We start from the raw sequence: 115343 nt of genomic DNA on the forward strand, positions 1-115343 counted from the left end.
TAAAGATATTAACCTTTAAATAATTTATTGTTGTACAGTTTTAAAAGGTACTATTAGAAATTCACTGCCATATTTTTATATAAAAAAAGATTAAAGTAGACTAGCCACTTTAATCTTACAAAGCATTTATTAATATTACGGAACCTACAAATACTATTGCAAAAAATACTGTAAGTTTTATTAAAAATGATTCTTTAGTTTTTGTTTTGTTTTTAGAATAGAATGTATCTGAACTACCAGTAACTAATCCTTGCAATCCGTTACCTTTACTTGGCTGTAATAATATAACTATCATTAGTAAAACAGCTGACAATATTTGTATTACAGTTAGTGCAGTTTTCATACACACACACCTCCCTATACCATAAAGCATTAATATATTATATATTAACATATTATTATTATAGTTACAATTACGATATTTTATATAATATTTATTTTTAAACAATCTAACGCACTTAATTGCATAAAATTAAGTACATTAAAAGGATATCTCTCTATAAATTTTTAATTGAGATATCCTTTTTAAATTATTCTAATATAGATTTAATCACTATCTTTTTATATTATAGAAAGAATTCATTCCTCTATATTCAGCCATATCTCCCAATTCCTCTTCAATTCTTAGTAATTGGTTATATTTCGCAACTCTTTCACTTCTTGCAGGCGCACCTGTTTTTATTTGTCCTGCATTCATTGCAACAACTAGATCAGCTATTGTTGTATCTTCAGTTTCTCCACTTCTATGAGATACTACTGCTGTGTATCCTTTTCTTGAAGCCATTTCTATAGCATTTATAGTTTCTGTTAATGTTCCTATTTGATTTAATTTTATAAGAATTGAGTTAGCTACTTCCTTTTCAAATCCCATAGCTAATCTTTCTGTATTTGTAACAAATAAATCGTCTCCAACTAATTGCACCTTATCACCAATTTTATCTGTTAAGTGTTTCCATCCTTCCCAATCTTCTTCAGCCATACCATCTTCAATTGAGATTATTGGGTATTTATTTGCAAGTTCTACATAGTAATCGGCCATTTCTTCTGGAGTCAATATTCTACCTTCACCTGATAAATTATATTTTCCATCTTCAAAGAATTCAGATGATGCTGGGTCTAGCGCTAAGAAAATTTCTTCTCCTGCTTTATATCCTGCTTTTTCTATTGCTTCCATTATAACTTTTATAGCTTCTTCATTTGAAGCTAGGTTTGGTGCAAATCCACCTTCATCACCAACACCTGTTCCTAATCCTTTTTCCTTTAATATTGATTTTAAAGTATGATATACTTCTGCACACATTCTTAACGCTTCACTAAATGATTTTGCACCAACTGGCATTATCATAAACTCTTGTAAATCAACGTTATTATCTGCATGTTTTCCACCATTTAATATGTTCATCATTGGAACTGGTAAAACTTTAGCATTAACTCCACCTATATATTGATATAATCCAAGACCTAATGATTCTGCTGCTGCTTTAGCACAAGCAAGAGAAACTCCAAGCATTGCATTTGCACCTAGTTTTCCTTTATTTTTAGTTCCATCAAGCTCTATCATTAATTTATCAATAGCTACTTGATCAAATACATTCATTCCCACTAATTCTTCTGCTATAATTTCATTTACATTATCTACAGCTTTTAAAACGCCTTTTCCATTGTAAACAGCTTTATCACCATCTCTTAATTCAACTGCCTCAAATATACCTGTTGATGCACCAGATGGAACTGCTGCTCTTCCTACTGTACCATCATCTAATGTTACTTCTACCTCTACTGTTGGAAATGCTCTTGAATCTAATATTTGTCTTGCATAAACATCAATAATTTCAACATATTGTTTCATAAATATAATCCTCCTAAAAATATCATAAAATCGATTTTTTATTAATAATTTTTTATATACTAAGTTAATGTTCTATAAGGGAATTTCCTGTCATCTCTTTTGGTTTTTCAATTCCCATAACATCTAATATTGTAGGTGCAATATCTGCTAATATTCCACCATCTTTTAATTTCACCTTATTACCTGATACACATATAAATGGAACTTCATTTGTTGTATGAGATGTCATTGGCTTTCCAGTAGAAAAATCTATCATCTGTTCTGCATTTCCATGATCTGCTGTTATAAATACAGTTCCATCTAATTCTAAAACCTTATCAACAACTTTTTTAAGACATTCATCTACAGTTTCTATTGCCTTAACTGCTGCATCTAATACACCAGTATGACCTACCATATCTGGATTAGCATAATTTAATATTATAAGGTCATATTGTTTTGTATCTAATCTACTTAATACTTCATCTGTTACCTCTTTTGCACTCATTTCTGGTTTTAAATCATATGTTGCAACTTTAGGTGAAGGTATTAACGCCCTATCTTCATTCTTGTTAGGCTGTTCTACTCCTCCATTAAAGAAAAAAGTAACATGTGCATATTTTTCTGTTTCTGCAATTCTAAGTTGTTTTAATCCTTTATATGCTATATATTCGCCTAAAGTATTTTTATATTGCTGAGGTTTAAATGCTATGTTTACATTTTCTAAAGTATTATCATATTGAGTCATAGTAACAAAGTTTAAATTCAAAGTTTCTCTATCAAATTTGTCAAAAACTTTATCATTTATTGCTCTTGTTATCTCTCTTGCTCTATCTGGTCTAAAATTAAAGAATATTACTGAATCATTATTTTGTATTTTTCCAACAGCTTCATTTTCTCCATTTACTATAACTGTAGGAATTACAAATTCATCTGTTTTATTGTCATGATAAGATTTTTCTACTGCTTCTAATGCACTATGTGATTTTTCACCCTCACCTTTAACTATAGCATTATAAGCAAGTTGAATACGTTCCCAACGATTATCTCTATCCATTGCATAATATCTTCCACTTATCGTAGCAATCTTTCCAATATTCTCTTCTTTTAAGTATTCTTCTAATTCTTTAATATAATTACATGCTGAAGATGGAGGAACATCTCTTCCATCTAAAAAACAATGTATATAAACTTTTTCTAATTGATTTTTTTTACACAAACTTATTAGAGCCTTTAAATGATTTATATGTGAATGAACTCCACCGTCTGATAAAAGCCCCATAATATGCATTGATGAACTATTATCTTTTGCACTTTTTATACATTTTAAAAATTCATTATTTGTAAAAAACTCTCCATCGTCTATACTTTTACTTATCCTTGTTAGCTCTTGATATACAACTCTACCTGCTCCTATATTTAAATGGCCCACTTCTGAATTTCCCATTTGTCCTTCCGGAAGCCCTACACTTAAACCTGAAGCTTTTACTTTTGTCATTGGATAATTGGCTTTTATGTTTTCATAGTTTGGCTTTTTAGAAATTTTTACTGCATTACCATCTAAATTATCACTTAAACCAAATCCATCTAATATCATGAGCATCATTGGTTTTTTAGACATTCTATCACCCTTTGCTAAAATTTAATAGTTTACAATATCACTAAAATCTCTTGCTTTTAAACTTGCTCCACCTATTAATCCACCATCAATATGTTCTTTTGACATTTGTTCTTTTATTGTTGAAGGTTTTACTGAACCACCATATTGTATTCTTATACTATTACTTATATTATTATCATAAAGTTTTTCAACTACACTTCTTATAAATCCTATTGTATCATTAGCCTCATCAGCTGTAGCTGTTTTTCCTGTGCCTATTGCCCATATTGGTTCATAGGCAATTATCATTTTGCCTACTTGTTCTTTTGATAATCCATCTAAAGCTTTAGTTACTTGATTTTCTAATATTTTTTCTGTTATGTTACCTTCTCTTTGTTCTAAACTTTCCCCTACACAAAGTATTGGTAAGATGCTATGATTAAATGCAGCTTTTAGCTTTTTATTAACAGTCTCATCACTTTCATTAAAATACTGTCTTCTTTCACTATGCCCGATAATAACATAGTCCACACCTAATTCTTCAAGCATGCTTGGAGATACCTCTCCTGTAAATGCTCCTTTTTCTTCAAAGTGCATGTTTTGAGCCCCAACCTTTATATTAGTTCCTTTAACAGCCTCTACCACTGATGATAATGCTATAAAACTCGGACAAACCACTACATCACATTTTGCATCTTTAACTAAAGGTTTTAATTCATTTACTAACTCTAAAGCTTCCTTTATAGTGTTATGCATTTTCCAATTTCCTGCAATTATTGCTTTTCTCATAACTTTCCTCCATAAAATTAGTTATAATTTCTTTTAAATATACTATATCAAAATTATCAACTATTTGTCATTTAAAGCTACTATACCTGGAAGTGCTATTCCCTCTAAAAATTCTAAAGAAGCTCCACCTCCAGTAGATATATGTGTCATTTTCTCACCTAATTGAAACATATTTACTGCTGCTGCACTATCTCCACCACCAATTATAGTAGTTGCTTCTTTATTTTCAGCTAAAGCCTTAGCTATAGTTTTAGTTCCATTTTCAAAATTTTTAAATTCAAAGACTCCCATTGGTCCATTCCACACTATAGTTTTAGACTCTAATATTGTCTTTTTATATAATTCCACAGTTTTAGGTCCTATATCAAGTCCCATATAACCTTTTTCTATATTTTTTTCCTCTGTTATTATTGCCTTTGCATCTTTAGAAAATTCATTAGCTATAACATGATCTACAGGAATTAAAAACTTAACATTTTTTTCTTCTGCTTTTTTCATCATATCTTTAGCATAATTTAATTTATCCTCTTCCACTAAGGAGTTTCCAACTTCATATCCATTAGCTTTTAAAAATGTATATGCCATACCTCCACCAATGATTAAATTATCAACTTTTTCTAATAAATTATTTATTACATTTATCTTATCAGAAACTTTAGCGCCACCTAATATAGCTGTAAATGGTCTAACAGGCTGTTCAACTGCATCACCTAAAAACTTAAGTTCTTTTTGTATTAAGTATCCACAAACTGAATCCTTAACAAAGTTAGTTACCCCTACAGTAGAGCAATGCGCTCTATGAGCAGTTCCAAAAGCATCATTTACAAATATATCACAAACTGAAGCTAACTCTTTTGAGAAAATTTCATCATTTTTAGTTTCTTCTTTTCTAAATCTAGTATTCTCTAATAAGGCAATTTCACTATCTTTTAATTGTTCAATTTCCTTTTTAACACTTTCTGATATAACATTATCATCTTTTAAAAATTTTACATCCTTGTTTAAAAGTTCTGATAATCTATCTGCTACTGGTTTTAATGATAATTCCGGCTTTGCTTCGCCTTTTGGTTTTCCTAAATGAGAACAAAGGATAACTTTTCCACCATTCTCTATCAAATAATTTATTGTTGGCAACGCACCTAATAATCTATTTTCATCTGTTATTTTTCCTTCTGATAAAGGTACATTAAAATCACATCTCACTAATATTTTTTTACCCTTTATATTTATATCTTCTATAGTTTTCTTATTGAATATCACGTTAAAACCCCTTTCAATAAATATACTTTTCAGCACCTATCAAATACTGTTTAAATACTATATATAAATTAATTTTTTATTTTTATTAAATTTATAATTTTGTCTTTCCATTAATAATTTTAACACTTTTTTCGTATTTGTGATACATTATTTTTAATTTTTAGCTAAATAATGTATACTTTTTACCTTTTTCTTCTTTATAAAATAATTTCAAATTAATTTTTTAACTTTTCTGATTTTAACTGATAAAAATAAAATCTAGTTCTATTTTGCTTAAGAACTAGATTTTTATTATAAAATATGGATAATATTATAGGTCTAATTATAGTCTTTCAGCAACATATTTTGTTAAATCTGCTAATCTATTTGAATATCCCCATTCATTATCATACCATGAAACAACCTTAACCATATTGTCTGATATTAACATAGTAGATAATCCATCAACTATTGAAGATCTTTCATCTCCTCTATAGTCAATTGATACTAATGGTTCTTCACTATATCCAAGTATTCCTTTTAACTCACCCTCAGCTGCTTTTCTAAATGCATCATTTATTTCTTCAACAGTGGCATTTTTTGATATTTCACATACTAAGTCTGTAATTGATACTGTTGGAGTAGGGACTCTTACAGCCATACCATTTAGTTTTCCTTTTAATTGAGGTAATACCAAAGATACTGCCTTTGCAGCTCCTGTTGTTGTTGGAATCATAGCTTCTGCTGCTGCTCTTGCTCTTCTTAAATCACTATGAGGAGCATCTAATATTTTTTGATCATTTGTATATGAATGAATAGTAGTCATAAGACCTTTTACTATTCCAAACTCTCTATCTAAAATCTTAGCAAATGGTGCTAAACAGTTAGTTGTACAAGATGCATTTGAAATTATATTATGATTATTTGAATCATACTCACTTTCATTCACACCTAATACTATTGTTATATCTTCATTTTTAGCTGGTGCTGAAATTAAAACCTTCTTTGCCCCTGCTTCAATATGTGCCTTTGCTTTATTTCCATCTGTAAATTTTCCACTTGCTTCTATTACAATATCTACACCTAATACGCCCCAAGGAATATTGTGTGGATCTCTTTCTGCAAATATTTTTATAGATTTACCATTAACAACAATTTCATTTTCAGTATTTTCTACTGTGCCTTCAAATTGTCCATATAGTGAATCATATTTTAATAAATGAGCTAATGTGTCTGCATCTGTTAAATCATTGATTGCTACAACTTCTAAATCATCATTATATTTGTTAATTAATGCCTTAAAAAAATTTCTTCCTATTCTTCCAAATCCATTTATACCAACTTTAATCATAATATCTTACCTCCTAAGATAATTTGTTATAATGAAATTCTAATTTACTCTTTAATTAATATATCGTAAATTTCTCTTGCTGTAGCTTCATCAGTAACTAGCACCTCATTTTCAGTACCTCTTGCTACTGAAATTATAGCTTTTGCTTTCGCTTTACCAGCTGCTACTGCAATCATATATTCTATTGATGGAACTTGATTTTTTTGTATTCCTATAGTTTCCATTGAATGAACTATTTTTCCTTCGTAATCAAAATAATGTCCATAAGCCTCACCTACAGCATCTAAATGCTGTATTTTTTCCATTGCTGCTTTTTTCAATTCTCTTCTTTTAGACATTTCATTTGCATTACCTATACCATGAATAACTATATTAGATTTTGCAATATTATTGAAAATTTCTTTTATGCCCTCTTCATTTAAAAGGGCTTTATAAGTATTACTGCTTAAATTATCTGGTATATGAAGTATTTCATAATTACCATTTAATTTTGATGCCAGTCTTCCTGCTAGTGTATTTGAGTGACATTCTATGTCTTTTCCTATACCACCTCTTGCTGGTAATACTAATATATTTTCGAAGCCTTGGACATTAGGGAAGTTATCCACTACTTCTTTAACAGTATTTCCACCTGTTAGGGAAATTATTATATTATCTTGTAGTATCTTTTTTATATAATTAACTGTAATCTTTCCTAATTCATTTAAAACTGAACTATCTTCATCTATATCTCCAGCAACAATAATAATATCTTTTAAATTTAATTTATTTTTTATACCTTCTTCTAAAGATTTAAATTCTTTCATTTCTCTTATAAAATTTTTTAATCCTTGAAGAACTTCTTCACCTTCACTTGTTATAGTCATTCCTGGATTACTTATTTCTATAAGTTTTTGATCCTTTAAAAAATTTATTTCACTTCTTACAACTCTTTCGCTTAATTTGAGGTTAGTAGCTAAAAGTCTTCTTCCTATTGGCTGACTATAATATATGTTAGTTAAGATATTATATCTCATTTCCAGAACCTCTAGAATTTCTGGTACTAATTTCACTTGTATTTTTAATAGTTCTTGCATAATTAGCACTCCTTTGGGACATTTTTTGTCCATAGGTGATTTTTTGTCCCTCTTTATTCATTATTATATACTAAAAAGCTATTCTTGTGAATAGCTTTTTTTGTTAAGTTTATTTAAATTTTAAAATTATAGTCTTTTTCGTCTTGATGAACTTAATATTCCTAGCTCTTCTCTATATTTAGCTATAGTTCTTCGTGATATATTTATACCATCATCATTTAAAATTTCACATATTTTAGAATCAGAAAGTGGTTTCTTTTTATTTTCATTTTCTACTATTTCCTCGATTTTTTTCTTAATATTATAAGTTGATATATCCTCTCCATCTGTAGTCATACTATTGGTAAACAAATCCTTTATCCTTATAACTTTTCCAGTTGGTAATGCAATATACTTATCTTTTATAGCCCTACTAACAGTTGACTCATGAAACTCTAAATTGTCTGCTATAATTCTTATTGTCATAGGTTTTAAATAGGAGGTTCCATATAAAAAGTATTTCTTTTGAATTTTTATTATCTGTTCTATAACAAGTTGTAATGTATTTCTTCTACTTTCTATACTCTTCATTAAAAAAATTGCTTTATTAACTTTTTCTTTTACATATTCAATAGTTTCTTGCTCATCACAATTATTAAGAACTTCTTTATAGGTATTGTTAATATTTAGTTTAGGTAATATAGAATCATTCATAATTACTATAAATTCATCCTCTATTCTCTTTATAACTGCATCTGGAATTATATAATTAGTTTCATCTCCAGTAAAAAAACCTCTGGATGGTTTAGGTTCTAGAGTTCGTATTAAATCAATATAATACTGAACTTTTTCACTGTCTATTTTCAACTCCTTAGCTATATTTAGTAATTTCCCTCTAGATATGTCTTGTAAATGATTATCAATTATCATATATATTTTTTCATCTTTAATGTTTTTCCTATTTAGTTGAATTTTTAAACATTCCTTTAAATTTCTTGCTCCAATTCCTTCTGGTTCTAGACTTTGTATTATACTTAATGCTTTATTTACTTCTACTACTGAACATTTATTTCTATTTGCTGTTTCATCTATATCTTCTTCAAAATATCCTTTATGATTTAAAGATTCTATTATATATACACAAACTCTAAACATAATTTTGTCCATTTTAAAATCTATAAGTTGTTTCTTTAAATAATCTTTCAAAGATTCCTTTTCTATAACAAAATTTAATGGAGATATTTCTTCCTCCTTTTCCTTATAGTAATCATAATCTTTTCCTCTTTTATTATCATCTAAAAAATTTATCAACTTTTTCAAATCTATTTCTTCTAATTTATTATCATCTTTAGATTCTAAAGCTATATTTTCTTCTAACTCTTTATTTATGTATGTCATCAAATCATAGGTGGACATTTGTAAAAGTTTTATAGAAAGTTGCATTTCCATAGTCATAACTAGCTTCTGTTCCATAGAAAGCTTCAAATCAAAACCTAAATTCATTTCATCACAATCCTTATCAAATAATTTTACTTAAGTATTATATAGGGTTCTAAGTTGACTTTGAAAATTATCCATTTTAAAACTTGAATACCCCAAGTAGTGAGTCCTGCTTTAAATCACCTAGAATTCAACACTGCATCTTATATGAAAATATTTTAAAGTTATTGAATAAATTTAAATTGGGGATTGTTTCCCTATAAAAATATAAACTTTAAATTAAATTTTCTGAATGTTACGTTTGTTTTTATTGGTATTATATTAATTTTAAAATTACTTTAGTAAATTAAATAAGATTAGTATCTTATTAGACTAACCTTAACTATATAAATTGAATAACTTTTTTAGTTATAATTCTTTATAATTTTAAAAATTTATTAAACTCCAATTATTCTTTATATTAATTTTTTTATTTATAATTTTTTTTAATTTCATTATATTTATATAACAATACTAATTCAATTATATCATATTTGTTTTAATATTTCATAAATTACCTATTCTTTTAAACAATGTTATATATGAAATAAAGCCGACTTAAGAATAGAGTTAACTACATCTTAATCGACTTTATTTATATAATAATTATATTAAAACAAAACACCACTTCTCACATAAATTCTTTATTTAAACAGAGTTTTAATTAATTATAAAATTTATTAATTAAAAAACAGATAATTTTAAATTTTAAATGTCATATATTCATTATCAATTTATTATTCTTATCTTGTATAAAACCTAATTTAGTATAAAAATCTTTTAACATTTTATCATCATCTACAATTATAGTTTTTCCACAATTTTTCTTTACTACCTCTAATGCATATTTTACCATAGCACCTCCTAAACCTAAATTCCTTCTATTTTCTAATAAGTTAATTTTATTTATTTTATAAACTTTGTCATCTACCTTTTTTAAAACCATAGTTCCTATTATTTCTTTACTATCTTCCAAATCATGCTCTTCAGTTGTAAATATGAAATCTTTATCTGATATTTTACTATCTTCCTTATTTAACAATGCTTTTTTTTCAATTTCATTTTTTATTTCTTCAATTCGCTCACTTGTATTATTAAATTCCTTAATAACTACTATTTTCATAAAATTCCTCCTATCATACTATTTATATAAATTTCAATTCAATTTTTACACATAAAAAAAGGAAAAGAACATTATATTAATATTCTTTTCCTCTCTAATTTATTACTGTAATTTATTTTTTATGATTGCTTATGCTAAATTGTCTAGTGTTTTACAAACAGTATTGTATAATTGCTTTAATTGTTCTCCATTTTTAATAATTCCTGAAGTTCTAAACACAATTTCATTAGAATATTCACCTAAGCTTTTTCCACAATCATCTAATTCCTTGATTTCTAGCACAAATTTATTATAACTTGATAATGTATCCATTATATATTTATTCTCTAATATAGGTTTAATACCTTGAACATTATTTGTCATTATTATAAACTGTTCTATTAATTCTTTATCTAATTCGGTAAATTTTTTCATATCTAAATCTTCACCGATAGTATTTAAATTATTTCTATTTGTAATTTTAAATTTGAAACCATCTATATTAGTAAAAGTAGCTCTGACTCTAGTGTAACTTATAGGTATGTTTCCTGCCATCATTGTATAGTATTCCATTACAATAGGCCATTTTTTATATTTAGCCTCTATTTTTCTACCTTTATTTGCAGAAACAGTTATTTTCCCATTAATTTTGTCACTTACCCATTCCCAAACCTCCTCTTTATTTGGACCTGAAATACTTTTTATCCTATTCACAAAGCAACCCCCTAACATTTTATCCATTTCACATGATTAGTTTTTATAGCCTTTCATATTTTATAAATCTGAAAAGCATCTTATCATTCAATTTTAATATTTTCACTTTTAATAATGAAAATATCAAAACATAAAATCTATACAATATATAGTTTTATAAAAAAATTTCTAAAGTTATTCATTTATCAAGCGAGAAATCAACTTTCTCTTTCAATTAAGAATTAATAATTCTAATCCTAATCTTTATATTTTATCTAAATTTGCAAATCAAATCATATTGCTAAATTTTAAAAAACTTGACTCCAGTTTAAATTATTATTAATTAAATATAGTTATACCTATACTTAGTTAATAATAACAACAATTTTATAAATTCCCTTAAATATAAGGTCATTTCTTTATAATACTCTTATTTTTAAAATTCAATTCTTCATTATTGCATTTTCTTATTCAACTCAAAGCAAATAATTTTTAATACTATATATTAGTATATATTTTTTCATGAGAAAATTCTAAATTTTTAAAATATTAGCACTATAATTATACTATACTTTTTCTATTTTGTAATATATTTTTAATACTTTGCAATGTTTTTAACATTTTCTTTACTTAGTTTATACAAAAATAATAACTTTATAGTATATCTTATATAAAATCTAAATTTTATTTTTTATATTTCTTAAAAAATAAAAATGGTATTAGACTTTAGTCTAATACCATTTTTGTCTATCTTGATCCTTTTTCGTAAGGTTCACCTGATGCTGCTGGTCCTTGAGTTTTACCAACAAATCCTGCTAATGCTAACATTGTTAATATATATGGTATCGCAGAATAGAACTCTGTTGGTAATGACCATGAAAAACCTTGAGCTGTTATTTGGAATGCTTCTCCAAAACCAAATAATAAACATGCTCCTAAGATTCCAAATGGCTTCCAGTTACCAAATATCATAGCTGCAAGTGCTATAAATCCTCTTCCTGCAACCATGTTTTCTTTAAACATTGGTGTAATACCTAATGATAGTGCAGCTCCACCAAGTCCTGCTAACATTCCTGATATTACAACACAAATATATCTTGTTTTATAAACATTTATTCCTAATGTATCTGCTGCCTTTGGATGTTCACCTACAGCTCTTACTCTTAAACCAAATGCTGTTTTATACATTACAAAGTATGATACAAATACTAAAATTATAGCTAATATAACGAACCAGTTAATGCCATTTAAGAGATTTCCTATGATTGGCAAATTAGAAATTGCTTTTGGAACATGAAATGGCAATCCTTTAACTAGGTCTGTTTGACCACCCTTTCCAAAAAGCTTCATAATTAAGAAACTAGAAAGTGCTGTTGCAAATAAGTTTATAGCCGTACCTGATATAACTTGATCTGCTCTTAAGTTTATACTTAAAACTGCATGTATCAATGCAAGTAATCCACCTGCCAACACTCCACCGAAAATACCCATGATAGGGCTTCCTGTTATATGTGTCACATACACAGCAAAGAATGCTCCCATGGTCATCATACCTTCAAGTCCTATATTTACTACTCCAGCTCTTTCTGAAAACATTCCACCAAGTGCTGCAAAAATTAGAGGCGTTGCAATTCTTAAAGTAGACGTTATTAATGAAAGTATATTAACATTATCCATTTATTATCGCCCCTTTCTTCTTTTTCTCTTCAAAGTATTTCATAATATAATCTGTTGCTACAAATATAATTATTATTGCTTGTATTAAGAATACAATTTCTTTTGGTATTCCATTTAACTGAAGTGCTCTTGCACTTGTATTAAGTGCTGCAAATAATACAGCTGAAGCGATACATCCTATTGGATTGTTTTTAGCTAAAAGTGCTACTGCGATTCCATCAAATCCATAGTTTGGAACAGCCATAAAATCTTGAACCATGTGATTTACACCTGCTACATGTAAAGCTCCACCAAGTCCTGCTATAGCACCTGATATAACCATTGCAAGTATTGCATTTTTCGCAACACTTATTCCACCATACTCTGCAGCATGTGGATTAATACCTACTGCTCTTATTTCATATCCAATAGTTGTTTTCCATAATAACCAAAATATAAATATTGCTACTGCTATTGCTATAAATATACTTATATTAGCTGGTGCACTTGGCATGAACCTTGTAAGCTGTGCACTTTTTTCTATTATTGGAGTTCTAGCTTTTCCTGGAACACCAAACCTAGTTTTTAATATAATATAATTTGCAAGGAACATTGATATATAGTTAAGCATTATAGTATTTATAACTTCACTAGTTCCAAATCTTGCTCTTAAGAATCCTGGAATTCCACCCCATATAGTACCTGCTAAAATACCACCAAGTATAATTAATATAACATGAACCACAGGATTTAGTCCTGGAATCGTTCCTATGATACCAGCTGAAATCATTCCCATTGCAAATTGTCCAGCTACACCTATATTAAATAGTCCTGTTCTAAATGCTACTGCATTGGCAACCCCTGCAAATATAAGTGGACTCATCTCTGCAATAGTATTCATGACATTTCTTTCAGTTCCAAAACTACCATTCCAAATTGTTCCAATCAAATCACTAACTGCTGTAAAATATTGTGTTATAGAATACCCCTTTGCCCACATAACAAAGAATACTGAAACAAATAAAGAAAGAAATATTGCCAAAAATGGAAATAATATAGGTTTTAAAGCTTTTTTTAGTTTCTGTAACATTATTTTTCAGCTCCTTTCTTCATGTCATCTATTGATCCTCCAGCCATAAGTATACCTAGCTTTTGTTCATCGGCGTCTTTTCTATCTAGCACCGCAACAACTTTTCCATCATACATAACTGCTATTCTATCTGATAGAGCTAAAATTTCATCTAATTCTAAAGAAACTAATAGAACCGCTTTTCCTTTGTCTCTTTCTCCAACTAATCTCTTATGTATATACTCAATTGCCCCAACGTCTATTCCTCTTGTAGGTTGAGCTGCTATTAGTAGCTCTGGATCCTTGTATATTTCCCTTGCAGCTATTAATTTCTGCTGATTTCCTCCAGATAATGAAGAAGCATTAACAGAATTATTAGGTGTTCTAACATCAAATTCTTCTATTAATTTATTACAGTGTTCTTTAATAGCTTTATAGTTCATCACTATTCCATTAGAAAACGGCTTTTTCTTATGAATACCAAGAATTGAGTTTTCAAACAATGAATATTTAAGAACTAATCCTCTTTTATGCCTGTCTTCTGGAATATGCGCAACACCTGATTTTTCAATTTCTCTTGGTGTCTTACCATATATATCTTTTCCTTTTACGGATATCTTTCCATCTTTAGGCTTTCTAAGTCCTGTTATTACTTCTAACAGTTCTGTTTGTCCATTACCGTCAACACCTGCTATACCTAATATTTCGCCACCATATACATCAAGATCTATATTTTTTATTACCTCAACGCCTCTTTGGTCTATAGCAGATAAATTTTCTATATTTAAAATTTTATCTTTTTTATTACACTCATCTTTTTCTACTACTAAGTTAACTTTTCTTCCAACCATCAATTCAGCAAGTTGATCTATATTAGTTTCCTTAGTTAAAACTGTTCCTGTTACTTTTCCTCTTCTTATAATAGTAACCCTATCACTCATACTCATAACTTCTTTTAATTTATGAGTTATTAATATTACTGATTTTCCCTCTTTTTTAAGATTTTCTATAATGTTACCTAATTCTTCAATTTCTTGCGGTGTTAATACTGCTGTAGGTTCATCTAATATTAAAATTTCAGCACCTCTATAAAGAGCTTTTAAAATTTCAACCTTTTGTTGTTGACCAACAGAAATATCTTCTATTACTGCATTGGGATCTATAGCAAATCCATATTTATTTGATATTTCTTCAACACTTTTCACTGCAGAATCAATATCTAGCTTTATTCCCTTTTTAGGTTCTGTACCTAAAATTATATTTTCTGCTACTGTAAAATTTTCAACAAGCATAAAGTGTTGGTGAACCATACCTACGCCTAATTTAATAGCATCATTTGGACTAGTTATTTTTTGTAAACTTCCCTTTACATATATCTCACCTTTTTCAGGTTGGTATAATCCATATAATATATTCATAAGTGTAGTTTTACCTGCACCATTTTCTCCAAGTAAAACATGAGTTTCGCTTTTTAAAAGCTCAAAATCCACATTATCATTGGCAATAGTTCCAGGAAAAATCTTGGTTATACCTTTCATTTCTATTACCTTGTTCATTCCTTTTCCTCCTTATACTAATAACTTCCCTCTTTATTAGTAAACCCAAACCTCTAACTTTATTATAATTTATCTAATATAATTTAACTATTTAAAAGGTATTTTACTAACAAAAGCTAGATGTAACTAGACACCTAGCTTTCATTGTGTATTATAAGCTACTCAGCTTTAAATTCCTTAGCACCTTTTCTATCTGCTGGTACTACAACTTCACCTTTAGATATTTTTTCTTTATATTCTTGAACTAGCTTTACAACATCTTCTGGAGTATTTTTACTTGTTGTTTCAGCAATATCTATTCCGCCTTCTTTAATTCCTAAAACCTTATGTCCACCTTCAAATTTTCCATCTTTAGCATCTTTAGCTGCTTCATATGTTGCTAATTCAACTTTCTTTATCATTGAAGATAGAATTACATCAGCATACTCTGGAAGAGTTATTGTTTGGTCCATATCAACACCTATACCCCAAACCTCTTTACCTTTGTCTTTTAATTCCTTAGCTGCTTTAAACATACCTGTTCCAGTTCCTCCTGAAGAATGGTATATAACATCACAGCCTGAATCATATAATGATTTTGCAAGCTCATATCCTTTATTTGTGTCATTAAATGAGTCTGCATATTTTATAGTAGATCCTGCTTTTTCTCCATCTGGACTTTCTAATCCTTTTGCAGCTTCTGGATTAACTGCTTTAACCCCAGCTACAAAACCACTTTCAAATTTATTTATTGTTGGAACATCTTTTCCTCCAATAAAACCAATTTTGTTTGTTTTTGTCATTTTACCTGCAATAACTCCCATTAAGAAAGAACCTTCTTCCTCTTTGAATGTTATTGATTGTATGTTATCTACACCTTCAACATTTTCATCTATAATAGCAAAATGGCTATCTGGATTTGCTTGTGCTATATTTTTTATAGCCTCTGATAATTGATATCCTACTGCAAAAGTTAAAGTACTTCCTTCATCTACTAATGCTTGTAAGTTTGGTTCATAATCTTCTTTCTTTGAAGATTCTATTGGTTTATACTCTAAACCAAATTCTTCCTGAGCTTTTTTAACACCAGTATCAGCTGATTGGTTGAAAGACTTGTCATTTAAACCACCTTCGTCTGTAGCAAGTCCAATCATAACTTTTGATTCTGATCCAGCATTATCTTTTCCCTCTCCGTTACCAGCAGATGATCCACATCCAACTAAAACTGAAGCTGTTAACATCGCTGACATTAGTATCGCTACTAATTTTTTTGCTTTCATAAAACTAACCTCCTAAGATTACACTTAATTATATAAAAAGTAAAAATTCTTTTAATTAACTTAATGTTTTTACTATATATAATCTTCCCCTAATTATTATAATTAAAAACTATATATTTATTCAACTACTTTTTTAATTTTTTAAATTTACTCTACAAATATACACTATAAATCAATTTATAACATATTTAATAATATGTTTAATGTTTTTGTTAGTTTTCTATAGTGCTTTTTATATTTTTTTTATATATAGTATATACTCCAAACAGTATGTACTACACTCAAAGTACATATGTAATATACTATATTTTTTTCAATTATACAAGTTTTTTTTTAATTAGGTTAAAATTAATTTATTGTTCAAACTTTTTTTGTATTTTTTTAATATATGTTTAATTTTTCCTGAATAATGTAAGTTTTTATTTAATTTAATCTAAATTTAATACATATTTCTACAGGAATTTGTTTAAATAATTTTAATATTTTTTCCATATAAATTCATTTTTTCTAGTCTGGAATAAAATAAGCTATAAATTTCATTATTTATAGCTTATTAATATCAATTATCCATTTAATTACTAATCTTTTATTGATATGACAACCTAATTATCTCTACAAAATATTATCCTAAATATTCTGATTTTCTTAAAATTTCTATAGCCTTTTCAGATTCTTCTTCTGCTACTAACACTATAGGACCTGTACATCCCATTCCACTTTCTGAATAAATATTTTCTTTCCATAAAGTTCTACATGCATTTTCTAACTCTAAAATATCTATTCCTGCAATTGAAAACGTAACAACCTTCTTAGGCGGCATTTTTACATTTTCTTCTGCACTTTCATTTTTATTTGCCTTTTTAGCAGTCTTATCTATGAATTCTTGAAGTCCTGCTTCATTTGCACTTTTAAATTCTTCTCTTGCTATATCTAAAACTTTATTTTCTGCACAAGTTGCACAGTACCTTAACGCTTCTGCTATAAGTGGTGCACCTGAAGCTCTTGACACTATGTTTACAAGCTTATCATAATCTTCCCCTACACCAGGACCATAACCAGCTCCAACAGTTTCATAGTTACCACCTGTTGTAAATGAGGAGAAAACTTTAATTAATAAGTTTCCTGTTAAAGAGTCACAAACCATAACATCTGGAGTTCCAGCTAATAAGTCATTTCCTCTCATAATAGCTCCACCATCTGCTCTTAATGAATCTGAAAATTCAAAGTCATATCCAGCCATCTTAGTCTCATTTAATATTCTTTCTACTTGTCTAGCTCCATCTAAATTTAATATACCTACTTTTGGATTTTTAATTCCATTTGCTTTTGCAACGGCTATACCAGATATAGCATTTTTGACCATACCTTCAACCCTGTTTGTTGAAGTAGTTCCTGTTGTAGTTGCTAATATCATTTCTTTTCCTAAACCTGGAGTCTGAACTTTCCCTATAGTAGAAACCCCTATTGGGAAATCAAAATGTTGTGTAACACAACCATCTAATTCTCCTTTTTCAAGCATCTCAGTCATTTTTTTATGACCTTCTTCTGGTGTTGCTACTTCAATCACTTCAAAGTCAGCATCAACTTTTGATCCTATTAAAACTATATCAAAATCACCATATTTAGCTTTACATAGCTCAGCTGCTCTAACCATCTCTTCAACGCCGTGCTCTGAGCCTAATATAGTTAAACCGATTCTTACTCTTTTCTTAAATTGTCCACTCTTGATTCCATTTGCTATATCATTAAATACTTCAGCTATCATTACTTTAGTTGAGTTTTGGCTCATATTTACACCCCTTTTCTAAGATGTAGTCCCTCAAATTGAGGAACTGCATCTATATTTTATTATTCCATATCTTTTGCTAAGAATGTTGCAAAATCCTTCATTGCATCTGCAACCATTGATTTAACTTCATCCTTGCTTATTCCTGAATTTTCTTCAACTACTCCAGTGTTTTTCTCTACCAATATAGAAACACCATCAAATAAGTTGGTCATTCTTCCTAAGAATAAGCTTCCTTTACCAATTATCATGAAATTATCTAAAATACCATTTTTAATATGATCTATTCCATGTCCTACTATTGGTACACCTGATGGAATATGTCCTTGAGTTGGTGCAAATCCTGGATATCCATGTTCTTTAACAAAATTTGGTAATTCTTTTCTCTCTAATTGTCCTTTTTTAACAGCTAATGCTCCTATCATTTTATAGTTTTGTGTTGGAACATCTCCAGCACCAGCTGGCTCTGTTATATCTGGAGTTTGCATTTCAGGAGCAAACTTATTAACTTCTGTTATTTTTATTCCATTTGATATTAATGGATCTAAAACTAAAGCTTCTAACACTGCTTGTGGTGAAGCTCCATGTCCTATTGTATGTCTTCCTATTACATCAGTTCTTAAAATCGGGCTTACACCATCATTTTGAGAAACTAAAACTGCAAATCCACCTAAGCAATCTTCAAGTACTGGCATATTTTTCTTAATATGGTCTCTACCATTCATTCCAAGTTTAGCTGTAGCTCCTCCAGCTATAACTAAAACATTTTTATATATTCCACTTTTAACAAGTGATGCTGCTGTAATTAATGAATGAGATGGACCTGCACAGAAACCTCTCATATCTGCACCTGTTGCTCCTGTTAAACCAACAACTTCTCCTATTGATTTAGCAATATTTCCTCCACCTCTTTGATTCATATCACCAATAGCTTCTTCTGAACATTCTATTATATATTCTATTTCATTTATTGGTATATCTAAATTATTTACAAGGTGTATTCCAGCTAAAACACCAGAAGCTTTAACTGCTAAATTCTCTAACATATAATGTGCTGATAAGTTTGGATCCATTTCATGCGCTCTTCTTACACATCCTACCAATTCACCTTTTTCATATAATCCTTCTGCACCTACATTGTTAACTAGTTCTTTTATTTTCTCAATGCCTTCACCAACAACTTTTTCTGCTTTATCAGCTATTAATGGGTGTTTAGCTAATTTTTCTTTTACACCATTTGCAAAGTTTTCTTCTAATATTACTAAGTCAAAAACATCGCATATTTTCATTAATCCATAGAATTCATCCTGTGGCATAACTTCCCCGAATTTACCAAATCTATTTGCACTTTCCACATTTTTTCCAAACCAAGGTCTTGGCATTTCACTTAATTGTTCTGGAGTTAAATTTCCTATATAAGTTTGATTTGGTGCATATGCAACAACCTCATCAAAAGGCCTTAAGTGATCTTTTAATACCTTTAAATATTCTGAGTTTGGATTTGTTTGTCTTTCTGATGTTTGTGTTGTTCCATTATGTATTACCATATCTGGAGCGTTCACTAAAATATATGATGCTTTTTTTAATACTGGAAAATTCATGATTCTAAAACCTCCCTTTATAAAGATGTGAATTAAATTCACAATAAATTTATCTAACTATTTAGTAAGACATATCTAATTAAATAAATCCTTGAGCCTGTTTATTATTATTTTCTTTATATATGTCTAACTTAATTTTTATAAGATTACCTTTATATAGATAATCCAAAATAAACAAGTGATATTTCCTGTTCATTTTGCATTATCTATGATTAAATTTATGAGTAATTAGGGAACAATCGTCCCCTAATTACTCTTTTTTAATTATTCAAATATTTTTTGACCCTCTACTGGAGTTTGTAGTGCTATTAAAGCTTTTTCCACTAGATGTTTTCTTAAGTTATATTCATCCTCTTTACTTAATGCTGGGTTTCCAAGTGGATGAGGTATAGCTATTGTTGGAACAATTCTATTAGCTCCAACTGTTACAGATACTGGAGTTATAGTACACATATGAACTACTGGTAATCCAGCTCTTTCTATTTCTTTAACTAACGTTGCACCGCAACGTGTACAAGTTCCTCACGTAGAAGTTAGTATAACTGCATCTACACCATCAGCTATTAATTCTTTAGCTGCATATTCACCATATTTTTTAGTAGAAGCAACTGCTGTACCATTTCCCACTGTTGAATAATAATATCTGTGTAGTGAACCTATTTTTCCTTCTTTCTCCATCTCTCTTAATACATCAACTGGTATTACTCTATCTGGATCATCATTAGCATATACAGGATCGTGTCCACCATGCGCTGTTTCATGAGTTTCACTTGTTAAATCCATGATTCCTTCGATATCGTATTTACCTATTTTGGATGCACTTGAAGATTCTATGTGATCTGGGTTTCCCTTTGGAACTATACCACCAGAAGTAACTATAGCAATTTTAGCTTTAGTTATATCAACTATCGGAGGATTTGGTTCAACTCTATCAAAGTTTGGCATTGGGAATTCTGTTACAAATTCCTCATCTTTTAATTTCTTAACTAGCATTTCAACTGCTCTTTTAGAACCTCTTTCTGTTGCAAAGTAGTTCTTTCTAACGCCTCTTTCGATATATCCTTCTTCATCTGGTGATCCTATTTCTTCACCTTTAGCTAATTTAAGTGCTAATTTAGCCATTTTAGGAAGTGCTGCTCTCATACCTACTGCACTATTTCTAGTAGATACTATGTGTACATATTTTTTGTACATATCAGCACCAGGGTTTTCAACATACATTGCAGTTAAAACTGGTATGTTTAATTCTTCCTTAACTGCTGTTGACACGTCTCCACAAGCAACTCCATATCTACCTGCATTAAACGCTGGACCAGCTATAAACATATCTGGTTCATACTTTTTAACCATTTCTAATATTTCTTTTTTAGCTTCTTCTGTGTTTTCGGCAAAATAAGAGTCTCCGCATACTACAGTTGCAACTATTTCTGCACCCTCTTTTTTTAGTAGACCGTTAAGTCCCATTCCTGGTCCAACAAAACCTTCACGAACTTCTGGTTTATAGTCAGCTTTATCTTCTCCACCTATTCCAGCGTAGAATTGATTTATATAATGAACTATTTTTATCATGGTTATCCCCCCTTCATTGGGAATCCCCCCAAGCACCGTACTCCTTGGGGTGATTATCAATTTCTATTTCTTTTATCTTCTTATTTATAAATTATCTATTTTCTTATTAATTAACTATACATACTCTAATAATTAAATAAACTTACTAAACTCTTCTCTTATTGATTTTACTTCTCCAATGATTTCATCTACTTCTAAAACCATTTCCATCATTCCGCATTGTTCATCGTATATTCCTGCATCACATTCATCTTTAACTTCTGGTTCAACTATATGGAATACTGCTAATCCTAAATCTATTCCAGCTAAAGGACCTGCATAAGTTGGGTCTCCAGCTGTAACTGTTTCTGCTGATAATCCTGATGCCTCTGCTTCTGCTCCACCGATTATTACAACTACATTTTCTGCGCCAAATTTTTCTGTTAAATCTTTAACTCTTTGTTGGATCTCCAGATCCATTGCACCTGCAGCTGTTCAGACAAAGCATTCTGTTGATGCAAAAACTACTTCTGCACCTGCTGATTTCACGCAAGCTTCTAGCGCTGGTCCTGGTATTCCGTCTCTATCTCCTATACATATAGCCTTTTTTCCTTGTAACATAATTTCATCTTCCTTTCGTAATTACTCTTAACTTGTTATAATCTCTATCTTCAAAATCATATTTTTAAATTAGAATCCTTTAGCTGATAAATAGTTAAATCCTACTTCACTTGTTGCTCCAGTTATAACTTGGATTTCAGCTTCTATTGATCCATCTTCTCTTAAACTTCCAACGTGTCCTCCAGCAATTATATCTGCTGCTTCAACATGTCCTATAAGTCTTTTCATTGGTGGAAGTACTATTAATTCATTAGCATTTCCTCCTGTTACTACAGCATCTCCTTTTGGAGTTGAGTCAGCTAATGATTGAGAACATCCGTCTTGTCCTGCATACTCATCAGTTAAAAGTACAGTTTTTACTCCTTTAGCTGATATTTTATTACAGTTCATAACTAAATCTGCATCTGGGTTACCAAATCCTTCTTCAGAAATTATAGCTGCATCTGCTCCTACAAGTTCTACTAACTTAGCAACCATATTTGAAGATCTTTCCTTGTCAGCAAGATACACATTTTCGTTAGTTATTATGCATCCAATAAAGTTAAAATCTTTTCCATGTCTTTCATATAAATCTTCTATTATTGGATGATTCATGTGTACATATGATGGATTTTTATCACAAGCAGATACACAGTTTCCACTAACTATTGCACCATCAAATACCTCTGTTGGATAAATAAATGTTGGTATTATTTTTTTAGCATCTACTCCATATACATAAGTATCATGTAGTAAACCTTGTGTTTGAAGCATATACACATATACTACCTTTGGTAAATCTGGATATTGCTTAACTTGTTCTAATAGTGGTAATGTTTCGAATGTTTTGACTTCATCTGGTTCAACATTCTTTCCAGCTTTTCCAAGGTACGTAGCTGTTTTGAATCCTATCATTCTTACAGCTTCTTCATGTTCATGTTGCTTCACCCCTGATTTTGGTTCACAAATAACAACTAAATTATTAGTTTTGGAGAATGGTGTATACTTAGCTCCTTCTCCACACATATCTACGATACCTTCTTGGAAGCCAACAATCTTACCAGTTGTAACAACCGCTGCACCTTTTAAAACATGTGTTTTTCCTGAACCAACTGTATCAACTTTACTTATAAATCCTGGGAATACTCCACCAGTTCCCTCAACCTTTACTCTTGGCTCAATTACGTCCTTTACAGGAATAATTCTAACTTCTTCACCTGGTCTTGCGATATCGAAGTCAATACTTTCTATTCTTTCATCTCCACCCACTTCTTTTAGCAACTCTTCTTTATTAACATAAAGAGTTCCTTTTTCAACTTTTGTTTCTGGTCCAAATTGAAGATCTTTTATAATAATATTTCCAATCTCTAGACGCAAAACATTCACCTCCTAGAATATATAAAGTTAATATAACTTTTCATTTTTTATTTTATATTAAGGTAAGCAGCTAAGCTGCCTACCAAATATAACTAACTTTTTCAGATTATAATGTTTCATAGTAAGCTTTTATAAAGCTATCTACATCTGCTATGTTAGATATTTTATCTGGAGTTATTGTTTCTACACATTCTCCAGATTTGTATATTTTCATTGTTGGAAGTCCTAAAACTTTTTGTGCTATAGCAAGTCTTCTTGCTCCTGTTATATTTAAGCTGGCAAATTTAATTTTATCACCATACTTTTCTTCTAACTCATGAACTGATGGCATTAATTGTTTACATATTTCACATTTGTCACCCCAAAAGTCAACGAATACTGGTTTTTCACTTTCTCCTAAAACTTCTGTTTCAAATAATTCTTTGTTATCCTTACTGATTTCTAACATTTTTAGTTCCTCCTACTTTTAATTTAATTATTTAAATTTTTAAAATATATTTAATATTATATAAAAAATTTATTTTCTTAATTATTTATTTGCAATATAGTGTTCTGCTTGAGTTGCTGCTATAGCCCCATCTGATGCTGCTGTTATAACTTGTCTTAATGATTTTTTTCTAACATCCCCAGCTGCATAAACTCCTTCTATATTAGTTCTCATATCTTCATCTGTTAAGATTTCCCCTCTATCACTTAAAGCTAAATTAGTTCCTTCAAATACTTTTGTATTTGAATCATATCCTACGAATACAAAGCATCCTTGAACATTCAAGTCACTTATATTATTTGTTTTAACATTTCTAATTTTTAATCCACCAAGTATTCCATCATCATCTATTGCTTCTGCAACAACAGAATCCCAAAGAACTTCTATTTTATCATTATCGAATACTCTTTGTTGAACTGATTTATTTCCTCTAAATTCATCTCTTCTATGAATTACTGTAACTTTTTCAGCAAATTTTGTTAAGTATATAGCTTCATCTAATGCTGAATCCCCACCACCTACTACTGCAACATCTAGCTCTTCAAAGAAATCAGCATCACACGTAGCACAATAGGAAACTCCTCTTCCTCTTAACTCTACTTCATTTTTAAATCCTGCAAGTCTTGGATTAGCACCTGTAGCTATTATTATTGTTTTTGCTTCATACTCTCCTAATTTTCCTACTAATTTCTTAATTTCTCCCTCTAATTCTACTTTTACAATTTCATCTTTAACAATTTCTGTTCCAAAGTTTTCAGCTTGTTGTCTCATTCTTTCTATTTGTGGAGCTGTTTCATCTTTTATTGATCCTGGGTAGTTTTCTATTTCAGAAGTTGTAGCTGCTTGGCCACCAAATTTAGCTCTTTCTAAAAGCATAGCACTCATTTTAGCTCTTCCTGCATATAATGCTGCTGCTAATCCTGCGGGGCCACCTCCGATAATAATCGTATCATAAATCTTTTTTTCCATGAATTACCCTCCTTATTCAATTGCGTGATGTATCAAATCGCAATCTATAACCTGAAAATCTTGTAATATTCTTTCACTCCAATCTGGAGTTTTGAAATCTCTTAAAAACTTTTCTGTTGTGTGTATTGCTCCTTCAATTATATCTAGTGATTGCATATCCAAACACCCTTTTTCTATTGATAAGCAAACAGTTCTATATGGAGTTTCATTAGGCTTTACACTACTCATCAATGGGTGAGTTAAAAGTTCATGCCCTAAATGTATCTCATCCCTAACTTTTTTTAATACATCTATAGCTGCTTTTTTTTCTAAATATATTATTTTAAATTTATTTTCAAATTTTTCTTTAGATAATGGATTGTTTGTAACTATATATAATGGCTTTATCACCTAATTACCTCCTAAACTATAAAAGGACATATGCAAAATTAAATATAATCTTGCCTATGCCCTGTCTTTTTAACCTGAGAGTTTTACTCCTTCGGTGCCCATGCTTTCCAGAGTTATGTCCATTTTCGATCCTTTTGCCTGAAAGTTTCGAATTAAATTTGGCTAAAATTTATTCTTTCTTCTTCGGCTACTTTATATTATTTTTTGAAATATATAAAATCATCTCTCGAAAATATCATCCATAATTTATTGAATTTTTAGATTTGTTTGAAATTTAACTTACAAGTTAAGTATATACCATCGCAACATAAATTTCTATAATTTTTAGAATGTTTTGTATTTGAAATACCTATAAACAATTTAGAATTTTTAAATAATTTACAGTTTTATCTATTTTTTTCACTATTTTTTTAACATTTTTCTTTATATTTCTCTAAAATTCCTTATAGTTCTTGTTATTTTTATAACATGACCTTTATATATACCTTTTTACTAATATTATATTATTACTTAGATTATATAGTTCTAAAATTTGTTAATATTCAAATTAAAAAATAGAAACATTTTTTCAACATTCACTTATAAATTCAAAGAAAAAAATAGAGATTACTAAATCTCTATTATTTATATATTCTCTATTATTTTATATATTACTTCTCTATAAAAAATATTGCAAATACATTGTTTCCTGAATGTACCCCAACAGAACATCCTGGTGGACATTCATATACTTTAGCATTTTTGCTACCTAAAAATTCTTTTGAACTATCATATATAGAAGCATTTTCTTCTTTGAAGTCTGATTCTATAACAATAACAGGATATTCTTCATCAAGATCATATTTTTCCAGATATTCAAGTATTGATCTTTGAACTTTCTTATTTCCTCTTATTTTCTCCATAACAGTCATTTCACCATCTTTTATAGTCAATAAAAGTTTTATTCCTAAAAAGCTTCCTATGGCTCCTGCTGTTTTTGATAATCTTCCACCTTTAATTAAGTTAGTTAATGATTGAAAACATGTTATACTTCTAACCTTATCTACAGTATCTAAAGTTTCATCATAAATTTCCTTAGCCGTTAAACCTTTATCCCTTAAAATAGCCGCCTTTAATACTAATACTCCAAGCGCTGCACAAACTGCTTGTGAATCTATAATAAACACATCTTCAGTTTCTAATAAATCCTTGGCAACTAATGCTGATTGATATGTTCCACTCATTTTCGAAGACATGTGTATAGCTACTATTTTGTATCCTTCTTTTAAATAACCTTCATATATTTCTACAAATCTATGTGGATTTATTTGACCTGTTTTAGGAAATTCATTGCTTTTTTCCATTTTTTCTAATAATGTAGGTAATGTTATTTCCACTCCATCTAAGTATGATTGTCCATCCACATTAATTATTTGAGGTATTACCTCTATATCATATTTTTCTACTATTTCCTTTGGTATATCACAAGTAGAATCAGTTATAATTTTTATTTTTTCTTTCATCTTAACTCCCTCCTACTTCATTCCTTTAAATCCGATTTGTCTTAATCCTTCATATGCAATAACTGCTACAGTATTTGACAAATTTAAAGATCTTGTAGTAGTTTCAACCATTGGAACCCTAATTAAGTTATCTGCATTTTCATTTCTTATATAATCTGGTAATCCACTAGACTCTCTTCCAAAAACTAAAAAATCTCCTTGTTTTAATTGTACATCAGTATAAAATTTTGTAGCTTTTGTAGTACAAAAATAAAAATTACCATTATTATATTTTTCCCTCAAAGCCTCATATGACTCATGAATTTCTATATCTAATAATGGCCAATAATCTAATCCTGCTCTTTTTAAACTTTTTTCATCTAAACTAAATCCTAATGGTTTTATAAGATGTAATTTACAATCTGTAAGTACACAAGTTCTTCCTATGTTTCCTGTATTTTGAGGAATTTCAGGTTGAAACAATACTATATTTAAATTCATACTTTTTCCTCCCTAATTTACCTAGTATAAACACTAAAATAAAACTTTTACAATAAAACTCCATACTAGGTTCTGCTTTTTATAATTCTAATAAAATATATAATTTCTAAAATACAGTATAATTAAAATTATACCCCTTACATGTATGATGAAACAAGCTAAATCTCTATTTATTAATAAAGTTTAATACTTTAATAATAAATTGTACCCGTTATTAAAATATAACTATTCCTTTATTTTTAAATATTTATACTAGCCTTCTCTACATTTAATAAAATAATAATATATTATAACATATTAAATAATATATTCTATAGTAAAGTTTACCACTTAACAAACTCTACAGTACATATACTAATGATAACTTAATAGCACACATATTTAGATAATTATTTAAATTCCATTATACATCTATAAATTATACGCTTTTTAGAAAGATTTTTATAGTATGTATTTCTTCTTATTATATTTGAATAAAGTTATTTAAACTTTATAAACTAATATTAATTATATAAATTTATACAATTAATTAAATAAATAAAGGCTATGAATTTTTCATTTTCATAGCCATATATGTTAAAACAGTCTACCATTTAAATTCATTTATACTTAAAACTCTATAATATTCTAATTCACATCTTCTAATATAAATTTTTCTATAACTTTTTTAACTCCTTCATTATCATTACTATCAGTTATATAAGCTGCAACATCTTTAACTATATCTTCTCCATTCTCCATAGCAATACCTAATCCAGCATAACTTATCATGGATAAATCATTTTCACTATCTCCAATTGCTATAACTTCATCTTTAGTTATATTAAAATGTTTTGTAAGCATTTCTACAGCTCTGCCTTTAGATACATTTTTATTCATAACTTCAAAATTATTAGAAAAGGAGCTTACAACTTCATATTTTCCTAAACTTCTTATTTCATCCTTTGCTTTTTTTAGCTTTTCAAGATCGTCATCTATTGCAACAGCTTTTAAGATTTCCTCCTCATAATTATCAAATATATCTATCCACTGGCTTACTTTTTTTATATTTATTTTAAATTCATCTGGAACAACCTGATTTGACTTTGCATAAAATCTAGAAGTATATTTTGTATCTCCTGCAAAAATACCATTTGCTGTATAAAAATGCGGTACTAAATCATGTTTTCTAAATATATTCAAAATTTCTATGCAATTATCAATTCCAAGAACACATTTATATATAACATTTTCTCCTTCTCTGATATATGCTCCATTAGATGCTATTATTGGTGCTTTTATACCTAACAAATGGCCATAATATCGTGCCGATGTAAAAATTCTTCCTGTAGTTATAGCAATTTTAGCTCCTTTATCATGTGCTTTTTTTATAGCATCAAGTGTACCTTCACTTACCATTTTATCATTATTTAAAAGTGTACCATCCATATCTGTACAAAGTAATTTATATTTCACATAATCATCTCCCTTGCTAAATACAATATAAAAAACATCTATTATATAAACACCACCTTAACAACAAAGCTTAAGGTGGCACCTACTTTACAAATAATATTTTATTAGATTTTTGAAAAATATCTTCTTAACCAGTATAGGCTTTTTCCTTCTCTATTTTTTATATAATTTTCTATAAATCTAATATACTCTATTTTGTTTACTTTTTCACATTTTAATTCACCGTAGAATTCTTTATAACTTTCATTTACTAAAAAATTCATCCTTTTTCTTAGTTCATCATCCTTTAAAGATTTTATAAATTCTAAATCTCCAATATTATCCTGTTTTTTTACTCCAATTGAACCAAGTCTAAATAAATAAAAATTATATAGTGGAATAATACTTTCACAGGAATAAATGTATTTCTTCCACTTGATATATTTAATAATTTTTATAAAAATATAAAGTAATATTGAAATTACAGGAAATATGTTTTTCACAACTTTTTCATCATATAAATTATATACTTTCTTCGAATCAGTTTTTAAACTTTCAATAGTGCTAATATTTTTATCTATTCTTTCAACATTTTTTTGATTGTTATCTTTACTCTCTATATCAATTTTACTTTTTTCTTTTTCTTTTTCTTTGCTTCTTTCCCATTCTGTTGGGGTTGATGTAGAGTCTACAATTTTCCATGTATAGTCTTTTGGATTACTTAAAATTTCACACCATGCATGCGCTTCTCCGTTAGTCACCTCATATTCTCCATTATTATTTTTACTTTTTTCATCTATTTTGAAGCCTTCCACATATCTTGCTGGTATTCCAGCAATTCTACACATAATGGTGGTCGTAGTAGCAAAGTATGTGCAATATCCTTTTTGTTCCTTAAATAAAAAGTAATTCACGAATTCTTCATCCTTAGGAATATTCGATACATCTAAACTATAAGGATAATTTTTATTTAAGTAATCTTTTATAGCATAAATTTTTTCTGAATTAGAATATTTACCTTCTATTATTTGATTTGTTAAATCATAAACCTCTTTTGGAACTGTAGATGGAATAGATAAATAATCAATATAATCATTACCTATAATATAGTTGCCTGGTAAATCTTTACTGCTATCTACATAACTTAATGCAACTTTTAATATACTTTCATCTACCCATTTTTTTCTTGGTAATATATTATAACTCTCATATTCCTCATTACTATATCCTTCTACACTTTTAAAAGTTTCTTTTTCAAAAGGATTAGTATAAAATATAACATTATATGGATTATTTATTTTTTTAGAACTTAAAAATAAAGGAATTTCGTTGCAATATATTTTATCTAAATCCCCTCTTATTTTTCTGGTTTTTTCTACCATAAAAAAACTTGTAGTCTTTAAGTTTTTATTAGGGGTTATACGGATACTTTTTAGACTTAAATTATTAAGTGAATCCTGCCTTTTAAATTTCATAGGATTATACTGTTGATCCTTTTTAAGTTCGATAAAACTATCGGCATCATATTTGCTTGTCCATTTTTTACCATTATATATTTCCTTTATACTTCCTTTTAGATAATATGGCTCACTAGCTTTTACATCAAAAACATGAGTTTTATCAATTTTAAGAGGTCCCCCTAAGTTTTTATCTTTTTCATCATAGCCTGAACTTATTAAATCATATCTACTATTTAAAGACATTGCTATTGACAAATTTCCATTAAAGGTGTTTTTCACGATTTTACTGTATTTATCTCCACTTATTCCTTCATAATTTTTAGGTATTACATCTACAAGCGTTACTGTGAAAATACATATAACACAACCATAAACTAAGTATAATATTTTACTATCTCTTATATTCACTTTTTTCTTTATAAAGTTTTTCCTTGTATTTAAATGATTTATGATAAATACGGATATAAGATTTATAAATAAATATACTTTAATTATTTTTAATGTTTCTTTGTTATATAAAAACCAAAACAATATAACAAATATAAAATTTATAAATAATATGATTTTTTTCTTCTTTTTAGTTAGTCTTATTAATAATATTATTATTATAGGTAAAATTATTAATAAGATACATTTATAGTCTTTAAAATTTGTTTCTGCATTCTTCATTATTTTAGGCCATATTTTAATTGCAGCTGATATTATATTTTTATCTAAAAATTGAATAACCAGTTGAAAGTCTTTTAAACAAAAAACTGTTAATAAAAGAAATAGCATTAGAATTGGTAAGAGTTTATATGATTTTTTTATATAACTTTCAAAATAAAAAATATATAGTATTATTGAGAAAATAATTATCAATATTACAAATTTATAATCAAAATCCTTTATTCTATATCCAGTTCTAATAAGCTCAATAGGAACCATTAAATTTATAACAACTAAAAATATATCATATATATATTCTTTATATTTTTTCTCTCTATTAGATTTTTCCACATGATACACCTACTTTTACACCATAAATAAATTATTTAATTTAAAATAATTTTAATTTATTATTATATCCTTTAAATTAAAACATTTTATATTAAAATTTTCTAATTCTTTCAAAAATTTATTTTCATATAAATTTTTATCACAATGTAACAATGCTATAGAATAACCTAATGTTGCTATATTAATTAATACATTTTTCAACTCTTCATCTATGCACATTGTTACTACTATATTTGAACATTTATTCTTTTCATTTTTTATATTTTTTTCTACAAATTTATCAAATTCACCTTGACCATTACTATCATTTCTTAGGAAATACTCTAATAGCCCTTGAAAATCATCATAGTTATATATACTCAATGACTCGTTTTGAAAATTCTTAATATTGATTTTGCTTTTAATATCTTTTTTTAAAAAATTATATATTAATGATGATGTTATATCTATCATTAATTCCTCATCTTCTTCATTATATGTATGACTCTCTTTAATTTTTTCCATATTAACTATAATATTTGCTTTTCTCCCTGTTAATTTTTCATAATTTTTTACATATAACCTATTTTGTTTAGCACTAAGTTTCCAATGTATATTTTTTACATTATCCCCTACTCTATATTCTCTTACATCTCTAACTATATCTCTTTCTTTAACATTAATTATTTTTTTACTTAAATTTTCTAATTTATTATTAAAATCCACAGTAAAATTTGAAATATTATAAATTTTAGGGTATATATTAATGCTTTTAAAATGTTTTTTTTCTTTTTTTATTGTTACTATATTAAACCAATCACTTACTTTAATTGTAGTTGTTTCAAAGTCATATATTCCTCTCCTTTTAAAAATCACTTCTTTTTTTAACCAATAGCGCTCTTTAGATTTCAAATATATTAAATCACCATTATAATTATTTTCAATTTTTGAAAATATAGGATTACTAATATTTATATATGGTATAGGTAAAACATTATTATTTTCTACAACTAAATTAACTGTAAATTTATCCCCAACATATGTTAATCCCTCTTCATTCCATTTTCCAAATTCCTCATAATCTTTTTTTAGTAAAACATCAATATTTTTTATTGAAATTGGTATATATATTAATGCTAATATTCCAATCAATATTATAGTATAAAAAATTCCATAAGGTAGAGTTCCACCAAATATCTTAGCAAATATAAATGATATTATAAGAAAAATCATGTATCTTTTTTTAAATTTAACCATTACTAATCACCTTTGGAACTTTAATTAATTCTAATATATCGTCAATAACTTTTTCCTCAGTAACTTTGTTAGCTTTGCTATTAGATGTGAGTGCTATTCTATGACATAAAACAAGTTTAGCATTCTCCTTTATATCTTCCGGTATAACAAAGCCTCTTCCCTTAATAAATGCAGTGGCTTGTGCAATCCTTTGTAATGCCAATGATGCTCTTACACTAGCTCCTAAAGTTAAATTCTTATTATATCTAGTTGCCGATACTATTTTAACAATGTACTCACTAAGTTCATTTTTTATTTTTATATTTTTTACATCTTCTTGAAGCTTAAGTATTTCTTCCTTTGAAACTACTTTTTCTATATCATCTAAAGGATTGCTTGTCTTATATGTTTGCAATATATTAATTTCATCATTTTCCATAGGATAACCTATTTTAACCTTCATTATAAACCTATCTAGTTGCGCCTCTGGAAGTGGAAATGTCCCTTCATATTCTATAGGGTTCTCTGTAGCCATAACTATAAATGGTTCTTCCAATTTATAAGTTATATTACCTTCTGATACTTGTTTTTCTTCCATAGCTTCTAATAAAGCTGATTGTGTTTTTGCTGTAGTTCTATTAATCTCATCACCTAATATTATGTTTGAAAAAACTAGTCCTTTTTTAAATTCAAAATCATTTATCTTATTATTATATATAGACACACCTATTATATCTGATGGCAATAAATCAGGTGTAAATTGTATTCTACTATAGGACATTCCTAATGATTTAGTTAGCGCTTTAATTAATGTTGTTTTTCCTACCCCTGGAATATCTTCTATTAAAATATGTCCATCTGCTAATACTCCTTTAATTATATTTAAAATTTCATTATTTTTACCTATAATAACCTTATTCACATTAGTTAATATTTTTTCTATAATATCTATTTTTTCCACATAAACACCTCTTTTTCAAATTTTTAACTATTATTATTTTAGCATATTTACTCAAAAAAAATAAGAAATAAGATTCTTCCTATTCCTTATAGCAATATATTATGAAACTGCCCTATTGAGATGCCGCCTCATTTTTAGATTTTAATTGTTTTTTTTCCTGTTCTATGGCTTTTTCCAAAGTTCCTTTTATCAGCTCTGGAAAGCTTGAACTAAATATTAAATGAAATTCTTTTCCCTTATCAAAAACTTTAATAACTATTTGTTTTTTCTTTGTTAACATATTAGTTTGAATTTTTTTTGTGCTTTTTATTTTATGATATTTTATATCAGATATTAATTCCTCTTTTTCATCATAAATTTTTATATCTCTTACATTTAAAACATTTATTGAAGTTTTTTTATCCTCTAATCCCTTAAAATCCAATGTAAAATTAGTAAAGTATAATGTCATTGTAGTTTCAACATTATTATGAATTTCTCCAAACCCATCTATATAATCTAAATCTCTTGTTTTAAATTGTATTCCCTTTTTCTTATCTAATTCAATAGATATTTTACAAACTATAAGTACACCAACTAATGCTATTAATATTGCTGTAACTATTGCTAATATAATCATAAAAACTTATCCCCTTTTTATCAAATTATTTGCTTAATTTTGAATATTTTAAATAACATGATAAATTATAACATATATATAAGTTTTTAGAAATTGTTTTTTAATAAAAATTTAACTTTTAGTTCATATTTTTTTATCTACCTTCAATAACTATATTTTCTACTTGCTTATATATATCTTTAGATATAAGTTTTTTTTCCACAAATTTACCATCTACATATATTTTTTTATAACTATTAACTTTGTACCCTGGCTTACCTGCTTTTTTTATATATCTCTCCCCTTTAGCCATACTAGAATTATATTTAATAAAATTTTTAGGCTTAATTATATCCTCTATATTCGTTTCAATTTCAAAGTGTTTTTTTGCCAAACTATTATTAGAATATATTTTAAATGTAACATAATTTTCATTTGCTTCACCATAAATATATACAGGATAATCCGTTGTATTTTTAAATTTCAAGTCCGAAGCACCATAGCTTACCATTGCATCCAATCCTAATGGAACATATTTAACTCGTAAACTGTGATTTCTTCTTTCTAAAACGTCTAAATCAGATTTTAATACAGCATTATATAATGTTGTAGACACCTGACATACTCCCCCACCTATATCTTCTATATATCTATTACCAGATATAACATTAGCTCTTTCATATCCTTTACTTGCTGTTCTAGGTCCAACTACATCATTAAAACTAAATGTTTCCTCTGGCATAAGCACTTTACCATTTATAGCTTCAGTAGCCAATTTAATATTTTTTTTTCTACTATATGCTGAATTCATAAACTCAGTTGAAAATTCAGTTATATTTCTATTTATAGTTTTTAACTTTTCTTTAGTTTTTTTAGGATACCATATAACTAAATTTCCAACTACATATGATTTTTCTTCTACTTTTTTTGATTTTATTTCTTTTAAAATATCCTTTTTTAATATATCACTTTCTAACTTAATCCCTGTAGCATCCTCAGTTATTTGTATGACGCCATTAGAATCTATTTTTATTTCGCTGTCTAATGGTTTTATATTAACATCACTTTCTATTGAATAAATAATACCATCTACTGCCTTTTCATTATACTTTAAATCAATATTAATGTAATTTTTATCACCTTTAATTAAAGTTATAAACTTTTTTAAAATATTTAAATCTTTGCTATAATTTATCGCTTCCTTTACAGCTTTTTGTATATCATATTCAATTCCTAATTCCTTAAAACTTATTTTAAATTCTTCTTGTTCAACTTGAATAATTATATTTTTATCTAATATCTTTTTCTCAAAATTTATATGTATTTTCTTTATTGCATCCTCTTCATTTAATTTTCCAATATATATATCCTCCACATATACATTGGGGTATACAACTTTTTCAAATGTTTTTACATATATGTTGATTGCAACTATTGTAATAATAATTATACTTACAGCTATTAATAAATATTTTTTCTTAAACATACTCAACATTAAAATTTCTCCCTTATTAAACAATATTGACCACAGCACTATTTTTACTGTTACTAATATATTTATATTAATAATTTATTTATATAATACTTTTTATTATTTTAGATTAAAGACAAATTTTCTCAATATTTTTAAAATACTAGATTTTCAATTTATTTTATGTTAATATTGAAATTAATAGAAAATATGTTTACAATTTCTTAACAATATTTTTTATATTCATATTAATTCTAAGAGGTGATATTATGCATAACATAGATGTAATTAAAGAATATTTACAAAATATATTAACAATTCCTAGTCCAACTGGTTATTCAAAAAAAATCATGCCTTATATTGCTAACGAATTGGACAAACTAGGTATCAAATATAAACTTACAAATAAAGGAGCCTTAGTTGCTACTATAAAAGGTAAAAATGATAACTATCAAAAAACATTATCTGCTCACGTCGATACATTAGGTGCAATGATTTGCGGTATAAAAGGAACTGGTACACTTTCCTTAACTCAACTTGGTGGGTTCATGATGAATTCTATTGAAGGAGAAAACTGCACAATAGAAACTGTTTATGGTAAAACTTTTGAGGGAACAATTCAAACCATAAAACCATCTGTACATATAAGTGGTGGAGATGCTAAAGAACTTAAAAGAGTTGCTGAAAACTACGAAGTTGTTATAGATGAAAAAGTTTCTTCTAAAGAGGATGTTGAAAAACTAGGCATTAATGTTGGAGATTTTATTTGCTTTGATACAAGAACTAGATTTACTGAAAGTGGTTTTATAAAATCAAGACATTTAGATGACAAAGCTAGCGTTGGAATTTTACTATATACTTTAAAATATATTGTTGAAAATAAAATAGAACTTCCTCATACTATAAATGTATTTATAAGTAATTATGAAGAACTTGGTCATGGTGCTTGTGCTGGAATACCAGCTAATACAAAAGAATTTATCGCTGTTGATATGGGTTGTCCAGGACTTGATCAAAATTCTACAGAATTTGCATGTTGTATAGCTGCAAAAGATTCCTCTGGTCCATACGATTTAGACTTAAGAGTAAGATTAACTGATCTTTGCAAAAATAACAATATAGACTACAGAATAGATACATATCCATCTTACGGATCTGATGCATCTGCTGCATTAAGAGCTGGATATGATATAAAAGCCGCTTTAATTGGCGCTGGAATATTTGCATCTCACGGATATGAAAGAACTCATATGGATTCAGTATTAGCTACTATAGATTTAATTCTTAATTATGTTCAAGAAAAAGTTAAATAAAATATAATAATAACTAATATATTTTAATAAAAAGGTGTTTTAAAATTACATATAATTTTAAAACACCTTTTTATTAAAATACTAAACAGTAAAAATTATTTTTATTTATATTTTCTTTATGTTATGTTAATATTGATAATGCATTTAAAATAATTACATATACAATTTTTTGTAATATTTTCTAAAGTACCGAACTTAAAATTAGAATTTATATAAATACATATGAAATAGCTTTTTTTCTTAAATATTTTAACAAACTAAATTGTTTGTACTTTTGAATTCTAATTAGATTGGAGGATTTTATGACTTTAAACAATGAATTTTTACCTATAAGTAAAAATGACATGAAAAAACGTAATATAGATCAACTAGATTTTATAATAATTACTGGTGATGCATATATAGATCACCCTTCTTTTGGTACAGCTATAATCGGAAGACTTTTAGAATCAGAAGGTTATACTGTAGGGGTTATAGCTCAACCTAACTGGAATTCTGTAGATGATTTTAAAAGATTAGGAGAACCTAGACTTGGATTTTTAATAAATTCAGGAAACATTGATTCTATGGTTAATCACTATACTGCTGCAAAGAAAAAAAGAAATGATGATTTTTATTCTCCTGGTGGTAAGTCTGGGCATAGACCTAATAGAGCTGTAATTGTTTATTCCAATAGAGCTAGAGAAGCCTATAAACATGTTCCTATAATAATTGGTGGTATAGAAGCAAGTCTTAGAAGATTTTCTCATTATGATTATTGGGATGATAAAGTTAGAAAAAGTATTTTACTAGATTCTAAAGCGGATTTATTAATATATGGAATGGGTGAAAATCCAATAATAGAAGTTGCCAAATTTTTAAGTTATGGAAGCTCAATTGAAAGATTAACTCATGTTCGAGGAACTTGTTATGTTTCTAAAAGCATTGATCATCTTAATGATTATATAATGTTGCCTTCTTTTGAAGATGTTTCAACAAACAAAAAATCTTATGCTAAAAGCTATAAACTTTACTCTAAGGAACAAGATTATGTGTGGGGAAAGACTATAATTGAACCTTGCCAAGATAAATATGTAGTTCAAAATCCACCACAAAAACCATTAAGTGAAGATGAGATGGATAAGGTTTATAATCTCCCTTATACAAGAACATATCATCCTATATACGAACCTATGGGAGGTATTCCAGCTTTAAATGAAGTTAAATTCTCAATAACAAGTCATAGAGGATGTTTTGGAAGTTGTTCTTTTTGTGCACTAACATATCATCAAGGGAGAGTAATCCAAAACAGAAGTCAAGAATCTATAATTAAAGAAGCTAAAACACTAACTGAAGATAAAGATTTTAAAGGTTATATACATGATGTTGGTGGTCCTACAGCTAACTTTAGACATAGAGCTTGTAAAAAGCAAATTAAACATGGTGTCTGCAAAGATAGGCAATGTATGTTCCCTACACCTTGTAAAAATTTAATTGTAGACCATACTGAATATCTTAGTTTATTGAAAAAAGTAAGAAACTTACCTAAAGTAAAAAAAGTATTTATACGTTCTGGAATACGTTATGATTATTTAATTGAAGATAAAAACACAAAATTTTTCCATGAACTTTGTGAGCATCACATAAGTGGTCAATTAAAAGTTGCTCCTGAGCATATAAGTGACAAAGTATTAGCTCAAATGGGAAAACCTAAACAAGAAGTTTATGATAAATTCAGGAAAAAATATAACGATATAAATACTAAATTAGGCAAAAAACAATTTGTTGTTCCATATTTAATGTCTAGTCATCCAGGTAGTACACTAAATGAAGCTATAGCTCTTGCACAATATATTAAAACTATGGGACACATGCCAGAACAAGTACAGGATTTTTATCCTACTCCAGGTAGTCTTTCAACTACAATTTATTACACTGGTATAAATCCTATAACAGAGGAAAATGTATATGTCCCAAAGGCTCAAAAAGAAAAAAATATGCAAAGAGCATTATTACAATTTGAAAACCCTGATAATCATAGTATAGTTAAATCTGCACTTATTAAAGCTAATAGAGAAGATTTAATTGGATTTACTCAAGATTGTATTATAGGTCCTAGACCAATTAAACGTAAGGGATATCAAGGTAAAAATAAAAATGTAGCAAAAATTGAAAAGAGTTCAAAAACTGATAAAAAGGCTAAAGGAAAGAAAAACAATAGTAAAAATTCTCTTTCAAAAAAATCAAATAAAAAGGTATATAAAAAATAAAAACTGGTAAATCCAGTTTTTATTTTTTATAACTTATCTTAACTTTTTTCTTAAACTTAGATAAAGAATATACTAAAGTTATTACCCAAAATAGTTCCCCTATTAATTTCACTCCAAAGAAAAGACTTCCTAATAAACTTATCAGTATTGTAAGTATCATAGTCAATGATGATATCATACTAAAAATTATCCCTATTTTATTAGAATATTTAAAACTATAAGCTTTTATTGATACAATTAAATATATTGTATTTATAATAGATAAAATTATATATAAACCATAATCTTTCTTCAATGTTATTATATACCCATATATATCGGATATATTTGTGTTTATTGGTGATTTTATTGTTATATAAAGATAAGTGCCTGTAAAAATAATCAATAATATATAGAAATAGCTTAATTTAATTTTTTCATTTCTTGATACCATATATATAGTCACAAATCCAATTATTGGTATATATATAATTTCTAAAAACATTATAGGTTTTAACATATATAAATATAATGGTCTTTCATTTACAAAAAGTACTATCAATGATATATATCTTAACAAAACTAATATAAGTGCACATAACGTTATATATTTTATTTTTTTAGGTGCATAACATACGGATGTTGTTATACCATCATAAATCAATAAAATCATAGTAAATAATAATCCTAAGTAAATATAATCCATATTCTCCCCCTAACTAACTTCATTTATTTTATAAAAATCACTTTTAATTTTTTCTTATATTCTTAATAAATAAACTAATTAATTTAAAATTCTTTTGATTTTGCAATTATATTTCTTTAATAAATTATATTGAAATTAATATTTACTTATGACAACTTATATAATCTAATCAATTTATATCATTTTAAAAATTAAAAGCATCTCAAAATTACTAATTAATTTTGAGATGCTTTTCTATATTTCATAAGCATAACCTAGCACTTTAATTGCTTTTTTTTCACAAGTTATTCTTAGTGGAAATTGTGGACCTGGCTCACCATCTATATCTGTAGCTATATCTTCTTCACAATGTACTGTTAATTCATCTGTTTTAAAGCACATTACTCCATCCATTTCATATATCCCTCTTTTTTTAAGCATAATAAGCAAATTATTTAATGCATTTTTCATTATATCACTTTTTATTATAATCACATCTAAAAGACCATCATCTGCTTCTGAGGATTGTGCTAATCTTAAATTTCCTGCGGTCTTACCATTAAATATAAGCATTAAATACATTGTTCCATCAAAAGTAACATTTGATGACTCAACTTTTACCCCTAATTTTCTTATATTAGGTATTTCTTCTAATCCCTTTATATAGTAAGCCATTTTTCCCATGGTATTTTTTAAATGTAAATCAGTCTTTTGCGACACATCTGTAAAAATCCCCGTACTTGCTACATTAACAAAATACTTATCATTTACCTTTCCTAAATCCAAATATTTTTCTTTACTATTTAGTATTTGATATAAAGATTTTTCAACATCTTCTGGCATTCCTACAATATTTTTTGCAAAATCATTAGCTGTCCCAACTGGTAACACTCCTATTGGCAAATCAATATCTCTCTTTTTTATTTGATTCACTACAGAATCTATAGTTCCATCTCCACCAGCTATTAATATATAATCAAAACTTTCATCTATATTAGCAAAAGCTTGAGATATAGGCTCTTCCCTTCCTATCCTATATGGCTCAACGACAAATCCATATTGTTGATGTATCCTAATAACTGTATCCAATTCTTCCAATATAGAATTTTCACCAGAATACGGATTATAAATAAATTTCACTTTTTTCATAATATCCTCCTCTAAGCCATCTTCACTGTTCTATTTTTATGTACAACACATCTATTTTTTAATATTAGTTTTTTCTAAATTCAAATAATTTATCACGGTATAATTTTAACCTTTACTAATACTTTTCTCAAGAGTATTACAAAATTTTAAATTTTTTATTTTAAATTTAAAATCTTATTATATATAAATTTAAATTTATTTATAGTATAATAGTCCTTGCTATAATATTTTTAATAGACTTTTTTCTACATTAAAAATCAATTCAATTCGAGAGGTGATTTTATGCAAAAATCGTTCATACCAAACAGTCTTACATTTGGTAATTTGATTTGTGGTGTTCTATCAATTCAATTTACTATGCAGGGTAATTTTAAAGTTGCAGCAGCACTTATATTGTTAGCTGGCGTATTTGATAGATATGATGGAACAGTTGCGAGATTTCTTGGAGTAGACAGCCCTTTAGGAAAAGAACTTGATTCTTTAGCTGACTTAGTTTCTTTTGGGGTTGCTCCTTCTTTATTAATATTTACACTATGTAAATTATCTTCATTAGGTATGATAGGTTATATTACACTAATAATATTTCCTGTTGCCGGTGCTTATAGGCTTGCTCGTTATAATACAACATCTGACTTTAACAATGTATTTACTGGCATACCTATTACAATAGCAGGTAGTTTTATTGCAGTGTATGCTTTATTTATTGAAAATAATATACCACCAATGTCTTTTTCTGTAATATTAATGATTATTTTTTCTGGACTTATGGTTAGTAAATTACAAATAAAAAAGAGATAAAAATTAACATTAAACCTATAAAATTGATGTAGATTAAAAAAGTTTACATATTTAAATATGCTAATTAAATATACCTTAAAAAGCATGATTATATTTAAATCATGCTTTTTTTATAATTTTATGTATTTCTATTCTGTTCTTTTTAGTTGATTTTCAAGCTCTATTCCAACAAAAGTACTATTGGATATTTGCCCTATAGCATCTGATTTTGTATTCATATATCTGTTATAGCACTTAACTGTATAATCTAATGAATCTATAATATTATCTATAACTTTTCCTAATTCATTTGATCTTTTTAACGCATCTTTAACTTCAGCTTTTTTAGCAAGAGCCATATTATTATAATCATTTGCTGAAGCTACCAATAATCTATAAGCATTACTAGTAGAATTTAGTAGTGTAGTTAAATTAGTTATATCTTTATAATACTCATCTATTACGCTTCTATGACTCATATCATCACCTTACTTTAGTAGTTATACTCTTAATATATTAGTAAATGTACTTATTTATGATATATATTTATATGTTTATATATTAGAAATCTTTAAATTATATTAAGTTATCATATATTAAATAACCACAAATATAAAGTGGAGAGTTGTTACAAACAATTCTCCACTTTATATAGAGTTGCTTTTAATTTTTAAAGGCCTAAACTTTATATAAAAACAAGTTTCCATTTAAATTTATTTAATAACTTTAAAATATTTTTATATAACTTTATATAAACTCTAAGTGTTTCCTTGGTTACTATTTTCTACTTTTAAACCTTTAAATGAATATTTTTTAATTCAAATTATAACTCAATGTTTTTAAAGTTAAAATATCTTTTCGTAATAAAATACCTTTGGTTTCACTTATTTCTAAATTATATTTTTAATACTTTACTTTATATTTTAAACTTATAATTATCCTATATAATAATATGCTATAGTTATAATCACATAAGTTGATGTTAGTATCACTCCTTCTATCCAATAAGTTTTACCATCTTGAAATACAAAATATGATATAGCTAATGCTATTATAAGCATTATTATTTGGAAATTTGAAAAAACTAAAGTCATATTAAGCCCCATAAAAAGTGATATAATTATCAGAAGTGGTATAACAAATAATGCTATTTGTATACTTGAACCTATTGCAGTTTCAAGACTACAATCTATTTTATTATTTAAAGCACAAACTATACTTGTAGCATTTTCCCCAAAACTTCCGAGTAGTGGTATTAAAACTATCCCTATGAACTCCTGAGATATTTTATAATTATTTACAATTAAATTTACATTTAATATTAATTTTTCACTTATAAAATAAAGTAAAACTGATACTATTAATATCTTAATAAAAATTATAATACATTCCTTAGATATTTTTTTCTCTGTTTCTTTACTTTCTCCATCTGATGCCAAAAATAAATTTTTATGAGTGTATAAGGAAAATATTAATCCAAGTATATATATAAATATTAATACTACAGACACAATAGAACTTACAATTGCTATTTGATTATCTTCTAACAAAGTATTTCCTTGAAGTGAACTTATTATTATTATTGAAGCTATAGCTACAAATAATAAATTAAAATTAGTTCTTGCCATTGTTTTATTGAATATTTGTTCTTTATATTTCATTCCCCCACAAATTATAGAAATTCCTAGTCCTAATAATAAATTTGTTATTACAGCTCCCATAAGTCCTGCTTGCGCCATAGCCACCATTCCATATCTTATGGACCACAATCCCATCATAAGTTCTGGAAGATTTCCTACTGTAGCAGCTAATAATCCACCTTTTTTCTCACCTATATAATAAGTTATTTTTGATGTCTCATTTCCTAACAATATAGCTAGTGGTACCATAGCACATGAATATAAAAACAAGTTTAAAATAAATGATGATGTATTTATAAATATTAATATTATTGCTATCACAATTGGTAGCATAAATTTTAATAAACTTAAATTCTTATACATATTTCTATCCTTAGCTTCCATTGTGTCCCCCCTATTAAACCTTTTAAAAGGAAACCTATACTTATCTTAGTTTATACTTATTGTTATAATTTTTTTTAATTATAAATTTAGTTCAAACATTTTATTTTATATTTTAAAATAGGATTCTTATTTATAGGATTCTTATTTAATAGTTTAATTTACTATAGTTTTTTTATTTATATAAAAAATCTCAATTCATTAAAAATATAAAAAACAAACAAGTTTTTCAATAGATAATTTTAAAATTAAACTTGAAACCATATAATTTATTTTAATAACTTTAAAGTTTTTTTATATAAATATAATATTAATTCTTAATAGTTTTTGAACATTTCTTATTATTTACGGTATCCAAATTCTTAGAACAATCCTTGTTTAAAATAAATTTTTAATATAGATTTATAATCTTAAATTTTTTTCATAAATGAATAAGTTTAAATTAAACTTAGAACTGTATATAAATTAAGATTTTAGATTTAAATATCCTTTTATTGCCTGGATACTGTTAATTTTATAACATAGATTTCAATATTATAGATATTATTCTATTAATAAACTATTCAATATTTGACAAAATGACACAAAAAAACTCTATTAGCAATTGCTAATAGAGTTTTTTACTTTAAATTATGTACTACTAATCTTCTTTTAAAGCTTTCTTTCTTAATTTTAATCCACATGGAGTTACTGCAAGTCCGCCTAATGCAGTTTCTCTTAATGCAGCTGGCATTTCTCTTCCAATTTTGTACATTGCAGCTATACAATCATCAAATGGAATTTTGCTTTCCACTCCAGCCATTGCAAGTTCTGCAGTTGTTAAAGCGCTTACTGCTCCAGCAATGTTTCTTTTTGCGCATGGAATTTCAACTAATCCTGCTATTGGGTCACAAACTAGACCTTCTACATTTTTAATAACTATTGCAGCAGCATCAAATGCCATTTTAGGAGTTCCACCCATCATTTCAACAACTGCTGCTGCTGCCATTGATGCAGCACTTCCACATTCAGCTTGGCATCCACCTTCGGCTCCAGCTAATGTAGCATTTTTAGCTATTAATACACCTACTCCTGATGCAGAATATAATGCCATTATTATATCTTCATCTGATTTATTTAATTTTTCTGCAGCTGTTAACACAACTCCAGGAACTATACCACAACTTCCAGCTGTAGGCGCAGCAACTATTTTTCCCATAGCCGCATTTATTTCTGATGTAGATAATGCTCTAGCCATAGCCTTAACCATAACATCTCCACATAAAGTTTCATTGTTTTCTAAATATTTTTTAATTTTAACAGCATCTCCACCGATTAATCCACTAACAGATATAACTTCTCTGTCCATAGCTTCTTGTGCTGCTTTTTTCATTACTTCTAAATTGTTAGCCATTTTTTTCATTGCTTCTTCACGACTAACACCAGTAAATTCTATTTCTTGTCTTATAGTGTACTCAGCAATGCTAATATTTTCTTTTTCACAAATTTCTATTACTTCTAATGCAGTATTTACAAACATGGTTTATTCTCCTTCCTTAGGTGGTACTATTTGATCAACACTAGTTATACCTTCAATAGCTTTTATACTATCTATTATCTTGTTATCAATTATATGATCTACTTCAACAACCATAGCAGCTGCTAATCCTTTAATTTTTCTATAAACATTCATTGATGCAATGCTTATTTCTTCTTTGTAAAGTATAGTTGTCACTTTATAAATCATACCTGGTGTATCTGTGTGATTTATTATAAGTGTTGGATATTCCCCAGTAAATCTTAAGCTTTGTCCTTCAACTTCAAATATCTCTATATTTCCACCACCAATAGATGATCCTACAACAGTAACATCATTACCTTTATCTGTGGTTAATATAAATTTAACAGTGTTTGGATGAACATCTTCACCTAAATCTACTTCCTCAAAAGTATACTCTAAACCTTTTTCTTTAGCTATTTCCATAGATGTTCTTAATCTTTCATCTTTTGGATCCATCCCTAATATTCCAGCTACTAAAGCTTTATCTGTTCCGTGACCCTTGTAAGTTTTTGCAAAAGAACCATGTAGTAAAAATCTAACTTTTTTTATATTTTCTCCACCTATCTTTGCTGCAATCTTTGCAAGTCTAGCTGCACCTGCAGTGTGCGAGCTAGATGGTCCTATCATTATAGGTCCTAAAATGTCAAAAGCACTATAATTCTTCATATATTTCCTCCTACATTGCTTTGTGGTAATAAATTTATAATAAATTTCTTGTTTTTAATTAAAACATAGAAATTTGTATCGTTTTTTTATTTTTTGACTATTCAATAGTTTAAAACTTAACAATTCATCTTTCAAGAATATTGTAATACTTTTTAATTTAATTTACAAAGGAAATGCAAGGAAAAACACCATGCACCTCCTTAAATAACACTTTAATATTGATAAAAACAACTACCTCCTATAAATTCTCTTATAATGGAATTATTAGGAACTAATTTCTCATCAATATCCTTAAAAAAATTTAAAAAGCTTATTAATCTTTTCGCTTCATAGTATACACTACTATTGCTATCTATTTGTAAAAGTTGTTCTAATGCATATTTTTTTAATACGGCTAATTCATACATAAGTGAAGAATTAAACATAATATCTGCATCTTCTTGAAATACAAATATATTTTTTTCTTCTCCTCTTCTTATTGATGGCCACATTTTTAAAGTTCGTTCAGCATCGCAACCTCGTGATAAATAATCTCTAACTATTCGTCTTATTATTCTCATATCCGTTGTTGCTATTCTATTATGGTCATCTAAATTAAGTTGTGTCAATGGGCTAATGTAAATTTTAAATTTTCTTTCTTTTTCAATTGAAGTGGTTAAAAGTTCATTCAAACCATGTATGCCTTCGACAATTAAAACTCCGTCTTCTGGAAGTTTCATTTTATTACCTATCCATTCTCTTTTTCCTGTTTTAAAATTAAAATTTGGTATTTCAATTTCACATCCATTTAACAACATTTTTATATGATCATTAAATAGACTTAAATCTAATGCATAAATTGATTCAAAGTCGTATTCTCCATATTCATCTAAAGGTGTTTGTTCTCTATTTACAAAATAATCATCTAGTGATATAGGTATAGGTTTTACACCATTTACTTCCAATTGAATTCCCAACCTTTTAGCAAAAGTTGTTTTACCAGAAGAAGACGGTCCTGCAATTAACACAATATTCGTTCTTTTATTTTTGCAAATCTCATCTGCAATTCTTCCAATTTTTTTTTCTTGATATGCTTCGCAAACTCGTATTAAATTTACTATATCTCCTTTTTCAATAACTTCATTTAATGTTCCACAATTACTAATTCCTACCAATTTAGCCCATTTTTCTGTTTCATAAAATATATTAGATAGTTGCCTGTAATTTTCAAAATATGGAATTTCAAAGTTTTTTTGATCTATTGGAAAACGCAATATAAAACCAGGATCATAATAAATTAAATCAAATTTTTTTAATGTTCCTGTAGAAAATGCCATAGGCCCATAAAAATAATCATATCGTCCATCTAATTCATATAATTTGACAATATCTTGATTTATGCTATTTAAAAGTTTTATTTTGTCATCCATATTATATGCTTTAAAAATATCTAGTGCTTTTTCCTTACTTACAGAAAATTTTTTTATAGGAATATCTCTTTCTATTAACTCTTTCATCCTATCTTTTATTAAATATATGTCATCTATATTAAGTTCTGTTTTTTTGTGAACTTCTCCAAAAATACCTTTACTTAATGAGTGTTCTATTGTTATCTTACTATCTTTAAAGATATCTAAAGTAGCTTTTATTAACACAAATTGAAGTGTTCTTATATAAGTCATCATTCCCATCTTATCTTCTATTCCTATAATATTAAAATCTCCACTTGTCATAATTTCACTTGAAAGCTCCAGTCTTTCATTATTTACACTACATAATACTATAGGTCCTTTTGAATCTAAATTATATTTTTTCACTATTTCTTGACCTGTAATTCCCTCATTAAATTCTTGTATATAACTATCTAAAATTTTTAATTTAATTTTTTTCATGTACACCACCCCAAATTTCCTCTATAAACTCTAAAATGCAAACTTAAATTAACTCAAATTTTATAAATAGATATTACTATTATATTGAAGCTAATATTTTTTGTATCTAATTTTTTTATTAATTAATATTATTTTAACCTATATTTTTTTCTTCATAACTATTTTAAATAAATACAATATTTTTTAATTTCAAAGTAATATTTTTCTTTTTTAAACACACAATATTATTAGCTATGTCCTTAATATAAATATTATCACTAAATGTATTGTTTTTTAACTACGTGGTTATATAAGGATATAATCTTATATTTTAGTTTATTCATCAAATCTTTGTTATGAGTTGATAAAAATAAATATAACTGTAATTAATTAAATTTTTCAAAACCAATATTTAAAAATCTAAAAAATAATCATTAACAATAAGAAGGGAGGTAATCATTTAAATTGATTATATCTTTAATAAGAACAATAATACTTTACTTTTTTTTACTTTTTATGATGAGAATTATGGGTAAAAGGCAGTTAGGTCAACTAGAACCCTTTGATTTAGTTACAGCTCTTATGATTTCTGAATTAGGAGTTTTACCTATGGAGGACAATCGAATTCCTTTAACAAATTCTGTAGTTCCTATAATAACAATTGTTATGTTACAAGTTATAACTTCTTTTTTACAACTTAAAAGTGAAAAAATTAGAAGTATTTTTAATGGTGAACCAAGCATCCTTATCAAAGATGGAAAAGTTGATATTGATGAATTAAAAAATCAAAGATTTAATTTAGATGATTTATTAGAAGAATTAAGATTAAATGGCTACTTTAATCTTGCTGATATCCACTATGCAATATTAGAAACTAATGGAACTATTTCTGTTATGCCAAAAGAGTGTATTGCTCCAATTACTCCTAAGCATTTAAATGTAAATATCAAAGATAAGCCTCTACCCCTGATAGTCGTAAGTGATGGAGTAATTAATAAATATAATTTATCTGAACTTCATCAAAATGAAACTTGGTTAAAAAAACAACTTAGAAAACATAACATTGACGATTATAGAAATGTTTTTATAGCTATTGTATATGATGATGATAAATTCTTTATTCAAGAAAAAACTCAAAAAGTAGATCATGATGCAACCTCTGTAGGGAAATGTAAAGATAAAAATGATGTTGTTAATAATGATACTAATATTAATGAAAGTAACCAAATTAAAAATGGATTGTCAGATTTTATAAAAAATAATAATAAAAAAGATAAAAAATAAATGAAAATTTTTAAAAGGGAGTAAAAAAATGAAAAAAATTATTTTACCTTTAACTATTTTTGTTATAATGCTTATAGGGATATATTATTCTACAAACTATACTATTAGTAGCTGTGAATATCTAATTGACCTAGCTACTGAAACTGAAGAATATATTGCTTTTAACCAATGGGATAATGCTTATATTAATTCTTTAAAGCTTCTAGATGATTTTGAAAAATCAATTCAATTTATATCTTTATTTTCTGATCATGAACATTTAGATAATTTATATATTGAAACACTTAAAGCAACTCAATTTATAAATGAAAAAGATAAATCACATTCATTATCGACAATTCATGCTATTAAAGGTTTAATTGAAGCTATGAAAGATGAAGAAAAAATAACACTTAAAAATATATTTTAGACTCTATTGTTGTACTCTATTTAACAATTATGATATATATTTATAAATTTGTGTTATTATTTTATATTTTTTTTAATAATTAGTATAGCAAAATAGCAAAATTATGTTATAATTATTTTAAGAAAATTTTGTTATTAACATTGCCATCTTAAAAGACAAAATACATATTCATAAATATAGTGTATAATAATGTATTTCAAAACATATGTATATTTAGTCATATTAAAATTATATAGTGAAAGGTGGAGTTATTATGGCTTTAGTTACTACTAAAGAAATGTTTAATAAAGCATTCCAAGGAAAATATGCTATTGGTGCTTTTAATATTAATGATATGGAGATCGTACAAGGAATAGTTGACGGTTGTAAAACTAAAAATTCTGCAGTTATACTTCAAGTTTCTGGAAGTGCTTTAAAATATATGAGACCTGATTATTTAAAATCTCTAGTAGATGCGGCAGTTAAAGAAAGTAATTTAGATATTGCTTTACATTTAGACCACGGTGATTCTTTAGAACTAGTTAAAAAATGTATAGAAGTTGGATTTACTTCAGTAATGTTTGATGGTTCTCATTATGAATATGAAGAAAATGTTAGACTTACTAAAGAGGTTGTAGATTATGCACATGCAAGAGGTGTTGTAGTTGAGGCTGAACTTGGAAAATTAGCTGGTGTTGAAGATGAGGTTAAAGTTGCTTCTCATGAAGCTACCTATACAGACCCAGACCAAGCTGTTGATTTTGTAAAAAGAACAGGTGTAGATTCATTAGCCATTGCTATTGGAACAAGCCATGGTGCTTATAAGTTCAAAGGTGATGCTAAATTAGATTTTGATAGATTAGAAACTATAACAAAAAAACTAGAAAATGATGGAATAAAAAACTTCCCTATAGTTTTACACGGTGCATCATCTGTTGATGAAAACTATGTTAAAATGTGTAACGACAATGGTGGAGAAATAAATGGAGCAAAAGGTGTTCCTGTAGAAATGCTTAGAAAAGCTTCATCTATGTCAGTATGCAAAATAAATATGGATACTGATATAAGACTTGCAATGACTGGTACTATAAGAAAATACTTAGCAGAAAATCCTAGTCAATTTGACCCTAGAAAATATCTTGGTGAGGCAAGAAAAAACATTCAAAGTTTAGTTGAAAATAAAATAGATACTGTTTTAGGTTCTGCAAATTCTATGAATTAATTTTAAAATAACTTTAAATAGAAGTTATTTAATGATGTTTCTTCTTAAAGTATTAGGTTCTAAATTTCCCTTACTAAAAATACTTTTAGAACCTATACTAACTTTATTATAATTTATACTAACAAAAATATCATGGGATTCCATGATATTTTTGTTATTTTTAAATTGTATTTTAACCTTCTGACTCTGATGTTAAATCTTCATTTTCTTTTCCACTCCCTAATTTACTAACATCATCTATTCCTATCATTGATTTAGTGTCTGATATAGCTTTTCTAGCTGTAGACTGTCCAAAATAGAAAGATATTATTACAGCAAATATAGTTACAAATTGCTCTCCACTTATATTGCCTTTTATAGATAAAATACAAAATGTAATTGTTAATAATATAGATATGAATCTTTTAATTCCAAAAAAATAATTTATAATGTCTTTCATAATATATCACCTAATTTTATTATTATATAATTATTGTTATGACTAATGATATGAATCAGTTACAATATCCTTAGTTAAATTAAACATATATAATTTTCAATATAATTCAAAGATTAAAATCATTTTTTTATGTTCCTTATTTATTTGTTTTCTTTCTACAAAAATTGTTATAATAAATCTTAGACATAAAATATGGTTTTAATATATTTTTTTAGGAGTGATTTTTTTGCAATATATAAAAGAAATTAACATAATTGAAGCTGTTATTCATGTTTTAGATAATAATAGTGATGAACCTATTCTAAATGAGTTTGCTTTAGAATTAAATGATGAAATATATGCCTTTTTAATGAAGCATATACAACGTTGCTTAAAGGATGAGGAATTAAAATATGCTTTTTTCTCTGAAGATAGAAATATAGTAAAAGAACTTTCTCAAGAATTTCTAAATGGTGAAAATAATATTATAAACGTATCTAAGGAATTTGCAAAACAAATGTTTATGCTTATGCGTTCCAAAGGAAATATTCCATCTTGTGACTTAGTTACAGTAAGCTTTACTACAGAATACGGATTATTCATATGTATTTTTAAAATGGATTATATAAAAAATTATATGCATACAATTGAATATGTAGACAACAAAATAGGTATAGATATAGTTCCTCAATTTACAGGCCTACCTTCTTCTAGTTCTAGAATACAAAAATGTGCTTTTATCAAAACTATAGATACTGATAATGAATTTGATCTTATGATTATTGATAAACAAAGTAAAAATAAGAATGCTGAAGACTACGGTTCTAACTACTTTATTGATAATTTTTTAGGTTGTAAAATAATTGATAATGAGCGTGACATGACTAAAAATTTTGTTAAAGTTGCAGAAAAATGGACTAAGAATAACTTTAATGAAAATGCTTCAGATCAAGAAAAAGTAAGAAGTCATATAAAACAATCTTTAAAAGAGGAAAATATAGACTTGAATCAATTTTCTGAGGAGGCTTTTAAAGATAATGATGAATTAAAAGAAAGTTTTAAAACTTTTGCTAAAGAACAAGGGGTTAGTGAAAAAATAACTGTAGATAAAGAATGGGTAGAAAAAAAATTAAAAAGAATAAGATTAAAGATTGATAAAGACCTTGATTTATATATTTCAGAAGAAGCTTATAGGGATTTAAATAGGTTTGAAATAAAGCGTAATGGTGATGGTAGCATTAATATGGTTTTGAAGCATATTATGAATTATGAAGAAAAATAATTTTAAAGCTTTTATTATATTTTATAAAAATTAGTAAAAACTATTCTCATAATATTAATCTATAGATTGTATTATGATTTTCTATAAATGAATTCATTACAATTAAAGGATTTAATACCAAACAAATCTAATTATAGATTAAACCTTTCAAATATTTTTGATCTTAATTACAAAAGGGGGAGCCATTATGTCTGATTATAATAATGATCAAATTAAAAATATCGTATCAGGAGTTTTAAAAAGCGATAGATTTGCTGTTACTCCTTTAAGCAATCAAGATTGTGACGCATATGAAATTAATATCAAAGGGGAAAAATATGCCACATTCAAGGTTTCTAACAATCCAATTGCTACTAACAACACTATTATTGAACAGGGCACTCTTGAAAATGGTGAAAATTGGATTTTAGAACTTAAATAATTGCCTTATAAAATTATTATTTAAGTTAAAAAAGTGTATTTAAAATTACTATAGTAATTTTGAATACACCTTTTTTATCTTCATTATATATTTATATATTTAAAATACGGTATTTTTTTCTTTTTCTAAATTAACTGCTATACTTTTTATTTCTTCCAGTTTTCCTATTATTTCAAAAGATAAATTTTCAGCTTTCTTAGCGTTATTTAAAGCATTACTCTTATCACCTTTTTCTATATTCTCCTCCACTATATGCCCCATGTTATGAAGCTGTTTATGTGTTTCATCTATATTAGTCCAAACATCCAAAACCTTTTTATTTAACGGACTAACAGAATTATAAAAATGTCCAAACCCACATTTATTACCATCCATTTGCAATGGTATAGCTTTCATATTTTTTGCCATCTCCTTAATATTATTAACCCAATTTTTATGAGCACTTATAGCTAAATCTATATTAGTTATAAAGTCATCATTAGAAATCTTAAATATTTCTTCACTACCTATTTCACCACTAACTTTGGCTAATATAGAGACTTCATCTTCTATTTTTCCTAATTCCAATCCTACAGTCATTATATTTGAAGCTTTATCATCTATAATACTTGAAATGTCATTAACTCTATTACCATCTGTAGTTATTACATCTACAGTTGCATTAATCTCCTCAACTGCTGCACTTACCTCACTCATATTATATGTAACACTTTCTATACTATTAACTATACTCTTTATTGCATTTTTACTCTCATCAAAGGAATTAGCTATTTTAGTTGTATAACCTTCTAGTTTTTCTATAGAATCTACAGTATTAGTAACACTTTCACTACTTTTTATTGAAGAATTCTCTATCTTATTAACAAAATCTTGAATTACTTCTAACTGATTAGTTGTGTTTTCTGATAAACTTCTTATTTCTTCTGCTACAACCGCAAATCCTCTTCCATTTTCCCCTGCTCTGGCTGCTTCTATACTAGCATTTAAAGCTAATAATTTAGTATTATCCGCTATATTATATATTCCATCTAATATATTTCTCATCTCATCTATTACTACAGATAAATTATCCATATTATTTTTCATAATTGAAGAATTTTCTGTAACTTCTTCATTTACCTCTAATATTTCTTTTAAAGTAGTACTACTATTTTCTAATGTTTCATCTAAAAAATCTGTTTTATTCATTATATTTTCTAAAGCTCCAGTATTACTAGAAATAGCAGCAGATACCTCCTCTATACTAGCTCCAGTTTCTTCTATAACAGCTGCTAAATTTTCCGAAGACTCTTTTAATCCATTTGATGTTGTTTTAAGTTCTTTTGCATAATGTACTAATTCTACATTAAAATTACTTATTTTTGTAGATAATCCAAGTACTCCTTTAATTAAATTTTCAACTTTTGACGCCACCTTTAATATACCACTAAAAATTTTACAAAAAAATTTTATCTCACTCGCTTTACTTAAGTCATTTAAATTTTCAATACCTTTTATATCTTTTTCTTTATAAAATTCTTTTAATACATTTAATTGTTTTCTTAATTTTGATACACCTAACATAAAATTCTATCCCCCTAAATACACTCACCTAAAATTGAAATTTATTTTATTAATTAATAAATATTATTAATTAATAATTATTATACCACATATTCACATTATAGTTAATATTTAATTTTAAATATTAATGTAAATAATATACTTTTCAAAAATAATTTTTAATTGTCACTTAAATACCTTAATTTAAATTTATAATATAATTATATATTCGTATATAATTATATTTTCATAAACATTGCTTTATACCCATATTTTGTTAAGAACAATTTTATATATATAACCCTAATTGTGTTATAATAATTCATATAAAAAACCTTAAAATATTTTAATATGGTATTTTACTATAACTTTAATTAATTAGGAGTGAACTTTATGCAAGAAATGGAATTAAGAATTATACATATAAATATTGATGATATTAGAAGTAAATTAAACAACATTAATGCTATAAAAGTAAAAGAAGAAAATCAAATAAATAATATATATGATTTTAATGACAAGAGAATGTTAAACGCTAAAGGATATGCTAGAATAAGAGAAGTTAATGATATTATAAATAATAAAACTTTAGCTTATATGACTACTAAAAAGTTATTAAGTCAAGAAAAATATAAAATTATGGAAGAATGTGAAGTTCTTATAGATAATGGAGAAGAAGGAAAGAGAATTTTTGAATCTCTTGGTTTAGAACTTATTGAATCTATAAAAAAATATAGAGAAAGCTATAAATATAAAAATACTTTAATAGAAATAGATATAAATGATAAATCTTACTGTCCTTTTCCTTATATAGAAATAGAATCTTCTTATGAAGATGAAATAATAGAAGTTGTTAATTTGCTTGGCTATTCAATGAATGACACTACATCTAAAACAATTTATGAAATTCTTGAAAGTGATAAAGGATTAAAAGGTATATAATGTTTGGATATGTAACCCCCTGTAAAATGGAACTTAAAGTAAAAGATTATGAAAAATTCAAGGCATATTACTGTGGCTTATGTTTAGCTATAAAAAATAATTTTGGTAATTTGCCTAGATTTACTTTAAATTATGATATGACTTTTTTAGGAATTTTGCTTGATAGTTTGAATAATGAAAAAATTCAATTTAATCCTACAGTTTGCATTGCTCATCCTATGAAAAAAAAATTAAAGGTTATAAATAATGGTGCTTTAGATTACGCTGCCTTTTGCAATGTAGCTTTAGCTTATTTTAAGCTTTTAGATAATTTTCAAGATGATAATTCTAAATCTAGCAAAATATTAGCTTTTGGCTTAAAAGGATATATAAATACAACCGATGATAAAAAGAATTATCTTTTAAATTATATGGAAGATAGTCTTAAAAACTTATCTAAAATAGAAAATAGCTCTGATATTTTAAATATAGATGAAGTTGCTCACATTTTTGCAGATTTAACTGGAACTATAATTTGCGAATATGCTACTGATAACAACCTAAAGGATAAATTATATAATCTAGGATATAATTTAGGACGTTTTATATATTTAATAGATGGATATGATGACCTAGAAAAAGATATGTCTGAAAATAAATTCAATCCAATAAACAGAGCATTTAATAATGATAACCTGCCTTATGACGAATTTCTTAATTCAATAAAAGATAGAATTGAGTTTAATCTTATAATGAGTGCAGAAGGTTGTGTACGTAGTTTATCAGAACTATCTATATTGAAAAACAAAGATCTTTTAGATAATATTTTAAATTTAGGATTGATGGAAAAAATAGAAAATATAAAAACTCATAAAAAAGAATAACATAAAATGTTTTAAATTTATATTTTATAAAACCTATTTAATAATAATTTATAAATCCAATTTATTTATTATGTAATTAAATGCAATTAAATTCAAGGAGTGTAATACGATGAGAAATCCATATGAAGTTTTAGGCATAAAAGAAAATGCTACAGAAGATGAAATAAAATCTGCTTATAGAAAGTTAGCTAAACAATATCATCCTGATCAATATGGTAATAACCCCTTAAGGGAACTTGCAGAAGAAAAAATGCGTGAAATTAATGAAGCCTATGATTCATTAACTAAAAATAATAACCGTAATAGTTATAGTCAAGGTTCTTATACTAGCTCTAATTCACAAAATTACTCTAATACGGGAAATGATTTTTCACTTTATCAATCTATTAGAACTGACTTAAATTCAGGAAATATTTCCAGTGCTGAAAAAAAGTTAAATTCTATAAACAATAGAACTGCAGAATGGCATTTCCTTATGGGAATGGTTAACTTAAGAAAAAATTGGTTTGATAGTGCATATAATCTAATATCTCAAGCTTGTAGAATGGATCCTAACAATTTTGAATATCAACGTGCATTAAATGAATTATCAATGAGACAAAATTCATATAGAGGAAATTACAGAAAAACTACACATGATAGTGATGGTTGTTGTGATTTGTTATGTAAATTATGGGTATTAGATACTTGCTGTGAATGCTGCGGTGGTGACCTAATAAGTTGTTGTTAATAGAGGATTAATTATAATCCTCTTAAGCATAATCAAAGAAATAATAAGCCTTATCTTTATTTTTTTAGGAGGTGCTAATATTGGCAACTAATAAAACTGATATGATAACTAAAGGTGGAATTTATGTTGCATTAAGTATTATTATTTTATACTTAACGGTTTTTATACCATTTAATACGTTATTTATATTAGGTATAGCCTCTACTATAATTCCTATATCTATTTTAACTATAGGATTTAAGCCTTCTATTATAGTATATATATCTGTATCTCTTCTTTCATATTTTTTAATTCCACAAAAATCCATATGGCTTATATATACTATATTTTTTGGAATTTATGGACTAATAAAATTTTTAATAGAAGGCATAAATAAACTATACTTAGAACTTATGCTTAAGTTTATATATTTTAATATTTCCTGTTTATTATTTTATTACATTTCAACAATACTATTTATTTCTAAAAATCAAATACTAGAAATTTTGAAAATTAATCCATCAACAATTTTAATTTTTGTTGTTATGTATGAAATAGGTTTTTATATATATGACTATGCCTTAACCTTTTTTATAAGTTATATAAAGGATAAGATACTTAAACATATTTAATTTTATATAAAATGAGCATTTTTATTAAGATTATAATAAAAAAGGTGGATTATCCACCTTTTTTTAATTTGCAACTATATTAACAAGTCTACCTTTTATTACTATAACTTTTCTTACAGTTTTGCCTTCAATATTTTCTTTTATCACTTCATTATTTAATGATGCTTCTTTTATTCCTTCTTCATCAAGATTGGTTGGAATATTTATCTTAGCTTTTATTTTTCCGTTTATTTGAATAGCTATTTCAACTTCATCTTTAATTAATGCATTTGCATCAAATTCTGGCCACTTTTCATTAAACACAGAGAAATTCATACCTAAAGCTTCCCACTGTTCTTCAGCAAAATGAGGTGCAAATGGTGCTAAAAGTTTTATATAATCTACTAATGTTTCTTTTAAGAAACTTACATTCTTAACTTTTACATTTAAGTATTTAGATAATGCATTTGTAAATTCCATCATTCTAGCTATTGCAGTATTAAACTGCATTTTATCGCCATCTTCAGTTACATTTTTTATAGCAAAATGTCTCCAATAGTTAAGCTCTTTTTCATCTGACTCCATAATGTCCTTATTATTATCTTTATTTCTAAGCTCAGCTATTGAGTGTTCTATAATTCTTTCAACTCTTTCAATAAATTTACCAATAGATTTTATTCCATCATCGCTCCATGCTCCACCTTCAGTGTATCCAAAACCGAACATTAGATACATTCTAAATACATCAGCACCGAATTCTTTTATATAATCATCAGGAGAGATTGTATTTCCTTTTGATTTACTCATTTTCAATCCATCTGGTCCTAATATAAGTCCTTGGTGAGTTAAAGATTTAAATGGCTCATCAAAGTTTATATACCCCATATCTCTTAAAGCTTTAGTTATAAATCTTGCATATAACAAGTGCATACACGCATGTTCTGGTCCACCAACATACTTGTCAACTGGCAACATTTTATTTGCTTTTTCACTGTCAAAACATATTTCTTCATTTTTATTATCAGTATATCTTAAATAATAGAATGAAGAACATACAAATGTATCTAAAGTATCTACTTCTCTTTTTGCAGCAGCACCACAACAAGGACAAGTAGTATTTACAAAGCTTTCTGATTTAGCTAATGGTGATTTTCCATCTGGTGCAAATTCAACATCATATGGAAGTTCAACTGGTAAATCTTTTTCTGGAACTGGAACTACCCCACATTTTTCGCAATGTATCATTGGAATAGGAGCTCCCCAGTATCTTTGTCTAGAAACTAACCAATCTCTAAGTCTAAAGTTTATTTTTCTATCTCCAAGACCTATATTTTCAAGTTTTTTAATAACAGCTTCTTTAGCTTCATCACCACATAATCCATTAAATTCTTCACTATTAACTAATATCCCTTTTTCTGTAAATGGAAGTTCTCCACCTTCAATAACTCTTTCTATTGGTAAATTATACTTCGTTGCAAATGCAAAATCTCTTTCATCATGAGCTGGAACCGCCATTACAGCACCAGTTCCATAAGTATTTAAAACATAATCACCAATCCAAATTGGCACTTTACGTCCATTTATTGGATTTATAGCATAAGAACCAGTAAATACTCCTGTTTTTTCTCTAGTTATAGACTGTCTTTCAATATCGGATTGTTTTTTTGCAGTCTCTTTGTATTCTTCAATAGAAGCTCTAAATTCTTCTGTAGTTAATTTTTCTACCAACTCATTCTCTGGTGCTAACACAACATATGTAACTCCAAACAAAGTATCAACCCTTGTAGTAAATACATCAAATTCAATGTCTTTTCCATCAACTTTAAATGTTGCTTCTGCCCCTGTAGATTTTCCAATCCAATGTTTTTGCATAGCTTTAGTTTTTTCTGGCCAATCTAATGTATCTATTTTTTCTAAAAGTTCATCTGCATAATCAGTTATTTTTAAAAACCATTGAGTTAAGTTCTTTTTAGTAACTTCACTTTCACATCTTTCACAGAATCCATCAACAACTTGCTCATTAGCTAAAACTGTATTACAACTAGGGCACCAGTTAACTGGAGCATTTTTTCTATAAGCAAGACCTTTTTCATAAAGTTTTAAGAACAACCATTGAGTCCATTTATAATAATCTGGTCTGCAAGTAATAACTTCATTTTCCCAGTTAAACATTGCTCCCATAGCTCTTAACTGTTTTTCCATTGTAACAATATTTTTTTCAGTAGAGTCCATTGGATGAATCCCTGTTTTTATTGCAAAATTTTCTGCTGGAAGACCAAATGCATCAAAACCCATTGGTTGGAACACATTATATCCCTGCATTCTTTTTAATCTAGCCCAAGAATCAACCGGTCCATAGTTAAACCAATGTCCTGCATGTAGTTGACTTCCTGAAGGATACGAAAACATTTCTAAGACATATAATTTCTTATCAAGATTGTTGTTATCAAACTTATAAATTCCTGTTTCTTCCCATTTTTCTTGCCATTTTTTATCAATGGTAGTATTATAATTTCCCATTTTTAAATCCTCCTTGTTAATTAATTTGTGTAAATCATTTATAAAAAAATAAAAAGCCTTCATCTCTAAATAAAGAGACGAAAGCTATAGTTCCGCGGTACCACTCTAATTAGGCAAAAGCCCCACTTTAATATTATAACGGTATAACCGTACTTGTTTGTCACAAGTAAGCTCATAAGCAAGTTCATATTTTTTAGTTACTACATCGCACCACATTGTAGCTCTCTTAAAACTAAAATTAATATTACTACTCCTAATCAACGCAATAGTATATATTCAATTAATAATGTATTATATCTTTAATTATAAAAAAAGTCAACATTTTTATGTTAAAGTTTATCTTTTATTATATTTATCTAAAACTTTTTTTGTTTCTTCTAACAAGGCATTAAGTTCATGTATTTCCCCTACTTCCAAAAGTCTATTTAACGACTCTGAAAATCTAGAGGCTTCTGCAATTTTACCTAAAGAAGATAACGTAAGTATGTTTTCAACTATACTAGTTACTAAACTTGATTTCACTTCAAATAACTTTTGTGCATCTTTTATCTCATCTTTTATTTCAAGCATTTGTTCATCTAATTTAAAAGCTGCATCTGCAGCATTCTTTAATTTCCCCCTAATATCTGTTGGTATATCATGCTTATATTTATAATTAAGTGAATGCTCTACTGTTGCCCAAAAGTTCATAGCTAACGTTCTTATTTGAAATTCTGCTAATATTTCAGTCTGTCCATCTGCCATATTAACTGGATACTTTATTATCATATGATAACTTCTATATCCACTAGTTTTAACGTTAGCAACATAATCTTTTTCATATATTATTTGCATATCTCTTCTTTGTCTTATAAGTTCTACAACCTTATCTATATCATCAACGAACTGGCACATTATTCTTATACCTGCTATATCTTCCATTTCATATGCTATTCTATCTAATGGTATATCAAATTTATTTGCCTTTTCTAATATACTTGAAACTTCTTTAACCCTTGCTGTTACAAATTCTATAGGAGAATATTCATTTTTTTTTCTTAATTCTCTCCTAATACTTCTTAATTTCACTTTTAATTCCTCTACTGCTTGATCATAAGGTATTAAAAACTTTTTCCATTCTATTACTGCCATAAAATTCACCCTTTACATAAAAAAAACTATCAAATATGGTATTTGTACATTATTTTTATATTATATATTTATACTAACCTTTGAGTTAACGTACATATATATAATATAATGTTATTATAGGAAAATATCAATTTATTTAAAATTCTTTTTTCTTTTTAGAAAATCATAACATATTTACAAATATTATTTGAACAAATTTTATTATATTTACATAAAAGTAACATCTATATTTTAATATATAGATTAATTAATTTATTTATAATTATGATTATGATTTTTACTAAAGCATATAAAAAAATAATAACCAGAATTACAAAGTATATTTTATGAAATATATATCACTTTTTTATACTACATTCTCAAAATATACATAATATCTGATATATTATTTAATTAAATATGACTAAATCCTTCAAGGTGGTGATATTATGAATAGTATATTTTCCGGACTAGAAAATGTTGGATTTAAAGATACTGATAATTTAACGCTCTACAAAAAAGAGGAACTTCAAGAACTTGAAACACAACATAAAAATTTTTCATTATTATACAAAAAAACTATAATTTGTCCCGTTTGCGAAAATACTTTTAAACAATTAGCTCTTAAAAGTAATTCATATAGAATGATTTCCAAGGACTCTGATTTTTTTATAAGATATGATTTAATAAATCCTTATTTTTATGATGTTTATGTTTGTGAACATTGTGGATATTCAGCACTTAAAGTAGACTTTAATAAAATTACAGAGCGACAAAAAGAACTAGTTAAAACTAATATTTCTCAAAAATTCAAATCAAGAACTTATCCTGAAACCTATACAAGAGAAATTGCTATAGAGCGCTATAAGCTTGCATTACTTAATGCAACTTATATAAATAGTAAAGCTGGTACAAAAGCTATGATATGCTTGAAATTAGCTTGGATGTATAGATTAGGTAATTCTGATAAAGATAAAGAACTTGAAAGAACTTTTCTTACTTCTGCTTTGGAAGGATTTGAATTTGCCTTTTCTAAAGAATCATTGCCTATTTATAAAATGAATAAATTTATCTTAATGTATTTAATAGGTGAAATCAATAGAAGACTTGGGAACTATAATGCAAGTTTAAATTGGTTCTCAAGAGTTTTAACTACTCCTGGAGTATCTTCTACGCTAAAAGATCTTACAAGAACTCAGAGAGATTTGATAAAAGAATCTCAAATGTTAGAAGAAAAAATTAAAAATAAAGATATTATAGAAAGTAATATAGACTTAGATAATGGTATTGACTCTAATAAATCTCAAGTTTCTATAACTAAAATTAAAAGCCCTAATAAAGGAATATTGGCTAAAATTTTAAAAAAGTAACCTTTCTATAAAAATAAAAATGTCACAAAATGATATAAATCACTTTGTGACATTTTTTATAAATTTAATCTCTTTTAGTACTTGCTGCAACTTCATCTAAAGTTTGTAAATAATCACGTTCCATATTTTTCTTTGATATTGATAATAAAAGCTTTATTCTATTTAATTGATTAGCTTCACTTGCTCCTGGGTCATAATCTATAGGAACTATATTAGCATCTTCAAAATGTCTTTTTAACTCTTTTATCATACCCTTTCCTGTAACATGGTTTGGTAAACAAGCAAATGGTTGCATACATACTATATTTTTAGTTCCACTTTTTATTAGCTCTATCATTTCTGCTGTCAAGAACCAACCTTCTCCTGTTTGATTGCAAAGAGAAAGTATATTCTTTGCTTCTTTTGCTAACTCTTCAATTCTACAAGGTGATGTAAATCTTTTACTTTTATCTAAAGCTTCTCTAACATATTTCCTGTAATTTTCCACATATTTAATAATTATATCACCAACTATATCGCTAGTCTTTCCTCCTAAATTATTTTCAAAATTCACCTTACCATTATAAGAACAATATAAGAAGAAATTTGTTAAATCTGGAACAACAACTTCTGCCCCTTCTTCTTCTAGAATATCTACAATATTATTGTTAGCTGTAGGATGAAATTTTACTAATATTTCTCCAACAACCCCGACTTTTGGTTTATTTAAATCCTTTATTTCTAAATTATCAAAATCACGAACCACATTTTTTATATTTTCCTTTAACTTTTTATAATCACCATTAAATATTTGTTGCTTTATAATATTGTTCCACTTTTCATATAACTGATTTGTGCTTCCCTTTATCTTTTCATAAGGTCTTACCCTTAGCATACATTGCATAAATAAATCACCATATATTACTGCAATAACTGCCTTTCTAGCCATTTCTAGACTATATTTAAACCCTGGGTTTTTTTCTAAGCCACAAGCATTTACCGAAATTACAGGAACATTTTCTAATCCAGCATCCTTTAATGCCTTTCTTAAAAATCCTATATAATTAGTTGCTCTACATCCACCACCAGTTTGACTTATTATAACTGATGTATTATCAACATCATATTTTCCTGATTTTAAAGCACTTATTATTTGACCTATTACTATTATAGATGGATAACATGCATCATTATTAACATATTTTAGCCCTTCATCAACAGCCTTAGTATCTACTGAAGGCAATACTTCTAAATTATATCCACAAGAAGATATTGCACCTTGTAAAAGCTTAAAATGAATAGGTGCCATTTGTGGTGCTAAAATAGTATGATTTTTTCTCATTTTTTTAGTAAAAATAACTCTTTCATTGCTTTTTTCAACTTGTTTATAATCTATATTTTGTTTTTCTCTATCTTTCATTGCTGCTTTTAAAGATCTAACTCTTATTCTAACAGCTCCTAAATTATTAACTTCATCTATTTTAATAGTTGTATATATTTTTCCATATCCTTTCAATATTTCTTGAACCTGATCAGTGGTTACTGCATCCAATCCACACCCAAAGGAATTAAGCTGAATTAATTCTAAATTAGGTTCTTTACATACAAAGCTAGCTGCTGCATACAATCTTGAATGATATGTCCATTGATCTACAACTCTTAATGGTCTATCTACTTTTTCCAAATGATCAACAGAGTCTTCTGTAAGTACAGCTATTCCTAATCCTGTTATAAGCTTATCTATTCCGTGATTAATTTCTGGATCAATATGGTATGGTCTTCCTGCTAAAACTATTCCTTTTTTATTGTTATCTCTTAAATATTTAAGTGTTTCTTCACCTTTTTTCCTTATATCTTTTTTAAACTCCAAAACTTCATGCCAAGCTCTATCAACAGCCTCATTAATTTCATTTCTGCCTATGCTAAATTCTTGTAATGCTATATATAATCCTTTTTTTAGTTTAGAAATATTTCCTAAAGTTAAAAATGGATTAATAAATTTAGTATTTGTTTCTTTTAACAAATCTACATTATTTTTAATTACTTCTGGATAAGATATAACCATTGGACAATTAAACTGATTTGTTGCTTCTTCCTGTTCTTTGTTTTCATACATAATACAAGGATAAAATATAGCATCTACATCTTTATTTATTAAATCTATAATATGCCCATGAGCCAACTTAGCTGGATAGCAAGCTGATTCTGATGGTATTGTTTCTATTCCTAATTCATATACCTTTCTTGAAGATCTTGAAGATAGTTGTATACTAAATCCTAATTTAGTAAAGAATGTGTGCCAGAATGGATAATTTTCATATATATTAAGAACTCTAGGAATTCCAATAACACCTCTTTTGGCATTTTCTCTATCTAAAGGTCTATAGTTAAATACTCTATTATATTTATATTCAAATAAATTAGGTATATTGTTATTTTGAGCTTTACTATTATCACCCTTTTCACATCTATTACCAGAAACAAATCTTTTTCCATCATTAAATTTATTTATAGTTAATAAGCAATTATTACCACATCCACCACATCTTCTCATACTGGTTTCTATTGTAAATTCTTTTAAATTTTTTAATTTTATTATTGTGCTTTCTTCTTTATTCTCACTACGATCTTTTGCTATTAAAGCAGCTCCAAATGCTCCCATTAATCCTGCTATATCTGGTCTTACTACTTCTCTTTTTGATATTGATTCAAAAGACCTAAGCACTGCATCGTTATAAAATGTACCACCTTGAACTATAATTTTTTCACCTAAATCCTTTTCATCTTTGACTCTTATAACTTTATTTAAAGCGTTTTTTATAACAGAATAACATAAACCTGCTGCTATATCTCCTACTGAACTTCCTTCCTTTTGAGCCTGTTTTACTCTCGAATTCATGAATACAGTACATCTTGATCCTAAATCTACAGGATTTCTGCTATACATCGCCCCTTTTATAAAATCTTCTATAGTTAAAGATAAAGATTTACTAAAAGATTCTATAAATGAACCACATCCAGATGAACAAGCTTCATTTAATTTTATACTTTCTATAACTCCATTTTTTATGCTAAGGCATTTCATATCTTGTCCACCTATATCTAAAATGAAATCTACCCCAGGCAAGAAAAATTCAGCTGCCTTCTGATGAGCTATAGTTTCCACTTCACCATAATCAACTTTAAACGCTGTCTTTATTAATGCTTCACCATAACCAGTTACTGTAGAACCTTTTATTAAAATATTATTATTAGTTTTGCTATATAAATCTTCTAATATTTTTTTTATTTGTTTTATAGGATTTCCATTATTACTGCCATAATATGAATATAAAACTTCTCCATCTTCTGTTATTAAAACTGCCTTTGTAGTTGTTGAACCTGCATCTAATCCTAAATATGCATTACCTTTATATTCACTTAATGATTTTCTTATTACTTTTGCTTTGCTATGTCTTTCTTTAAATTTTTCTATTTCCTTTTCACTTTTAAAAAGAGGCTCTAATCTATTTATTTCTTTATCTTGATACTTACTAATTAAATCCACTTTTTCTAATAGCTGCTCATATTTGAACACTGTTTCAAATTTTGAACAAATTGCTGCACCTATGGCTACAAATATCTGAGAATTGCTAGGAAATATTACATCTTCTCTTTTTATATCTAATGTATCTATAAATCTTTCCCTTAACTCTGATAAGTAATATAGCGGTCCCCCTAAGAACGCTACTTTACCTCTTATTGGTCTTCCACAAGCTAATCCACTAATTGTTTGATTAACCACTGATTGAAATATAGACACTGCAATATCTTCTTTTCTTGCCCCTTCATTTAAAAGTGGCTGAATATCTGTTTTTGCAAAAACTCCACATCTTGCTGCTATTGGATATATAACTTTATAATTTTTAGCCAGTTCATTTAAACCTGCTCCATCAGTTTCTAAAAGTGCAGCCATTTGATCTATAAATGCTCCAGTTCCCCCTGCACATGTTCCGTTCATTCTCTGCTCAATACCGCCTGAAAAATATGTTATTTTGGCATCTTCTCCACCTAGTTCTATTGCAACATCTGTTTCACTTATATATTTTTCTATTGCCTCTTTACATGCAACAACTTCTTGAGTAAATCCTATATTCAACCACTTAGAAATAGATAATCCACCGGAACCAGTTATCATTATTGTAAAATTACTATCTTTAGAAAAATTTGCAATACACTCACTTATAAGGGTAAGTATACTTTCCTTTATATTAGAATAATGCCTATTATATTTGCTATAAAGTATTCTTTCTTCTTTATCAAGTGCCACAATTTTTACGGTAGTAGAACCTATGTCAACTCCTAAATGTATTAAATTACTCATTTTATTATCACTCCCTAGTTTACTTATACTATCACCACGGATATATATTAAATTGTCTATTCTTCTATAAAAATTATTAATTTCTAAACCTATAGGGTTACAAATTTTAATTTTTACTTATACTTTAGTTTAAGTAAAACACACATTATTTTTAAGTGGATAGCTATTATATTTACTACTCACTTTACTCATATTTCAACTTTTGATTTTTATGACTTTTAACCTCTCTAATTCGAAATAAAAATTTTGATGCATAAGTTAAACTTTCAACTTTTATCCCTATATAAGTTTTTAAAATTATATTCCAAATCTATATACTGTAAGTTGAGACTATCCTCAAAAATGAGGATATTGTCAAAAATACCTTAAATTCTAGATTATCTTTAAAAGAAACATCTTTAAATTATATTCCAAAATTATATTTAAATTCAAGATATTATTATAATAGTATCTTGAGCAATTAAATTTTCACTTCTTTAATTCTATAACCCTTTATCTAATGTACACAAATAATAGTTTTCTTAATAATCCTTCATTATCTTAATTTATTTTTGTATTTATTAAAATTGCTAATGAATATTACATTTATTTAAGAATAAAGTAAAAATTAAAAACCTAAAAAGAATATATCGAACTTTTTTTATTTCGATATATTCTTTATAAAAATTTTTATAATTTCATAAAAAATATTATAGTATCTTTAAAGGTTCAAAGTTTATATGGTCACAAGAAGTTAAAATATAATTTATTCCATCTTTTTCACCTTCAAATGCATAATTCAAACCACTTCCATGAATATGACCGTATATAACCTTTTCTACATTATATTCCTTTAAAATCTCTGTAAATCCATTTTCTTCTTCAATATTATTTGTCGGTGGATAATGTAACATTACAATAATTTTTTCAAATCCATCTTTTTTTGCAGAATCTAATGACAATCTTAATCTTATAATTTCTCTATCATATATTTTTTTATCATGTGTAGTAAATTTAGAATTTATTGGTGTTATCCATCCTCTACTTCCACAAATAGCATAATCCTTATATTGAAAATAATTATTTTGAATAAAATTCATATTATCATACATAGAGTTTAGTTTCTTTATACCACTCCACCAATAATCATGATTTCCTCTAACCAATATTTTCTTTCCTGGTAAATTGTTTATAAAGTCTAAATCTAGTTTTCCTTCTTCAACTTTCATAGACCAAGATATATCTCCTGCTATAAGCACTACATCTTCATTTGATATTGTTTTTAACCAATTTTCTTTTATCTTTTCATCATGATTTAACCACTTTTCTCCAAAAATATCCATAGGTTTTTCACTATTAAAACCTAAATGCAAATCTGATATTGCATATAATGCCAACGCCTTCACCTACTTTTTCATCCTATTATCAACATCCATTACATATGCAATTACCTTTGCAACTACATCATATAATTCTGTTGGAATTTCATCACCAACGTTTACATTAGTTAAAAGGTTTGTAAGCTCCTTATTCTCAACTATTGGAACTTCAGCTTCTTTTGCATGCTCTATTATCTTATCTGCTATATGCCCCATTCCAACTGCTGTAACTTTAGGTGCAGAACTTCCCAAATCATATTTTAATGCAGCAGCCTTTTTTTTACTCTCCACACTTACCACACCCTATTAATTAATATTATCCTTACAACATACATAGATGTAATTATACTATATTTTTTATATTTTACAAAGCGAATTTATACCATTAAATCTAAAGTGGATATACTTTCATCATTAAAGAAACTTCTACAGTTACTCAATGTAAATTTTTCTATTTTTTCATTTACCAAAATCTCAAAAGAATATGGTGAATTTTTTAAATTATTTAACAGTTCATCCTTACTTCTCTCTATTACGTCCATAAATTTTTTTTGAGCCTGTATATCAATGTTTACATAACAATTGTTTACAGATATATATGCATCTATAACTTCCATATTTAAGGTTTTTATACTTGTTGCAATCTTCATATTCTTTGAGTCAAGCTTTTTACCCTTTCCTCTTTCATCTTTGATTACAAGCTTACAATCATAATCTTTATTTTTTACATTCATAGGCACATTTAAATAATAATAGTCATTACTTAATGTATTAAATATTTTAAAATCTTGCATTTTTCCTTCTAAAAATTTAATTACCTTAGCAAATTTTTCTGGATTATCTTCTTTTTCCTTAATAATTGATAATATAGAATCTTGCATTTGCGTAATTTTTTCTTTAATTTCTTTTTTAATTGACTCATGCATAGGCAATTTAAATTTTTCGGTAATTTCTTTATTAATAATTTCTTCTTTTTCTAATGTTAAAACATTGGAATTTCTACTATTTTCTTTTATTACTTCATTCTTAACATCTTTTTCTATGATATTACTCTTAGATATATATTCACTAGTTTTTATATTACTTTTTTCTTCTATCTTATTTTTAGATGTCACATCTGCCTTATTAAAATTTTCTTCTTTAATATCAACCTTTCCTCTTTCTTTGTATAAAGCTTGTTCAAACTCTTTTATATCCTTACTAATAACATTGTTTTCTTCATTCAAAATATTAAAGCTAGTTATACTTTCTTTATTTATAGGAATATTTTCTTCTTTCATCATAAGTATTGATTTTAAATCTAAAGTTTTAAGAGATACAAAAAAATCTTTTAATATAGCTTTAACTTTGACCCCTAATTCACTATTTACCGATATATTTTTTGCACCTAAATACTTATCAATAAATCTATCTTCTTCTTGAGGGTTTTCAATAATTTTACTTTTAAAATCTAACAAATTTTTAACTTCATCTAAGTTATCCTGTGTCAAAGGTATATTAAATTTAATCATTTCTTTAATTAAATTTTCATCACCTTTTGAAATATTTAATCCTAAATTTTTTATTATTTTAAATAATATTTCTTTTTCAGATTTATTTATGTTTTTATCATTTATATTTTCAATATTGCTATTTAAACTTAATATTAATTTGTTTTCCTTAAAATCATCTACTATAAATTTTAATAAATAATTGTCTATTAAACTATTTTCTATCTTAGTATCTATCCTCGCTGGAAACTGTCTTCCATCTAATAATCTTACAATTACTTCTCCACTTTCTTTATTTATATTAAGGATTCTAGCTGTAAAAGTTTCTCCTTTTCTAAAAGTACTCTTATTTCTATTAACTTGAGTTGATGCATTTTGTAATGCCTCTATTCTCCAAACTCCTGTTCCAGACATACCTTCTCCCCCAATCTATTTAAAATTTATTAGATATAAATTTATAAAATTAATAATTATTAGTTTTATAAATTACTTAAACTAAAAAACTTCTTTTTTAAATACTTACTTATATAATATTATCGTTTACTATGTAATTAAATTATATTTTTAATAAAAAAATTCCTTTGTAATGATTTTCTATTGTAAAAACCCAATAAAAAAAAGCCTGTTAGGCTTTTTTACTATAAGTTAAACAAAATTCATTCATAACATCATATAATTCTTCAATTGAAACATTTTTTGCACTTTGCATATTTATATTAATATGTCCTGTACCTAATTTTAAATTAGCTTGTACTGCTTTTTTTCTTAAACCAGAAATAGACTTTAAATATACATCTGAATCTATTAAATAAATAGAAACAAACTGTTGTCCTGTCACTGAAACAATTTTAATTGACTCTACCGCTTCCCATTTTATAAGTTCATTTTTCTTAGATAACGCTGATGAACGATCGTAAAAACCCTCTTTATTAACTACTACAATTTCTTTACCAACAAATAACTCCTTTAAAATAAAAAATAAACAATAACCAAAAAAAACCACACTTACAATTCCAATAATTAAACATAACCAATTAACTGATTCTTCTGCTGTTATTCCAAAAAACAACAAAAAGGCTCCTATGACCAACATAACAATGGCTAAGAACATTATACTTAATTGTTTGCCCTTACTTTGATATACAATAAAATTATCCACTTTTAACACACTCCTTTAATTATTTTTTATGTTTATAAATAAAAATGACCATTCCTTTTTTAACATAAAAGTTTATTAAAAGGAATAGTCATCTTCGTTTCAAATAAAGAAATTGTATTAATGGATAATTAAAGAAAAGAAGAATTTGTCTCTTTCTTAAACTTTCCACTATACGCCTTTATAAAATGTTTCCTAATCATCTCAATTAACAACAATATTTTAAAATTAAATCTTTATATTAAGCTATTTCTAATTTATAGAATTTTTTCTTTCCTCTTTTTATTAATGCATATCCATCTTCTTTAATGAAGTCTTTAGAAAACTTAGCATTTACATCATCTATTTTAGTTTCGTTTATTGTTAATCCACCTTGTTGTATAAGTCTTCTTCCTTCAGCTTTTGATGGAACAATCTTTGTATGAACTAATATATCTAATATTCCGCTTTCTGCCATATCTTCTGATATTGTAACTGTTGGAACATTGGACATATCAACGCCACCACTAAATAAAGCTTCTGCAGCTGCTTTAGCTTTTTCAGCTGCTTCTTCACCATGTATAAGTTTTGTAACTTCATATGCAAGTACTGTCTTCGCTTTATTTATTTCTGCACCTTCTAATGAGCTTAATCTTTTAACCTCATCCATTGGTAAGAATGTTAATAATGATAAACATTTTTCAACATCAGCATCTGCAATATTTCTCCAGTATTGGTAGAACTCAAATGGTGAAACTCTTTCAGGGTCTAGCCAAAGTGCTCCATTAGCTGTTTTACCCATTTTGTTACCTTCACTGTTTGTTAATAATGAACAAGTCATTCCATATGCTGGCTTTCCTTCTTTTCTTCTTATAAGATCCATTCCAGCTAATATATTTGACCATTGATCATCTCCACCAAGTTCCATAGTACAATTATGCTTTTTATTTAGAACTAAGAAATCATATCCTTGCATTAACATGTAGTTAAATTCAAAGAATGATAATCCTTTTTCCATTCTTTGTTTAAAGCATTCAGCAGTTAACATTCTGTTTACTGAAAAATGAACTCCAATATCCCTTATAAATTCTACATAGTTAAGATCTAACAACCAGTCAGCATTATTTTCTAATATAGCCTTTCCATCACTAAAATCTATTAATCTAGATAATTGTTTCTTTATTCCAGCAACATTTCTATCTATATCTTCTCTTGTAAGCATTTTTCTCATATCTGTTCTACCAGATGGATCACCTATCATTGCAGTTCCACCACCAACAAGAGCTATTGGTCTATGTCCAGCTCTTTGCATATGAGCCATAAACATCATTGCTATAAAGTGACCTACATGTAAGCTATCTGCTGTTGGGTCAAATCCTATATAAAAAGTTACTTTTTCTTTTCCTAATATTTCTCTCATTTCATCTTCATGAGTTAATTGTTTTAAAAATCCACGTTCTTTAAGAACATCAAATACATTGTTTGTCATAAAAATTCCTCCAAGTTTTATCATATAATTTGTTTAAAATACATTAATTTTTTGTATAACATATGTTTTTCTACAAAATATAAAAAGTCCCTAGTTTTTAAAAAACTAGGGACGAAATTTTCCGTGGTACCACCCAAATTGATTTTCTTTTAAAATTTTAAAGAAAATCCTCTCTTTCCTTATAACGTAAGGATAACCGTAACAGCCTACTATTATTTCAGCCTAAAGCTCCAGAATGTATTTCACTATTTCCATCAACTGATTTACACTAACCATCAGCTCTCTGCATGATTTTCATAATTACTTTTTTCTTTCATTGCCTCTAAAATTTATTGATTTAAATGTTATGATATCACTTTACTTTATTAATTGCAAGACTTTTTTAAATTTTATTGTTTTTCAACAACATATTTTTGTACTTCTTTTGGCAACTCTTCGCTATTACCACTTATATTTATATAAAATTTTATATTATGATTGTCAACTAAATATTTTATTTTATCAAATAGTTTTGGCATCTCTTCTATATCAACCTTTTTCATTATACCATCCACCATAACATATTCAACGTCATAGTCTTGTGAAACTATACCACACAAGAAACCTTCAATTTCTTTTGCAGTTTTCAATTTAAAATCTTCTGCACATACAAATCTTATATTTCTATCCAGTTGAAAAAGCATTTTATTATCATCATCTATATACACAATGTTGCCTTTTGCTTTACAAGCCTTCTCATTTGCTAAGTTAACTAGAGCCTTTGTTTTACCTGAACCTTTTTCGTTACAGAATACATTAATCATCATAAACGCCTCCAGACTTATTATTTGATTTTATTGTGCCTATAAATTATGCCTACTTAATATAGTTTATCTACCAAACCTTTGAATTGATTAAATCTTATTTACTAATATCATATATATTTTTTTTTAATAATTTAAATTTTGTTACTCTTATTATATATTATTCAGAATTTTTAAACAATAAATTATTTGTAAAATTTCTTATTCCTGGCAACACTACCTTAAATAAATTTTTTTCTTCATCATTTATAAAATGGACTTTTCCTTTTTTTCTAAAAGATTTTTTTATTATCGCAAACCCAGATGTTCTTTTTAAAAACCTGCCTCTATCATCTAACGTTATTATCTTTTCATAAAGCCACATATTCCTTTTGCCATATAAAACTTTTCCACTATCAAAAGTTTTAAGTAAACATCCTGGACTTGAAATAACTACACTTTTCCCACTTAATATTACCTCTATAAATTTATTATATATACTGTAATCCCTATAAATTATTGCATTATTAACTGCTTCAATAACCGTTTTTTTAGGATATTCCTTAGGCAATATTTTTAAAAGAATCTCTTCTGATTCGTTTATCATATTTAATAAATTTCCTTCTATAATAATTACTTCATTTTTTCTATTTCCTAATTTATTTATTATCTTTATCATGTTTTGTGGTACATAAATACTTGGTATATTAGAAAAAATCAAAGCTCCTCCTAGTGTTAAAAGTTTCTTTCCATTATCTTTATTTGTATAAATTATACCAGCATCCTCCATAAGTTCTTCTAGGTTTGATTTATTAAATTCAAACCCTTTCAATTTAAAATACCGATATATTCTTGGTGTCATCAATGACTTAGTTGAACTATTAATTAATGGTGTTATTTCAATATTAAAACTTAAAGAGCTACTAAACATGGATATTATTTCATCTCTTCTCATTGTATCTGTAGTGGAACCCCGTCTTACATAGAAAGCTCCATTTTCCCTTATTTGATATGGTCTTTGTTCGCTAGTATATATAATTATTACACCTAGTCTCTTACCTTTATACTTCACAAATTCTAAGGATACTGGAATAGGTGGTTCACATCTTGAACTTATGATTTGCTGAACTTTCTCTTCAACTAATCTTTCATCATAGACCCCTACTATGTCTTTACTTTTATCTTCTACTCCTATGATGATATATCCTCTTCCACCTCTAGAATTTGCAATAGCACATACGTCTTTTGCTAATTCTTTCTTGCCACTTTCACTATATATGTCTATCTTTCTTTTAAAATCTAGCTTAGTTCCTTCTTCTTTTTTAAGCAAAGTTTTTACTTTTCTTACATCCATATAATCATTCCTTATTCAGATAAGTTATAAACCAACTCTATAATTTAATAAACCCATAACTATCCACTATTTAAAATTTATTAATAGTTGGCTTTAATTTTATTTCATTCTAAACTAAAATTTTAAATTAATAAAGGCACATTTAAACTTTTTTATCTTAAATCTTTTTCAATAGAAAAAGTACAAATAAATTGAGTTAATATATAAAGTTTCAAGTTAACTTTTAAAATTATTAATCCCTAAATTTAGATATAAAAAATAGTGATACATTCTCTGAATTGCTTAGAATTTAACACTGTATTTTGTATAAAAATATTTTAAAATTATTGAATAAATTTAAATGTGAGCTTGTTTCCCTATATATAAACAACATAAATTTTTACAATTAATCTATGTTATTTATATTTTATGCAATAGCTTTATTAAATTGACTTAAACAACAAATTTTTTTATTTTTTAATATTTTTACGCTTAAATAATCCATTGAAAATAGTGACTTTTATAGCTAAAATTTTAATAATTTTTTTCTAATTTCTATTGTATAATCTATTAATTATGTTATAATATTCTTAGAGTTTAAAACTCTATATATAAAAAAGATTAATTAACAAGGCTTTTATCCAGTAACTCCTTTAATCAAGGAAATAAGATAATCCCATGTTTAATTAGTCCTTAGATTTAAAGGAGGTAAGTACAATGGCTGATAAGACTATTACTTGCAAAGATTGTGGAAACGAATTTATATTTACTGAAGGAGAGCAAGCTTTCTACAAAGAAAAAGGATTCGAAAATGATCCTGTAAGATGCCCAGAGTGCAGAAAAGCTAGAAAAAACAACAGAAACAACTTCAATAGATAATAAAGTTGAAATTAAAGAGAGCTTATGCTCTCTTTTTATTTTATATAAAATATAAAATAAAAAAAGGTAGCTTTAGGTCTACCTTTTTTCGGGATGTGTGATGTTTAAAATTTTAACATATATTTTATGTGTTAAGTTCAGCAATAATTAAACTATAAGGGGGACTTATCTTTTAAATATGCTTGAACAAATTTTAAATTACAGTTATATTTTAATACCTTTATGTGTCAATCTTTTGACATATCCATTACATTTTCATGTCATTTAAAATTTTTTTATATAATAAAAACTTTAAACAGTTTAAGATAAAAGTATAGATTAATAAGATTTATATTTAACTAAAATCTTAAACGTTTTTTTATCATTGTGCTTAAAGGCAATGCTATAACCATTCCTGCTGAAACTTGAAGTACATTATTTGCAATAGATGCTATTGCATTTGGTAAATCATATAATATCCATCCTGCAAAAAAGTATCCAATTATCATTACTATTCCAGCTACAATAAATGCAAATAAATTATTCATGAAATTTTTCCCCTCATAACCTTTTCTATAGGCAAGTGTAGCTGCTATATAAGCCATTGACCCTTTTATAACAAAAGTAAATGGTGCCCAAACTACATACGGAGAAAGTAAGTCAAACAAACACATACCTATTCCACCTGCTAATGCTCCTTTTCTTTTTCCTAATAATATTGCAGCTAAATACACAGCACTATCTCCTAAGTGTAGTACTCCTTCACCAAACGCAGAAGGAACGTGTATTAAACTAGTTGCTACATATACTATAGCAGCCATCATTCCAACTTGTACAATTGAATTAACATTAGTTTTAGATGTAACTTTAGTTTCTAATTTATTCCCCATCTCTTATCACTCCTATTTATTGTATCGTTACAATTTATCCTTTATTTATATTTTCATAAATTATAGTACTACAATACAAAGTGTTTTGCAATACAATATTAAAATAAAAAACCTAGAAACAGATTATATATCCATTTCTAGGTTTTTTTTATTCATTTTGAGCTATTCCTGATAATACTAGACCCTTATTATGGTCTAAAGCCCAACTAATTCCCCAATCATTTTGGAATATTAAAAGATCTCTATCTTTAAAATCCTTTACTACTTTAGTGTCACTTGTTACACTTAAATCTTCAGCTGGAACTTCTGATTTTTCTATCCATCTAATATTTCTATATGGAAGCATCTCCATTTTTATATCTACGTTATATTCGTTTTTTAATCTAAATTCTAGAACTTCAAATTGTAATACTCCTACAACACCAACTATTATTTGTTCTGTACCAATATGTAATTCTTTAAATACTTGAATAGCTCCCTCTTGTGAAATCTGAGTTATTCCTTTTGTAAACTGTTTTCTTTTCATAGTGTCTACAGTTCTAACTCTTGCAAAGTGTTCCGGTGCAAAAGTTGGAATTCCTTCAAATTTAACTTTGTTTTTAGGACTACATAGTGTATCCCCTATACTAAATATGCCTGGATCAAATACACCTATTATATCTCCAGCATATGCACTGTCAACAATTTCTCTATCTTGAGCTAAAAATTGTTGAGGTTGTGCCAATTTTATTTTAGATTTTCCTTGAACATGGAATACTTCCATGCCTTTTTCAAATTTTCCTGAACAAATCCTCATAAACGCAATTCTATCTCTATGTGCCTTGTTCATATTTGCTTGTATCTTAAATACAAAAGCTGAAAAATCGTCTGATAGAGGATCTATAACTCCTTTATCAGAATTTCTACCAAGTGGTGTACTTGTTAACTCTAAGAAATGTTCTAAGAATGGTTCAACACCAAAATTAGTCAAAGCACTACCAAAAAATACTGGTGTTAGTTCTCCTATTTTAACTTTTTCATAGTCAAAATCTTCTCCGGCTACATCTAAAAGTTCTATGTCTTCCAATAGTTTTTCATATAGGTCTTCTCCTATAATTTCTATAACTTTTTCTGTCTCATCTAAAGATATTCTTGTACCTGTAATTTCTTTTTGACCATGATCGCCTTCATTAAATATTTCTATTTCATTTTTTTCTCTATCGTAAACCCCTTTAAAATGCATTCCAACACCTATTGGCCAGTTAACTGGATAAGATTTTATTCCAAGCTCCGTTTCCAACTCTTCCATTAATTCAAAAGGATCTCTAGTTTCTCTATCCATTTTGTTTACAAATGTGAATATAGGAATCTCCCTTATACTACAAACATGAAATAATTTTCTTGTTTGTGCCTCTACACCTTTAGCTCCATCTAGTACCATAACTGCACTATCCGCTGCCATAAGAGTTCTATATGTATCTTCACTAAAATCTTGGTGACCTGGAGTATCTAATATATTTATACAAAATCCATTATATCCAAATTGCATTACTGATGATGTAACAGAAATACCTCTTTTCTTTTCTATTTCCATCCAATCTGAAACTGCATGTTTAGAAGCCTTTCTAGCTTTAACAGAACCAGCCATTCTTATAGCTCCACCATATAAAAGTAATTTTTCTGTAAGTGTTGTTTTACCAGCATCAGGGTGAGAGATTATAGCAAAAGTTCTTCTTTTCTTTATTTCATTAATATACTCACTCAAAATTATCCGCTCCTTTATTAATTTATAAATAAGATTTATAAAAAACTATCGACTCAATTTAACATACCTAAAATACTCATTAAAATGCAAAATTTAATTTTACTTTTTTCAACGTAACATTTATATATCTATTTATATCTTTAATATAAATCTTAAAACCATATAAGTGTATTTTTCCCTAAATATATAGTTTTTAGGCATATAAAATATATATACCTTTTTAATATTTTTAATATGTAATCAACAACCAAAATACCAAAGGCAAAATAGTTTCTATTTTTATAATAACTTAAATTTAGACTACTTTTTATAATATCATATGAAAATACATAATACAAATAAAAGCTATTACTTATCCCAAATGGCCCCATATGATTTTCGCATAAAAAAAGTGTTGTCAAAATACAACACTTAATGTTAATTCACTATAAAGTTCCAAACTAAACAACAGGCTAAAATTATAGTAATAGGTAATAAAAATATAACTTTTAAATCCTTCAATTAAATATATAAGTACTACTTTATTTTTCTGCTATTATAGGCCACTGCAAAAAATAATACTATTCCTGATACAGATGCAAAGAAAATTAATGATTGTATGAAAGGTACAAAATTATAAACACCACCACTCCAAAAATCAATGAATTCATTTCCTATATAAGTAGTTGGAAGAGTATATGCCACTTTTCTAAGAACAGGCGGAAATTCCTTTGCTTGAATTCCAAATAATCCACTTAAAATCATAATTCCAAAATATATTGTCATGGTTATTGCATAAGTTATTCCAAACTTCTTAAATATTAAAGCTATTCCATGTGCAAGTATAAACAATATTATAGATAGCAAATACAATGCTATTATCAATATAACACCACTCTTAGCTGTTGGAATTAAAAGATCTAATACTAGAAAATTTACTACTGTATAAAAAATCAAACCACCAGTTATAAAAAATAGATTTGCAAATACTTTTGAAATAATTAATGAGTTTTCACTATATCCAAACAACTTAAATCTTAATGGAATGTTTTTTTCAAGTTCATTTGAAAAAATAGCTGAATATCCTACAAGTACAGTAGCTAATGGAATTATCATACTAGATGTAATAAATATATTAGTAACAACCTGCTGCCTCATGTTTTCTGGAACCTTTCCACCAATTAAATTACTCATCAATATAGACATTACTATAGGAAAAACTAATCCAAAAATAATTGTAAATATATTTCCCATAAGGTTTCTTATCTCATATTTAATTAAATTTATATTAAACAACTTCTCGTTCATTGTTATTTCCTCCATCATAGTTTGCTTTTGCATTAATAGACATTATTTCTATATCGTTATCACTTCTTTTGAAGTTTACATTTTTATTTATTAAAATTTTTGCTATTTCAAGTTCCATTTCCTTTGTGTAACATGGAATTGCAATTAAATGTTCTGGCGATAATATCCTTTTAAAGTTTTCTGCTAATTTCTTATTTTGTATATTATTTTCTATAGTTATTATGGATTTGCCACAATATTTTTCAAACAATGCTTTCTTATATCCAAAATCTACAACTTTTCCTTTATCTAAAATTAAAATTTTGTTTGCTAGCTGATCCAATTCTTCATAATAATGTGAAACTATACATATTGTAGATTTCTTATCATCATACCATTGAATAATTTTATTCATTAAGTTTTGGCGTGTTTCAAAATCTAATCCTGAAGTAACCTCATCAAAAAATACTAATTGATTGTTTTGCATTAAAACAAGTATTATTGTAAGTCTTTGTTTTTGTCCTCCAGACAATTCACTAAACTTTTTATTTAAACAATTTTCAAAGTCAAAAAAAGAAATTAAATCATTAAGTTCATGGTTATTTTTAATTTTCATTCCTAAAATACCTTCAATAACGTATTTAACCGCCATAGTTGATGGATAATTGTTTTCTTGTAAATGCGCTGATATTTCTGTTGGTTTTAACTTTGTTCGAATATTTCCTTTATAATTTATTAATCCTAAAATAGCTTTTACCAATGTACTCTTTCCCGCTCCATTGGAACCTATTATACCTATTTTGTCACCTTCTTCAAAAGTTATTGGTGTCTTAACTTGAAGAGCAATTTCTTCTCCATATTTAACCTCTAAATTATTTATAGTAATCATTTTATTCCTCCCAATTACTTGCTTTCTATATCTTAATTATAAAAGCTTCATATGAAATTCATATGAAGCTTTTATGCATATCCTTTGATAATTAAATGAAGTAACTTTACCAAAATAATGTTGCTTCAACACCATTGTCAATGTTAATAATAGTAATACTATAACCTAATATCTTTGAATAATAAGAAACAATATATAAACCTAATCCATGTCCGCCAATTCCATTTTCTCCAGAAACAAATGGTTCAAATATATTAGGTAAAATTTCTTTATTAATATTAACGCCATAATTTGTAACCATCAATTTGTCTTCAGTAATTTCTATTCTTATGTTTCCCAGAGATTCAGTATAATTTATTCCATTATTAATTAAATTATCTATTATTTTATATAAAAGTTCTCTGTTAGTGTTTAACATCTTAGATGTAAGCTTTTTTTCTACTTGAATTTGTTTTGCTTTTATTTGTATTTCATAGGTAAATAATATTTCACTTACTATGTCTAAAACATCTAAGTTTTCCTTTTCCATACTTTCATAATTATAATTAAGATATAAAATTTCATCTATTATTTTTCTCATAGATAAGAGTTGGTGTTTTACATTTGGTAAATATGTTTTTGTATCTTTATATTTTCCTATTTCATTTATCATTCCATCTACCAAAAGTAATGATGCTGCTACGGGAGTTTTCAATTGATGGGAAGAAGCCCTTAAAAATACTTCTTGTCTTTTATTTTGTTCATATAAAGATTTATTCTTATTTTCAAGCTCTTTAAATGTTTCATTTAACTTTTTATATAGTTCATTAAGACTTGAAGCTAGAACTGCAATTTCATCACTCCCCTTAACTTCAATTGGTTCTACATAAAGCTTTTCATTTCCTCTCATATAATCTGCATGATATGCTAATTTTTCAATTGGTATAACTATTTTTCTTGAAAAAAACACTGTTGAAATTAAAATTAACAAAATAGCTGTTGAAATAATCATAGGTAAACTTTGATAAATTATTGATTTGATTTCTCCTATTTCTGGTGTCATAACCGGTAATATTGAAAGTATAATTTCTTCGTCATTTAAAGTTGTAGCTATATATGTAGTATAAAAATTCAATCCATCTGTAGAGTTAGATTCAAATATAATTGTATTATCATCTACAACAGTTAATTTAGATGATATTTCTTTAAAAACATTTAAATTATCATTCTGCAAAAATTCTAAATTTATAGGAGGATTATTTTTTAAAAATTTAAAATTTGAAATCATTTCTTTTATTTCTTGTTTTTTTTGTTTTATAACTTCGCTATCCTTTTCTAAAAATACATCTCTTATCTTATTAAAAACTAATACTAATTCCTCATCTTTAATATCAATTTTTATTGTACCTAATTTATTTGCCAAATATATTAAATTTCCTTCCTTAGGAATCTTAAATGTAACTGTTCCTGTAGGATTTTTAGTCTGGATTTCTCTATAATTTCCCGTTTTTACATATTCACTTTGTATTTTCTTTATTGATTGAAAATTTTCTTTTTCCATATAATCTACATATAATGAAGGTATCATGAATATGAAATATATTAACATTAAACCAACTACTGTAGTTGATATAATACTTCCATATACCAATGTTTTTTTATATAAATTCACTAAGCTTCCTCCATATTAAACTGATATCCAACTCCAGTAACAGTTTTTATATAATTTTTAGGCAATTTTTTTCGAAGGTTTTTTACATGTGCATCAATAGTTCTATCATTGGTATAGTAATCCTCATTGAAAATCCTTGAAATTAATATGTCTCGAGTGAAAACTCTATTTGGCTCCTTTATCAAAATTTGAAGTAATAGAAATTCTGTTAATGTTAAATTTAAAGATTTTTGATTATAAAAAGCCTGATATGATTCATCATTTATTGAAATCCCTTTTTCTGCTATTTTTAAATTATCATCTTTAATAACTCTTCTTAGAATTGCTTCAATTCTTTTTAATAATAATAATGGTGAAAATGGTTTTACTACAAAATCATCAGCAAGTAAATTAAATGCCTTCAGCTGAGTTTGTTCATCGCCTAAGGCAGTTAACATTATTGTAGCCATTTGTGGTCTATTCAATTTAATATATTCAAGCACTTCAATACCAGTAACTTTAGGTACCATAATATCTAATATAGCTAAATCAAAATTTTCTTTTTTTATTAATTCTATAGCTTTTTCTCCATTCTCTACCTGAAATACTTCATAATTCTGCATTTTCATATATTCTGTAGTAACATCTGAAATAGTTGGCTCATCCTCTAAAAATAATATTTTTATCATAAATTTCTTCTCCTAAATTAATTTTTTTATATTTATTCTCCACTTAAAAATTGAATATTAAATCTATTATTACAATTAAATTATATATAATTAATTTTTCCATGTAAATTTATTTTAAATAATGTATAGATGACTAATATTAAAAATTTTTTAATTATTTTCTTATACACAAAAAAATAGGACATGAATGTCCTATCAAATTTATTTAAATCAAATTAATTTTCATTTTTTTCTTGTAACTTTATATCCATTATACTTAATATGGTTTTAGCTCTATCTTTTGTACAACCTGTTAATTCTATATAAGGAACAGACTCTACATCTAAGAAGGTTTTTATAGCCTCATCAACCTTTTGAGCTGTTTCTTCATCTTGCCATCTTACACCATCTTTTTCATATCCAAATTCTCTTCCAACATAAAATATGTAATCATATTTAGAAATATCTCTTATAGCTAACCCGTAAAGGTCCTTTAATATCTCTATTTCTTTAACAGTACGTTTTCTTTCTCCTAGCATAAATCTAGCATATACATATGGTATAAAAGTAGCATAATCTGTTATTGCATAATCAAATATTTCTAATTCTTCTTCTAATTTAGCTTGTCCAAGATATATTCCATATTGCTCAGAAATAGTCTCTATCATTCCTTTTTCTCTTAAATAATCCGTACTATATTCTGCTGCACATCCTACACTCATACCTAAAATTTTCATTTCAACATATAAATGTTGCATAAGTGTAGTTTTTCCACATCTTGGCCCACCTAAAATTGCTATTCTAGTAGTCATTTTGTGACCTCCATTTAATCAAATTGCAACTTCAATTATAGCAATTTAGTTGTCAAAATTCAACATACAGTTGCTAAAATCTACTTTTATAAACATTGAAATACCATAAATTTTAATTGGGCTAAATCAAAATTATACTTTAAAAATTTAACCCAATTATTATAAGAATACAAGCTTAATGGAGAATTTACGCTCAGAGATTTTAAATTCTATAGTTTTATTTTTATTTGCTCTTTTTATACCAATCCTTAATCACTTTTTTTGTTTCGATAGATGGATAATATACTTTTGTTTTATCATCTTTACCTATAGCAAATATAGAAAATCCTAACTGCCATGGTTCATCCTCAAAAACTTCTTTATAAGCTAAAAAACCCACTACCTGTTCTTGAGTATTTAATTTGTTAGAAACTTGTACGTTCCATGGTTCTTTAGATGCTCCTTCTAGTTTAGGGAACCCTAGTTCACCAAAAAATATTGGTTTTTTCCAAGTTTTATAAAAATTATATATTTCTTTTTTTATATTTTGATTTCTATTATGTGCCTTTGTTTTCTCTATATATTTTACTAGTTCATCCTTTGAATTTATATTTTTATTACTAAGCTCAAAATATGCTGCTATACTTATAAAATCCACATTATTAAATACTCTATTTTCAAGCTTATCTCTATATTTTTCCTCACTAACTTTATCCCAACTTGCTGTATACCACCAACTAGTTCTATATGTCGTAAGCCCTTTATATTTGCTTTTAATATTTTGTATAAGGTAACACCACTTCTCTTCATACTTTTCCATTTGAGAAAAATTTGAAGCAGTATTTAACGCAAAAACTTTATATGGGTTTGCTATTTCTTCAATTAAAGGCAAAAGTACTTTATGTTCCCAATTATAAAAAAACAAATCTATATTATTGGGATTCCACTCTGTTTCATAATCTTTTCCATCATTAATCCATGGGTAAGCTTCTAATATTACGTTTATATTTTTTTTCTTTAATTTTTTAATAATTTTTTCAGCCTTCTCCATGCTATTTTTGTCTATGCTCATATCACTATCTGTTAATGTTTTTATATTTATAATCACAGGTACATTCACAGTATTTAATTCTAAAATTTCAACATCCTCTAAAACTTTATCTATTTCATAATCAACAGATAAATTTCCACTTTTTATTTTTTCCTTTGTAATGTTTAATGGCTCTTTTGTCGTTACTGAATTATTGAAAATAAATATTTTAATAATTATGAACATCAAACTTATGATGATTACAGCTAAAATGCTACTTATAAAATTCTTTTTAATACATATTTCACCTCTTTTTAATTCTTATATTTCTTATATGTAAATACAACAGTTCCTAATACCATAAGTAATATAAAAGTAAAAAATATAGCTAATATCTTTGTATTTTTATCAATTTTAAATTTTTCAAAAGAATTATCTTCTATATTTTCATCTATATCTTGATAATACTCATTCTGAATTTTTCCATCTTTATCTATTATTGCCCCGTCTCCTTTAAGCTTTTTCAATAAATTATTATTGGTCAAATACTTTTCACTATAGCTTAGACTTTCATTATTTGGAGATGTTACAACCATTATTGCTTTATCTTTGTTATATGGTGACTTTATAAGTTGTATAGCACTTATATTCTTCCCATAGTTTTCAGTAAATTGAATTTTATCATTAGATTCAAAAGCAGTAAAACTTTCATTAAATTTAATATTTAATTTCTCATTTATTTCTTTTATAGCTATATTATCATTGGGAGTTCCTAAATATATTAAATTTTTATTTTTATAATCTCCTTTAAAATTAGAGGATTTAATTACATTAATATTGCCATTATTACTTTCTAAATCTTGCCCTATGTATGCAATAATAGATGATAAACTTTTCATATTTTCATCATTTATATTATCTGGTATTACTACTATAACATCATCAAAATTTCCCTCTCTTACAAATGGGTATGGATAATTTTCAAATATTAACTTTTTACTATCTTTATAAGGTAAATGTACACAGGATTCATTAGATATATATGCCCATGGTGTATCCTTTCCAGTAGTATCACAGATTAAATCTTTAACTTCTAAATTAAATTTCACTTTAATATCATATGAATTTGTATTTCTAAGACTTTCTGGTATAGTAACTTTAAGCTCGTCATCATCTGCTTTATCCATATACATTTTATGACTTCCTATAGGTATTTCATTAACATATATAGTTACCAAAGACCTATCAAAATCTAAATTTTTAGCATATTTAAACTTTAAAATTATATTTGAATCCTTTTCTATAGTTCTATTTTTAGGTATTGATAGTGAGAATTTAGTTTCTTTAGCAAATGGTCCTTCTAATAATATATGATCATATCCTAAATCTTTTAATGAAATATCAGTATTTTTTTTCTTATTTAATTCTAAAACTTTAGTACTCTCATTTATAACTACAACTTGTTCTTTAGTATTCTCTACTAACATTCCATTCAAAATAAATTTAGTAGCCTTTTTAAGCATTTCATCATTTTCACTTACAATTAAAAGAAGCTTTTTAGTATGCTCATAAGGTGAATTAACCTCTTTTAAAATTGCCTCTTTAGATAAATTATTTTTTTCTTTTTCTGTCAAAAGTTCTGATACTTCTTTAGGCGCACTATTTAAAGAACCTATATATATTAAATTATTATTTTTCACCTCATTAATCTTTGATGTTTTTAATAAATTACAGGTAAACTCTTTAAATTGTGACAACCTTCCAATATACCCTGAAATAATCATTGATGAAGTTATTTCACCTTCTGTAAAATCATCTGGAATAATAATATTAACACTTGATTTTATATCACTTTCTTTTATGTATGGATATGGAAAATCTTGCAAGGAATTATAATCTTTTAGTTCTTTAAAATCTAAATGTATAAAAGAATCTTCATGAAATACTATCCAATTTGCTGAGTTAATATCATCCTCACAAGGTTTTTCACTTATTCTTTTATATGTTTTTATTTGTATTTCATTAAAGCCTTGTATTATGTTTTCTTTAGGTATTGGTATTCTTATAGTTTCTTTATAATCTTTTGTTTCATTTAGTTTTGTTGAATATATAGGAGTTTTATTTACCACTATAGTTAATGTTGATTCATCTTCATTTATAAGTTCACTTTTACTTAAAATCAAGTTTAAATATCCATCTTGAATTTCCCATTTCTTATCAACAGTAAAAAAAACACTTTCCGTTGAATTTACTCCTATATTTTTTATTTCCTGAGTAAAATGAAAATTTTTACCTATAATTTCCTCATTGAAATCTTGAGCAAAAGCTATATGGGAAAATATAATAGAAATCGTAATAAACAATGTAACAATTTTTTTCACATTATCCCTCCTTTATAGATTTAATTATTCAAATCAATTTCATAATTAACATAAATATATTAAAATCTTTCTGTTTTGTACCATTTAACCTCCCTTTTTAAAACTATATCTTTTATGTATTGAATAAAGCTATTAACTGCCACTATTACCCACATCTGACAATATGTAAAATACATTATCGGTATTAAAATTACATTTTTGAATGTCCCTTGCCCTTTTTCCATTGTTAGTGTTATAGCAACCTCTAAAATAAAAAGTATATAAGCTAATATCCATAATATATTAAGATTTCCATTTATACTTGTTTTTAAGTTTGTAAATATACTTAATATAAATATTCCATCAGATATAAGTACTGATGATAAAAATAAAAAATACACTAAAAAGAAATATATTACATCAAATAAAATCTTTGATGGTTTTTCCTTAAATATTTTTATAAGATATTTATTAAGTACATATATATTCCCTTTTGCCCAACGTGTTCTTTGTTTAAACCATACCTTGATTGTTTCAGGTTCTTGTTCCCAAGTTACTGCAAGTGGCATAAATGCTATTTTATAACCTATTTTATAAATTCTAAAACTTATTTCTGTATCTTCAGATATAGCTTTTTCATCCCAACCACCTAACCTTTTTAGTATGGATTTTTTTATAACAAAATTAGTACCAGGTATAGTACATAATTTTAAAAGATTCCATCTCCCAGCCTGAGCCATCCATTGAAAACTCAAAGTTTCAATATTTATAAATTTCGTTAATATATTTCTATCTCTATTTCTTGTTCTAAATTTTCCTATTACTGCTCCTAAAGTTTTATCATTATGTATTCTAGTTATTAAATATTTAAGAGCATTTTTTTCTGTAGTATTATCTGCATCATATACTGCTATATATTCACCTTTAGCCTTTTTATAACCTAAATTTAATGCATTAGATTTTCCCTTTCCACCAGTTACACTATCTGTAGTTATGATAGTAAAATTGTAATTTGGAAACTCTTTTTTTGCTTTTTTTAATTCTTCAGCAGTATTATCGTTAGAATTATCATTTATAACTATAAGCTCCATTTTATCTTTAGGGTAATTTAAAAGTAATAATGCCCTAACTGTTTTATATATTACTTTTTCTTCATTATGTGCTGGAACCAATATAGAAACAAAAGGACATTTTTTATCTTCTATAAGTTGTATTTTTATTTTATTCATTTTTATGTAATACATATATCCATTTGTAGCTAGCAATATATTTATTAAAAGCACTAGCCATATAGATATAAGTGAATAAAGAAATAAATAATCTATTAATGTTAAATTTTCCATTAAATCACCTTAAAAATTTTTTCTTATTTATGTTTCTAAAATATAAATATATAATGAAAAATATTATACAAAATATACCTACAATTATTGCTAATATTTTATTTATTTTTTCTACATATTTATTGTTGTGTTCTTCATCAAGACTACCTTCTTTAAATCTATTTTCTATGGATATATTTCCATCCTTTGATTTAATAGTTATATCATTAAATTCAATCCAATTGTCATACTTTTTTAAATCTAAAAAACTTACATTTTTACTTTTTAGAAATTCAACAGATTCCTTTAAATATTCAATATCTAAGTAAGGATGAAAAAACATCCCTCCAGTGTGTCCTCTAACCAAGTTTAATATGTCATAATTTTCTTTTAATTTATCTTTCCATAAAATATCTTCATTATCTATATATCCTAAGTTTTCTGGAATAAGACAATTAAAATTCTTTGTATTTCTTAAAATATAAGGATAACTTGTTGTTGTAAATTGCTTATCACTACTTTGATATGCACCAACATATGTTGAAAAATGTTTTTTTATAGATGAATATCCTCTTGAATCTATTCCATAATGCGGGGCTTCAAACCCTAATGGATATATACCATTTTTCACACAATCTATAACTGCTTTACTTAAATTCTTAGTAACATATTCTTCTACATCCCATGTTACTGGACTATCCTTTATACCATTCCAAAACTCGTAGTCTTCACCACCTTCTTTATCTTTAAAATTTCCATGATTATATCCATGAAGTATTATAGTGCCACCTTTATCTTGCATATACTTTATGGTATTTATAAATCCTGGCTTATCTGTCATATAATTTTCATATCCTGTTTTAGTATCTATATATGCTGGAATAAGTGCTACTATAAAAGGTATATTTTCATCATATAAGTAATCTGCAATTTTTCTTAATTCATAAGTATCCCTAAAAGGATGAACATCTTCTATTCTTATAAATATCTTTTGTTCACTAATATTTTTTACATTAAAAACCTCATTCAACATATCTGAAAATATAAAAAATAAAACATTTTCACTAGGTATTAAAGAAACATACCACAGATTTTTTTCATTTACTACATAGGGATATTGCTGCCTTCCATCACTAAAATAAGAATGTATTATTATTTCTTCGTTAATATTATCTACAACATTTATTTCTCCATATTTATCTATTGTAAATTTTTTTAATGTTTTATCATTTTCTCCATTTGAGAAATAATATATTTCTTTTAGGTCTACAGTCTTGGGTGTAAAACTAATATTATAGTTTTCATTATGATCTACAAGTTTCTCTATTCCATTTCCAATCCAACAAATTGTTTTATCAAATTTCTTTATATCGTATATAAATTCTTCATTACTAATATCTTTATCTATAATTACTGAAAATACATAATCATAGCTTTCTAGATAATTTTTTTTATATTCTTTTATGTCTACCGTTTCAACCTTTGTATTAAAAGCACCCATTAATTCTGAAATAGAATTTAAAATATTTCTATTATAACTAAATTCTACTTTTGTATCATAAACGATTAGTACATTTAAACAATCTTCTTTTGCTTTTGTATTTACTCCCAAAGAACAAGTAGTTATAAAAAATGCTAATAAAATTAATATATATTTTTTAAACATCATATTCTAATTCCTTATCAGCCATTTCTTTAAGTTCAAAGGCATTTTTTATATCATCTTTATATTCTACTGTTGAAATTTTGATTTCCAAATTTATATCTTTATCTTTATATTTAGATTTGAAATTTAAATTTTCTATATTTTTTCTTATCTCTTCACTAATCACATTAGATTCTTTAAGATTGGTTTCAATTAATAATACAGCAAAAGTGTTTTTGTTTAACATGTACTTCATATCTTCCGTCCTTGATGATTTTACTATAGATTTACTTACCATATTAAATAATTTTTTAATTTTTTCTTTTCCAAAGTAGCTTAAAAGTTCATCATAGTACATTATCTTAATAATCATTAATACAAAAGGTCTATTATATTTTTGTGACCTAATTATTTCTCTTTCTAAATCATTATAAAAGCCTCTGTTATTCCCTAACCCTGTTTCTTTATCTATAGTTATCAACTCATTAACATCTTCTTTTAATTCCTTTTCCAAACACTGTAACTCATTTATGTTGTAAGATATTTTTCCTATGGTAAAAGAAATTATAGGTATGAAAAATAACCACAAATAAACATTTAATTCTATAGTTTGGGATAAAGTTACATTAGTGTATATAAAATATGTAGCATAAATAAATATAACAAAAGCACTACTCAACATTCCCCAAATAGTACCTTTTAAATATGAAATAATAATAATTAAAGACATGGATCCAAGCATAATAAAATCTATTACACTATTTCTATCCATATAAAAATATAAAAAACTAAAAATAATAAAAATTTCTACTATAAAAATAGTAAAATATATATCTAAATTTACCGATTTATCATTCACTATATAGTCGTTGTCAAAGGCCTATAAATACTTATAATTTTTCTTTTTTACTCCTTTAATTTATCCATTTTTTATAAAATATTAATAGTTTTGACTAACTTCCTCCTTTCTTTGTTTTCTTTGTCTATTATTTGCTTGTTAGTAATCATTAATTCATAATATTGAATGTTATTTTTATAATTACTCATTAAAAAATTTTAAACACTATAATATAAAGATTTTAAATATGATATTTTAAAATAAAAAAACAGCTTTAAAGCTGTTTTTTTACATTTGAATGAATCCTATTTTTCTTTTCATTTTTGAAAGGGTTTTATTAGCTATATATCTTGCTTTTTCCGCACCTTTTGTATAAATTTCTTCAAGTTCTTTTTTATTTTCTAATAACTCTTTTACTTTAGTTTGAACTGGTTCTAATTCTTCTACTATAGCTTCCCCTACATCCTTTTTAAATTGTGCATATCCTTGACCTTTATATTTTTCTTCTATTTCTTCCATAGTCATATTCTTTATAGCACCTAATATTGTCATTAAATTTTTAACACCTGGTTGCTCATCACTATATCTTACCTCACCGATACTATCTGTAACTGCTCTTGAAATTTTCTTTCTAATTACATCTGGTGGGTCCATTATTAATATATAGCAATTTGGATTTTCTTCTGATTTTGACATTTTCTTTTCTGGATTTTGTAAATCCATTATTTTAGCACCTGCTTTTGGAACATATGCTTCTGGAATTTTAAATGTTGGACTATAGGTTTTATTAAATCTCTCTCCAATATCTCTTGCAAGTTCTAAGTGTTGTACTTGGTCTATTCCAACAGGTACTACATCACTTTGATATAAAAGTATATCTGCTGCCATTAACACTGGATAATTAAATAAACCTGCGCCTATACTATCTCCACTTTTCTTTGCTTTATCTTTATACTGAGTCATTCTTGAAAGTTCACCCATATAGCTATTACAAGTTAAAAGCCATGAACATTCACTGTGTGCTGGTACATGTGATTGTATAAACATAGTGTTTTTCTCTGGCATAATTCCTGATGCTATATAAATAGCTAAAATTTCTAAAGTTCTTTTTCTAAGATCTGCTGGCTGTTGTTGAACTGTAATAGCATGTAAATCTACTACACAAAAATAACATTCATATTCTTCTTGAAGTTTAACCCAATTTTTTATAGCTCCTAAATAGTTTCCTAATGTTAAATCTCCTGATGGTTTAATTCCACTAAATATAACTTTTCTTTTTTCTTCCATAATCAATACCTCCAATATATATTTTAAAATTAATTCTTATTACATATAATTTTTTATTTCAAATAAAAAATAAAAACCCTATAGAATTAATCTATAGGGCGTCAATAACGCGGTACCACCTAATTTTAGCTTTAAAGGCTACTCTACTCTCAGATACATATAATATCCTACCTCTATAACGTGAGGACACGTCAAAGACTACTACATATTTCGCCTTTGCTCTCAGAGACCCATTCAACTTAATCATAATTGTGATAATTCCACCATCTATCACTCTCTTTAAATTTGTTTTTAAGTTTACTTACTTCTCTTCATAGATTTATGATTTTATAATAGTATACTCCTGATAATTGTTTTGGTCAATGTTTTTTATTAATTTAGTATTTTTTTTTAATTTATAGCCAAAATAATTATAAACCACTAATAAATTATTTCATTTTTATATAAATAAGGAGTTGATTATATGACTAAAGATAAAAAAACAAATTATGCACCTAACTTAAGAAACCATTTGGATGCACCACTTAATAAAACTAAATGTTTTTCAAAAAAAGATTATATAGAACTTCCAGACAATGTTACCGATCCTATTGTAGCAAATAACATATCTAATGCGGAATTTGATTATACTTATAATCGTGGAGAAGATATACCTACTACTGAAGATAAAGAAGATTAGTATATACTTTTTTAATATCTTAAAATAAGTTCTACACTTATTTTAAGATATTTTTATTTACTTTAAAAATTAACTTCATGTTAATAATGTAAATTTTTATATCTTATTGAAAATAATTACTCCACAGTTGATATAATGATTATTAAAAGGCTAAGGAGTGGTAACTTGAAAAATTTCAAATTTTTTATAGTTATATTATATATTTTTTCCACTATTTTTCTTTTTGGATCTACTCCTACTCCTACTAAAGAGCAGCTGGTCATTGAAGACTTTCTAAACAGTATATATTCTTTTAAAAATGATGAAATTCCCATTGTATTACAACATAATTCCATATATCCTAAAGACTCATTTTTATCAAGAGTCAAACCTTATATGACCAAAACTTCATATGATAAACTCACTTCTAAAAAACTTCAAAATAAATACGTAAAATTAGCTGTTGATATGGGCTTTGATAGTGAATGCGATATAATTAAAATAACTAAAGTAGGAAAAAGTAATAATTATGATTACTTTATAAAAGTGCATGTAATTTTTAGTGATACTGGTACTAAAGAATCCTATATAATCAAAGGTTCTATTTCTTTAAATAACAATAAACAGAAACCTAAAATTAATATTTGTCCTAATATTTCCATACCTAGTATTGGTTCTAGTAACCTAACATCTAAATTAGTATAGCTCTTATTTCTATTTTTTATCATAATATTTATAGTACAAAAATGAAGATGTATTATCAAAATAAAATTTTACTTTGAAATACACCTTCATTTAATTAATTCTTTACATATTCTTTTTATTGGTTTTTAATTCTATAAATTAAGCTATGTTCACCATTCTCATATTTTATAAAATTACTTTTTATTAAATTCCCGTCTAAGTAAATTTCATTTTCTTTACCGTACTCCACATTTATTATATATGTGCTTTTATCTGTTTTATGAGTTATCGTATATTTTTTAAAAGGTATGTTTTTTAAAGGTTCTATAGTAAATCCTTTCCCATCTTTAAGTTTAAATCCCAGTATTGCCTCTATGGCTACTTTATACATCCATGAAGCACTTCCTGTATAATAACTCCACCCGCCTCTTCCATTATGAGGAAATGAAGAGTACACATCTGCACACATTACATATGGCTCAACTTTATATTTATTAGCAGTACTAAAATCTTTGCTGTGATTTATTGGATTTATCATATTGAAAAGTTCTACAGCCTTTTCTCCTTCATTTAAAATAGCATATGCTAGTATAGTCCAAATAGCACCATGAGTATACTGCCCACCATTTTCTCTAACTCCTGGAATATAACCTTTTATATAGCCTGGTTCTAAGTTTGATTTATCAAAAGATGGAGTTAAAAGCATTATTATGCCTTCTTGTTTGTTTATTAAGTATCTGTATAAGTTACTCATAGCTTTCTTTGCTCTTGATATATCTGCACATTTAGATATTACACTCCAAGATTGACTTATTGAATCAATTCTACATTCATCATTTTCACTAGAACCTAATGGAGTCCCGTCATCAAAATATGCTCTCTTATACCAATTTCCATCCCATCCGTTTTTTTCTACAGCCACTTTAAGTTTTTCCATAGCACCAGTATATTTTTCATATAGATTTAAATCACCTTTTTCTTTGCATAAATATTTAAAATTATCTAGTACCGAATATATGAACCATGCAAGCCAAACACTTTCCCCCTTACCTTTATTTCCAATGGTGCTCATTCCATCATTCCAATCACCACTTCCTATTAAAGGCAAATCATGTATTCCAAATTTCAATGATTTTTCTATGGCTTTTATACAATGCTCATATATAGTTTCTTTTCTATGAGATTTTTTTACTTTCCCATAAAATTCATCTATATCATCTTTTAAAGGTTCTCCTTTTATATACCTTACTTCATCATCTAAAATAGAAATATCTCCAGTTCTTTCTATATAATCACAAACTACATATGGTAGCCACAACAAATCATCACTAAACTTAGTTCTTATACCACATTCACTGTACGGGTGCCACCAGTGCATAACATCTCCTTCTTCAAACTGATATGAAGCTGAATAAAGTATTTGATTTTTAGTAATAGACTTATCGAAATATATAATTGACATAACATCTTGTAGCTGATCTCTAAACCCAAAAGCACCTCCACATTGATAAAATGCAGTTCTAGCCCAAATTCTACAACTTAAACTTTGATATAAAAGCCACCCATTTACCATTATGTCTAAACTTCTATCTTCTGTTTTAACTTGTATTAGCTCTAATTTATCACTCCAATATTTTTGAGACTTTTCTAATTCAATATCTACATTTTCTAACTTTCTAAAATATTTTATTTGCTTTTCTATATCTAATATATTTTCTTCTGCCCCTAAAATTATTGTTATAAATTTTTCTTCAAATTCATTTAATTCAATAGAAGTAACTCCTGCTAAACATGGATTTAATCCTTTTCCACAAGAACTTTCCAATGTAATATTTCTAAGTCCATCAGGTTCTTTAATGTCACCATTATATCCCAAAAAGTTATCCCTATGACCTGTTAAAATAGTGTTTTTTTCACTAAACGCAAGATAACATTTGGTCTCCTTAAAATTCTCATTGTAAAAATTATCTGCTGTAATGTATCCATCTATATTATTTATATTTGTTACTATAGTTCTATATGTTTTATCCCTTACATCACCTAAAACTAATTCACCATAATATCCCAACTTAAAGTTTCTTTTCTTATTAGTTGTATTACACAATTTAATTTTTATTATTTTTATATTTTTATCCTGCGGCACAAAAAATGTAGATTCAGTATATATACCTCTATTTTCTTTTACAAATTTTGAAAATCCCATTCCGTGTTTAACAATAACTTCATCATCTTTATCTTCATAAGTTGGTCTAGTAATGTTCCAAATCTCATCATTATCACATAAATAAATATTTTCTGCTGATTGGTCTATTACAGAATCATTATTCCATGATGTTAATTTATTTTCTCTACTGTTTTTATACCATGTATAGCTAGAACCAACTTCTGATATTATGAACCCAAAATCTTTATTAGCTATAACATTTATCCATGGCATTGGAGTAGGATTACTATTTTTAATGACGATTGTATAGCTTTTTCCATTATCAGAAAATCCGCCATATCCATTAAAAAATTCTAGGTCTTTTACCACTTTATTTCTAACTAAATTAAATCGTTTAGATTTTTCATATTTTTTTTCGCTTATAATTTTTAATAATACTTGAGGTTTAAGGTCTTTTTTAAATTTATTATGCTTAATTTGTTCAAAAACATCACCATTACTTCCATCAAAATGCAATGCAGAAATAAATTTTATTACATTAAAGTCTTCATCCGATATATTGGATATTATATGAATTCCTCCATCTTTATCTTTTAAATATTCAATTTCATTTTTTACTATTATATTATTTATAGTTTCCATTATAGGCATCTCATAGGAGCTACACTCTCTATTGATTATAACCAAATCTATTTTTAATTTATTTGTAGTAAGATACTTATGACAATCAATTATCTGTCTTAACAAATATAAATGTGATTCTTTATATATTTCTACAACTATTATAGGAATATCGCCTGAAATTCCATATTTCCATAAATCTGCTTTTTTGCCTTGTGGTTTTACTATGTTTTGAAATTTGTCTTTATTATCTTCTTGCGGTAATAATATATCAGTTAAAAAATCTTGATATAAGTTTGCTTGTAAAGTTGTGATATTTAAATTTAAAAGTTGTTGTTGAATATGTTCTTTGCATAGAATTGGTAAACTTTTAATCTTATTAATATCTTTATATTTTTTTATTAAATCCACACATTTAGTTTTATCAAAACTTACAGCACTTATAAAATAGAATTCTATAGTTTCCTTACTACTTATTTCAAATCTTCTTCTTAATGAAATTATAGGATCTAAAACTGCCCCAACTGAGCTACTTAACTTTTCATTATCTATTAACGCTATTGGTTCTTTTTTATTTCTACATCTTCCTATAAACTTCTCCCTTGAAGTTTCAAATTCTAAAGCACCTATATTTTCACTATCCCCAATTAAACATTGAGCTACATAAGGGCTCTTTTCTTTTTTATTTCTAACTCTTCTATTCGCCACAACAATCTCATCATCTTCATAATAATTTGTTTTAATAAATAAATTACCAAAGGCAGGATGTGACAAATCACCTTCATAACTTTGAAGTACAATTTCACAATAACTAGTTAATTCCAATACTTTCTTTTCATTACCCTTATTGTAAATTTTCACAGCTCTTACTTCCATATTTTCATCTTTATGAATAAAAACAGTTGTCTTTACTAGCTTATCTTCATCATTTCTAAAAAATTCTGCTCTATCTAAATAAAAACAAGCACTATATCTTTCATAATCTTCTCTAACTGGTTCATAAGTTGTTGAAACATATCTATCTCTTTTTATTTCTTTTAAATAAAAGAAAACTCCACTACTATTTTCTGGCATAGTGTTTCTATATCTATTTACTAAAATTTCGTCAAACTTAGAGTATCCAAAGCCAGTGTTTGACATAACTAAAGAATAATTTTTATTTGACATAATACTAAATTTTATTGGATCTTCTAATATATTTTTTACCGTTCTTGGTGGTATTTTTTCTATATGACTACTACTATTTAAAATATCAATATTACCTACATTATACTTATTATCATAGATGATTTTTTTACTTCTTTTCTCTTGAAGCAATAATTCATTAGCTTTAATAATAGGATTTTCATGAAAATATTTTTGTAATATATTTTCATTTAATACATTGTCTATAGCCATAATAGACATACCTAAATGATGTATCATATAACTTTTCACTATTTTCCCATTACCATTCTCAGTTTCAGCCCTATTCTTTGTGTAGTCTACAGCTTCATATAAACCATATTTTCCATATACATCATTTTCTATAAGAATATTTAAATTTTCTATTGCACATTTTTTATTTTCCATTAATGATAATATAGTTGCATAAGGTGCTATTACAATTTCTTTATCGTTATAATTTTTCAATGCTATTTTGGGTACACCAAAAGCTTTATACTGATAGTTTAGATCTTTGTCAAATTCATAATATGCACTTTCTGATATTCCAAAGGGTAGTCTTAGTTTTTTACCATAATCAATTTGATTTTTAAGAGCATATTTATAACTTTCGTCTATAAGCGTATTTTCATAATTTTTCATTATTAATCTTGGCATAAAATACTCAAACATTGTTCCTGACCATGACATCAATCCTTTATTATTACTTTTTCCACCTAATAATCTTCCAAGACTAAACCAGCTTTCCACTGGTATATCTCTTTTACAAATAGCTATAAAATATGCACTTCTTGCTTCTGAAGCTAAAAGATCATAATAATTGTTAGTTAAACTTTCTTTTTCTAAATCAAATCCAATAGATAATAACCCTCTTTTACTATCATATAAAAATGAGAAATCCATATCTTCACACATTGTTATTATTTTTTCATTTAAACAATTGATTCTAGATATTATTTTATCAACACTAAAATTGGTTTTTAATAGTATATCTATGCCTTCTTTACTTGATACTTCTTTTAAGGCTTCCCCAACTATATCCTTATAAGCAGTTATGGGAGAATTCACAAACCTTGTCGTAAGATTTGCTATGGTCATATTGTCATACAATTCTAATTCTTTTATAAATGGAAATACTTCATTTATATATTTAAGTTGCATTTTACAATGGTTTATTAATTTATTGCACCAGTAGAACTTTCCTTCTTCATTGCTACCTTCATGTTCACTTAAAAGTTCTTCTGTATTGCAAATTATATTAGAAATCATAGTTTTAAATGTCAATAAATCTTTACACCTATTATTTAAATTATCTTTAACCATAAAATAAAAGTAATGATTACATTCTATATCTTTTATTTCCTCTATAGTTAAATTTAAAATATCTTTTAACCCTAAAATTATTTTTTCCATGATAGGTGTATTTAAATTTTCATTCAAACCTTCATAAGTAGTATACAAATAAGTTATTAAATTTCCACTATCAACTGTAGATACATATTTAGGATTTAAAGCTTTTTTATTTGAGCTATCATACCAATTAAATAAATGTCCTTTATATTTTTCTAATGTGTTTATATTTTCTATTGTTTTTTCTATTCTTTCAGTTGCTTGAATTATATTTATATATCCTAAATCTAAGGCTACTATATTGGAAATTATGCACATTCCTATATTAGTAGGTGATGTCCTATAAGCTAACTTTTTACCTGGGTCCTCCTGATAATTATCTACACCTATATAGTTACATCTTTCATCTATAAAATCCTCAAAATAAGCCCATGTTCTTCTTGAAATTGTTCTTATCAAAATTTCATCTTCATTATTTAAAATATATTTTTTTGTTTTCTTAGGAATACTTATTAAATACGCAATTAATGGAGCCATTATCCAAAGAGCTGTTACTAGTATTAATAAAATATTACTCTGATTTAGCAATACATTTATGAGCAAAATTCCTATTCCTATTAAAATTGATTGAAACATTGTATTTAAATATGTAGTAAAATTTCTTTTTGAAGTTCTCTCTACATAGTCAGAGGTTTGCCATTGTAATAAATTTTTATGAGAAAAATTCTTTCTATATATAGTTCTAATTATGGCATCTAAATTTAAATATGCTTCATAAGGTAAAAAAATCAATATTAATAAAGATCTAAAGAAACTTTCTCTCACTAAAATAAACTCTTCTTTTAAAATAAAACCTTTACTAATGTTTTTTACAAAATTAAATAAATTACTAGGGAATGAAGTAAATGACCATAAGATAATTAACATTATCCAATAACCTACATTTCCTGGCAATATTTTAAACGTTATAAGTATCAAACTTAAAATTAAAAATATTGAAACTAAACTTCTTCTTAAGTTATCTAGTATTTTCCATTTAGAAAGCAAGTTTATATCATCACTATATAACCAAGGTGTTAGTTGCCAATCTCCTCTAACCCATCTATGTTTTCTTTTAGAATTTGCATTATAAAAACTTGGATAATCATCTATAAGTTCTATATCACTTACAAGTCCACATCTTAAATAACTTCCCTCTAAAAGGTCATGGCTTAAAACGGTATTTTCAGGAATTTTATTGTCTAAAGTTTTGCAAAATATATCTAAATCATATATGCCCTTTCCTGTAAATATACCCTCTTTAAATAAGTCTTGATATACATCTGAAACTGCTGTAGTGTAAATATCAATTCCACATTCTCCTGAAAATAATTTTGAAAAAATAGTTTTATTGCTACTAGCTAAACTTATACTTATTCTTGGTTGAAGTAATCCATATCCTCTTATAACTTTACCATTAGAACCAATGTATCCTTTATTTAAGGGGTGTGCCAATGTACCTATTAATTTTTTAGCTCCATTCATAGGTAATTTAGTATCACTATCTAGTGTTATTACATATTTAACTTTGCTTAGATTTTTTAAATCTCCACTTATTATTCTAAAAGTTGTTTCTTCATTTCCCATTAAAAGCTGATTAAATTCAACTATTTTACCTCTTTTTCTTTCATACCCTATATATAAATTTTCACCCTCATTAAATACTCTATGTCTACATAAAAAAAAGAACTGTTCTTTTTTATTTTTACAGTATTTTAAATTTAATTTTTTTACTTCCTCTAATGTAAAATTTATTATGTCATCATCATCTTCTAAATTTAATTTTTTACTATCTTTCAAATCTCCTAAAAGAACAAAAAATATGTTTTCATCTTTATTTCCTAAATAATACTGTTCAATATTTTCTAAAAGTTCCTTTGCTCTTTTTTTATTATTTATTATTGTTGGTATTATGACTGATGTTGAATATTCATAGGGTATATTCTCTAAATTCAATTTAGGTAATGTATAAGGTTTATTTATTCTCATAATAGTAAAATTTAACCCTCTTATAGCTACATCACTCATAGGTATAATTAAAAATATAACTGCTAAAATAATTTTATAATTATACTCATTTTTACCTGGTATTGCATAAAGGAAAGTTATTATATTTATAGCTGTAAAAATAAATATAAGTAATAAATAACTTATAACTGCTTTACCTTTTATCATTCTTTTTATTTTTTCAAATCCACTATATTTTATTTTTAATATATTATTTAATTTATCTCTACCCTCATCTATTAAATAATAACCAATATGATTTTTAAACTCTTCCCCTTCACTTACTTCCTTACACTTCATAGCCTTTTCAGCAATATAACTTTCTCTTATATCATTTTTTAATGATATTTCAGAAATAACTCTTCTATACTGATCTTTCGATTGAAAATCCATTTGATTATAGAAGTAATCTTTACTCAGTATTTTCTCTACAATAGAAACTCTTTCAAATATATATCTATAGTTTATCTTTGAGATTTCTATTAATGAATTTACTGAATTTGATAATAACATATTTCTTAAATTTTCTTTTTTATAAATATTTATTTCATTTAAAACTGAATTTACTTCTATAGATTTTACTAATTCTTTTAATTCTAATGTTATTTTTTCATCATCTTTACCTGTATCTTTTAAAATTGTTAATAACTTTAGTATAGTTTCTTTATCAACATCCTTATCTTTAATCAATGGATTTATATTCTTTTTTTCTAGGCTTTTACTATATATATCTAAAGCCTTTTCTAAACTATTAATCTGACAATAAATTTCTTCTGATAACTTATCTATATATTGTATTATTACTACTTTTATCATGATTGGGAAATACCAAATTTCACCCATTGTTAATTTATTTTCTTTTTCATACTCTTCAATAAACTCTGTGATTGTATTTTCATCAATATATGCTAATCTATCATTTATAAAATTTAAGGCTAAAACATACACTCTTGGAAATCCACTAAATATACCATCTTTTATTCGTGGCAATTTTTTTAAGTTTTTTCTTCTTAAGCTTTGTTTTAAATTTTTATATTCTTTATGTATTATATATATATTATCAATAATCCATTGGCTTCCACTAACAACAGAAGCTCTAGGATTATTTTTTATTTTTTCATATACTTTTTTAATATTTTTATAGTTTCTGTCCACAGTGACAGTTTTTATTTTTGAATTTAAAGAATAATCTACTGCTGACGTCTCCAATGCTATCTCTTGAGCAATAATTGTAGAACTCTTACTACTTTTATTTATTTTTATACAATATTTTAAAAATTTGTATTTATATACTAATTTATTATTAAAATATAAAATTATAAAGGTCAACACTACCAATAATGAAAAAAATATATATATCATAAACTCACTCCTTTATAAACACTATCTTTAAAAAATTATTGACATGTTATAAAGTAATTAATCATTTTCATGCTATTCTCATTCAAACCAACTTCTTAATTTACATATTTATAATAAATTCAACTTGGAATCCTATATTTAAATTAAAATTTGATTGTAATATGAATTAAGTTTATAATTATAATAAAATTTAATATGAAATAGGAGGTAAATAATGTCAAACATACTTGTTATAATTTTACTCTTATTAGCAGGACTACAATTTTTCTTTGCATTTTTCATGCCTTGGAAAAAACTAGCTGATACATTTGAATCTAGTGGAGCTAAAATAAAAAATAAAAATAAATTTATTATAACTCAAAAAATACTTCATTTTTTAGTAGGGGCTTGCGTTTTATTAATAACATATGTTTCCTATAAAAATGATTTTCAACTTAATAAAGTAACAATAACACTTATTATTTCTCTTATGATTTTAGCAATTCTTCCAACTTTAAATAAAAAAATCAATATAAAATTTTAAAAACAAAAAAACTATCCAATAAGTTATATTTTGCCTATTGGATAGTTTTCTATTTTACTAATTATAAATTATAAAACTCTAAAAATGATTTCATAACATAAGTGTGATCATCTACTCCAGCTAACTCTCTTATAGAGTGCATTGCTAAAGTAGGGTTTCCAATATCAACTGAACGTATATTTATATGAGTTGAATTTATTGGTCCTATTGTTGATCCACCTCTTAAGTCTGAACGATTAACAAATTTTTGAACCGGAACTCCAGCTTTTTTACAAACCATTTCATATACTGCATCTGAATCTGCATCAGTTGTATATGCTTGATTTGCATTTACTTTTATAACTGGTCCTTTATTTATAAGTGGTCTACTTGTTGGGTCATGCTTTCCTGGATCAGCTGGATGAATAGCATGAGCATTATCTGCTGAAATTATAAATGATTTCGCCAATGCTCTAAAGAATTCTTCTCTTCCTTTTCCTAATGATAAAACTATTCTCTCTAAAATATTTGAAAGCATCTCAGAGTCTGCACCTTGTTTTGTTGAACTACCTATCTCTTCGTTATCATAACAAACCATTACATTTGTGCCATTAGTTGTGTTAGCATTTATTAATGCTTCTATACCTGCATGAACCATTTGTAAGTCGTCTAACCTTCCCATAGATATAAACTCATCATTTAATCCAATTATGCTTCCTTTTTCGTACTCATATAAATATAAATCAAAATCTATAATTTCTTCTTTATTAACATTTAACTCATTAGCTAATACATTTAATAAATAATTTCCTTTTTCAAGTTCTTCATTTACTAATGAAAGTATTGGTAATGTATGCTGCTGAGCATTAATATCAAAACCTTTGTTTACATCCCTGTTCATATGTATTGCCATATTAGGAATTATTAATATAGGTTTTTTAACATTAACTAATTCTGATTTAGGAAAAAGTATATTATCGCTTTTTAAAATTACCCTTCCTGCTATAGATAACGGCCTATCAAACCAAGTACTTAATATTGGTCCACCATAAATCTCAGTATTTAATCTAATATAAGAATCTTCAACTGTCATTTCACAGTTTGGTTTTATTCTAAATGTTGGAGAGTCAGTATGTGCTCCAACTAATTTAAATCCATGTTCTTCAATTTCACCATTACCTACAGTAAAAGCTACTAATGCGGAATCATTTTTAGTTGTATAATACTTTCCACCTTTTTCTAAATCCCATTTAGAACTTTCTGACAATTCAACAAATCCTGATTTTTCTAATTTCCCTTTTACTGACTTAACTGCATGAAAAGCTGTAGGGCTTTCATATAAGAAATCTATAAGTTCTTTTGCAAATTTTATCGCCATAATACGAACACCTCCAAATTTAAATTCCAATTCTAGTATAACATATTAAAAATACCTAAGCATATGAAAAAAGTAATAGTTTAAAATTTAACTATATAGGATTTTTATGTAATTATTAAATTAATTAATCTAAGACTTAGTTGAGTTAATATCTAAGATATACTAGTTATTTCTTTAATATATCTAATATGTTATAATTTAGTATTGAAATTTTATGGGTATACTAATTTTGGAGGTGCTTTTTTTGTTTTCAAATTTTTTAATTAAAAAATTCGTAAAAAATTATGATGATGTAAAAAATAAAGAAGTAAGAGAAAGATATGGTTATTTAGGTGGTATTATAGGTATCTTAGTAAATCTATTTCTATTTATAATTAAACTATCTGTTGGACTTATAAGTAATAGTATAGCTGTTATTGCAGATGCCTTTAATAATTTATCTGATGTAGGCTCTTCTGTAATAACTATATTTGGATTTAAACTTTCTAGTAAACCAGCAGATAAAGAACATCCATTTGGACATGGACGTATAGAATATATTTCTGCTTTAATTGTAGCTTTTTTAGTTATGTTAGTAGGATTTCAATTTATTTTATCCTCTATAGATAGAATTAAAAATCCAACTACTATAACTTTTGCTTGGATACCTTTTATATTAATACTAGTTTCTATCTTATTTAAATTATGGCTCAGCATATTTTATAAAAACCTTGGAAATAAAATTAATTCTTCTGCTTTAAAAGCAAGTTCTGTTGATGCTATCAGTGATGCAATTTCATCTAGTACAGTTGCCTTATCCTTATTTTTATCTAAATTTATTTCTTTTCCTATAGATGGTTATATGGGAATTATAGTTTCTTTAATAATTCTTTATGCTGGATTTAATCTAGTAAAAGATACCTTAGATCCACTTCTTGGCTCTGCCCCTGATGCTGAGTTAGTTGAAAATATACAAAAAGAAGTTTTAAAATATAATGAAATTCATGGTGTTCATGATCTACTAGTGCATAACTACGGGCCTGGAAGGATAATGGCTTCAATTCACGCTGAAGTTCCTTGTGATATTTCTATCATCAAAATACATGAAATAATTGATGCAGCAGAAAAAGAAATTTCAGATAAATTAAATATATTCTTAGTTATACATATGGATCCAATTAACACCAATGATGAGGAAATCTTAAACGATAAGCTTTTAGTTGAAAACTTACTATTAAAATTTCCTATAATTAAATCTATTCATGATTTTAGAGTTGTAGGTGAAGGTGATATTAAAAATATTATATTTGATGCTGTAATAAATTCACATGAAAATCTTTCTAAAGATGATGAAAATAATTTAATTAAAAGTCTTAATGATGAAATAAAGAAAATTCATTCACATTATAATCTTTTAATAACAATTGATAGAGACTATTTAGGAATTTGATTTTTTCCTCATTAAAAATTAATTTTTAAAATCTGTGATTTAGGAATAACAGAAATTATATTTTAGTTTCTGTTATTTTTTCGCTTAAAATCCATAATATTTGTATTTATTTTACAATTAATGCATAAATTAATATAAGAAAAATAATTTAACTATATTGGGTTAACTTATATATATTTAGTGAATATTATATATAGATAACAAATTTGGAGTGTGGTTTTATGTCAAAGAAACAAAAACATTACTTTTTAGGGGGAAATACTTCAGTAGGATTTTACTCTCATTATGATTATATTCTGCCTCAAAATGAAGCTAGAAGAATAATATGTATAAAAGGCGGCCCTGGAACTGGTAAATCATCTTTAATGAAAAAAGTAGGAAACTTATTTTTAGATAAAGGTTATACTGTAGAATTTCACCACTGCTCCTCTGATAGCAATTCTTTAGACGGTGTTGTTATTAAAGGCTTAAATATAGCTTTATTAGATGGAACTTCTCCTCATGTTGTTGATCCAAAAAATCCTGGAGCAATTGATGAAATATTAAACATGGGACAGTGCTGGAATGAAGATGGTTTTAAAGAATATCGTGAAGATATATTGGCTGTTCAAGATAAAATAAGCAAAAAATTTAAAAGAGCATATAGATTTTTAGCTGCAGCTAGAAATGTATATGAAGATTGGTATACTTTTAATAGAGAAACACTAGATTTTAATAAAGTTAATCATTTAAAGGAGAGCCTTAAAAATGAAATTTTCTCAGATGAAATTTCTTCAGTAGGCTTTGATAGACACTTATTTTCAACTGCATTTACTCCTGGCGGTGTTATAAGCTTTATTCCTAATCTAATAGAAGATGTGGAAAATGTTTATATATTAAAAGGTGCTCCTGGCGTTGGTAAAACTGAAGTATTAGCCTATTTAGCTGATGAAGCAGTAAAACGAGGTCACTATGTAGAAGTTCTTCACACACCATTAATGCCTGAAAAAATTGAGCACATCTTAATTCCTGATCTTAATACAGCTATAGTTACATCTAATGAAATTAACAAATTAGCTACTCAAGGCATTGTATATGATATGAATAAATTTTTAGATGAAGCATTAATAAAAGCTAATAAAGATGAAATAGAATATGTAAAAAATACTTTTTATATTCTTCTTAACAAAGCATTGTCTTGTATACAACAAGCTAAACATCTTCATGATGATTTAGAAAGTTATTATATTCCTAATATGAATTTTGATAAGATAGATGATGTATCTAATGAAATAATACAACGTCTACTTCAATATGAAAAAGAATATTTAGCTGAAAAATAATAAAAAGTTGGTATACATATGGATTTAAATCCATATATTTACCAACGAAGATTTTTATAATAATTTAACATTATTAAGTTAGTGAACAGTGGTTTATAACTTAGGAAATTGACTTTCTGTTTCCTATAAAGCTCTCCACTGTTCACTTTTATTTTTCATGTTAAAATAATATTACCCACTTTAATTTAAAGCTTTTTCTGATTCCATAGTTGCATTATCGGTTATAACTTTAGGATACCCTAAGTATTTTAAAAGTTTTATAGCATTACCTGATTTACATACTCCATTTTTAAGCTTATAATCAAACACTAACCCTTCTTGCTCATCTACATCTTCACAGAAATAGTAACACTCATATTTTTCTTTAGATACTTCTGTTAGTTCAATATCATGGGTTGCTACTAATGGTATTGCATTTTTATCAATAATATATTTTATTATCTCTCTTGCTGATGCAATTCTTTCTATTGGGTTAGTTCCTCTAAATATTTCATCTACCATGCATAATCCAGTTATATCCTCATCTATACTATTTAAGATTCTAAGCAATGCTTCACATTCACCTAGATAATAACTTGTTCCAGTATTAACATCGTCAGATACGCTTAAAGATGTTATAACCCTTAATAAACTAGCACTATATTCTTTTGCAACAACTGTATATATAGTTTGTGCAAAAAGCGCATTTATACCTAGCATTCTTAAGAATGTAGATTTACCTGCCATATTAGAACCAGTCAATATAACACCTTTTCTATCTAAAGAAAGCCCATTTGAAACAGCATCTTCTATTAAAGGATGTACACCCTCTACTATCGAAAGTTTCTTCTTTTCATCTACAAAATTAGGTTTGCAATAATACTCTAATCTTTCTCTATAACTGGCTATAGAAATAAGAGCATCTATTTCTCCAACTGTTTTATAAACTTCTATCAATTTGTCTCTATTTTGTTGTATTGTATCTATTATATCGTAATATCCTCTTATTTTTGTTAAAAATAAGACATTTATATACTCTATAAATACATCTGCCCCTTCACTAGCCATTAAATATGTTGCCTTACGTTCTATAACATTAAAATACTTTATATTTTCTTTTAATATATTTTGATGTTCTAATAATGCGCCATTACTCTTAACCTTATTTAACCCCTTTGCACAAGTTATAAGACTTGCAGCATAAGCTATTGAGCTTACTTCATCTTCTATTTGTTTTTCAGATTTATAGTTTATAGAAGAGTTTAATGCAAAGCTTCCAAATAAAAACAACAATGCTTTAGCTCCTATAAAAAAGAACATAATTAATGCTACTATTGGAAGTAATGCTGCCAATTTATAGATATATTTCTTTGCTTGAACAATATTAGTTTTACTATTAAATAAACTTATAATGTTTCCTTTTCTTTGTTTTCCAAGTGATAATAATGCTACCTGACTTTCCTCTCTCAACGTATCATTTTCTCTAAATTCTTCAATAATTTTATCACGATTTAAAAGCTCTTGTACTTTTGTTTTAGGTGTTCTTAATATGTAATACAGAATTTGTTGCCCTGCTGTTGTAATTGCAACATCAATTTTTGAAAATACATCTTTTAAGTCTAAATCACTAGCACTCTGATCATCTAATATGTAGTAATCTTTTTCTTTTAATTCTTCTGGGTGAAATTTTTCAAAGAAATTCTCAATTCTCTTAAAATCCCTTTTTTCATTCTCTCCATAAGGCCATTCTTCTTTTAGTTTTATCATTTTTTCTATTTTTTTATGTTTTCTATAAAAATACATAGTAATCGCTATAAATATAAGAATAACTATAAATCCTATACCATAATACATAGGAGACTTTTCTCTGCCTAAATAAAACGTTCCTACAACGGATCCAAAAGTTATTCCTAAAAAAAACATAAAAATGGTTTTAGCCATCATTAACTTACTATCCATTAACTCTCTCCCCTTCATTTTTTTATTTCCATATTCAAGTAAACTTCTATCTTAAACTGCATATAAATTTAAAAGCTCTTTAAACATCCTATATATCAAAATTAGTTTATACTCTAATTCTAAATTTTTCAAGAAAAAATTATATAAAGCTATTAGTAACTAATACTTTTTACAACAATCAAATTTTAAAATCATATATTTTAAATTATTCAAACTGATCTCGTTGCTTTTTTGTAAAAATATAGATATATAAACTAAATTTTAAACTTGTGTCCCTATATATCATAGTGTATAATAATTTTTTTAATTAAGAAAACTATATATTCACAACCATATTTATAGTGAAATAATATTAACTTATGCATATGAAAATAAATAAGAGACCAAATGTTCTAAGCATATTAGTCTATCATTTATTTGATTATGACTTATATTAAAGGAGATTTTTTATGTTTGAAATAATTGAAAGAGATTTAGAGGATATTTTAAAAGAAAAAATTAAAAGTTGCAATTTTGCAATTGAAAATATTGATTCTTTAGAAAGTATAAAACATATGGATAAAGTATATTTATCTAGAGCACAATTTAGACTTACTCTAATTAAGGAATTTAATCATGATGATACCTATGAAGAAGTATTAAAAGATGTTGAGGAAGCCTTAAAGATAAACCCAAACAACTTAAATGGACAAAAGCTAAAAGTAGAAGTTGAAGAATTACTTAAAAATAGTTAAATAAAATTTATATGTTATATTAAACAAAACAATAGGACAAAAATTGCTAAGCATTTTTTATGTTTTATAAAAAGTTACAGCTTACTCATATCCGTCTATTAGTAGATTCTATTACTTATATTTAATGCTAAATTTATAATATAAATTTTTTCATAATAATTTTTTCCTCACACATTATCTAAAAATAGCTAGTAAAATTTTTATTATTTTACTAGCTAAAATTTAATCAATATTTATTTTTTTATATCAAAACGATCTGCATTCATTACTTTATTCCATGCTGTTACAAAATCTTGTATGAACTTTTCTTTATTATCATCAGATGCATAAACCTCTGCAACTGCACGCAACTGTGAGTTTGAACCAAATATAAGGTCAACCCTTGTTGCCGTCCACTTCACATTTTCTGTTTTCCTATCATACCCTACAAACTTTTCTTTAACATTCGGTAAAGCCTTCCACATAGTATTAATATCAAGAAGATTTACAAAGAAATCATTTGTAAGACATTCTTCTCTATCTGTAAACACCCCCTCCTGTGACTGCTTATAATTAGTGTTCAACACACGCATACCACCAATTAATACTGTCATTTCTGGAATAGTTAATGATAATAGTTGTGCTTTATCTATTAACATTTCATCTGCTGTTACTTCATAGTTATCTTTCATATAGTTTCTAAATCCATCGGCCTTAGGTTCAAGTACATTAAATGACTTTATATCTGTTTCCTCTTGGGTTGCATCCGTACGTCCTGGAATAAAAGGAACAGTTATGTTATACCCTGCATTTTTTGCAGCTTTTTCTATGCCAACACATCCACCTAATACAATAATATCAGCTAAGGAAACCTTTTTATCCTTTGAATGTGCATTATTAAAACTACTTTGAATTTTTTCTAGTACTTTTAATATTTTGTTAAGCCTTTCTGGCTCATTAACTTCCCATTCTCTTTGTGGCTTCAATCGTATTCTTGCCCCATTTGCCCCTCCACGTTTATCTGACCCACGAAATATTGATGCAGATTCCCATGCCGTTGTTACAAGGTCTGATATTGATAAGCCTGAATCTAAAATCTTTTTCTTAAGCTCTGAAATATTCTTTTTATTAATCAATCTATAGTTAGCTTTTGGGATTGGATCTTGCCAAATAAAGCTTTCTTTGGGAACTTCTGGTCCAAGATATCTTGATATGGGTCCCATGTCTCTATGAGTTAATTTAAACCAAGCACGAGCAAAATCTTCTTGAAACTTTTTAGGATTTTCTAAATAGTCCTTTGCTATCGCTCTATAAATAGGATCATAAATAAGGGCTAAATCCGCCGTGGTCATCATAGGCCTATGCTTTTTTAACGGATCATAAGCATCAACTACCATATCCTCTTCTTCAACATTTTTTGCTAACCATTGATAGGCTCCTGCTGGACTTTTAACTAATTCCCACTGATATTTAAATAATGTTTTTAAGTAGCCCATTGTCCACTTTGTTGGCTCAGCCTTCCATGCTCCTTCAAGCCCACTACCTATTGTATCTGGACCTTTACCAGTTTTATAGCTATTTTTCCATCCTAAACCTTGCTGTTCTATAGGTGCAGCTTCTGGTTCTGGTCCAACATAAGTAGGTGATGCAGCACCATGACATTTACCAAAAGTATGTCCACCTGCTATAAGTGCAACAGTTTCTTCATCATTCATTGCCATACGAGTGAAGGTTTCCCTTACTTCTTTTACTGATGCCTTAGGACTTGGATCTCCATTTGGGCCCTCTGGATTTACATAAATTAAACCCATCTGCACAGCCGCTAAAGGATTTTCAAGTTCTTTATCCTCTTTATCACGTTCATTTCCAAGCCACTTTTTTTCACTTCCCCAGTAAATATCCTCCTGCGGTTCCCAAACATCCTCTCTTCCACCACCAAAACCAATTGTCTTTAGTCCCATAGATTCAAATGCACAATTACCTGTTAATATCATAAGATCAGCCCAAGATATTTTATTTCCATACTTCTTTTTAATTGGCCAAAGTAAACGACGTGCTTTATCTAAATTTATATTATCTGGCCAGCTATTAAGTGGTGGAAAACGTTGAAGCCCTTGTCCTCCCCCTCCTCTACCATCACCAATTCTGTAGGTTCCTGCACTGTGCCAAGCCATACGAATAAAAAATGGTCCATAATGGCCATAATCAGCTGGCCACCATTCTTGTGAGTCTGTCATCAACTTATATAAATCATTTTTTAGTTCGTAATAATCTAGCTTTTCAAATTCTTCAGCATAGTTAAAATCATTAGACATAGGATTACTTTTCTTACAATTTTGACGAAGAACATTAAGCTTAAGCTGGTTTGGCCACCAATACTCATTAGTAGTTCCTTCTCCTGCTACTGCTTTACTTCTTCTTCCTGTCATAGGACATCTTATTTCTGACATAACATTATCCTTTCTTATATAAATACTATTACAGTAAATTATATAAATATTTAACTATTACTATGCCTTAATTCGTAGATAGTAAATATTAAAATTTTTAGTTATATCAGTACTTTATACAAAACAATAGACAAAATCTAAAAAGTAGATAATTGCTTAAAATTTACTAATATCAAGTTAATTTATTTCCATGAAAATAAAAACCTTGAATCTACAAATATGTATTTTCAAGGTCTAGTTATATTTTTATAGTTAATAAGACTAATTTATTAATTATAAATATTTATGTACACACTAATATGAAAAATTCTCTAATAAAATTAATTTTAAATCCTTAATTTTTTAATATATCAGATTTTATATAATATATATTACATTTGTCTTTAAAATTATTTTTTCTTAAATTCCTTATTATCTAAAATAATAACCTCTGACTTATCTTCCTTTGCTTCTTTTTTTGTATTATTTACAAGTTTTATAATATCCTTATATGATTTTTTTGCTCCCTTTATAAGCAAAGGTACTCCTATAAAATCAATTTTTAACATCCTAGAAAATAGTCCACCAAAAGTCATTGGTAATGGCACCGTTGGCGACGTATTAGAAAATATAATTTTCTCATTTAATAGATTTTGTTTATTGAGCATAGAAGCTAAATTATATAATCCTGGAATTAAAACTTTTGAACGTCCTCTACCTACAACATAGACTTCATTTCCATCTTTATCACTACCATAACAAAAAAGTTCTCCACGATTTCCATATACTAACTTATTAAAGTTAGGCAAATTCAAGATTTCATCCTTAGTCGGCTCTCGAGTTTCATCTAACATTTCTAAGTGATAAGCCATTGCTAGAATAGATGAGTGGGTTCCTCCATAACAGTTGTATATATATATCATTAAAATCACCTAATTTCTTATTTTTAATTTCTTCTAATGATTGTAGTATATACATTAACTATTGGAATTAAACAGTCCTTAAACAATTTTTATACACGTTCTTCAATTTTTCTATAATCCATTACCACTATCAAACCTAATTTCTTTTTAATTCCAGCAGCACAATAATATAACCATATAAAATGCCTGTCTCAACTAGTATAATTATATGATTTACCCAGATCCCCTATATCCTCAGCATTATTATATTCTTCTTTATCCATATATATTTTTCAAGTTATGTTATAATTAGTTAAATTATTACTTAAAATATAACATTCAACACTAAATAATTCTAAGTTGTGTTCAAAGGAGATTGAGATATGAAACTTTGCAATAAAAAAAGCGTGCCTTCATTAGAAGAAGCTCAATTAATTTTAAAAGAAGCTGAAAAGTTGAACCCAGGTCCATGGGTAAATCATTCTATATATGTAGCAAAAGCAGCAAGATTAATAGCAGAGAAAACAGATAATCTAGATCCGAACTTAGCATATGTTTTAGGTTTGCTTCATGATATAGGTCGAAGAGAAGGCATATATGCTATGAGACATGGAATAGATGGATACAATTATGCAATTAATAAAGGCTATGATTTAGTAGCAAGAACTTGTTTAAGCCATACAGCATTTAAATATAATAATGAAGTTGTTATTGTAGGAAAATGGGACGGTACAACTGAAGAATATAACTTTGTAAAGAAGTACTTATCAAATACAGAGGAAACAGATTATGATAAATTAATAAAATTATGTGATTACTTATCTCTTCCAAGTGGATTCGTTTTGATAGAAAAAAGAATTGTGGATATGGCATTAAGAGCCGGATTTAATGAATATACAATTCCAAGATGGAAATCAACCTTTGAAATTAAAAAATATTTTGAAGAAAAAATAGGAACATCTATTTATAATATTTTACCGAATGTAAAAGAAAATACTTTTAATTCTTAAAATAAGCAAACTCTATGTCATAAGTTAATGACAATTTTATTATATAATTAGAATGTAAAATTATTTAATAAATCAAACGCTTTATTAAATAGCAAAATTCATAAAAAGCCTTAGAATAATTAATTAGTTATTCTAAGGCTTTCTTCTATTATATTTCTAAAGTTAGATACATATACTGTCCATCTGAAGTAATATCTCCCTCTTTAACTTTTATTTCTTCTTTAAAAAGTGGCCCTGCTATAACTGCAGTATGAAATTCCCCACCTTCTCCACAAGGATCAATCCCTCTTTCTTCAAGTTCTTTCATATAATCAAAAGTAAGTACTTTTCCAAGGTCTTCTTTCTTCATTCCTTTTTTTGTATCAATTGTTATAACCTTAGTTATAAATCCTAAAGAGATAAATTCCTTAACTACTTCTTTGTGATCCATTTTCCAAAGAGGTATTCCAAGCTCAAGTCCCACACTATGAGCAACCCTTTCATGCCAACACTCATTCTCTGGAATATCAATATCCCCTGTTACAAGAACTTGAGCTCCTTGTCCTTTTGCTTCTTTTAATATTTCTACAAATACTTTTTCATAGTTATCCCAATTTGCTGCTCCTATAAAAAGAGGTATTCCTATTGCTTTTGCTTGTGCTTTAAGTACATCTGCAAATAAACTATGAGCTCTTGACCTTTCCCCGTCTTCTTCCATCATTACAATAATCCCTAAAGCTGTCCCTTGTTTCATAGCTTTGTATAAAGCTAAAGTACTGTCTTTGCCACCACTATATGAAGCTATAAATTTTTTGTTCTTAGCACCATCAATCCAATTCTTCATTACTATACCTCTACTCCTAAATTCATATGTTTTTCTATAATTTTTCTTGTGTGTTAAATATATTTTAGTCTTTTTAAACATTATTAATTAACTTCTATAATTCATTTATAATTAAATTTTCCCTATTCATCTTTAAAAATGAATTATATTTTAAATTATACTATAAAAGATTTAAAATCATATTAAAAATCTTGATTATTTATGGTACTCTTCCACATATTAATAACAAGTAATGTTTTTACTTATAATTAAATCTCTTCTATATCTACTATATAATTTAGACCTAGATACCTAAGATATTAGCCTTACTAAAAAATATATTTTTTGTTATATAAAAATATACAACTCTATAATTAATATATGTATTGAAGGATGTAATACTATATATATTTCTTACTGCAATATCACTTTTTAATGTCAACTAAACATCATATTTTTAATTTCAAAACATATATATTACATCCTAAGTAATATATTTAAGGTCTAATATATACTTATCTATTATCTATTATTTTTGTTGATATTATAGCAACAATAACCATTGCAATAGATGATATAATAAAAATTATTTCTATTTCTCTATTTTGCAATAGCATACCATTTAAATTTGTTCCCACAGCTCCACCTACAAACATACAAAATGAAGCTAATGACATAGCAGTACCTCTATACTTAGGTAATCTTTCCTGTGCAGTATTAACTAAAGTTGATTGCATTGCTATAAAAGCTAATCCAAAACCAATTAATCCTATTGATATAAAAGCTATATTAAAAGACTTAGCTATAGTAAATAGTGAAATTGCTCCAACTAAGCCTGCCACCAATAAGAATTTACTTTTTAACTTTGCTTTTATGCTAGGTGCCATTCTTCCACCTATAACTGTTGCTAATCCAAATAAGGTTAAAATTAGACCTACTATTAAAACATTATATCCCGTTCTTCCCTCTACTAATTGACCTGTATATGTAAAACTTCCAAATACGCTAAATCCAACTAAGAAAATTGTTCCTACAATCATTAAAAGCCCTTTATTTTTTAATGCTTCTTTATATGTATATATAAATTGAATTTTATCTGCACTTCCCTCACTTTTAGGCAAAACTTTAAACATAACTAAAGCAATTATTAGTTCAGCTAATCCATAAATAAAATAAACTAATCTCCATGAACCTAAATATGCCATAGTTCCTCCAATAGCTGTAGCTGATGCACCACCTAAGAACATCATTCCCATA

At 26.7% G+C, this 115343-nt stretch carries 90 protein-coding genes, 1 riboswitch and 3 other annotated features (1 of these 94 only partly in view); of the genes, 21 read left to right on the top strand and 69 right to left on the bottom strand.

Features of this window, described 5'->3' with window-relative positions; genetic code table 11:
• Window positions 1-115: 115 nt before the first annotated feature.
• The 30 genes from secG to KQI36_RS05965 form a co-directional block, all read right to left on the bottom strand.
• Window positions 116-343: a preprotein translocase subunit SecG gene (gene secG / locus KQI36_RS05820; RefSeq protein WP_010294243.1), complete on the bottom strand. Its 228-nt coding sequence runs from the start codon at window positions 341-343 to the stop codon at window positions 116-118.
• Between the two features lie 210 nt (window positions 344-553).
• Entirely contained in the window at window positions 554-1849 is a 1296-nt protein-coding gene (gene eno, locus KQI36_RS05825) for a phosphopyruvate hydratase (protein ID WP_216450044.1), read from the bottom strand.
• Between the two features lie 64 nt (window positions 1850-1913).
• On the bottom strand, window positions 1914-3449 hold the full coding sequence (gpmI, locus tag KQI36_RS05830; protein ID WP_216450045.1) for a 2,3-bisphosphoglycerate-independent phosphoglycerate mutase: 1536 nt from the start codon (window positions 3447-3449) through the stop codon (window positions 1914-1916).
• A gap of 21 nt (window positions 3450-3470) precedes the next feature.
• Window positions 3471-4217 (bottom strand): triose-phosphate isomerase, encoded by a 747-nt coding sequence (gene tpiA, locus KQI36_RS05835; protein ID WP_216450046.1) that lies wholly within the window; start codon window positions 4215-4217, stop codon window positions 3471-3473.
• Window positions 4218-4277: 60 nt separating this feature from the next.
• Window positions 4278-5477, bottom strand: coding sequence for a phosphoglycerate kinase (locus tag KQI36_RS05840; RefSeq protein WP_010294250.1), 1200 nt, complete (start codon window positions 5475-5477; stop codon window positions 4278-4280).
• Window positions 5478-5799: 322 nt separating this feature from the next.
• On the bottom strand, window positions 5800-6807 hold the full coding sequence (gap, locus tag KQI36_RS05845) for a type I glyceraldehyde-3-phosphate dehydrogenase (protein WP_010294251.1): 1008 nt from the start codon (window positions 6805-6807) through the stop codon (window positions 5800-5802).
• A gap of 44 nt (window positions 6808-6851) precedes the next feature.
• Window positions 6852-7883 (bottom strand): sugar-binding transcriptional regulator, encoded by a 1032-nt coding sequence (locus KQI36_RS05850; RefSeq protein ID WP_216450048.1) that lies wholly within the window; start codon window positions 7881-7883, stop codon window positions 6852-6854.
• Between the two features lie 126 nt (window positions 7884-8009).
• Window positions 8010-9365, bottom strand: coding sequence for an RNA polymerase factor sigma-54 (gene rpoN / locus KQI36_RS05855; RefSeq protein ID WP_216450049.1), 1356 nt, complete (start codon window positions 9363-9365; stop codon window positions 8010-8012).
• A gap of 691 nt (window positions 9366-10056) precedes the next feature.
• The gene (locus KQI36_RS05860; RefSeq protein WP_216450050.1) at window positions 10057-10464 is read right to left on the bottom strand and encodes a GNAT family N-acetyltransferase; all 408 of its coding nucleotides are present in this window, start codon (window positions 10462-10464) and stop codon (window positions 10057-10059) included.
• Window positions 10465-10593: 129 nt separating this feature from the next.
• Window positions 10594-11157: a hypothetical protein gene (locus tag KQI36_RS05865; protein ID WP_010294258.1), complete on the bottom strand. Its 564-nt coding sequence runs from the start codon at window positions 11155-11157 to the stop codon at window positions 10594-10596.
• A gap of 726 nt (window positions 11158-11883) precedes the next feature.
• The gene (locus KQI36_RS05870) at window positions 11884-12813 is read right to left on the bottom strand and encodes an ABC transporter permease (protein ID WP_010294259.1); all 930 of its coding nucleotides are present in this window, start codon (window positions 12811-12813) and stop codon (window positions 11884-11886) included.
• Window positions 12806-13882 carry an ABC transporter permease gene (locus KQI36_RS05875; protein WP_010294261.1) on the bottom strand — a complete coding sequence of 359 codons (1077 nt, stop codon included), beginning with the start codon at window positions 13880-13882 and terminating at the stop codon, window positions 12806-12808. The genes KQI36_RS05870 and KQI36_RS05875 overlap by 8 nt, the downstream gene beginning before the upstream one ends.
• On the bottom strand, window positions 13882-15417 hold the full coding sequence (locus KQI36_RS05880) for an ABC transporter ATP-binding protein (RefSeq protein ID WP_216450051.1): 1536 nt from the start codon (window positions 15415-15417) through the stop codon (window positions 13882-13884). Before KQI36_RS05880 ends, KQI36_RS05875 begins: the two co-directional genes overlap by 1 nt.
• Window positions 15418-15575: 158 nt before the next feature.
• Window positions 15576-16676: a BMP family lipoprotein gene (locus KQI36_RS05885; protein WP_010294263.1), complete on the bottom strand. Its 1101-nt coding sequence runs from the start codon at window positions 16674-16676 to the stop codon at window positions 15576-15578.
• A 622-nt stretch (window positions 16677-17298) separates the two neighbouring features.
• Window positions 17299-18465 (bottom strand): glycine/sarcosine/betaine reductase complex component C subunit alpha, encoded by a 1167-nt coding sequence (gene grdD, locus KQI36_RS05890; protein ID WP_216450052.1) that lies wholly within the window; start codon window positions 18463-18465, stop codon window positions 17299-17301.
• A 59-nt stretch (window positions 18466-18524) separates the two neighbouring features.
• Window positions 18525-20063: a glycine/sarcosine/betaine reductase complex component C subunit beta gene (grdC, locus tag KQI36_RS05895; protein WP_216450053.1), complete on the bottom strand. Its 1539-nt coding sequence runs from the start codon at window positions 20061-20063 to the stop codon at window positions 18525-18527.
• A gap of 264 nt (window positions 20064-20327) precedes the next feature.
• A complete protein-coding gene (gene grdB / locus KQI36_RS05900; protein WP_216450054.1) occupies window positions 20328-21632 on the bottom strand; it encodes a glycine reductase complex selenoprotein B in 1305 nt (434 codons plus the stop codon).
• Between the two features lie 132 nt (window positions 21633-21764).
• On the bottom strand, window positions 21765-22232 hold the full coding sequence (gene grdA, locus KQI36_RS05905) for a glycine/sarcosine/betaine reductase complex selenoprotein A (protein WP_081496282.1): 468 nt from the start codon (window positions 22230-22232) through the stop codon (window positions 21765-21767).
• 69 nt (window positions 22233-22301) lie between these two features.
• Window positions 22302-23588, bottom strand: a complete 1287-nt coding sequence (locus KQI36_RS05910) for a glycine/sarcosine/betaine reductase component B subunit (RefSeq protein WP_216450056.1) — start codon at window positions 23586-23588, stop codon at window positions 22302-22304.
• 106 nt (window positions 23589-23694) lie between these two features.
• Entirely contained in the window at window positions 23695-24036 is a 342-nt protein-coding gene (locus KQI36_RS05915) for a thioredoxin family protein (RefSeq protein ID WP_216450057.1), read from the bottom strand.
• Between the two features lie 81 nt (window positions 24037-24117).
• Entirely contained in the window at window positions 24118-25044 is a 927-nt protein-coding gene (gene trxB / locus KQI36_RS05920; protein WP_216450058.1) for a thioredoxin-disulfide reductase, read from the bottom strand.
• Window positions 25045-25056: 12 nt separating this feature from the next.
• Window positions 25057-25434, bottom strand: coding sequence for a GrdX family protein (locus KQI36_RS05925; protein ID WP_216450060.1), 378 nt, complete (start codon window positions 25432-25434; stop codon window positions 25057-25059).
• A gap of 116 nt (window positions 25435-25550) precedes the next feature.
• A riboswitch (glycine riboswitch) is annotated at window positions 25551-25673 on the bottom strand.
• 411 nt (window positions 25674-26084) lie between these two features.
• Window positions 26085-26936 (bottom strand): DegV family protein, encoded by an 852-nt coding sequence (locus KQI36_RS05930; RefSeq protein ID WP_010294277.1) that lies wholly within the window; start codon window positions 26934-26936, stop codon window positions 26085-26087.
• A 12-nt stretch (window positions 26937-26948) separates the two neighbouring features.
• Window positions 26949-27416 (bottom strand): tRNA (cytidine(34)-2'-O)-methyltransferase, encoded by a 468-nt coding sequence (locus tag KQI36_RS05935; RefSeq protein ID WP_216450061.1) that lies wholly within the window; start codon window positions 27414-27416, stop codon window positions 26949-26951.
• 627 nt (window positions 27417-28043) lie between these two features.
• Window positions 28044-28871, bottom strand: coding sequence for a Cof-type HAD-IIB family hydrolase (locus KQI36_RS05940; RefSeq protein ID WP_216450062.1), 828 nt, complete (start codon window positions 28869-28871; stop codon window positions 28044-28046).
• Between the two features lie 104 nt (window positions 28872-28975).
• Entirely contained in the window at window positions 28976-31309 is a 2334-nt protein-coding gene (locus KQI36_RS17915; RefSeq protein ID WP_216450063.1) for a transglutaminase-like domain-containing protein, read from the bottom strand.
• 51 nt (window positions 31310-31360) lie between these two features.
• Complete coding sequence (locus KQI36_RS05950) at window positions 31361-32545, bottom strand: DUF58 domain-containing protein (protein ID WP_216450069.1); 1185 nt, start codon at window positions 32543-32545, stop codon at window positions 31361-31363.
• Window positions 32538-33485: an AAA family ATPase gene (locus KQI36_RS05955; RefSeq protein ID WP_216450071.1), complete on the bottom strand. Its 948-nt coding sequence runs from the start codon at window positions 33483-33485 to the stop codon at window positions 32538-32540. Before KQI36_RS05955 ends, KQI36_RS05950 begins: the two co-directional genes overlap by 8 nt.
• Before the next feature lie 112 nt (window positions 33486-33597).
• Window positions 33598-34104: a hypothetical protein gene (locus tag KQI36_RS05960; protein ID WP_216450072.1), complete on the bottom strand. Its 507-nt coding sequence runs from the start codon at window positions 34102-34104 to the stop codon at window positions 33598-33600.
• A 133-nt stretch (window positions 34105-34237) separates the two neighbouring features.
• The gene (locus KQI36_RS05965) at window positions 34238-35578 is read right to left on the bottom strand and encodes a VanW family protein (RefSeq protein ID WP_216450075.1); all 1341 of its coding nucleotides are present in this window, start codon (window positions 35576-35578) and stop codon (window positions 34238-34240) included.
• A 245-nt stretch (window positions 35579-35823) separates the two neighbouring features.
• Here KQI36_RS05965 and KQI36_RS05970 point away from each other — a divergent pair, with 245 nt between their 5' ends.
• Window positions 35824-36867: a M42 family metallopeptidase gene (locus tag KQI36_RS05970; RefSeq protein ID WP_216450076.1), complete on the top strand. Its 1044-nt coding sequence runs from the start codon at window positions 35824-35826 to the stop codon at window positions 36865-36867.
• Window positions 36868-37169: 302 nt separating this feature from the next.
• A complete protein-coding gene (locus KQI36_RS05975; RefSeq protein ID WP_216450077.1) occupies window positions 37170-39116 on the top strand; it encodes a YgiQ family radical SAM protein in 1947 nt (648 codons plus the stop codon).
• 19 nt (window positions 39117-39135) lie between these two features.
• Here the strand turns inward: KQI36_RS05975 and KQI36_RS05980 are convergent, their stop codons facing one another.
• Together KQI36_RS05980 and KQI36_RS05985 are read right to left on the bottom strand one after the other, a co-directional pair.
• On the bottom strand, window positions 39136-39801 hold the full coding sequence (locus KQI36_RS05980) for a hypothetical protein (RefSeq protein ID WP_216450079.1): 666 nt from the start codon (window positions 39799-39801) through the stop codon (window positions 39136-39138).
• A gap of 234 nt (window positions 39802-40035) precedes the next feature.
• On the bottom strand, window positions 40036-40929 hold the full coding sequence (locus KQI36_RS05985) for a YegS/Rv2252/BmrU family lipid kinase (protein WP_010294296.1): 894 nt from the start codon (window positions 40927-40929) through the stop codon (window positions 40036-40038).
• A gap of 282 nt (window positions 40930-41211) precedes the next feature.
• Between KQI36_RS05985 and pssA the strand changes: the two genes are divergently transcribed.
• Window positions 41212-41727, top strand: a complete 516-nt coding sequence (pssA, locus tag KQI36_RS05990) for a CDP-diacylglycerol--serine O-phosphatidyltransferase (protein WP_216450081.1) — start codon at window positions 41212-41214, stop codon at window positions 41725-41727.
• 128 nt (window positions 41728-41855) lie between these two features.
• Here pssA and KQI36_RS05995 read toward each other — a convergent pair whose 3' ends face one another.
• The 5 genes from KQI36_RS05995 to KQI36_RS06015 form a co-directional block, all read right to left on the bottom strand.
• Window positions 41856-42185 carry a hypothetical protein gene (locus KQI36_RS05995; RefSeq protein ID WP_010294299.1) on the bottom strand — a complete coding sequence of 110 codons (330 nt, stop codon included), beginning with the start codon at window positions 42183-42185 and terminating at the stop codon, window positions 41856-41858.
• Between the two features lie 456 nt (window positions 42186-42641).
• Window positions 42642-43730: a calcium/proton exchanger gene (gene cax, locus KQI36_RS06000; RefSeq protein ID WP_216450083.1), complete on the bottom strand. Its 1089-nt coding sequence runs from the start codon at window positions 43728-43730 to the stop codon at window positions 42642-42644.
• A gap of 637 nt (window positions 43731-44367) precedes the next feature.
• Window positions 44368-45246, bottom strand: a complete 879-nt coding sequence (sdaAA, locus tag KQI36_RS06005; protein ID WP_010294302.1) for an L-serine ammonia-lyase, iron-sulfur-dependent, subunit alpha — start codon at window positions 45244-45246, stop codon at window positions 44368-44370.
• 3 nt (window positions 45247-45249) lie between these two features.
• On the bottom strand, window positions 45250-45933 hold the full coding sequence (gene sdaAB, locus KQI36_RS06010; protein WP_010294303.1) for an L-serine ammonia-lyase, iron-sulfur-dependent subunit beta: 684 nt from the start codon (window positions 45931-45933) through the stop codon (window positions 45250-45252).
• Window positions 45934-46145: 212 nt separating this feature from the next.
• Window positions 46146-47804, bottom strand: coding sequence for a nucleoside kinase (locus KQI36_RS06015; protein ID WP_216450085.1), 1659 nt, complete (start codon window positions 47802-47804; stop codon window positions 46146-46148).
• Window positions 47805-48248: 444 nt separating this feature from the next.
• On the opposite strand from KQI36_RS06015, the gene KQI36_RS06020 reads away from it, so the two are divergent.
• From KQI36_RS06020 to fba, 3 genes are all read left to right on the top strand, one after another.
• Window positions 48249-49067 (top strand): DUF421 domain-containing protein, encoded by an 819-nt coding sequence (locus KQI36_RS06020; RefSeq protein ID WP_216450087.1) that lies wholly within the window; start codon window positions 48249-48251, stop codon window positions 49065-49067.
• 28 nt (window positions 49068-49095) lie between these two features.
• Entirely contained in the window at window positions 49096-49476 is a 381-nt protein-coding gene (locus KQI36_RS06025) for a DUF4363 family protein (protein ID WP_216450089.1), read from the top strand.
• Window positions 49477-49729: 253 nt separating this feature from the next.
• A complete protein-coding gene (fba, locus tag KQI36_RS06030; protein ID WP_216450091.1) occupies window positions 49730-50677 on the top strand; it encodes a class II fructose-1,6-bisphosphate aldolase in 948 nt (315 codons plus the stop codon).
• Window positions 50678-50849: 172 nt separating this feature from the next.
• On the opposite strand, the gene KQI36_RS06035 is transcribed toward fba, so the two are convergent.
• The gene (locus KQI36_RS06035; RefSeq protein WP_216450092.1) at window positions 50850-51116 is read right to left on the bottom strand and encodes a hypothetical protein; all 267 of its coding nucleotides are present in this window, start codon (window positions 51114-51116) and stop codon (window positions 50850-50852) included.
• A gap of 226 nt (window positions 51117-51342) precedes the next feature.
• Between KQI36_RS06035 and KQI36_RS06040 the strand changes: the two genes are divergently transcribed.
• A complete protein-coding gene (locus KQI36_RS06040; protein WP_216450094.1) occupies window positions 51343-52377 on the top strand; it encodes a nucleoid-associated protein in 1035 nt (344 codons plus the stop codon).
• A gap of 187 nt (window positions 52378-52564) precedes the next feature.
• The gene (locus KQI36_RS06045) at window positions 52565-52798 is read left to right on the top strand and encodes a hypothetical protein (RefSeq protein ID WP_010294316.1); all 234 of its coding nucleotides are present in this window, start codon (window positions 52565-52567) and stop codon (window positions 52796-52798) included.
• A 99-nt stretch (window positions 52799-52897) separates the two neighbouring features.
• On the opposite strand, the gene KQI36_RS06050 is transcribed toward KQI36_RS06045, so the two are convergent.
• Window positions 52898-54361 (bottom strand): methyl-accepting chemotaxis protein, encoded by a 1464-nt coding sequence (locus KQI36_RS06050; protein WP_216450095.1) that lies wholly within the window; start codon window positions 54359-54361, stop codon window positions 52898-52900.
• 372 nt (window positions 54362-54733) lie between these two features.
• Between KQI36_RS06050 and KQI36_RS06055 the strand changes: the two genes are divergently transcribed.
• The 4 genes from KQI36_RS06055 (at window position 54734) to KQI36_RS06070 (ending at window position 57486) form a co-directional block, all read left to right on the top strand.
• On the top strand, window positions 54734-55282 hold the full coding sequence (locus KQI36_RS06055) for a class IV adenylate cyclase (RefSeq protein WP_216450097.1): 549 nt from the start codon (window positions 54734-54736) through the stop codon (window positions 55280-55282).
• Window positions 55282-56145 (top strand): DUF5685 family protein, encoded by an 864-nt coding sequence (locus KQI36_RS06060; RefSeq protein ID WP_216450098.1) that lies wholly within the window; start codon window positions 55282-55284, stop codon window positions 56143-56145. Before KQI36_RS06055 ends, KQI36_RS06060 begins: the two co-directional genes overlap by 1 nt.
• Before the next feature lie 109 nt (window positions 56146-56254).
• Window positions 56255-56875 (top strand): J domain-containing protein, encoded by a 621-nt coding sequence (locus KQI36_RS06065; protein ID WP_216450099.1) that lies wholly within the window; start codon window positions 56255-56257, stop codon window positions 56873-56875.
• Window positions 56876-56955: 80 nt separating this feature from the next.
• Window positions 56956-57486: a hypothetical protein gene (locus KQI36_RS06070; protein WP_216450100.1), complete on the top strand. Its 531-nt coding sequence runs from the start codon at window positions 56956-56958 to the stop codon at window positions 57484-57486.
• 63 nt (window positions 57487-57549) lie between these two features.
• Here the strand turns inward: KQI36_RS06070 and leuS are convergent, their stop codons facing one another.
• On the bottom strand, window positions 57550-59985 hold the full coding sequence (leuS, locus tag KQI36_RS06075; protein WP_216450101.1) for a leucine--tRNA ligase: 2436 nt from the start codon (window positions 59983-59985) through the stop codon (window positions 57550-57552).
• Window positions 59986-60055: 70 nt separating this feature from the next.
• Window positions 60056-60255 (bottom strand) — a binding site (T-box leader).
• Between the two features lie 66 nt (window positions 60256-60321).
• Window positions 60322-61116 (bottom strand): GTP diphosphokinase, encoded by a 795-nt coding sequence (gene yjbM / locus KQI36_RS06080; protein WP_010294325.1) that lies wholly within the window; start codon window positions 61114-61116, stop codon window positions 60322-60324.
• Between the two features lie 428 nt (window positions 61117-61544).
• Between yjbM and KQI36_RS06085 the strand changes: the two genes are divergently transcribed.
• Window positions 61545-62465, top strand: a complete 921-nt coding sequence (locus KQI36_RS06085) for a DUF2225 domain-containing protein (RefSeq protein WP_216450103.1) — start codon at window positions 61545-61547, stop codon at window positions 62463-62465.
• 64 nt (window positions 62466-62529) lie between these two features.
• On the opposite strand, the gene KQI36_RS06090 is transcribed toward KQI36_RS06085, so the two are convergent.
• The 8 genes from KQI36_RS06090 to KQI36_RS06125 form a co-directional block, all read right to left on the bottom strand.
• On the bottom strand, window positions 62530-66807 hold the full coding sequence (locus KQI36_RS06090) for a 2-hydroxyacyl-CoA dehydratase (RefSeq protein WP_216450105.1): 4278 nt from the start codon (window positions 66805-66807) through the stop codon (window positions 62530-62532).
• A 689-nt stretch (window positions 66808-67496) separates the two neighbouring features.
• Window positions 67497-68183 carry a metallophosphoesterase gene (locus KQI36_RS06095; protein WP_216450364.1) on the bottom strand — a complete coding sequence of 229 codons (687 nt, stop codon included), beginning with the start codon at window positions 68181-68183 and terminating at the stop codon, window positions 67497-67499.
• A gap of 9 nt (window positions 68184-68192) precedes the next feature.
• The gene (locus KQI36_RS06100; RefSeq protein WP_216450107.1) at window positions 68193-68456 is read right to left on the bottom strand and encodes an EscU/YscU/HrcU family type III secretion system export apparatus switch protein; all 264 of its coding nucleotides are present in this window, start codon (window positions 68454-68456) and stop codon (window positions 68193-68195) included.
• Between the two features lie 86 nt (window positions 68457-68542).
• A complete protein-coding gene (locus KQI36_RS06105) occupies window positions 68543-70069 on the bottom strand; it encodes a hypothetical protein (RefSeq protein ID WP_216450108.1) in 1527 nt (508 codons plus the stop codon).
• A 211-nt stretch (window positions 70070-70280) separates the two neighbouring features.
• Entirely contained in the window at window positions 70281-70814 is a 534-nt protein-coding gene (locus KQI36_RS06110; protein ID WP_061994126.1) for an STM3941 family protein, read from the bottom strand.
• A 238-nt stretch (window positions 70815-71052) separates the two neighbouring features.
• Window positions 71053-72279 carry a tyrosine--tRNA ligase gene (gene tyrS, locus KQI36_RS06115; RefSeq protein WP_010294336.1) on the bottom strand — a complete coding sequence of 409 codons (1227 nt, stop codon included), beginning with the start codon at window positions 72277-72279 and terminating at the stop codon, window positions 71053-71055.
• Window positions 72280-72383: 104 nt separating this feature from the next.
• Window positions 72384-72605: a binding site (T-box leader), on the bottom strand.
• A gap of 63 nt (window positions 72606-72668) precedes the next feature.
• Window positions 72669-73085 (bottom strand): ATP-binding protein, encoded by a 417-nt coding sequence (locus KQI36_RS06120; RefSeq protein WP_244991506.1) that lies wholly within the window; start codon window positions 73083-73085, stop codon window positions 72669-72671.
• Between the two features lie 157 nt (window positions 73086-73242).
• Window positions 73243-74415 carry an AlbA family DNA-binding domain-containing protein gene (locus KQI36_RS06125; RefSeq protein ID WP_216450110.1) on the bottom strand — a complete coding sequence of 391 codons (1173 nt, stop codon included), beginning with the start codon at window positions 74413-74415 and terminating at the stop codon, window positions 73243-73245.
• A 696-nt stretch (window positions 74416-75111) separates the two neighbouring features.
• On the opposite strand from KQI36_RS06125, the gene KQI36_RS06130 reads away from it, so the two are divergent.
• The gene (locus KQI36_RS06130) at window positions 75112-75273 is read left to right on the top strand and encodes a zinc-ribbon domain-containing protein (RefSeq protein WP_010294339.1); all 162 of its coding nucleotides are present in this window, start codon (window positions 75112-75114) and stop codon (window positions 75271-75273) included.
• A 338-nt stretch (window positions 75274-75611) separates the two neighbouring features.
• Here KQI36_RS06130 and KQI36_RS06135 read toward each other — a convergent pair whose 3' ends face one another.
• The 13 genes from KQI36_RS06135 to trpS all read right to left on the bottom strand — a co-directional run bounded on the left by KQI36_RS06135 (window position 75612) and on the right by trpS (window position 91612).
• Complete coding sequence (locus tag KQI36_RS06135) at window positions 75612-76142, bottom strand: ECF transporter S component (protein ID WP_010294340.1); 531 nt, start codon at window positions 76140-76142, stop codon at window positions 75612-75614.
• A 148-nt stretch (window positions 76143-76290) separates the two neighbouring features.
• Complete coding sequence (locus KQI36_RS06140; protein ID WP_216450112.1) at window positions 76291-77886, bottom strand: peptide chain release factor 3; 1596 nt, start codon at window positions 77884-77886, stop codon at window positions 76291-76293.
• Between the two features lie 516 nt (window positions 77887-78402).
• A complete protein-coding gene (locus KQI36_RS06145) occupies window positions 78403-79173 on the bottom strand; it encodes an ABC transporter permease (RefSeq protein WP_216450114.1) in 771 nt (256 codons plus the stop codon).
• Window positions 79154-80041: an ATP-binding cassette domain-containing protein gene (locus tag KQI36_RS06150; protein WP_216450117.1), complete on the bottom strand. Its 888-nt coding sequence runs from the start codon at window positions 80039-80041 to the stop codon at window positions 79154-79156. The genes KQI36_RS06145 and KQI36_RS06150 overlap by 20 nt, the downstream gene beginning before the upstream one ends.
• 106 nt (window positions 80042-80147) lie before the next feature.
• Window positions 80148-81692, bottom strand: a complete 1545-nt coding sequence (locus KQI36_RS06155) for a sensor histidine kinase (protein WP_342357375.1) — start codon at window positions 81690-81692, stop codon at window positions 80148-80150.
• On the bottom strand, window positions 81692-82360 hold the full coding sequence (locus KQI36_RS06160; protein ID WP_216450119.1) for a response regulator transcription factor: 669 nt from the start codon (window positions 82358-82360) through the stop codon (window positions 81692-81694). The genes KQI36_RS06155 and KQI36_RS06160 overlap by 1 nt, the downstream gene beginning before the upstream one ends.
• Window positions 82361-82575: 215 nt before the next feature.
• Window positions 82576-83151 (bottom strand): ATP/GTP-binding protein, encoded by a 576-nt coding sequence (locus KQI36_RS06165; protein ID WP_216450121.1) that lies wholly within the window; start codon window positions 83149-83151, stop codon window positions 82576-82578.
• A 223-nt stretch (window positions 83152-83374) separates the two neighbouring features.
• Window positions 83375-84457 carry a glycoside hydrolase family 113 gene (locus tag KQI36_RS06170; RefSeq protein WP_425321723.1) on the bottom strand — a complete coding sequence of 361 codons (1083 nt, stop codon included), beginning with the start codon at window positions 84455-84457 and terminating at the stop codon, window positions 83375-83377.
• Between the two features lie 17 nt (window positions 84458-84474).
• On the bottom strand, window positions 84475-86541 hold the full coding sequence (locus KQI36_RS06175; RefSeq protein ID WP_216450123.1) for a cellulose biosynthesis cyclic di-GMP-binding regulatory protein BcsB: 2067 nt from the start codon (window positions 86539-86541) through the stop codon (window positions 84475-84477).
• A 59-nt stretch (window positions 86542-86600) separates the two neighbouring features.
• Window positions 86601-87863 carry a glycosyltransferase family 2 protein gene (locus KQI36_RS06180; RefSeq protein WP_216450125.1) on the bottom strand — a complete coding sequence of 421 codons (1263 nt, stop codon included), beginning with the start codon at window positions 87861-87863 and terminating at the stop codon, window positions 86601-86603.
• Window positions 87864-87867: 4 nt separating this feature from the next.
• Entirely contained in the window at window positions 87868-89511 is a 1644-nt protein-coding gene (locus tag KQI36_RS06185) for a polysaccharide deacetylase family protein (protein ID WP_216450127.1), read from the bottom strand.
• The gene (locus tag KQI36_RS06190) at window positions 89501-90259 is read right to left on the bottom strand and encodes a GGDEF domain-containing protein (protein ID WP_216450129.1); all 759 of its coding nucleotides are present in this window, start codon (window positions 90257-90259) and stop codon (window positions 89501-89503) included. Before KQI36_RS06190 ends, KQI36_RS06185 begins: the two co-directional genes overlap by 11 nt.
• 354 nt (window positions 90260-90613) lie before the next feature.
• On the bottom strand, window positions 90614-91612 hold the full coding sequence (gene trpS, locus KQI36_RS06195) for a tryptophan--tRNA ligase (RefSeq protein WP_216450131.1): 999 nt from the start codon (window positions 91610-91612) through the stop codon (window positions 90614-90616).
• A 91-nt stretch (window positions 91613-91703) separates the two neighbouring features.
• Window positions 91704-91936 (bottom strand) — a binding site (T-box leader).
• Between the two features lie 139 nt (window positions 91937-92075).
• On the opposite strand from trpS, the gene KQI36_RS06200 reads away from it, so the two are divergent.
• A complete protein-coding gene (locus tag KQI36_RS06200; RefSeq protein WP_216450132.1) occupies window positions 92076-92291 on the top strand; it encodes a hypothetical protein in 216 nt (71 codons plus the stop codon).
• A gap of 165 nt (window positions 92292-92456) precedes the next feature.
• Window positions 92457-92975, top strand: a complete 519-nt coding sequence (locus tag KQI36_RS06205) for a hypothetical protein (RefSeq protein ID WP_216450133.1) — start codon at window positions 92457-92459, stop codon at window positions 92973-92975.
• 115 nt (window positions 92976-93090) lie between these two features.
• Here KQI36_RS06205 and KQI36_RS06210 read toward each other — a convergent pair whose 3' ends face one another.
• Entirely contained in the window at window positions 93091-101661 is an 8571-nt protein-coding gene (locus KQI36_RS06210) for a GH36-type glycosyl hydrolase domain-containing protein (protein WP_216450134.1), read from the bottom strand.
• Between the two features lie 214 nt (window positions 101662-101875).
• On the opposite strand from KQI36_RS06210, the gene KQI36_RS06215 reads away from it, so the two are divergent.
• Window positions 101876-102184 carry a hypothetical protein gene (locus KQI36_RS06215; RefSeq protein ID WP_010294368.1) on the top strand — a complete coding sequence of 103 codons (309 nt, stop codon included), beginning with the start codon at window positions 101876-101878 and terminating at the stop codon, window positions 102182-102184.
• Between the two features lie 61 nt (window positions 102185-102245).
• Here KQI36_RS06215 and KQI36_RS06220 read toward each other — a convergent pair whose 3' ends face one another.
• A complete protein-coding gene (locus KQI36_RS06220; RefSeq protein ID WP_216450135.1) occupies window positions 102246-103541 on the bottom strand; it encodes a M18 family aminopeptidase in 1296 nt (431 codons plus the stop codon).
• Window positions 103542-103785: 244 nt separating this feature from the next.
• Here KQI36_RS06220 and KQI36_RS06225 point away from each other — a divergent pair, with 244 nt between their 5' ends.
• Both KQI36_RS06225 and KQI36_RS06230 read left to right on the top strand, forming a co-directional pair.
• Window positions 103786-104970, top strand: a complete 1185-nt coding sequence (locus KQI36_RS06225; protein WP_216450137.1) for a cation diffusion facilitator family transporter — start codon at window positions 103786-103788, stop codon at window positions 104968-104970.
• 221 nt (window positions 104971-105191) lie between these two features.
• Entirely contained in the window at window positions 105192-106292 is a 1101-nt protein-coding gene (locus tag KQI36_RS06230) for a PRK06851 family protein (RefSeq protein WP_216450139.1), read from the top strand.
• A gap of 180 nt (window positions 106293-106472) precedes the next feature.
• On the opposite strand, the gene KQI36_RS06235 is transcribed toward KQI36_RS06230, so the two are convergent.
• Window positions 106473-108230 carry a MutS-related protein gene (locus tag KQI36_RS06235; protein WP_216450140.1) on the bottom strand — a complete coding sequence of 586 codons (1758 nt, stop codon included), beginning with the start codon at window positions 108228-108230 and terminating at the stop codon, window positions 106473-106475.
• A gap of 449 nt (window positions 108231-108679) precedes the next feature.
• Here KQI36_RS06235 and KQI36_RS06240 point away from each other — a divergent pair, with 449 nt between their 5' ends.
• Window positions 108680-108964: a hypothetical protein gene (locus KQI36_RS06240; protein ID WP_061994152.1), complete on the top strand. Its 285-nt coding sequence runs from the start codon at window positions 108680-108682 to the stop codon at window positions 108962-108964.
• Between the two features lie 233 nt (window positions 108965-109197).
• Here KQI36_RS06240 and katG read toward each other — a convergent pair whose 3' ends face one another.
• A complete protein-coding gene (gene katG / locus KQI36_RS06245) occupies window positions 109198-111393 on the bottom strand; it encodes a catalase/peroxidase HPI (RefSeq protein WP_216450141.1) in 2196 nt (731 codons plus the stop codon).
• 389 nt (window positions 111394-111782) lie between these two features.
• Window positions 111783-112295, bottom strand: coding sequence for a DUF3189 family protein (locus tag KQI36_RS06250; RefSeq protein WP_216450143.1), 513 nt, complete (start codon window positions 112293-112295; stop codon window positions 111783-111785).
• A 362-nt stretch (window positions 112296-112657) separates the two neighbouring features.
• On the opposite strand from KQI36_RS06250, the gene KQI36_RS06255 reads away from it, so the two are divergent.
• Complete coding sequence (locus KQI36_RS06255; RefSeq protein ID WP_216450144.1) at window positions 112658-113284, top strand: HD domain-containing protein; 627 nt, start codon at window positions 112658-112660, stop codon at window positions 113282-113284.
• A 148-nt stretch (window positions 113285-113432) separates the two neighbouring features.
• On the opposite strand, the gene KQI36_RS06260 is transcribed toward KQI36_RS06255, so the two are convergent.
• Window positions 113433-114107 (bottom strand): Dph6-related ATP pyrophosphatase, encoded by a 675-nt coding sequence (locus tag KQI36_RS06260; protein ID WP_216450146.1) that lies wholly within the window; start codon window positions 114105-114107, stop codon window positions 113433-113435.
• Between the two features lie 494 nt (window positions 114108-114601).
• Window positions 114602-115343: the 3' portion of an MFS transporter gene (locus KQI36_RS06265; RefSeq protein WP_216450148.1), read on the bottom strand. 410 nt of this gene lie beyond the right edge of the window; 742 of the gene's 1152 nt are visible here — the last part of the coding sequence; its start codon lies beyond the right edge, outside the window; it ends in the stop codon at window positions 114602-114604.

It is taken from the genome of Clostridium senegalense, assembly GCF_018916625.1.
Lineage (GTDB): Bacteria > Bacillota > Clostridia > Clostridiales > Clostridiaceae > Clostridium_J > Clostridium_J senegalense.

What these genes read in the sequence shown, in the direction of transcription:
- KQI36_RS06015 (WP_216450085.1), bottom strand. Translation starts at nt 47,804, where the DNA reads ATGAAAAAAATTAAATTAAAAATTTTAGATAGTTATATACAAGAATTT.
- KQI36_RS06240 (WP_061994152.1), top strand. Translation starts at nt 108,680, where the DNA reads ATGTTTGAAATAATTGAAAGAGATTTAGAGGATATTTTAAAAGAAAAA.
- tpiA (WP_216450046.1), bottom strand. Translation starts at nt 4,217, where the DNA reads ATGAGAAAAGCAATAATTGCAGGAAATTGGAAAATGCATAACACTATA.
- KQI36_RS05985 (WP_010294296.1), bottom strand. Translation starts at nt 40,929, where the DNA reads ATGAAAAAAGTGAAATTTATTTATAATCCGTATTCTGGTGAAAATTCT.
- KQI36_RS05950 (WP_216450069.1), bottom strand. Translation starts at nt 32,545, where the DNA reads ATGGTTAAATTTAAAAAAAGATACATGATTTTTCTTATAATATCATTT.
- KQI36_RS06065 (WP_216450099.1), top strand. Translation starts at nt 56,255, where the DNA reads ATGAGAAATCCATATGAAGTTTTAGGCATAAAAGAAAATGCTACAGAA.
- secG (WP_010294243.1), bottom strand. Translation starts at nt 343, where the DNA reads ATGAAAACTGCACTAACTGTAATACAAATATTGTCAGCTGTTTTACTA.
- KQI36_RS06035 (WP_216450092.1), bottom strand. Translation starts at nt 51,116, where the DNA reads ATGAAAGACATTATAAATTATTTTTTTGGAATTAAAAGATTCATATCT.
- cax (WP_216450083.1), bottom strand. Translation starts at nt 43,730, where the DNA reads ATGGAAGCTAAGGATAGAAATATGTATAAGAATTTAAGTTTATTAAAA.
- KQI36_RS05975 (WP_216450077.1), top strand. Translation starts at nt 37,170, where the DNA reads ATGACTTTAAACAATGAATTTTTACCTATAAGTAAAAATGACATGAAA.
- KQI36_RS05980 (WP_216450079.1), bottom strand. Translation starts at nt 39,801, where the DNA reads ATGGATTATATTTACTTAGGATTATTATTTACTATGATTTTATTGATT.
- KQI36_RS05995 (WP_010294299.1), bottom strand. Translation starts at nt 42,185, where the DNA reads ATGAGTCATAGAAGCGTAATAGATGAGTATTATAAAGATATAACTAAT.
- KQI36_RS06215 (WP_010294368.1), top strand. Translation starts at nt 101,876, where the DNA reads ATGTCAAACATACTTGTTATAATTTTACTCTTATTAGCAGGACTACAA.
- KQI36_RS05935 (WP_216450061.1), bottom strand. Translation starts at nt 27,416, where the DNA reads ATGAATTTAAATATAGTATTGTTTCAACCTGAAATTCCTCAAAATACA.
- leuS (WP_216450101.1), bottom strand. Translation starts at nt 59,985, where the DNA reads ATGGGAAATTATAATACTACCATTGATAAAAAATGGCAAGAAAAATGG.
- gpmI (WP_216450045.1), bottom strand. Translation starts at nt 3,449, where the DNA reads ATGTCTAAAAAACCAATGATGCTCATGATATTAGATGGATTTGGTTTA.
- KQI36_RS06130 (WP_010294339.1), top strand. Translation starts at nt 75,112, where the DNA reads ATGGCTGATAAGACTATTACTTGCAAAGATTGTGGAAACGAATTTATA.
- KQI36_RS06125 (WP_216450110.1), bottom strand. Translation starts at nt 74,415, where the DNA reads ATGGATGTAAGAAAAGTAAAAACTTTGCTTAAAAAAGAAGAAGGAACT.
- yjbM (WP_010294325.1), bottom strand. Translation starts at nt 61,116, where the DNA reads ATGGCAGTAATAGAATGGAAAAAGTTTTTAATACCTTATGATCAAGCA.
- KQI36_RS06025 (WP_216450089.1), top strand. Translation starts at nt 49,096, where the DNA reads ATGAAAAAAATTATTTTACCTTTAACTATTTTTGTTATAATGCTTATA.
- KQI36_RS05870 (WP_010294259.1), bottom strand. Translation starts at nt 12,813, where the DNA reads ATGGATAATGTTAATATACTTTCATTAATAACGTCTACTTTAAGAATT.
- sdaAA (WP_010294302.1), bottom strand. Translation starts at nt 45,246, where the DNA reads ATGTTTGTAAATACTGCATTAGAAGTAATAGAAATTTGTGAAAAAGAA.
- KQI36_RS06045 (WP_010294316.1), top strand. Translation starts at nt 52,565, where the DNA reads ATGTCTGATTATAATAATGATCAAATTAAAAATATCGTATCAGGAGTT.
- KQI36_RS06200 (WP_216450132.1), top strand. Translation starts at nt 92,076, where the DNA reads ATGACTAAAGATAAAAAAACAAATTATGCACCTAACTTAAGAAACCAT.
- KQI36_RS05970 (WP_216450076.1), top strand. Translation starts at nt 35,824, where the DNA reads ATGCATAACATAGATGTAATTAAAGAATATTTACAAAATATATTAACA.
- KQI36_RS06060 (WP_216450098.1), top strand. Translation starts at nt 55,282, where the DNA reads ATGTTTGGATATGTAACCCCCTGTAAAATGGAACTTAAAGTAAAAGAT.
- KQI36_RS05880 (WP_216450051.1), bottom strand. Translation starts at nt 15,417, where the DNA reads ATGAACAAGGTAATAGAAATGAAAGGTATAACCAAGATTTTTCCTGGA.
- pssA (WP_216450081.1), top strand. Translation starts at nt 41,212, where the DNA reads ATGCAAAAATCGTTCATACCAAACAGTCTTACATTTGGTAATTTGATT.
- KQI36_RS05960 (WP_216450072.1), bottom strand. Translation starts at nt 34,104, where the DNA reads ATGATTATATTAGCAATAGTTACAGCAATATTAATAGCATTAGTTGGT.
- KQI36_RS06185 (WP_216450127.1), bottom strand. Translation starts at nt 89,511, where the DNA reads ATGATGTTTAAAAAATATATATTAATTTTATTAGCATTTTTTATAACT.
- KQI36_RS06150 (WP_216450117.1), bottom strand. Translation starts at nt 80,041, where the DNA reads ATGATTACTATAAATAATTTAGAGGTTAAATATGGAGAAGAAATTGCT.
- KQI36_RS06085 (WP_216450103.1), top strand. Translation starts at nt 61,545, where the DNA reads ATGAATAGTATATTTTCCGGACTAGAAAATGTTGGATTTAAAGATACT.
- KQI36_RS05850 (WP_216450048.1), bottom strand. Translation starts at nt 7,883, where the DNA reads ATGCAAGAACTATTAAAAATACAAGTGAAATTAGTACCAGAAATTCTA.
- KQI36_RS06230 (WP_216450139.1), top strand. Translation starts at nt 105,192, where the DNA reads ATGTCAAAGAAACAAAAACATTACTTTTTAGGGGGAAATACTTCAGTA.
- KQI36_RS06165 (WP_216450121.1), bottom strand. Translation starts at nt 83,151, where the DNA reads ATGACTACTAGAATAGCAATTTTAGGTGGGCCAAGATGTGGAAAAACT.
- KQI36_RS06260 (WP_216450146.1), bottom strand. Translation starts at nt 114,107, where the DNA reads ATGAAGAATTGGATTGATGGTGCTAAGAACAAAAAATTTATAGCTTCA.
- gap (WP_010294251.1), bottom strand. Translation starts at nt 6,807, where the DNA reads ATGATTAAAGTTGGTATAAATGGATTTGGAAGAATAGGAAGAAATTTT.
- KQI36_RS06210 (WP_216450134.1), bottom strand. Translation starts at nt 101,661, where the DNA reads ATGATATATATATTTTTTTCATTATTGGTAGTGTTGACCTTTATAATT.
- KQI36_RS05875 (WP_010294261.1), bottom strand. Translation starts at nt 13,882, where the DNA reads ATGTTACAGAAACTAAAAAAAGCTTTAAAACCTATATTATTTCCATTT.
- KQI36_RS05965 (WP_216450075.1), bottom strand. Translation starts at nt 35,578, where the DNA reads ATGTTGAGTATGTTTAAGAAAAAATATTTATTAATAGCTGTAAGTATA.
- KQI36_RS06250 (WP_216450143.1), bottom strand. Translation starts at nt 112,295, where the DNA reads ATGATATATATATACAACTGTTATGGAGGAACCCACTCATCTATTCTA.
- sdaAB (WP_010294303.1), bottom strand. Translation starts at nt 45,933, where the DNA reads ATGAAGAATTATAGTGCTTTTGACATTTTAGGACCTATAATGATAGGA.
- KQI36_RS05915 (WP_216450057.1), bottom strand. Translation starts at nt 24,036, where the DNA reads ATGTTAGAAATCAGTAAGGATAACAAAGAATTATTTGAAACAGAAGTT.
- KQI36_RS06180 (WP_216450125.1), bottom strand. Translation starts at nt 87,863, where the DNA reads ATGGAAAATTTAACATTAATAGATTATTTATTTCTTTATTCACTTATA.
- tyrS (WP_010294336.1), bottom strand. Translation starts at nt 72,279, where the DNA reads ATGACAAACAATGTATTTGATGTTCTTAAAGAACGTGGATTTTTAAAA.
- KQI36_RS05860 (WP_216450050.1), bottom strand. Translation starts at nt 10,464, where the DNA reads ATGAAAATAGTAGTTATTAAGGAATTTAATAATACAAGTGAGCGAATT.
- KQI36_RS06220 (WP_216450135.1), bottom strand. Translation starts at nt 103,541, where the DNA reads ATGGCGATAAAATTTGCAAAAGAACTTATAGATTTCTTATATGAAAGC.
- KQI36_RS06160 (WP_216450119.1), bottom strand. Translation starts at nt 82,360, where the DNA reads ATGATAAAAATATTATTTTTAGAGGATGAGCCAACTATTTCAGATGTT.
- KQI36_RS05930 (WP_010294277.1), bottom strand. Translation starts at nt 26,936, where the DNA reads ATGAAAGAAAAAATAAAAATTATAACTGATTCTACTTGTGATATACCA.
- KQI36_RS05885 (WP_010294263.1), bottom strand. Translation starts at nt 16,676, where the DNA reads ATGAAAGCAAAAAAATTAGTAGCGATACTAATGTCAGCGATGTTAACA.
- trpS (WP_216450131.1), bottom strand. Translation starts at nt 91,612, where the DNA reads ATGGAAGAAAAAAGAAAAGTTATATTTAGTGGAATTAAACCATCAGGA.
- KQI36_RS06120 (WP_244991506.1), bottom strand. Translation starts at nt 73,085, where the DNA reads ATGATGATTAATGTATTCTGTAACGAAAAAGGTTCAGGTAAAACAAAG.
- eno (WP_216450044.1), bottom strand. Translation starts at nt 1,849, where the DNA reads ATGAAACAATATGTTGAAATTATTGATGTTTATGCAAGACAAATATTA.
- KQI36_RS06145 (WP_216450114.1), bottom strand. Translation starts at nt 79,173, where the DNA reads ATGAACGAGAAGTTGTTTAATATAAATTTAATTAAATATGAGATAAGA.
- fba (WP_216450091.1), top strand. Translation starts at nt 49,730, where the DNA reads ATGGCTTTAGTTACTACTAAAGAAATGTTTAATAAAGCATTCCAAGGA.
- trxB (WP_216450058.1), bottom strand. Translation starts at nt 25,044, where the DNA reads ATGGAAAAAAAGATTTATGATACGATTATTATCGGAGGTGGCCCCGCA.
- KQI36_RS06255 (WP_216450144.1), top strand. Translation starts at nt 112,658, where the DNA reads ATGAAACTTTGCAATAAAAAAAGCGTGCCTTCATTAGAAGAAGCTCAA.
- KQI36_RS06050 (WP_216450095.1), bottom strand. Translation starts at nt 54,361, where the DNA reads ATGTTAGGTGTATCAAAATTAAGAAAACAATTAAATGTATTAAAAGAA.
- KQI36_RS06055 (WP_216450097.1), top strand. Translation starts at nt 54,734, where the DNA reads ATGCAAGAAATGGAATTAAGAATTATACATATAAATATTGATGATATT.
- KQI36_RS06190 (WP_216450129.1), bottom strand. Translation starts at nt 90,259, where the DNA reads ATGGATAGAAATAGTGTAATAGATTTTATTATGCTTGGATCCATGTCT.
- rpoN (WP_216450049.1), bottom strand. Translation starts at nt 9,365, where the DNA reads ATGAATTTAGGTTTTGATTTGAAGCTTTCTATGGAACAGAAGCTAGTT.
- KQI36_RS06135 (WP_010294340.1), bottom strand. Translation starts at nt 76,142, where the DNA reads ATGGGGAATAAATTAGAAACTAAAGTTACATCTAAAACTAATGTTAAT.
- KQI36_RS06235 (WP_216450140.1), bottom strand. Translation starts at nt 108,230, where the DNA reads ATGGATAGTAAGTTAATGATGGCTAAAACCATTTTTATGTTTTTTTTA.
- KQI36_RS06105 (WP_216450108.1), bottom strand. Translation starts at nt 70,069, where the DNA reads ATGTCTGGAACAGGAGTTTGGAGAATAGAGGCATTACAAAATGCATCA.
- grdD (WP_216450052.1), bottom strand. Translation starts at nt 18,465, where the DNA reads ATGAGCCAAAACTCAACTAAAGTAATGATAGCTGAAGTATTTAATGAT.
- katG (WP_216450141.1), bottom strand. Translation starts at nt 111,393, where the DNA reads ATGTCAGAAATAAGATGTCCTATGACAGGAAGAAGAAGTAAAGCAGTA.
- KQI36_RS06090 (WP_216450105.1), bottom strand. Translation starts at nt 66,807, where the DNA reads ATGAGTAATTTAATACATTTAGGAGTTGACATAGGTTCTACTACCGTA.
- grdC (WP_216450053.1), bottom strand. Translation starts at nt 20,063, where the DNA reads ATGAATTTTCCAGTATTAAAAAAAGCATCATATATTTTAGTGAACGCT.